This is a genomic window from Klebsiella pneumoniae complex sp. WS1778 (assembly GCF_049472055.1).
Taxonomy (GTDB): Bacteria; Pseudomonadota; Gammaproteobacteria; order Enterobacterales; family Enterobacteriaceae; genus Klebsiella; species Klebsiella quasipneumoniae.
This window is the reverse complement of the sequence record NZ_JBKGTJ010000002.1, coordinates 851,412-939,231: the sequence shown is the minus strand read 5'-3', so window position 1 is coordinate 939,231 and position 87,820 is coordinate 851,412. Positions and strand designations below refer to the sequence as shown.

Below are 87,820 nucleotides of genomic sequence, written 5' to 3'. Positions count from 1 at the left end.
GGCACTGCCCGGTAGCTAAATGCGGAAGAGATAAGTGCTGAAAGCATCTAAGCACGAAACTTGCCCCGAGATGAGTTCTCCCTGAGACTATAAGTCTCCTGAAGGAACGTTAAAGACGATGACGTTGATAGGCCGGGTGTGTAAGCGCAGCGATGCGTTGAGCTAACCGGTACTAATGAACCGTGAGGCTTAACCTTACAACGCCGAAGATGTTTTGGCGATTTGAGAGAATTTTCAGCACTGATTCAGAAGTACGAAATAGTTTGCGCAGCAGCAAGGCGGCAAATGATGCACGTCAGCAGGAGCATACATAAGTATGTGACTGCTGCGGGCGAATGCAGCCAACGCAGCTGATGCGATAAAATATTTCGTACTGAGCACAAAGAATTTGCCTGGCGGCACTAGCGCGGTGGTCCCACCTGACCCCATGCCGAACTCAGAAGTGAAACGCCGTAGCGCCGATGGTAGTGTGGGGTCTCCCCATGTGAGAGTAGGGAACTGCCAGGCATCAAATTGCAGTAAGCCGGGGTGACAACCGGTGGTCATAAAGCGAAAAAATTCGGTGGAGCGGTAGTTCAGTCGGTTAGAATACCTGCCTGTCACGCAGGGGGTCGCGGGTTCGAGTCCCGTCCGTTCCGCCACTTATTAAGAGCCCTGAGCATTTGCTCAGGGCTTTTTTGTTTCATCTGTTCCCGATTATTGCTAAATCAGCAAAAATCCTCTGCATTAATCGCTCTTTTTCCCCTCCACACCATCAGCCATAATTTCATCCGTTAACCGAAATGAACAAATAACGAGGAAAAACATGGCAATCCCTGCATTTGGTCTTGGCACCTTCCGTCTGAAAGATGATGTTGTTATCGCATCCGTAAAAACCGCGCTGGAGCTGGGCTATCGTACTATCGACACCGCGCAAATCTATGACAACGAAGCCGCGGTGGGTCAGGCTATCGCTGAGAGCGGCGTGCCGCGTGATGAGTTGTTCATCACGACCAAAATCTGGATCGAGAACCTGAGCAAAGACAAACTCATCGCCAGCCTGCAAGAGAGCATGCAGAAGCTGCGCACTGACTATGTTGATCTGACGCTGATCCACTGGCCGTCACCGAACGATGCGGTGGCTGTTGAAGAGTTTATGGCCGCTCTGATGGAAGCGAAGGCGCTCGGCCTGACCCGTCAGATCGGTATCTCCAACTTCACTATTCCACTGATGGAGCGCGCGATTGCCGCCGTTGGCGCTGAAAACATTGCTACCAATCAGATTGAACTCTCGCCGTATCTGCAAAACCGTAAAGTCGTCGATTGGGCGCGTGAGCACGGTATCCATATCACCTCTTATATGACCCTGGCCTACGGTAAGGCACTGAAAGATGAGGTGATTGCCCGTATCGCGGCGAAACATAATGCGACTTCGGCGCAGGTTATCCTGGCATGGGCGATGGGCGAGGGGTACGCGGTAATCCCGTCCTCGACGAAGCGTGAGAACCTGGCCAGCAACCTGAAGGCGTTGGATCTGCAGCTGGATGATGAAGATCGCCAGGCGATCGCTGCGCTGGATTGCAACGATCGGCTGGTGAGCCCGGAAGGTCTGGCGCCGCAGTGGGATTAATCTCCCGCTTCCGGCATGCCTATCAGAGGGTACTACGACAGCTCCTTCGGGAGCTGTTTTACGTGTTCGCTTAGAAAATCAATAAACGCCCTGATACGTGTACTGACGGCTCTGTCGCTGTAGTACACCGCACTGAAGGGCATCTCCACCGGCAAGCGTTTGTCGGCCAGTAGTTCAACAAACTCCCCGCTGGCTATCTCTTTATCCACCATATAATCCGACAGACAGGCAATACCGTTGCCGGTCAGACACAGTTGTTTGAGGGTTTCCCCACTGTTTGATGACACCGCCGCCTCAATCTCTAACAACTGACCATCGCAACAGGAGACTGGCCAGGTGTTCAGAGAGACGGGTTCAGTGAAGCCCAGACACTGATGTTGTTTCAGATCTGACGGATGCTGCGGCACACCGTAGCGCGAGACATACGCTGGCGAGGCGACGATCTTACGATAGCTGGTGAACAGCGGTCGGGCGCGCAGGCTGGAATCCGTTAAGGTTCCGGCCCGTATCGCTACATCCACTTTCCGTTCAATCAGGTTAATAAACGTCTCTGAAGAGACGAGCGACAGCGTCATTTCCGGGTAACGCTCGCGAAACGGCTTCACCAGCGGCATGAGAAAATGCAGCATCACCGGCGTCGCGGCATCCACCCGCAGCAAGCCCCGCGGCGTCGTGCGCGTTTCCAGCAGGTCATTTTCTGCCGCCGCCATCTCCTGCAATACCACCTGCATCCGCCGAAAATAGCGCTCGCCTTCCTCTGTCAGACTGAGCTGGCGGGTGGTCCGATTAAGCAGGCTGACACCAAGCTTTGATTCGAGCTTTTTGACTGCCCGGCTGACGGCAGAGTTGGCCTGACCCAGCTGTTCGGCTGCCCGGCTGAAACTCCCGCTTTCCACTACCGCCACAAAGATGGCGATCTCCTCGGATGTGGCTCTCATTATTGCACCTGTAGCAAAATTCTATTGATACTTTGATAGTTTTTGTTATTTATACAACCCTTCATACTACGTGTCATCTTAATCCTGATGCTACGGAGTAAATTATGCCACTGGCGCTATTTGCCTTAACCATCGGTGCCTTTGCAATTGGCACCACTGAATTCGTGATTGTCGGCCTGGTCCCGACGATTGCCCAACAACTCTCTATCTCTCTACCTTCTGCGGGACTGCTGGTCTCTATCTACGCGCTGGGCGTGGCGATCGGCGCCCCGGTGCTGACGGCATTAACCGGGCGTATGCCGCGTAAACAGCTGCTGCTGGCGTTGATGGTCCTGTTTACGGCGGGTAATGTGCTGGCCTGGCAGGCTCCAGGCTATGAAACGCTGATCCTGGCGCGCCTGCTGACCGGCCTGGCGCACGGCGTGTTCTTCTCTATTGGCTCGACAATCGCCACCAGCCTGGTGGCAAAAGAGAAAGCAGCCTCGGCCATCGCCATTATGTTCGGCGGCCTGACGGTCGCGCTGGTGACCGGCGTTCCCTTTGGCACCTTTATTGGCCAGCATTTCGGCTGGCGGGAAACCTTCCTCGCGGTATCGATTCTCGGGGTGATTGCGCTAATCAGCAGTCTGATTCTGGTGCCGAATAATATTCCGGGCCGCGCCAGCGCCAGCCTGCGCGATCAGCTTAAAGTCTTAACCCATCCGCGCCTGCTGATGATCTATGCCATTACCGCGCTGGGCTATGGCGGCGTGTTTACCGCTTTTACCTTCCTTGCGCCGATGATGCAGGAGCTGGCCGGCTTCAGCCCCTCAGCGGTGAGCTGGATCCTGCTGGGCTATGGCGTCTCGGTGGCTATCGGCAACGTATGGGGCGGCAAACTGGCCGATAAGCATGGCGCCGTCTCCGCGCTGAAGTTTATCTTCGCCGCGCTGGTTGTGCTGCTGCTGGTGTTCCAGCTGACCGCCAGCGTTCACTATGCCGCGCTGGCAACGGTGCTGGTGATGGGCGTTTTCGCCTTCGGCAACGTGCCGGGTCTGCAGGTCTATGTGGTGCAAAAAGCAGAGCAGTATACCCCGGGGGCTGTCGACATCGCTTCCGGTCTGAATATCGCCGCCTTCAACGTCGGCATCGCGCTGGGATCGATCGTCGGCGGACAGACGGTCGAGCGGTACGGTCTGGCGCAGACGCCGTGGATTGGCGCGGTGATTGTGCTGGTCGCTTTGCTGTTGGTGGTTCTGAGCGGGCGTTTAGATAAATTGCCGCGCCGTTCGGCAGCGCTTTCTCCCGAAGGCTAAGGGTTTCTCGCAAATTGCATTGAAAGTGTATGGGAAAATCCCTATAACAGAAGAACCAGTCGTCGTCGGGCTGGTTTCTGTTATCGAGGATTAATGCCCAAATTGCGAAAGAACACCTACGCCATGCGCTATGTCGCCGGACAACCTGCGGAGAGAATATTGCCTCCGGGGGCGTTTGCGGGCGTGAGTCCGGTTTATTCCGCCGGCACGCCGTTAAGCAGCGATGAGAAGATCCGCGTGCTGGTGTGGAATATCTTCAAGCAGCAGCGTGCAGAGTGGCAGTCGGTCCTCAAAAATTTCGGCAAAGATGCGCATTTGGTCCTGTTGCAGGAGGCGCAAACCACCCCAGAACTGGTCAGGTTCGCGACTTCAAACTATCTGGCCGCCGATCAGGTGCCGGCGCTGGTGCTGCCCCAGCATCCTTCCGGCGTGATGACGCTGGCCTCCGCTCACCCCATCTATTGCTGTCCGCTGCGCGAGCGCGAGCCTATTTTGCGATTGCCGAAATCGGCCTTAGTGACCGTTTATCCGCTGCCCGATGCGCGGTTGTTAATGGTGGTCAATATCCATGCCGTCAACTTTAGCCTTGGCGTCGATGTCTACAGCAAGCAGTTGCTGCCGATCGGCGATCAGATTGCCCATCACAGCGGGCCGGTGATTATGGCCGGGGACTTCAATGCCTGGAGCCGGCCGCGAATGAACGCGCTGTACCGCTTTGCACGCGAGATGTCGCTGCGTGAAGTTCGTTTCTCTGACGACCAGCGCCGTCGCGCGTTTGGTCGCCCGCTCGATTTTGTGTTCTACCGTGGGTTAAGCGTGCACGATGCTTCCGTGCTGGTAACCCGCGCCTCCGACCACAACCCGCTACTAGTCGAATTCAGTCCCGGCAAGCCTGATTAATTTAAGGTTGGTCAGGCCTGCCATGGGGCAGGCCTGTGCATGCATAGTGCTGCCTTTTATTACTCAAAAAACCGTAAGGACAAGACAACATGACAACACGCTCTCACCATGACAACGTTGAAAAGCAGTTCGGCTCCCAGGCCAGCGCCTATCTGACCAGCGCCGTACATGCCTCTGGTCGCGATCTGCAGCGGCTGGCGGAACGTCTGGCTGATTTTCCGCAGGCGAAAGTGCTGGATATGGGCTGCGGGGCAGGGCACGCCAGCTTTACCGCGGCGGGACAGGTTGCCGAGGTGACCGCCTATGATTTATCGAGCCAGATGCTGGAAGTGGTTACCGCGGCGGCAAAAGAGAAAGGCTTTAGCAATATCGTGACCCAGCAGGGGTATGCTGAAACGCTGCCGTTCGCTGATGCCAGCTTTGATGTGGTGATTAGCCGCTACTCCGCGCATCACTGGCATGATGTCGGCCAGGCGCTGCGTGAGGTGAAACGTGTTCTCAAGCCGGGCGGGGTGATGATCGTGATGGACGTGATGTCGCCGGGCCATGCGGTGCGTGATGTCTGGCTGCAGACCGTGGAAGCCCTGCGCGATACCTCGCACGTGCGTAATTATTCCAGCGGCGAGTGGCTGACGCTGGCGACGGAGGCGGGGCTGGTGATTAATCGGCTGTTGACCGATCGCCTGCCGCTGGAATTCAGTTCGTGGGTGGCGCGGATGCGTACCCCTGAGCCGCTGGTGGAGGCGATTCGTTTATACCAGCAGAGCGCCTCGGCGGAGGTGAAAGCCTACTTTGAGTTACAGCAGGATGGTTCCTTTACCAGCGATACCATCATGTTTGAAGCGCATAAAGCGGTTTAATACAGACAACAAAAAAGGCACCGGGGGAAGTCGGTGCCTTTTTATCGAACCCTGACGTATCAGGACTCTGGTCGATCGCTGTTTTTCACAAACAGGGTTAGCTGATCGCCAGGCCTCAGATTGTCGGTATCGCTGTTCCAGCGCATGACGTCGCGAATATTAACGCCATGACGTTTGGCGATGCTCGACAGCGAGTCACCTTTGCGAACGCGATAGGTGATGCTATCGCTGTTATTCGCCAGACGCTGCGCGCTGCTGCCGGCGCCGATAACCAGATTTTGTCCAACCTTCAACCCAGAGCCGCGCAGGTTATTCCACTGCTGCAGATCGCGGGTCGTCACACCGAGACGGGAAGCAATCCCGGAAATGGTGTCGCCGGAACGCACCTTATAGCTTCGGCTGGTCAGCGGCGTATTATCCGCGAGCTGCGTCGGCTGTACGGCGGCAATGTCGCCAGAGGCCAGCGATTCACGCAGTTGGGCTGCGTGCTTCTGCGGCACCATGACGTACTTTGGCCCGCTAGCGCCCAGCGTTGACCCCTTTACGCCGGCGTTGAAGGTCTTCAGCTTGCTGACCGGCATACCGGCCATATCCGCGAGCTGAGAAATCTCAACCGGACTGTCGAGGCGAACGCGCGCCAGCGCACGGCTTTCATCAGCCGTAGGCAACTTTACGCCGTAACGTTTGCTGTTTTTGAGGATGTCGCTCAATGCCAGCATTTTCGGTACGTAGACTTTCGTTTCATGCGGCAGAGACAGCGACCAGAAATCGGTGGGTTTGCCACGCGAACGGTTCGCTTTCACTGCCTTCATGACCCGACCTTCGCCGCTGTTATATGCCGCGACCGTTAACAACCAGTCGCCGTCGAACATTTTGTTCAGACGTTGCATCATGTCCAGCGCCGCGGTTGTCGATGCGACAACGTCACGACGCGCATCGTAACTGCGGGTCTGTTTTAAACCATAATTGCGCCCTGTGCTCGGAATGATCTGCCAGATGCCTGCGGCATTGGCGCCAGACGTCGCGTGTGGGTCAAAAGCGCTCTCCACTATGGGTAGTAATACCAGTTCCATTGGCATGTTACGTTTCTTAACCTGCCCGGCTATCCAGTACATATACGGCTCTGCCCGTAAAGTTACATCGTGGAGATAGCTCTTATTTCTTAAGTACTTCTGTTTTTGCTCGCGAATCCGGGGGTTATCCGGTATTCCCATCTTTAGCTCGTCGCCTATGGAAGTCCACAGATCCTGGTCTTGCGCGTAGAAGGTTCCATCATCTAACCAGCGCGCTTGACTTGTGAACTTGCCTGCTTCCCCTTGACCAGCCGCAGAAAGGCTCTGTGCTCGCTGTTCGACGGTGCCATCGTGCTTAGACGCCTGGCACCCCACCAGCAGGACAGAGGCGAATAATATCGCTCGTGCCTTCATGTGTGTGTCAATAGTTGCTTAAAAGACGACCAAGGATAACGGCGAAGTTAGCCGATGACAAGAATTAAATGTCAGAATTCGTCTTTCTTTGACCTTAACCACGCAAATCGCGCCACAGAGTGTTGCAATTTTGTTTCTTTGTTAATTTTATCAATTAAATCAACATCATTTACGCGTAAAAATAAATTTATACGCCGCTCGTTTTTCAGAATTACGGGTAGTGTCTTTTGTTTTTTTGCACGTAACTCATTAACTTTATGATAGTAATCGTTTATGTCCCTATCATCAGGCAGGATACTTAACGCAAACTTCATATTCGCTAACGTATATTCATGTGCGCAACATATAATGGTTTCTGCAGGAAGGGCGTTAATTTTCATAAATGATTGATACATTTGCTCTGCGGTGCCTTCGAACAGCCTTCCGCAGCCGCCGGAGAACATTGTGTCGCCGCAAAACAGATAAGGTTCGCTGTAGTAACAGATATGTCCTAATGTGTGACCTGGCGTGGAGAAAATGGAAAAATCGTGACCCAGAATTGACAACCGATCGCCATCGTCTACTACCTGAGTAACCCCCTTATCCTGGGTTTCTGCCGGCCCGTAAACCACCAGAGAGGGGAATTTTTCACGTAATTGTTTTACGCCGCCGACGTGATCCTGATGGTGATGGGTCAGTAAAATGGCCTCGGGCTGCCACTGGTTTTCCTCGATTGCCGCCAGAACCGGCGCGGCCTCGCCCGGATCAACGATGATGCAGCGGCCGTGATTCTCAATGAGAACCCAGATGTAGTTGTCCTGAAACGCGGGAATACTGATAAGATTCATAAATTACCTCTAAAGCGTAGCGGAAGGTGGCAATGAAGCCGGCAAGGATACCTCATACAGTGACAGCGCCTGAGCATTGGTCCAGTATGCCGTGGGGCGAATACTATCGCGAAACGCTTGAACAGCAGATGAAGCCATGGCTGGCTAAATTATATGGCTTTCATCTGCTTAAGATTGGCAATCTGAGCGCGGAAATCAATACCGAAGCTTGCGCCATCTCGCACCAGGTGAATGTCTCGCTGGCGGGAAACCCAATGCAGGTCCGGGCCGACCCGCTGCATTTGCCCTTTGCCGAAAAGTCCGTCGACGCCTGCCTGCTGGCGCATACCCTGCCGTGGTGCAGCGATCCGCATCGCCTGCTGCGGGAGGCCGATCGCGTCCTGATCGATGATGGCTGGATGATCCTGACCGGGTTTAATCCGGTGAGCCTGATGGGGTTGCGTAAACTGGTGCCGGTCCTGCGCAAAGGCACGCCGTACAACAGCCGTATGTTTACGCTGATGCGCCAGCTGGACTGGCTGTCGCTGCTCAACTTTGAAGTGCTGCATTATGGGCGTTATCAGGTTTTACCCTGGTCGCGGCATGGCGGCAAACTGCTGAGCACCCATCTGCCGGCGCTGGGCTGTTTGCAATTGATTGTCGCTCGCAAACGGACCATACCGCTCACCCTTAATCCGATGAAGTCAGGGAAAGCGAAAACCCAGCTGCGGCCAGCAGTAGGCGCCACCCGGCAGTGGCGCAAGGGGCAGAATTAGCTCTCCGGCTGGTAGCCGATGTCGTCCTGAGTAGGATGGGAGGCCGCCGCGCGGGCCAGCTCGTCGCAGCGTTCGTTTTCTGGATGGCCGGCGTGGCCCTTCACCCATTCCCATTTGATCTTATGCTGGCCAAGCGCGGCGTCCAGCCGCTGCCAGAGGTCGACATTCTTTACCGGTTTTTTCTCTGCCGTTTTCCAGCCGCGCTTTTTCCAGTTGTGGATCCACTGGGTGATCCCCTGGCGGACATACTGGCTGTCGGTGCTGAGCACCACTTCGCAATGCTCTTTTAACGCTTCGAGAGCGACGATCGCCGCCATCAGTTCCATGCGGTTATTGGTGGTCAGACGGTAGCCGGCGCTGAAGGTCTTTTCGTGCTGGCGGTAGCGCATGATGGCGCCGTAACCGCCGGGTCCTGGATTTCCCAGGCAAGAGCCGTCGGTGAAAATTTCTACCTGTTTGAGCATCTCTGGTAGACTTCCTGTAATTGAAATCGATTTGTAAACGATAAGTCTGACATAAATGACCGCTATGAGCACTGCAATTACGCGCCAGATTGTTCTCGATACCGAAACCACCGGTATGAACCAGATCGGGGCGCACTACGAAGGACACAAGATCATTGAGATCGGCGCCGTGGAGGTGATCAACCGCCGCCTGACCGGTAACAATTTCCACGTCTATCTGAAGCCCGATCGGCTGGTGGATCCGGAGGCGTTCGGCGTGCACGGGATCGCCGATGAATTCCTGCTGGATAAACCCACCTTTGCCGATGTGGCTGATGAATTTATGGATTACATCCGCGGCGCGGAGCTGGTGATCCATAACGCCTCGTTCGATATCGGCTTTATGGATTATGAGTTCGGTAAGCTGAACCGCGGCATTGGAAAAACCGAGACCTTTTGTAAAATCACCGACAGTCTGGCACTGGCGCGGAAAATGTTCCCCGGCAAGCGCAACAGTCTGGATGCGTTATGTTCGCGCTACGAAATAGATAACAGCAAGCGTACGCTGCACGGGGCATTACTCGATGCCCAGATCCTTGCCGATGTCTATTTGATGATGACCGGCGGCCAGACGTCGATGGCGTTCTCTATGGAAGGCGAAAGCCAGCAGCAGGCGGGAGAGATGGGCATTCAGCGCGTCGTCCGCGCCGCCAGCCAGTTACGGGTGGTTTATGCCTCTGATGAAGAACTGGTGAACCATGAATCCCGCCTCGATCTGGTACAAAAGAAAGGCGGAAGCTGCCTGTGGCGTGCCTGATAACCACTAAAATGGATTAAAAGTAGGCGGTTGGGCGATTTTTGCAGCAAACGATTCAAAACGGTAGAAAAAGCGTTGACGGGGTAGAGGGGAATCCGTAATATTCGCCTCGTTCCCAACGGAACAACAACGCGGAGCGGTAGTTCAGTCGGTTAGAATACCTGCCTGTCACGCAGGGGGTCGCGGGTTCGAGTCCCGTCCGTTCCGCCACTATTCAGAAAGCCTGAATCAGCAATGATTCAGGCTTTCGTCGTTTTCGTCGCCGAATTTCAGCGCGCCTCTTGTTCCTCCTGCATACACTGCATGAATACCCGCATCGCAGGACTGATTGCTTTCCCGGCGTGATGGGCGCAGAGCGCATGGATCGTCAGCGGCGTCTCGCTGAACGGCAGCTCGACCAGCGTCCCGCGTTTGAGTTCCTCCTCTACCGCAAAGCGCGGCAGGAAGCTCACCCCAAGATTGCCCGCCACGCACTGTTTGATGCTTTCAATACTCCACAGTTCGATGGTGTTCTCCATGGTAATGCCGCGCTGGCGCAGGGTACTTTCAAAAATCTGCCGGAACACGCACTGGGGCTCGTTGATGATAAAGCTCAATGGGATATGCTGCCGCGGGCGCAGGAAGTCGACCGGCGCCTGATCGACTGACGCGACCAGCGCCAGCGGCTGCGGGCCAAGTTCCATCATGGTGAGTGCATCATCGTTGCCAACCCGGTAAAACACCCCCAGGTCGACTTCGTCAGCGAGCAGCGCATCACGGATGCTGTAGCAATTGAGCGACTGTAGTGACAGGCGGACCTTCGGGGCGCGTTGCTTAAAACGCTGCAGCACCGGCGGCATTTTGTACGCCAGCAGGGTTTCACCAGTGGCGACGCGAAGTTCGCCGCCGGGTTCATCGTCCTGGCGCGCCGCCTGGCGAATCGACGCCATCACTTTGGTCAGATCGTAGACGTGCGGCAGGACATTCTTACCCGCGGCGGTGAGACACATCCGCCGGCCAATTTTCTCAAACAGCGGGATAGCAAGCTCCTGCTCAAGCTGCTGGATATGAAAGGTTACGGTGGACTGGGTGCAGCACAGTTTCTGCGAGGCGCGCAGAAAGGATCCTTCTTCGACAACCGTTTTGAAAGTGATAAAGCGTCGCAGATCCATATTTCCTCTTTATATCGACATTCTCGAATTCAGAATGAAAAAACATTCATTTTTTTAAATTATCAGCTTCGGGTACTGTCTGCCAGTCAAGAGGAGAAAACACGTGACACCTACCCTGATTAGCGCCTTTTTAACTTACACCCTGATCACCGCCCTGACGCCCGGGCCGAATAATATTCTGGCGCTGAGCAGCGTCACCGCGCACGGCTTTCGACGGAGCATGCGGGTTCTGGCCGGCATGAGCCTGGGGTTTGTGATCATCATGCTGATTTGTGCCGGGCTGACGTTCACTCTCGTTACCCTGGATGAGGGGATAACCTCCCTGCTACGCTGGGTCGGCGCGGGGTATATCCTGTGGCTGGCCTGGCACATTGCGCGTAGCGACCCGGCCAGCGGTGGGCAGGAGGAGCGGCCTGTCAGCTTCTGGGCCAGCCTGGGGCTGCAGTTTGTGAATGTAAAAATTATCCTGTACGGCATCACGGCCCTGTCGACCTTTGTTCTGCCGGTGACTCGCGAGCCATTCTGGCTGGTGATGATAAGCCTGTTGCTATCAGTAATAGGCGTTGCCGGCAATCTTTGCTGGGCGCTGGCCGGTCATCTGTTTCAGCCGGTGTTCGAACGCCATGGAAGAGGGTTAAATCTGCTGCTGGCGCTGCTGCTGGTCTGGTGCGCGGTACGAATGTTTATGGAATGAATTAAGGGAGCGTAACGCTCCCTTGAGGTTATTTATCCTGCGGCAGAGCGGGTTGCCCTTCATTTACCCAGGTCATGAAGATCCGATAACCGATGGCCAGCAGGGTGGCGCCGAGAAACATACCGAGAATGCCGTTAGAGGCCATTCCGCCGAGGGCGCCCAGCAGCACTACCGGCATTGGCGCGTCGACTCCGCGCCCCAGCAGCAGAGGTTTGAGCACGTTATCGGCCATACCGGCGACGATCAGCAGGATGGTGTAGAAGATATCCATTCCGGTACTGTGGGTGCCGAGACTCCACATTAGCGCAATGGCCGGGGCCGTCACCAGGATCACCGGCACCTGGGCAATGCCGAGGATCAGGGCCAGAATAAAGAAGATCCCGACGGCGGGAATGCTGGCCATCAGCATGATCACGCCGACCAGCAGCGCCTGGATCAATGCCACCCCGATAACGCCCTGGGCGACCGCGCGGATGGTGCTGGTGCACAGGCGGGTGAGGGTCACGCCTTTATTTTCATCGGTAATACGGATGGCAATACGCTGGGCGCTGATGGCGCCCGCTGCGCCCCAGGCCATCATAATGCCCGAGACGATAAACGAAATAATAAAGCCAATCAGCCCGCCGCCCATGCTGGCCAAAATACTGAGAAACTGTTTGGCAATGTCGCCGATTTGCGAGCGGTAATTACTGAGCAGTCCCGGGAGATCGATGGAAGCTCTCATCCACAGGGCGCTAAGCCGTTCGCCAACGATCGGTAACGCGGCAATGCGCGAGGAGGGCGGGGGAATGGTAAAGCTCTGGCTGCCCATCTTGTCTATCATGGCGCTGGCGCTTTCCGCCAGCGAGGTGATCATCAGCACCGTGGGGATGACGATCAGTAAAATACCTAACAACACCAGCACCACTGACGCCAGTCCCTGTTTGCCCGCTAACAGTCTGGCAAAATACTGATGTAAAGGATAGAGCGCCACGGCCAGAATCAACGCCCAGAGCATCATATTGACGAAGGGAGAAAAGACGGTAAAACAGAATGAGGCCAGCGCCAGAATAAGACCGAACCGAATAAACATATCGAGAAAGCGGGTGACCAGCCGTTTTTCTATTAACTGAAGATTATTATTATCCATTTTCCATTACGCTCATTAAATATTCATACGCCAACGCTCAGCCGGGTTCAACAAAACAAGCTGGCAATAGAAAACTCATGATTTACAAAGCAGAAGTGAATTGAAAATGATCTCCGCCCGTTTGGTTGTGGGGTCTTTTAATGAGTGTAGAACAGAAATGAAAGGCGCCCTGTAAATATTCTGTTGGGCGCTGCAAGAGGAAATTCCGCTTTCTTTTCCCGCAGAAGGGGGGAAGAAAGCGGAGGGGGATTAATCCAGAGTAAAAGGATCGGCATCGCGCCAGGCGGGGAATTTTTCACGATATTCCTGCAGGGCGCTCAGCGACAGTTCGGCGTCAAGACGAGTGGCCTGATGCGGATCGGCGGTGGCGACAATCTCCCCCTGGGGACTGATAACCCGGCTATCACCGCGGTAATGATGACCGTTGCCGTCGGTGCCGACCCGGTTACAGCCGGCGACGTAGGCCTGGTTCTCAATCGCGCGGGCGACCAGCAGCGACTGCCAGTGCAGCGAGCGCGGCGCCGGCCAGTTCGCCACATACAGCGCCAGATCATAATCGTTAAGGTTACGCGACCATACCGGGAAGCGCAGGTCGTAACAGACCAGCGGCAGGATCCGCCATCCGCGCCATTCAAAGACCACGCGCTTGTCCCCGGCCTCATAGTGATGGTGTTCATCCGCCATACGAAACAGGTGCCGTTTATCATAATGATGAACCGTGCCGTCAGGCTCGACCAGCAGGAAACGGTTAACGGCCCCGCGCTCAGTTTGCAGCGCGGCGCTGCCGGCGATCAACGCCTGGGTTTGCGCCGCCCGGGCATGCATCCACGCCACCACCTCGGCCTCGGGTAAAGACTGTTTTGCCGCTTCCATCGCAAAGCCGGTGGTAAACATCTCAGGTAAAACAATGATATCGCGCCCGACAATCCCTTCCAGTTGGCGATCAAAATGGCGCAGGTTAGCAGGGCCGTCCATCCAGACCAGCGGTTGTTGCAACAGCGTAATTTTCAGGCCAGGCACAATGGTCAACTCCATTCTCATGAGGGGGTTAGGTTAACTGTAACACCTTATCAGCCTCGCGGCGGTCCGCGGAATATTTTGTTAAAAAAATGCTACTAACAGGAACCACGGGTGAAGGCGAGACGAAAAAAAGGCGGGGAAAATTCCCCGCCCGGCCTGTGATGTGGTTGTTGCTTTATTATGCGGCTTCAACGTTGCGAACTTTTTCCGGCAGCTTTACCGGCTGGGTTGCCAGCTCCTCTGGCGCAAAGTCGTCGACGTTAATGCTGCGCAAGCGACTGTGCTCTGCGCGGGTCAGAATAGCGGCTTCTTCCTGATTTATTAATCCTTTGGCCAGCGCGTTGTGTGCCAGCTCATCCAGACGGGTGAACGGCAGGTTTTTACCCAACTCTTTGCAGATCCGCTGGTGGATAGGATCGGCCGCCATCACTTCCAGCAGGGCCTCTTCCAGCAGACCAACCGGGTTATGCTCGCTCGGCGTCAGGTACTGACCGCGACCGATGCGGGAGCGGGTGGCGCTGGGCACCTGCAGAATTTTAGCGACTTTATGGTCCAGCTTATCCGACGGCGAATGATGATGACGCCCGGTCGGGAAGATGACCAGCCGCATTGCGCCAGCCACCAGACGGTTGGGGAAGTTTTTCAGCAGATCGTCGATGGCCTGTTCAGCCTGGTGCAGCGCATCCTGCACTCCCCAGTCAACCAGCGGCAGATCGGCTTCATTGCGTCCTTCATCGTCATAGCGTTTCAGCACCGCCGAGGCCAGATACAGCTGGCTTAACACATCCCCCAGACGCGCGGAGATACGTTCGCGACGCTTGAGGCTGCCGCCCAGTACCGCCATCGACACGTCTGACAGCAGCGCGAGGTTGGCACTCAGACGGTTCATTTGCTGATAGTAACGACGGGTGGCGTCGCGGGTCGGCGCGCTGCTGGTGCGTCCGCCGGTCAGGCCCAACCAGAAACTCCGTACTTTGTTGCTGCCGACATGGCCGATATGTTTGAACAGCAGCTTGTCATAGGCGTTCAGGTCGTTGTTCTGCGCGGCGGCCATCTCCTCCAGCACGTACGGATGGCAGCGAATCGCACCCTGACCGAAGATCATCATGCTGCGGGTCAGAATGTTCGCCCCTTCCACGGTGATGGCGATAGGCGCGCCCTGATAGGCCCGGGCGAGGAAGTTGCCTTCGCCCAGCATAATGCCTTTCCCGCCGGTAATATCCATTGCGTCGATAATGGAGCGCTGGCCGCGGTGGGTGCAGTGATATTTCACGATCGCGGAGAGCACCGCCGGTTTCTCGCCGAGCATAATGCCGTAGGTGATAAGCGACGCCGCAGCGTCCATTACATAAGCATTACCGGCAATGCGCGCCAGCGCCTCTTCAATCCCTTCCATTTTACCGATCGAGATTTTGAACTGGCGGCGAATATGGGCGTAAGCCCCGGTCGCCATAGCCACCGATTTCAGGCCGCCGGTGGAGTTGGACGGCAGAGTAATACCGCGTCCCACCGACAGACATTCAACCAGCATGCGCCAGCCCTGACCGGCCATCCCCGGCCCACCAATGATGTAATCGATCGGCACGAAGATATCTTTGCCGCGGGTTGGGCCGTTCTGGAAAGGGACGTTAAGCGGGAAGTGACGACGGCCAATTTCCACGCCCGGGGTGGAGGTCGGGATCAGCGCGCAGGTGATGCCCAGCTCTTCTTCTCCCCCCAGCAGACGATCCGGGTCAGAAAGTTTAAACGCCAGTCCCAGCACGGTGGCGATAGGCGCCAGCGTAATGTAGCGTTTGTTCCATGTCAGGCGCATACCCAGCACCTGCTGGCCCTGCCAGTCACCCATGCAGACCACGCCGGTATCCGGAATGGCGCCGGCGTCAGAGCCCGCTTCCGGGCTAGTGAGAGCGAAGCAGGGGATCTCCTGCCCGCGCGCCAGACGCGGCAGATAATGGTTTTTCTGCTCTTCGGTACCGTAATGCTGCAGCAGCTCGCCCGGCCCCAGTGAGTTCGGGACGCCGACGGTGATCGCCAGAATGCCGGAGACGCCAGAGAGCTTCTGCAGCACCCGCGACTGGGCATAAGCGGAGAATTCAAGCCCGCCATACTCTTTCTTAATGATCATCGCGAAGAAGCGATGCTCTTTCAGATACGCCCACAGCTCCGGCGGCAGATCGGCCATTTCGTGGGTGATGGCGAAGTCGTTGGCCATCCGGCAGGCTTCTTCCACCGGGCCGTCGAGGAAGGCTTGCTCTTCGGCGGTCAGACGCGGCTGCGGATAGTTATGCAGCTTGTGCCAGTCAGGGTTGCCGCGAAACAGATCCCCTTCCCACCAGGTGGTCCCGGCGTCGATGGCTTCTTTTTCAGTACGCGACATCGGCGGCATCACCTTGCGGAAAGCGCGAAACGCCGGTGCGGAAATCATGGATTTACGCATAGGCGCAAAGTTAAACGGCAACAGAATGATCGCCAGCGGCAGCAGCAGCCAGATATTCCACAGACCGGCCGCGCCGAGCGCTGCGGTCCAGGCGAGCAAGATCACGCTGCTGAGCAGCAGGCTGACCCGGTGATAGAAGAGCGCACCGAGTAAAACAACGGTTGCAACAATACTCAAAATCATCATAGAGAAATGCTCCCTGTGCTTGTAGGAGGTCTGACCACTTGTGATGTATTGGTTGTAGTGCATGCTTTTTTATTTAGCAATGTGTTTACAAAATAATTACAACCTTGCTCACATTGTTGTATGCAAAAGCGGCACATAAAATCAAAAGGGCGGGGGATAACGCTGCCTGCTGCTTCTCGCTTCGGCGGCTATCCGGTACACTGCCAGGGTTATTCCACTCATACTGAAGGATTATCCTCATGTACCAGGATCTTATTCGTAACGAACTGAACGAAGCCGCGGAAACGCTGGCTAACTTTCTGCAGGACGAAGCCAATATCCATGCTATCCAGCGTGCCGCTGTCCTGCTGGCGGATAGCTTTAAGGCGGGTGGTAAAGTGCTGTCCTGCGGTAACGGCGGTTCCCATTGCGATGCGATGCATTTTGCGGAAGAGCTGACCGGACGTTATCGCGAAAACCGCCCGGGTTATCCGGCCATTGCGATCTCCGATGTCAGCCATCTCTCCTGCGTGAGCAATGATTTTGGCTATGAGTATGTATTCTCCCGCTACGTTGAATCCGTCGGCCGCGCGGGCGATGTGCTGCTTGGCATCTCCACCTCCGGCAACTCCGGCAACGTTATCAAGGCCATAGAAGCCGCGCGGGCGCAGGGGATGAAAGTGATCACCCTGACCGGTAAAGACGGCGGTAAGATGGCCGGGAGCGCCGATGTTGAAATTCGCGTGCCGCACTTTGGCTACGCCGACCGCATTCAGGAGATCCACATCAAAGTGATCCATATCCTGATTATGCTGATCGAAAAAGAGATGGCGAAAGGCTAACAGGCAGGTGAGTGTGTACTGTTGACGGCGGCCTCGCTTTGGCGCCGTCGTGATTTGTGATGGTGAGGTGATCTATGTGCGAACTGCTCGGGATGAGCGCCAATGTGCCAACAGATATCTGTTTTAGCTTTACCGGGCTGGTACAGCGCGGAGGCGGGACGGGGCCGCATAAAGACGGCTGGGGCATCACCTTCTATGAAGGCAAAGGCTGTCGCACATTCAAAGATCCGCAGCCGAGCTTTCAGTCGCCGATCGCGAAACTGGTCCAGGATTACCCGATTAAGTCCTGTTCCGTCGTCGCGCATATTCGTCAGGCCAACCGCGGGATGGTGGCCCTGGAGAATACGCATCCGTTCACCCGCGAGCTGTGGGGGCGCAACTGGACCTACGCGCACAACGGGCAGCTCAAAGGCTATAAATCGCTGAAAACCGGCAATTTCCACCCGGTAGGTGAAACCGACAGTGAAAAGGCCTTCTGCTGGCTGCTGCACCGCTTAACCGAGCGCTACCCGCGTACGCCGGGCAATATGCTGGGCGTATTTAAGTATATCGCCACCCTGGCGGGGGAGCTGCGTGAGAAAGGGGTGTTCAATATGCTGCTGTCGGACGGACGCTATGTGATGGCGTTCTGCTCGACCAACCTGCACTGGATCACCCGGCGGGCGCCGTTCGGCGTGGCAAAACTGCTGGACCAGGATGTGGAGATCGACTTTCAACGCGAGACCACACCCAACGATGTGGTCACGGTTATCGCCACGCAGCCGCTTACGGCCAATGAAACCTGGCATAAGATCATGCCAGGCGAGTGGGCGTTATTTTGTCTCGGGGAGCGTATAGTTTGAGGCCAGCTGCGGCTGGACAACCTCGTGGCTGAGCGGCTTGCTCACCACATAGCGGCCGTCGGTCACTGATACGATCGGCGGTTTGTGGGTCTGCTGGAAATAATCATAGCCAGGCTTTAGCTGTTTCCAGAAATCCGCATAGTAGGAGTATTTGTGGCGTTCCATATTGGCATTGGTCATGCGGAACGGATAGATACTCACCTGCACGCTTGGCTGACCGAAGACTAAGGCGCCGGTCACGAACTGGAAGATCTCATCGATCCCGCGGTCGGTCATGGCGTAGCAGCCGATAGAGACGCAGTCGCCGTGGATCATCAGGTATTTCCCTTCATAACCATGGGCGCGATCGTAGGCGTTCGGGAAGCCGATATTAATCGCTTTATAGAAGCGGCTGTCGGGTTTGAGCTGGCTGCGGGTGACGTTATAGAACCCTTCCGGGCTCTTGAAATCGCCCTGGCGCTGTTTCGGGCCCAGGCCACCGGAGTAGTTGCAGATCCGATAGCTGTCGAGGAGCTGGTAGGTCTCACCCATTTTGACGTAAAGGTCGAGCATGCGCTCTTCTTTAAAGATCTCAATGTAAACCGGTGAACCCATTAATTGCTGCTTATATTCTTTGCTAACCGGCGTCGTCGGGCTGTTGCTGCTGAGCAGCCCGGCAAATGACACGCACGGCAGCAGAAGCATCGCAATAAATAATGCGATTTTGCGCATACTGCTTGTTCCTTGATAAAACAAAATAGCCACATTGCCAGGACGGCAAGAGAGACCCGAAATCAGAGTTTTCTGGATTTAGAGCGCTCACATTAGCATCACGGCATTTTTTCGCAAGGGCGACGTGGCGGCGTTTACAATTCCGCCTCACTTTATACCCTGACGGCGACGAAAACACAGTGAGAACTTTGCGCAATAGCTCGCATTTTAGAAGCACTTATCGCCCCTTGCGCTACAGCCGCCGCTCACGAAATGTTACACTTGCGCCGGTTCATCACCAGAGTAAGAAAGGATGCTTCTCTTCCGTCCTGAGCGCTACTGGCGCCGTTTTGCCCTTTCTTCTCTACCATTCTGTCAATAAGCTGGCCCCGGCCTGCGTCGGGGTTGAGGTTACGGATACCTGCTAACGATATGATTAAAATCACGAAAGGGCTGGATTTGCCCATAGCTGGCATGCCATTACAGCAGATTTCTTCCGCGCCAGCGGTGAAGCGCGTCGCGCTACTCGGCGAAGAGTACGTCGGCATGCGTCCCGCCATGGCGGTCAAAGAAGGCGATCGGGTCAAAAAAGGTCAGATCCTGTTCGAAGATAAAAAGATCCCCGGCGTCTGCTTTACCGCCCCGGCGAGCGGGGTCGTCAGCGCGATCCACCGCGGTGAACGGCGCGTGTTGCAGTCGGTGGTGATTGATATCGAGGGCAATGACGCGGTGGCGTTTACCCGTTACGCCGCGGACGCGCTGGCTGAACTGCCGCGCGACACCGTGCAGCAGCAGCTGTTGGCGTCGGGCCTGTGGACGGCGCTGCGCACCCGGCCATTCAGTAAAACGCCGCGCCCGGGCAGCGTGCCGGCTGCTATCTTTGTTAACGCCATGGATACCAATCCGCTGGCGGCGGAGCCGCAGCCGATTATTCTGGCCGAACGGGCCGCTTTCGACGCCGGCCTTACCGTGCTGACGCGTCTGACCGACGGGAAAGTCCACGTCTGCCAGCCCAGCGGCGGTAAGCTCGGCGGTCATCCAGCCGGCCAGGTCTGTTTTAACCAGTTCACCGGGCCGCACCCGGCGGGGCTGCCGGGAACGCATATTCACTTTCTGGAGCCGGTGAGCCTGAATAAGCAGGTCTGGCACCTCAATTATCAGGACGCGATCGCCATTGGTAAGCTTTTCCTTGAAGGTGAGCTGAACTGCGAGCGGGTGATTGCGCTCGGCGGCCCGCAGGTGAAGTCGCCGCGGCTGGTCAAAACGACGCTGGGCGCCAGTCTGGACGATCTGCTGGCGGGCGAGCTGGAGGAGGGGGAAAACCGCGTCATTTCCGGCTCGGTACTTAGCGGTACCCGCGCCCACGGCCCCCACGCCTTCCTCGGGCGTTTCCATCTGCAGGTGAGCGTGGTTCGCGAAGGTCGGGAAAAAGAGCTGTTTGGCTGGGTGATGCCGGGCAAAGAGAAGTTCTCGATTACCCGCACTACGCTAGGCCATTTCTTCAAGCGCAAGCGCTTTCATTTCTCCACCGATACCCACGGCGGCGAGCGGGCGATGGTGCCGATCGGCAACTACGAACGGGTGATGCCGCTGGATATCCTGCCGACTATACTGCTGCGCGATCTGCTGGCCGGGGACACCGACAGCGCTCAGGCGCTGGGCTGTCTGGAGCTGGATGAAGAAGATCTGGCGCTCTGCACCTACGTCTGCCCCGGGAAGTATGAATATGGCCCGGCGCTGCGCAGCGTATTAACCCGGATTGAGCAGGAAGGATAAGAGATGGGCTTAAAGCATCTGATTGAAAAACTTGAGCCGCATTTCACGCACGGCGGCAAGCTGGAAAAATATTACCCGCTGTATGAGGCGGCGGCGACCATCTTCTACACTCCAGGCCAGGTCACCCGCGGCGCGGCGCACGTGCGTGACGCCATCGACCTCAAGCGGATGATGATCCTCGTGTGGTTTGCCGTATTCCCGGCGATGTTCTGGGGGATGTACAACGTCGGGCTACAGACCATTCCGGCGCTACATAAGCTTTACGGCGCCGAACAGCTGCAGCAGGTCATTGCCAACAACTGGCACTATAGCGTTGCCCAGTGGTTAGGGGTGAGCTTCAGCGCCGACGCCGGCTGGCTGAGCATGATGACCTTAGGCGCGGTCTTCTTCCTGCCTATCTATATCACCGTCTTTATCGTCGGCGGCTTCTGGGAAGTGCTGTTCGCTATCGTGCGCAAGCATGAGATCAACGAAGGCTTCTTTGTCACCTCGATTCTGTTTGCGCTGATCGTCCCGCCCACGCTGCCGCTGTGGCAGGCGGCGCTGGGGATCTCCTTCGGGGTGGTGATCGCTAAGGAGATTTTCGGCGGCACCGGGCGCAACTTCCTCAACCCGGCGCTGGCGGGGCGCGCGTTCCTGTTCTTCGCCTATCCGGCGCAGATCTCCGGCGACCTGGTGTGGACGGCGGCGGACGGTTTCTCCGGCGCTACGCCGCTCTCCCAGTGGGCCAGCGGCGGCGGTGAAGCGCTGGTTAACGTCGCTACCGGCATCCCGGTGAGCTGGATGGACGCCTTCCTCGGCAATATTCCGGGCTCGATTGGCGAAGTTTCAACGCTGATGATCCTGATTGGCGGAGCGATCATCCTCTTTAGCCGCGTCGCGTCCTGGCGCATCGTCGCCGGGGTAATGATCGGCATGATCGCCACCGCCACCCTGTTTAACGTTATCGGCTCCGACACTAACCCGATGTTCGCTATGCCATGGTACTGGCATCTAGTGCTCGGCGGCTTTGCTTTCGGCATGATGTTTATGGCGACGGACCCGGTATCCGCCTCGTTTACTGATAAAGGGAAATGGAGTTACGGCGTGCTGATCGGCGTGATGTGCGTGCTGATCCGCGTGGTGAACCCGGCTTATCCGGAAGGGATGATGCTGGCGATCCTCTTCGCCAACCTCTTCGCACCGCTGTTCGACTACCTGGTGGTGCAGGCCAATATTAAGCGGAGGAAGTCGCGTGGCTGAGAAGAAAAGTAACGATAGCATCGGCAAAACGCTGCTGGTGGTGCTGGTGCTTTGTCTGGTCTGCTCCATCGTAGTAGCGGGCTCGGCCGTCGGGCTGAAATCCCGCCAGCAGGCGCAGCGGGCGCTGGATAAGCAGCGTAATATCCTGGCGGTGTCCGGCCTGATGCAGCCCGGCATGGATGCTGATGCGGTCGCCGACACCTTCGCGGCGCGCATTTCGCCGCGACTGGTGAATCTGGCGACCGGTGAGCTTCTGGAGAAAGACCCGTCAAAATTCAATCAGGCCCAGGCGCTGAAGGATCCGCAACAGAGTATGGCGCTGGACGCCAGCCAGGATCCGGCCGGGATAAAACGCCGCAGCAACCTGGCGGAAATCTACCTGGTGCGTGACGCGCAGCAGAAGATTGAGCAGGTGGTGTTGCCCATTTATGGCAATGGCCTGTGGTCGATGATGTACGCCTTCGTAGCGCTGGATGTCGATGGCCGCACGGTGAAAGGCATTACCTACTATGACCAGGGGGAGACTCCGGGGCTGGGCGGCGAAGTGGAGAACCCGAACTGGCGCCAGCAGTTTGTCGGCAAGCAGGTGCTGGATGACAACGGCATGCCGGCGCTGAGAGTGGTCAAAGGCGGCGCGCGCGCTGGTGACCTGCATGCGGTTGATGGCTTATCGGGCGCCACGCTGACGTCAAATGGCGTACAGCACAGCTTCGATTTCTGGATGGGTGAACTGGGCTTTGGTCCGTTCCTGAAAAAGGTGCGTGAAGGAGGGCTGAACAATGGCTGAACAGAGCGATATGAAAGAGGTGAAGCGCGTGCTGGTGGGCCCGCTCATTGCCAATAACCCCATCGCCCTGCAGGTGCTGGGCGTCTGTTCCGCGCTGGCGGTCACCACTAAACTGGAAACCGCCTTCGTGATGACCATTGCGGTAACCCTGGTGACGGCGTTCTCCAGCATGTTTATCTCGATGATCCGCCACCACATTCCCAACAGCGTGCGCATCATCGTGCAGATGGCGATCATCGCCTCGCTGGTTATCGTGGTGGATCAGCTACTGCGGGCTTTCGCCTATGAGACTTCCAAGCAGCTGTCGGTATTCGTCGGGCTTATCATCACCAACTGCATCGTGATGGGCCGCGCCGAAGCTTACGCTATGAAGTCGCCGCCGCTGGCCAGCTTTATGGACGGTATCGGCAACGGTCTCGGCTACGGCGCGATCCTGATTATCGTCGGCTTCCTGCGCGAGCTTATCGGCAGCGGCAAGCTGTTCGGGATCACGGTGCTGGAGACGGTGCAGAACGGCGGCTGGTATCAGCCGAACGGCCTGTTCCTGCTGGCGCCGAGCGCGTTCTTCATTATCGGTTTACTGATCTGGGCCCTGCGTAGCTGGAAGCCTGAACAGCAGGAAAAGGAGTAATCGATGATGGCTCATTACATTAGCCTGTTTGTCCGCGCGGTGTTCGTTGAGAACATGGCGCTGGCCTTCTTCCTCGGGATGTGTACCTTCCTCGCGGTGTCGAAAAAGGTCTCCACCGCCTTCGGCCTCGGCGTTGCGGTGACGGTGGTGCTGGGTCTTGCCGTACCGATCAACAACCTGGTGTATAACCTGGTGCTGCGCGACGGCGCGCTGGTGGAAGGGGTGGACCTCAGCTTCCTGAACTTCATCACCTTTATCGGGGTGATCGCCGCGCTGGTGCAGATCCTCGAGATGATCCTCGATAAGTACTTCCCGGCGCTATACAACGCGCTGGGGATCTTCCTGCCGCTGATTGCAGTTAACTGCGCGATTTTTGGCGGTGTGTCGTTCATGGTGCAGCGTGATTACAACTTCCCGGAATCCATCGTCTACGGCTTCGGCTCCGGTATCGGCTGGATGCTGGCGATCGTGGCGATGGCGGGGATCCGCGAAAAGATGAAGTACGCCAATGTGCCTGCCGGCTTGCGCGGGTTAGGGATCACCTTTATCACCACCGGGTTGATGGCGCTGGGCTTTATGTCCTTCTCCGGCGTGCAGCTATAAGGGCGAATAAGTATGGAAATTATTCTTGGCGTCGTGATGTTCACGCTGATTGTGCTGGTGCTATCGGGGCTTATCCTGGCAGCGCGCTCAAAGCTGGTGAACGCAGGCGACGTGGTTATTGAGATCAATAACGAAGCGGATAAGCAGATCCGCACCCCGGCGGGGGATAAGCTGCTGAACACGCTGTCGAGCAACGGGATTTTTGTCTCCTCCGCCTGCGGCGGCGGCGGCTCCTGCGGCCAGTGTCGGGTGACTATTAAAGAGGGCGGCGGCGATATCCTGCCGACCGAGCTTTCGCATATTACCAAACGTGAAGCAAAAGCCGGCTGCCGTCTGGCTTGCCAGGTCGCGGTGAAGCAGAACATGAAGATTGAGCTACCGGAGGAAATCTTCGGTGTGAAAAAATGGGAGTGTGAAGTTATCTCCAATGATAACAAAGCCACTTTCATTAAAGAGCTCAAGCTGCGGATCCCGGAGGGGGAGGTGGTGCCGTTCCGCGCGGGGGGCTATATTCAGATCGAATGCCCGCCGCATAAAGTGGCCTATGCTGACTTCGATGTTCCGGATGAATACCGCTCGGACTGGGACAAGTTCAACCTGTTCCGCTACGTCTCTGAGGTGAAAGAGCCGACCCTGCGCGCCTACTCGATGGCTAACTATCCGGAAGAGAAGGGTATCATTATGCTCAACGTGCGCATTGCGACGCCGCCGCCGAAGGTGCCGGATGCCCCGCCGGGGATCATGTCGTCCTATATCTGGTCGCTGAAGCCGGGCGATAAGGTGACGATTTCCGGGCCGTTCGGCGAGTTCTTTGCCAAAGAAACCGACGCCGAGATGGTGTTTATCGGCGGCGGCGCCGGGATGGCGCCGATGCGTTCGCATATTTTCGACCAGCTCAAGCGCCTGCACAGCACACGCAAAATCAGCTTCTGGTACGGAGCGCGCTCGCTGCGCGAGATGTTCTACGATGATGAGTTTGAACAGCTGGCGCGGGATAACCCGAATTTTACCTTCCACGTCGCGCTCTCCGATCCGCTGCCGGAAGATAACTGGACGGGGCATACCGGCTTTATCCATAACGTTCTGTACGAGAACTATCTGCGCGATCACCCGGCGCCGGAAGACTGCGAGTTCTACATGTGCGGGCCGCCGGTAATGAATGCCGCGGTGATTAAGATGCTGAAGGACCTGGGCGTCGAGGACGAGAATATTCTGCTCGACGACTTTGGAGGCTGACGATGCTGACGGTGTTTGTCGCAACCTTTGTGATTTTTGCGTTGGTGATCCTCGGGATGTCGCTGGGCTACCTGGTGAAGCGCAAGAGCATTCAGGGCAGCTGCGGGGGGATCTCCTCGCTGGGGCTGGAGAAAGTCTGCGACTGTCCTGAGCCCTGCGACGCGCGTAAGAAACGTCTCGCCCGCGAGGCGCAGCGCCAGCAGCGGCGTATTTTGTAATCTTTGGCCATTTTGGCCCGGAGGCGCTGCGCTTGCCGGGCCTGCTGCTTCGGTTTTGTAGGCCGGGTCAGGCGCAGCCGCCACCCGGCATAAAGCGGCTCCGTGCCCGGTGGCGCTGCGCTTGCCGGGTCTGCTGCTTCGGTTTTGTAGGCCGGGTAAGGCGCCAGCCGCCACCCGGCAACAACATGCCAGCAACGTGAGGCCGCTTTCGCGGCCTTTTTTCTCCCTTTGCGCTCTTACTGCCAGCTTTTCGCCTGCGCCGGGGAATCGACCATCACGCCGTCAGCGCCCAGCGCCTTCGCCGTGCGGTAATCTTCCGCACTGTTGATGCCGAAGAAGATAATGTGCGCTTTGCCCTGCGAGCGGAAGCAATCCATCGCCTCTTTATCCCAGGTGAGCGTCGCCGGGGAGACCCCTTCCCCAAGAGTGAATTTCTCCACCACCTCTACCTTGCGCTTCAGCTCCAGCCCATACCACTGCTCGCCTTCGCGCTGGCTGGCAGGCTGGCACTGATGGCTGAGCGAAATACTGGCGAGCCTGGTGCGGGTTTCGCTACGGGTGACGAAGTGGGGAATAGCCGGCGGCAGCGCGGCGATATAGCGGTCTTCGGTGGAATAGACCCGCACGCGATTGAGGCTGTGCGTGGCTTTTAACACCGCAAGCAGGCGCTCGCCCATCACGGTCGGGTCGGCATCCGGAGATTTAATGTCGATGTAGAAGAACGTGTGCGGCCATTGCTGCAAAACGGCTTGCAGCGTGGGAATGGTGGCCTGCTTGCCGCGCCAGGGGTGGCTGTCATCACCCCATTTCCAGCCGGCATCGACTTTCGCCAGCTCGGCGGCGGTCAAACTGGAAACTTTGCCCTCGCTATTGGTCAATGCGGAAAGATCGCTGGACCGGTAGAGCACCGGCACGCCGTCGCGGCTTAACTGCACGGTGACCCAGATGGCCTCAGCGTTATTCTCCAGCGCCAGCTTGATCGCTGGCAGGGTATTTTCCGGCGCATCGCCGGTGCCGCCGCGGTGGGCAATCAGCTGTGGGGCTGCCCAGGCGCTGGCGGTGGCCAGCAGGCAAAGTGCGGTAAGTATTTTCTTCATGATTACACCTTCCAGATTCATCGGTTAACTTTATGAAAATAAACATAATTCATTGCATTTTTATGTTTTGACCGCTTTTTTAGCCGATGAAATAAAAAAAGCATCAAATTCGCAGCGAGTTTTGCTATGCTGTATGGGTATACAGTGTTGAGTCTGACGATGCGTAAAATTATCCATGTCGATATGGACTGTTTCTTTGCGGCGGTGGAGATGCGCGACAACCCGGCGTTGCGCGATATCCCCCTCGCAATAGGCGGCAGTCGGGTACAGCGTGGCGTGATTAGTACCGCGAACTATCCTGCGCGCAAGTTTGGCGTGCGCAGCGCTATGCCGACGGCGACAGCGCTCAAGCTGTGCCCGCATCTCACACTGCTTCCCGGCCGCTTCGATGCCTACAAAGAAGCCTCGAACCATATCCGCGAAATTTTCTCCCGCTACACCTCGCGCATTGAGCCGCTGTCGCTGGATGAAGCCTATCTTGACGTCAGCGACAGCGTGCATTGTCACGGGTCGGCCACCCTGATAGCCCAGGAGATCCGCGAAACCATTGAACGGGAGCTGCGCCTCACCGCCTCGGCGGGGGTCGCGCCGGTAAAGTTTCTTGCCAAAATCGCCTCTGACATGAATAAACCCAACGGCCAGTTCGTTATCGCTCCCCATCAGGTGGCTGAGTTTGTGCGGGCGCTGCCGCTGGCGAAAATACCCGGCGTCGGGAAGGTATCGGCAGCGAAGCTGGAAAATATGGGCCTGCGTACCTGTGGCGATGTGCAGAACAGCGATCTGGCCATGCTGCTTAAGCGTTTCGGTAAATTCGGCCGTATTTTGTGGGAGCGCAGCCACGGGATTGATGAGCGGGAAATCCATAACGACCGCCAGCGCAAGTCGGTGGGCGTGGAGCGCACCCTGGCGGAAGATATTCACGAATGGCCGGAGTGCGAAGCGATAATCGAAAACCTCTACCCGGAGCTGGAGCGCCGGCTGGCGAAGGTTAAACCGGACCTGCTGATCGCCCGTCAGGGGATTAAACTGAAATTCAATGACTTCCAGCTGACCACCCAGGAGCACGTCTGGCCGCGGCTGAACAAAGCGGATCTGATTGCCACCGCGCACAAGGCCTGGGATGAGCGCCGTGGCGGACGTGGCGTGCGTCTGGTTGGGCTCCACGTAACGCTGCTCGATCCGCAGCTGGAAAGACAGCTTTTATTAGGGATTTAACCATGCACATTCGCCCTTACCACGACAGCGATTTACCACTGCTCTGCCAGATCTTTCTGCGCGCGGTGCGGGAAACGGCCAGCCGGGACTATACCCCGGCGCAGATTGCGGCCTGGGCGCAGGTGGATGAGACGCGCTGGCGGCAAAAGCTGGCTGATTCAATCGGGCTGGTGGCGGAAGTAGAGCATCAACCGGTTGGCTTTATCACCGCCATCGGGACGCATATCGATTTACTCTTCGTCTCGCCGGATCATGGCCGGCAGGGTATCGGCGGCGCGCTTATCGAGGCGCTCTGCGCTCAGTATCCTGCGCAAATCCTGACGGTGGACGCCAGCATTACGGCAAAACCCTGTTTTACAGCCCATGGCTTTAAGGTGGTGGCTGAGCAGCGGGTAGCGGCGCGCGGAGAGTGGTTTATTAACTACCGGATGGAAAGCGCGGGTCGCTAAGGTGAGGCGGATGAAAAACCGGCGGCGGACTGCCGCCGGTGGTAGTGCTTATTTAGCCGGAATGGCTTTCAGCAGCTCGGTCAGCAGCGTCCAGTACTGGCCGACGCTTTCGATATGTACCTGTTCATCCGGAGAGTGCGGACCGGTAATGGTCGGCCCGATGGAGACCATGTCCATTTCCGGATACGGTTTTTTGAACAGGCCGCATTCCAGACCGGCGTGGATGATCTGGATGTTCGGCGTCTTGTTGAACAGACGCTGATAGGTCTCGCGCACCAGGTGCATCACTGGCGAATTGGCGTCCGGCTGCCAGCCCGGGTAAGCGCCTTTGGCTTCGGTTTTCGCCCCCGCTAGTTTACCCAGAGAATCCAGCATGCTGACCACGTAGTCTTTGCCGCTGTCGATCAGCGAGCGGATCAGGCAGTGGATCTGTACGTTGTCATCGGTCATGGTGACGACGCCGACGTTCAGCGAAGTTTCCACTACGCCTTTCGCCACGTCAGAGTTGCGGATAACCCCGTTCGGCGTGGCGTTCAGCAGACGGATGAAAGTGTCGCGGGAAGCCTGAGTCAGCGCCGCTTTGTCGTTATCGACCGCTTCCACGAGCACCACCAGGTTCTTCTCTTTGGCCTCCAGCTCGTTTTTCAGCAGCGCCTGGTAAGTATTCACCAGCGCTTTCAGCGCATCGGCTTTATCCGCGGCGACGGCGACAGTAGCGTAAGCTTCACGCGGGATGGCGTTGCGCAACGTGCCGCCGTTGAAATCGACCAGACGCAGATCCAGCTCATCGGCGTGGCCGGCGAGGAAGCGCGACAGCAGCTTGTTGGCGTTACCCAGACCAAGGTGAATATCACCGCCGGAGTGGCCGCCTTTCAGCCCTTTTAAGGTGACTTTAAAGCTCTGGAACCCGGCCGGAATCGCTTCGCGGGTCAGCGCCAGGTTAGAGGTGAAATCGATCCCGCCGGCGCAACCCATGTAGATTTCGCCTTCTTCTTCGGAGTCGGTGTTGATCAGAATATCGGCCTGCAGCCAGTTGGCCTGCAGACCGAAGGCACCGTCCATGCCGGCTTCTTCGGTCATGGTCAGCAGCACTTCCAGCGGGCCGTGAGCGACGCTGTCGTCGGCCAGTACCGCCAGTGCGGACGCCATCCCGATACCATTGTCCGCGCCCAGCGTGGTGCCGCGCGCTTTCACCCATTCGCCGTCAATGTACGGCTGAATCGGATCTTTGGCGAAGTCGTGGACGGTGTCATTATTTTTCTGCGGCACCATATCGAGGTGCGCCTGCAGCGCTACCGGCTTACGGTTTTCCATACCGGCAGTCGCGCCTTTACGAATCAGAATGTTGCCAACCTGGTCGCGTTCCGCGTGTAAGCCTTTTTCTTTTGCCCAACCCATAATGTGCTCGGCGAGCTGTTCTTCGTGATAGGACGGGTGCGGGATGGAGCAAATCTTGGCAAAAATATCCCAAAGCGGCTGCGGGGATAGTTGAGACAGTTCAGACACGGTAAGTCTCCTTACAGACTCCTGCATACAGCGGTTGCAGGACGAGGGTTAGCGTTAAAATACACAACAAGCCCGGGCTTGCGCGATGGGGTTGAGAATACCACTTTCCACCGCCGCAGGTAGTGTAAACAACGCAAAAAGCGTTGCGCAAACCGCTTAACACTGGTTTTTAGTGCGTCAGATCTCTATAATCTCGCGCAACCATTTTCCCCCTCGAACATTATTTAAGCCGTATTACACAGGCTGGGACACTTCACATGAGCGAAAAATACGTCGTCACCTGGGACATGTTGCAGATTCACGCCCGCAAACTAGCCAGCCGTCTGCTGCCGGTTGAGCAATGGAAAGGCATTATTGCCGTTAGCCGCGGCGGACTGGTACCGGGAGCGTTACTGGCGCGTGAACTGGGCATTCGTCATGTTGATACCGTATGCATCTCCAGCTACGACCATGATAACCAGCGCGAGCTGAAAGTGCTGAAACGTGCGGAAGGCGATGGCGAAGGCTTTATCGTTATCGACGATCTGGTGGATACCGGCGGGACCGCTGTGGCGATCCGCGAAATGTATCCCAAAGCGCACTTTGTCACCATTTTCGCCAAACCGGCAGGCCGTCCGCTGGTGGATGATTACGTGGTTGATATTCCGCAGGATACCTGGATTGAACAGCCGTGGGATATGGGCGTGGTGTTTGTACCGCCTATCGCAGGTCGTTAATTCTTCAGGACAGTGCTATTTACCACGCCCGGCTTGCCGGGCGTGGTTTTTTTTATCCTTTAGCAGGTTACAATATCCGGAGTGGCACTACGACGGAGACTGCACATGTCACAGGCTAACCTTAGCGAAACGCTGTTTAAACCTCGCTTCAAACATCCCGAAACCTCTACGCTGGTGCGCCGGTTTTCTGCCGGAAAACCCCAGGCGATGCAGTCAGCGCTGAGCGGCAATCACGTCGATCACTGGTACCGTCTGATCAATCGCTTAATGTGGATCTGGCGCGGCGTAACCCCGCAGGAGATCCTCGATGTGCAAGCGCGCATTGTGATGAGCGAGGCCGAACGAACCGATCCCGAGCTGTTCGATACCGTTATCGGCTATCGCGGCGGCAACTGGATTTTTGAGTGGGCGAAAGAAGCCATGCAGTGGCAGCAAAAGGCCGGGCAGGAAGCCGATCCTTTGCTGAGCGGCCGCCACTGGCTGCATGCTTCGAACCTGTACAGCATTGCCGCTTATCCGCATATCAAAGGCGATGAGCTGGCGGAACAGGCGCAGGCTTTAGCCAACCGGGCGTATGAAGAGGCCGCCCAGCGGCTGCCTGGCGCCCTGCGCGAGCTGGAGTTTACTATCCCTGGCGGCTCGCCGATAACCGGCTTTTTGCATATGCCGAAAGGCGAGGGGCCGTTTCCGACGGTGCTGATGTGCGGGGGGCTGGACTCGCTGCAGACCGATTATTACAACCTGTATGAAAACTACTTCTCACCGCTCGGCATTGCCATGCTGACCCTTGATATGCCCTCCATCGGCTTCTCATCAAAATGGACGCTGAATCAGGACACCAGCCTGCTGCATCAGCACGCGCTGCGCCATCTGGAAAATGTGCCGTGGATTGACCATACCCGTGTCGCCGCCTTCGGCTTCCGCTTTGGCGCCAATATCGCGGTGCGTCTCGGTTACCTGGAGCCGCAGCGGCTGAAGGCCGTAGCCTGTCTGGGGCCGGTGGTCCACGGTCTGCTGGTGGATCCCCTGCATCAGGGGCGCGTGCCGGAGATGTACCTCGACGTGCTGGCCTCGCGGCTGGGCATGCATGACGCATCCGATGAAGCGCTGCGCGTGGAGCTCAATCGCTATTCGCTCAAAACCCAGGGACTGCTGGGGCGCCGTTGCCCGACGCCGATGCTCTCCGGCTTCTGGAAGGATGATCCGTTCAGCCCTGAAGAGGAGTCGCGGTTAATCACCTCGTCATCTGCCGATGGCAAACTGCTGGAGATCCCGTTTAACCCGGTGTATCGCAATTTTGATCACGCATTGCGACAGATCGCCCGCTGGATCAATCATAGATTTGGTTAATTTATTGCTAAATTCTATTGGTTTGGTAAAACAGTTGCATCACTAAAGGAGATCGCAATGACGTTACCGAGTGGACACCTGAAAAGTAAGTTGATCAAGAAATTCACGGCGCTAGGGCCTTACATTCGCGAAGAGCAGTGCCATGACAACCGTTTCTTTTTCGATTGCCTGGCAGTTTGCGTCAATGTTAAGCCCGCGCCGGAGAAGCGTGAATTCTGGGGCTGGTGGATGGAAATGGAAGCACAAGAGTCACGTTTCACCTATAGCTACCAGTTTGGTCTGTTCAATAAAGAAGGGTCATGGCAGGCGGTCGACATTGACGACCCGGAAGTGAGCGACAGACTGGAAAAAACGCTGCGCGAATTTCACGAGCGCGCGGCAGCGCTGCTGACCACCTTTAATCTGAAGCTGGAACCGGCCGACGATTTCAGCGAGCCGGTTCGTCTGCGGGCCTGATTGATCTACGGATACGATTTCTCCACGCCCGTGCGGCGTGGAGGAGCGTGACGAAGACGTTGCCGGCATCCCCGTACTTTCTACCCCACCGCCTGACTCACACTACCTGCGGCTGCAGCTTGCCGGCCATCGCCTGCTGAATAATCGGGATCGGAGTCAGTAAGTGCTCGCGCATCAGCGCGCTGGCCTGTTCAGCGTCGCGCGCCAGAATAGCGTCCACCAGAGTCTGATGCTGGACATGCTTATCTTCCAGCATCTCCACCGACAGCACAGTGGTGCGCAGCCAGATGAAGCGGTAGCGGGCCGCCAGGTCGAACAGCCGTTCGCGCATCTGCAGCAGATACTGCGAACCGCAGCCGGCGACGATGGCGGTGTGAAATGCCTGATGGCGCTGGTCCCATTCATCGAGTAAGTGCTCACTCGCTTCGCACGACTCCAGCTTGTTGAGCAGATGGGCGCGGGCCAGCAGCTCGGCTTCCCACTCATCGCCGCCGCGCTCAATGGCGAGGCGCACCAGCATGGCTTCCATGTTGGCGCGCGCGTCGAAGATATCGAGAAGCTCCTGTTCCGACATGGGCGCTACCCGATAGCCTTTCTGATTGACCACCGTCACCAGCCGCTCGGCCACCAGCTGCGAAAGCGCCTCGCGCAGCGGACCGACCCCCAGGGCATAGCGCGAGGTCAACAGGCTCATCCGCAGCTTCTCATCGGGTTGGTAGACCCCGCGGATGATGTCGTTTTTTAACCAACGGTACCCGTCAATGGCCGTCGCCTGGGAAATGGCGGTCATGTTCTTACTCCTGAATACTCTTCCCGGCGGGCGCCGGGAAGAGGGTTAACGCGTATTTTGCAGCGGCAGTTTTTGCCACAATACCAGCTTTTTCCAGCGCGACATAATCGGTACCGTACAAATAATTCCCAATGCTAACAGGCCGGTAGAGATCACCTCCAGCTGCTGCGCCGGACGGAACAGCATCACCACCAACACGAAGGTGATAAAGGCGATCACCAGCCAGGTCAGGTACGGATAGAGCCACATTCTGAGACGGATTTCGCCACCTTGCGCCTGAAGGATTTTACGCATCCGCAGTTGCGAAACGGCGATCACCAGATAGACCAGCAGAGCGATGGCGCCGGAGCTGTCGATGAGGAATTTAAACACCTTGGCAGGCGCGTAGTAGTTCACCACCACGGTGAGGAATGCCGCGCCGGTGGAGAGCAGCACCGCCACGTACGGCGTTTTGCTGCGGTTGGTCCGCCCCATGATGGCCGGCGCATCACCTCGGCGGCTCAGGGAGTAGAGCATCCGCGAAGCGGTATACAGCGCCGAGTTCAGACAGCTGGTGACCGACAGGAGGATCACGCCGTCCATAATCAGCTTCGCGTAGGGAATATGCAGCAGCTCGAGCACCGAGCGGTAGGAACCGATGCTCTTCAGCCCCGGCATATTCCATGGGATGAGGGCGACGACGATAAAGATCGAGCACAGATAAAAAATAGAGATACGCCAGATCACCGAGTTGGTGGCGCGGACGATGTGTTTATCCGGCGTGTCCGATTCGGCGGCGGCAATGGTGACGATCTCCGCGCCCATAAAGGAGAACATGGTGATCAGCATCGCGCTCAGCACCGCGCCGAAGCCGTTCGGCATAAAGCCGCCGTGGTCCCACAGCCGCGAAATGCCGCTCACCTCGGCATAGGGATAAAAACCGGTAATGGCGACCGCGCCCAGTACGATAAACGCCAGAATAGCGACCACTTTGCACAGCGCCAGCCAGAACTCGAATTCGCCGTAGTTTTTGACGCTCAGCAGGTTACTGCCGGTGAGGGCGAGGGTGATGACCAGGGAGAACAACCACACCGGGACGCCCGGCACCCATGAATGCAAAATAATCGCCGCGATATTGGCTTCCAGCGGAATAACCAGGACCCAAAACCACCAGTACAGCCAGCCGATGGTATACCCCGCCCAGCGGCCGATGGCTTTATCAGCATAGGTGGAAAAGGAGCCGGTATCCGGCGTGGCGACCGCCATTTCGGCCAGCATACGCATAATCATCACCACCAGCAGCCCGGCAAACAGATAGGCCAGCAGCACTGCCGGGCCCGCCTCGGCAATGGCGACGCTGGATCCGACAAATAAACTCGCGCCGATCACCCCGGCGATAGATAACATTGTGACGTGGCGCGACTTCAGTCCCGCCCCTAAATCCTGTGATTGCGACAGTTGCCCCATCATTTACCCTCTCGAAGTGTGTCACCTGGGAGAGCGCCCCGACATTCCCGCGCCGGGGCACGCGTATAATTATTGTTTTGCAGGTCTCGTCTTCATTCCCTTACTAACGTACTTCGTTTCCGCATATCTGTTGTTTTATGCCTGTTTCGCCTCGGTAAAGCAGTCGGCGATGATCTTCAGCCCCTGCTCGATCTGCGCCTCTTCGATGGTCAGTGGCACCAGGATGCGCAGTACGTTGTAGTACGGCCCGCAGGAGAGCAGGATCAGGCCTTTGTCGCGCGCGCGGGCGACGATATCCGCCGTGAGTCTTGCATTCGGTCTGCTGTGGTCGCCTTCTTCAAACAGCTCGATGGCGATCATCGCTCCCAGACCGCGGACATCGCCGATCTCCGGATGATTTTCAGCGATCGCCAGCAGGCCCTGGCGCAGGGTATCACCGAGCTGGTTGGCTTTTTCCAGCAGGTTTTCCTGCTCGAAAATCTGCAATACCGCCAGGGCGGCGGCGCAGGCGATGGGGTTGCCAGCGTAGGTGCCGCCCAGTCCGCCGGGGGCGATGGCGTCCATCACTTCCGCGCGGCCGGTGACGCCCGCCAGCGGGAAACCGCCGGCGATGGATTTGGCGAAGGTGGTGATATCCGCCGCGACGCCCATCTGCTCCATGGCGAACAGGGTACCGGTGCGGCCCGCGCCGCTCTGAACCTCATCGGCGATGAGCATAATGCCGTGCTCGTCGCACAGGGCGCGCAGGCGCTGCATAAAGGCCGGGGAGGCGGCATAGAATCCGCCTTCACCCTGCACCGGCTCGATAATGATGGCGGCGATATCTTCCGGCGCGGCATCGTTTTTGAAGATGCGATGGATGCTGGCGATCGCCTCGTCATCGCTGACGCCGTGCAGCGCGCACGGGTAGAGGGCGCGATAGACGTGGCCCGGCATTAAGCCCATACCGGCGGAGTAAGGATTCACTTTACCGGTCAGCGACAGGGTGTAGTGGGTACGGCCGTGATAGGCGCCGGTGAAGGCGATAGCGCCGCTGCGCCCGGTTGCCGCGCGGGCGATCTTCATCGCGTTCTCCACCGCTTCCGACCCGGTGGTGACCAGCAGGGTTTTCTTGGCGAAATCACCTGGCACCTTCTGGTTCATCTTTTCGCACAGCGCCAGGTAGGGCTCGTAGGCCAGCACCTGGAAGCAGGTATGGGACAGCTTTTTCAGCTGGTCCTCCACGGCGGCGACAATCTGCGGATGCAGGTGGCCGGTATTGAGCACCGCGATACCGCCGGCAAAATCGAGATATTCCCGCCCTTCGACGTCCCACACCCGGCAGTTCTCCGCGCGCTCGGCGAAGATAGGATGGATCTGGCCGACGCCGCGCGGGACCGCGTCGCTGCGACGCGCCATTAATGCTTTATTGCTGTTCATCCGACACTCCTGTTAAAGGCCAATACACATGTATTTGATTTCTAAGTAGTCTTCGATACCGTACTTCGACCCTTCGCGGCCGAGGCCGGAGGCCTTAACGCCGCCGAACGGGGCGACTTCGGTGGAGATAATGCCGGTATTGATGCCGATGATGCCGTACTCCAGCGCTTCGCCGACGCGGAACACGCGGCTCAGATCGCGGGCGTAGAAATAGGCGGCGAGGCCGAACTCGGTATCGTTGGCCTGGGCAATGACGTCGGCTTCATCTTTAAAGCGGAACAGCGGGGCCAGCGGGCCGAAGGTCTCCTCTTTCGCCACTTTGGCGCTGTCGGGAACGTTGACCAGGATGGTCGGCTGGAAGAAGTTGCCGCCCAGGGCGTGCGGTTTGCCGCCGGTGACCACCTTCGCGCCTTTGGCGATGGCGTCGGCAATGTGTTCTTCAACTTTGGCGACGGCTTTCTCGTCGATCAGCGGGCCGGTGGTGACCCCGTCCTGCAGGCCGTCGCCAATGCGCAGTTTTTCCACCGCCTGCTGCAGCTTCTCGGCGAAACGTTCATATACCCCGTCCTGGACGTACAGGCGGTTGGCGCAAACGCAGGTCTGCCCGGCGTTGCGGAACTTCGACGCCAGCGCCCCCTCGACGGCTTTGTCGAGGTCGGCATCGTCGAAGACGATAAACGGCGCGTTGCCGCCCAGCTCCAGGGAGACTTTTTTGATGTCTTTCGCGCACTGCTCCATCAGCTGGCGGCCAATCTCGGTCGAGCCGGTAAAGGAGAGCTTGCGCACCAGCGGGTTACTGGTCAGTTCGCCGCCGACCGCGCCGGCTGAGCCGGTGACCACGTTGAACACCCCGGCGGGGATCCCGGCGCGATTCGCCAGTTCGGCCAGCGCCAGCGCAGAAAACGGCGTCTGGCTGGCCGGTTTCAGGACCATGGTGCAGCCCGCAGCCAGCGCCGGGCCCGCTTTGCGGGTGATCATCGCCGCCGGGAAGTTCCACGGGGTGATGGCGGCGGTAACGCCGATGGGCTGCTTAATCACCAGCAGGCGCTTGTCGGCCTGGTGGCCAGGAATGGTGTCGCCGTAAATGCGCTTACCTTCTTCGGCGAACCACTCAATAAAGGAGGCGGCGTAGCTGATTTCACCTTTGGCTTCCGCCAGCGGTTTCCCCTGCTCGAGGGTCATCAGACGAGCGAGATCGTCCTGATTCTCCATCATAAGATCGAACCAGCGGCGCAGAATGTTCGCCCGCTCTTTGGCGGTGAGGGCACGCCAGGCGGGAAGGGCGCGGTTAGCTGCCTCGATCGCTTGTCGGGTTTCGTCGGCGCCCATTTTCGGCACGCTGCCGAGCTGCTCGCCGTTGGCCGGGTTGGTCACCGCAATCACGTCGCCGTTGGGCGCATCGCGCCACTGACCATCAATCAGCGCCTGCTGGCGAAACAGAGTCATATCGTTGAGTTGCATAATCGCTTCCTGTCTTCAGGGGGTTAACGGGTAAAAGCGGCGTGTAGTGTCTCCACGCTACGTGCCGCACGCAGCGTGCGTCCGGGATTGCTCTGGCTGGCCAGCAGGGTCTGCACCTTGCTGACGATATGCGCGCCGATCGGGATAGCCGACGTCGCCGCCGGCGACGGCGCGTTACAGGTGTGAATGGAACGCGCGGTGGTGACGAAGAGAAAATCGTCGATCAGTTTGCCCTGCGGCGACACCGCCTGCGCCCGCACGCCGGCCGGCCACGGGCGTAAATCGCTGAGCGTCAGGCTCGGGCAGTATTTCTGCACCAGCCGCAGATAGCCGCTTCTGCACAGCGAATTCTTCATTTCGCCCAGTCCGGAGCGCAGGTTGTTTTGCAGTACCCGGCGGATGCCGGGCGAGGTGAGGATCTCCAGGGTATCGGCCAGCGAGATATCACGCTTGCGATAGCCTTCGCGCTTCAGGGCCAGCACGGCGTTGGGGCCGACGGTGACGCTGCCGTCGATCATGCGGGTCAGGTGGACGCCGAGGAACGGCATCGCCGGATCGGGGATCGGATAGATCAGATGGTTGACGATCTGATTGTGCTGCGGGGCAAGCTGGAAATATTCCCCGCGGAACGGGCAGATGATAAACCCGGGATCGACGCCGAGCATTTTCACCAGCCGATCGGCCATCAGCCCGGAGCAGGTAATCAGCGTCGAGGCCTCATACTCACCGCCCTGACGGGTACGGATCACCACGCCGCTGGCGTGTTCTTTCAGGGCGCTGACTTCGGCGTTGTAGACGATGGCGCCGCCTTTCGATTCGAAGTTCTTCGCCATCGCCGCCGCCACGTCGCGGTAGCTGACGATGCCGCTGGAAGGGACGAATATCCCGCCGAGCCCGGTTATGTTCGGTTCGCGCTCGCGCAGCTCCCCGGCGCTCAGCCATTCCCGCTGCAGGCCGTTGGCGGCGGTGCGATCCCACAGGGCGCGCATCCGCTCCATCTCCAGCGGCGAGGTGGCGACCAGCATCTTGCCGCAGACGTCATAGCGGATGCCGTTCTGCTCGCAAAAGGCCTTGGTAGCGCGGTTGCCGGCGAGGCAAAACTGCGCCTTGAGGCTGCCGGGGGTGTAATACACCCCGGCGTGGATCACGCCGCTGTTGTGGCCGGTCTGATGGCAGGCCGGGCCGGACTCTTTTTCCAGCAGCGCAATGCGGGCGTCCGGGTAAATCTCAATTAACTGCATGGCGGTCGACATGCCGATGATGCCGCCGCCGATAATCACGAAATCATACATCCGCTCAATTCCTTCGCCTGAAAACCCTTATTGATGAGTCTGGTAATGATTCGTGGAATACGCAAAGTAGCCGCGCTGGCGCATCAGCTCGCGGCGCAGGTCCGGGTGCGGCGTAAAGCGGTCGCGGCCGTGCAGCCAGAACAGGTTGTTAATCAACAGAAATTTGCCTACCGGCACCGGTATAGAAAGAATGTTTTTGCTGGTCTCCAGCGCGTCGGAGAGGCGGCTCAGCCAGGTGCCTTCTTCGAAATCTTTCGGCTGGACGAACTGGTCGATATAGCGCATCACCGGGCGACCCAGCTGGTCGACGTCGAACACCGGGTGGAAAACATCTTTGCTGACGTTTTTGCTCGGCGGCGCGGCCCAGCGCATCGGGCGGCGGGCGAGCGGGTCGCGGAAGAATTCGTCGAGGTGCTCCCAGTCGTCGAGATGCAGCAGCAGGGAATTGCCGCCCTGCATGTTCTGCTCGTCGATCTTCATCATCAGCACGTAGTCGGTTTGCTCTTCGACGTAGGTACCGTCGTTGTGCAGCTCCATCACCCGGTGCGGCTGGCGCAGGTAGCTGTCGGAATTATCGACGTTTTTTACCACGAAGCGGGCGTAATACTGGCCGCTCATGGCGTCGAAGTTGGAACGGCCAATCAGGTGGGCGACGGCGGTGGCCAGCTTGACCATCTCTTCGGCCTGGCTGACGTTATCGATCCCTTCGCCGTTGATCAGCAGCGCGCCTTCCGCGCGATCGAGCAATGTTTTGATCAGCAGCGGCTGCAGCTGGTTGCCGCACAGATCGTCGAGGATCTTGCCCACCTGGAAGCGTAAGAAAGATTTGTACTCCAGCGCCTGCACCGGCCACTGCTCGACCTGCTGCAGAAACTGGGTGGTGGTGTCCGCGGAAAAGGTGAGCTCCAGCAGGCGCGGCGACTGGGCGGAAGGGGAGACGGTAAAGCCAGGGTATTGCTGGGCTAACGGCGCGGGTGTCGGTTTTACTGCGGTCAGGGCGTTCATCAGGATCGTTCCTCGCTGTAAGGTCAGGGTGATGTTCATTTCGTAGCCATAAATTAAAAATATCTACATTTTTATAAAATGCGTACGAAATGGCCTTTTTGTTTCCATTTTGTGATCTGACAACAATTATTTAACAATGCGGGAGGGGGATAAGGTGGTGGTGAAAGTTGAGGAGCAGAGCGAGCGGCGGATAGCGCAAAAAATGGGGGGTAGGCTGACGGGAAATCGTAATACCGGTCACAGTTTTTAATCTGCACAATACCCTTACCAGATGAAGGTGTTAATATTCAGCCGGTAAATACCTTTCAATGCTCACCGAGGCTTCGATGCTGGAGAATGTCATTATCAGATAATCAGCTTCCCGACCTGCCCAGGCCGGACTGATTATCGCTGCGCTTAAACCTTACGCACACACCTGCGGGTGTAGGCATGTTTTCGCACATGATAATGAACAGGTTTCAGTATGAATTTATCCCGTCAGGAACAACGGACCTTACACGTACTCGCCAAAGGTGGCCGTATTGCGCACGTCCGCGATACCTCCGGCCGCATTACCGCCGTCGAATGCTACACCCGGGAAGGGCTGTTGCTGAGCGACTGTACCCTCGCGGTCTTCAAAAAGCTCAAAACCAAAAAGCTGATTAAGTCGGTGAATGGCCAGCCGTACCGGATCAACACCACCGGTTTGAATAACGTTCGCGCACAGGCGGACAACCGCTGATACAGCGACCCGGGCAGGGTCTCTGCCCGGGCGTATGGCTCTCAAGGAGAAACACCCATGATCGATATCCCTCGCATTTTTACTATCAGTGAAAGCGAACACCGTATTCATAACCCTTTTACCCCGGAAAAGTACGCCACGCTGGGACGGGCGCTGCGAATGGCGCCGGGCACCACCATTCTTGACCTCGGCAGCGGTTCCGGCGAGATGCTCTGTAGCTGGGCGCGCGATCATCAGATCGTCGGCACCGGGGTGGACATGAGTCTGCTATTCAGTCAGCAGGCGGCCGCCCGGGCAGAAGCGCTCGGGGTGAGCGACCGGGTGACCTTCATACACCAGGATGCCAGCGGGTATGTCGCCAGTCAGCCGTGCGATATTGCCGCCTGCGTGGGGGCAACGTGGATCGGCGGCGGAGTGGCAGGCACGATTGCGCTACTGAAGCAGAGTCTTAACCCAGGCGGCATGCTGCTTATCGGCGAGCCATGGTGGCGCAAACGCCCCGCCACGGCGGAAGAAGCGGTTGCCTGCGGCGCGCAGTCACCCGATGACTTCCTGACGCTGCCGGCGCTGGTCGCTCACTTTGGCGAACTGGGCTATGACGTGGTGGAGATGGTGCTGGCCGACCAGGAGGGCTGGGATCGTTATGAAGCGGCGAAATGGCTGACGATGCGCCGCTGGCTGGAGGCCAATCCGCACGATGACTTCGCGCCGGAGGTTCGCCAGCAGTTGACCACTGCGCCGCTACACCACGTCACCTGGACCCGGGAATATCTCGGCTGGGGCGTGTTTGTCCTGATGGCGCGTTAACCGGTATGTCGGTAGCGTCAGGAGGCGCTACCGACCATTTTCAGACCTTCAGCTCGTCGTAGCTGACCATGACGTGCTGGCGAAAGGCGGGCCGTGCGGTTAGCCGTGCATAATACGCCGCAAGGTGGGGGAGGGGACGACGGGTGATATCGATGGCAAAGTAGCGGTACAGCACATGACCAAACTGGATATCGGCCAGGGTGAAGGTATCGCCCACCAGATAGCGACTGCCGGCGAGACGTGCCTCGGCAATCGCCAGCTTTTGCTCCAGGGCCGTCACCGCCGCGGCGATGGCCTGCGGATCCCGCTCGGCGGCGGGCGTGCGCACCACGCGCCAGAACACCGGCGCCGTAAAGCCGAGGGCGATATTCTGCTTTGACCACTCGGCCCAGCGATCAACCTCAGTACGAGCCAGCAGTTCGCCCGGCCAGAAGGCGTCGTCGGCGTAGCGACTGGCTAAATAGCGAAGGATCGCGCCGGTTTCCCACAGCGGCGGATTTTCGTCATCCTGCAGCACTGGCACCGTACGATTGGGATTGAGCTGATAAAACGCCTCGCTGTCGGTACCGCCATAGCGATGCCCCACGTCGAACCGGAGATAGTCCAACCCAAGCTCGCCAACACACCACATCAGCGCCTGCACGTTAGAGGAGGTTTTTCGGCCCCAGATGGTCAACATCGGGATCTCCAGAGAATAATGAAAGAAGGAGCATAGCAGGTTGGGTTGAAAAGAGGAGGGGGCACAAAAGAAATGAACCACCTCGCCGCACAGGGGGCGGACGCGCTGGTCAGATGTTCAAACCAGGGGCGTAGCTGAGCCAGCTATTCAGTACACAGTATAAGAGGAAGAAACAGAGGGCAGCAGTTTGCCCTCTGTTTACTTGTGTGGTCTTGTACTAAGGTGTGGCGCTAAAAAACTCGCCAAACTTGACGGCCAGCCAGCCGACAGGCGTCGTGGCGCCGCCGACGATATTGGTGATCTCGGCCATCCCTTCCGGCACTGGAATATGCGAGTTCACCGCCGCCTGAGTGTATTCTTGCGAAATGTCCGTCCCGACATACAGGATGCAGGTCACGATCAGGGTTCCGGTTATGAACATGCGGAACATATTTCGTTTACAGAACGGCGTGACCATTGCCAGCAGGAACATTAATGAAGCCAGATCGACAAAGGGCAGTACGCGGTTGCCGGGCAGAATGATAGACAGCACCACAGCCATAGGGATTAACAGCAGACCGGTCGCCAGTACCGAAGGTTCACCGATCAGTAACGCCGTATCCATCCCGATATAAAAATCGCGCCCCGGGAATTTAGCCTTCAGTTTTGCTTCAGCGGCATCACGGACAATCAACAATCCCTGCACCAGAATTTCAATCATTTTAGGCAGCAGCAGCATGGCGGCTGAAACCTTAATGGCCAGTGAAACGGCAGCAGAAACGTCATATCCCGCCAGGAAGGCCAACAGCAGTCCCAGCACAAATCCCAGGGTAAGAGGCTCGCCAAAAACGCCGAATTTTTTATTAATACTTTCCGGATCGAAATTGATTTTATTGATAAGCGGGATCTTATCAATGATGTAATTACAGGCAATGCCAAACGGCACGTAAGCTATACAGGTAAGATGTGGGAATGATATCCCTTTAAGATTATAGTTTTTTTGTAAATATGGAGCCGTTAAATCTGCCGCCAATAGCGTCAACACAAAAATAGCGAATGTAATACCGACCGAAAGCCAGTAATTTCCCGTTCCGGCATAGACCACAGACCCCATGATCAGGAAAATCCAGTAGTTAAAAATATCGATATTCACCGTTTTGGTTAATTTCAACAGAAGCATAGCCAGGTTGATGACGATAAAGCCCACCACGACGGGCAGCATCAGCGGCGAACCCCAGCCAATGGTCGATGCGGTAGGCCAACCGGTATCAACGACCGTTAACTGCAGGCCGATACGCTCAACCATCGCCTGCGATGCGGGGCCCAGATTTGTCAGCAGCAGGCCAATCACCAGCCCCACCCCTTCAAAACCAATGCCTACCAGCATTCCTGCTTTAAATGCCGTACCGATTTTAACGCCAAAGCAAAGCGCGATAATAAAGAATATTACTGGCATCATTACTGATGCCCCCAGACTAATAATGCTGTTGATAATATCCATAATGATTCCTTAAAAGGCGGGCGAATTGGGCACGAGTTAACCCGTGCCCATTGGGCCCTGTTAATACCTTTAGTGGTTCTTTTAGTATTTAACTGAGTTTCTTTAAAAGGATCTCAGCGAAGAGTTTGGGCGAATTACTGAATGCGTCAATGGTACTCCCGGCAATATGCGGCGTAATGGTCACGTTATTCAGTGTATAGAATGCACTGTCGTCAGGGAGTGGCTCGTCATCAAAGGTATCAAGCGCGGCGCCCATGATTTGCCCGGATCTGAGCGCATCAATCATCTCTTTTTCATTGATTAACCCGGAGCGTGCCGTGTTAACAATGATGGCACTGCGCTTCATTAGCGCGAAATGGTGTGCGTTAATCAGATTTTCGGTTTCCGGCGTCAGGCGAGCATGTAACGAGATAACGTCGGCGCGTTGTACCAGTTCGTCCAGAGAATCGACTTTCTCATAACGTTCATGGTCTGCAACGTACTTATCGTAAAAGATAATCTCCGTGCCAAAGCCACTGAGAAATCCCGCGACCAGTTGGGCAATATGACCGAGGCCAACCAGCCCCACGACTTTTCCGCCAAGCTCCGGGATCGCCTGATGGTTCGGACTGTCTTTACGCCAGTATTTGTCACGCAGGGCATCGTGTGAACGGGCGATATTGCGCATTTCCGCCAGGATCATGCCGACCGTGAATTCGGCGACGCTGCGAGCGTTACGCCCCGGTGTGTTTATCACCTCAACGCCCCGGGCGTTCGCCACCTGAAGATTCACGTTTTCAACGCCACCGCGGAGCACGCCTACATATTTCAGCTTTGGTAGTTTATCGAACACCGCAGTATTGACGGGGGCAAACTGAGTGATCAGGATGTCAATATCATCCATTCCCTGAAGCAGCGCTTCCGGTAAGGCCACCGCTTCTGCTCCTTCCTGTTCAACCCGCAGATTATCTTCCTGAAGTTTCTCAACGGAGTCATGTGACCACTCGCGTATTTCTACTTCAATTCCCTTATCCCTGAGCGCTTTCAGTCCTGATTCCATCATCGCTGCATTGATAAACAGATCGGCAATTGCCAGACATTTCATAATGATTCTCCCTAGATTAACGCATCAACATACCGCCGGTAACGTCCAGAGTTGCTCCCGTCATATAGCTGGTCTTAGGAGAAACCATGAAGACTCCGATGTCGGCAATTTCTTGCGGCTGGGCCACGCGGCCCACCGGAATACGACTGACGTAATAGTCAGGGTTTTGCTCAATGTTCTTACGGATCATCGCAGTATCCATGATCCCGACGGCGATATTGTTCACATTGATTTTTTGTTTGGCGACTTCCCGCGCCAGAGAGATAGCAAAGGCGACCAGGCCGGCCTTACTTGCCGCGTAGTGCGCATGTCCCGTCGTGGAGCCGTGGAACGCGGCCTGCGAGGTAATATTCAGAATGCTGCCCATCTGGTCATGCTGCAGGCAGTGATTTACAAACAGCTGGCTGAGATGGAAGATGGCTTTCAGATTGACATTCATCACCAGATCCCAGTCCTGCGGGCTGATCTCGGTGACGTAGCCGCTCAGCCAGATCCCGGCGTTATTCACCAGAATGTCGGCTTTGCCCAGTCTGTCGATACAGGTGGCAAACAGATTTTCCCGGCTCTGCTCGTCAGAGAGATCGGTTTTGACCGCGATGATCTCTACGTTCGCGCTGGCCTTCACCGTTTCGATCAGCCGTTCGGGATGCTCTTCCTCACGCATATAGGTAAAGCAGATATTGACGCCTTCTTTGGCGAGAGAAAGAACAAACTCTTTCCCCAGGCCGGTTGCGCCGCCTGTCACGATGGCCGTACGATTCGTTAAATTCAGATCCATTTTTTCCTCACTTAGTGCGCGATGTAGTTGCTGCAGCTTTTCCACGGCGACTGCATTTCTGATAACAGGTTTTTATAAAGCTGGTATTTGGTCTGGTAGACCCGGTGGTTTTCCGGATTAGGGGAGACGGTGCGTGAGACATGGACCATGTCGTTTGAGGCAGCAAATACCTCTGCAAACCAGCCCACCATGACGGCGGCGGTCATCGCGGTACCCAGGGTCCCGTGCTCTTTGACGTCAACGATTTCCAGCGTGGCCTGGAAGATATCGGCGAATATCTGCAGCCAGACCGGGGAGTTCGTGACGCCGCCAGCAATACGAATAGTGCGGCTTAACTTTGGGTTAATATTGCGTAAGCGTTCGGTGTGGTAGAGATGGCTGAAGGCCACGCCCTCATAAATCGCCCGCAGAAAATGGGCTTTTTTATGGAAGCTGTTGACACCGATAAAGCCGGCCGAGGCGTCGGGAATGGTGTTAGAGCCAAACACGAACGGAAAGAACAGCAGGTGACTTTCATCCGGCGTCGTTGATGAAACCAGCTTATTGCACAGGTCATAGACCGACGATCCTTGTTCGGCGGAGGTTTTCCGGTCGCTCTCCATAAAGTTGTTAATAAACCACTCCAGGTTGCTCGCGGAGGTGGGGCTGGCCTCGGTGATGAGCCATTTACCTTCAATGGGATAAATGGAGGTCATAAACAGATCTTTATCAATAACCGGGTGGTCGGTAACGTATTCGTTTATGCTCCAGGTGCCGGTGACGATCGCCATCTTATCGAGACTGTTAATCCCCGAGGCAATGGAAGAGGCCGAGATATCAAACACCCCGCCAGAAACCGGCGTACCTGCGCATAAACCGGTCAGACGGGCCACGTCGTCAGTGATTTTTCCGCAGCATTCTGTTGAGCGTTTGATGGGGGGCAATTTGTCCCGCAGTTCATCAAGTCCCCACCATGCCAGTAGTTCATCGTCATACTGGCAGTCACGTACGTTGATCAGGTTGGTCCCTGAGATATCGGTCAGCTCAAGAAAAGCCTCTCCGGTCAGGTAAAAACGGATCAGGTCCTTGACCATAAAAATATAACGCGCTTTTTGCAGCGTCTCGGGCTCGAACTCCTTCAGCCATGCCAGCAGGGCGACAGGTTGTCCGGCCCAGATGGACTGCATTGTTTTTGGCAAAATGTCGGTAAGGAATTCTGGCGAGCGTTGCCATCTCTCAACGTACTCTTTTGCCCGGCTATCGGTGGATATAATGCCGTTACGCACCGGGTGACCTTCTTCGTCGACCAGATACAGACCGTTACCATGACCGGTGACGGCCACTCCTTTTATCTGGCTGGCGTCGATACCTGATTGCGCAATCGCTTTTTTAATCACTTCGACATTAGCGGCCCACAGCTCATCGATACTGCGCTCTGTGTGGAATTCCCGGGGTGTCAGCATCTGTGTGGATTTTGAGGCGATGGCGAGCACCTGTCCTTTACGGTCATAGATGGCTGCCTTGGTGACGGTTCCACCATTGTCGATGCCCATGACGTATTCATCTTTCATTCGCGTGGACTCCTTATTGGTTACCATAAGCCGGGCTCGCTGGTGGTTATCCCTTTAAATCCGGCATGGAATATTTTATCTACAAGGTATTTGCGCTTAACAAAGCCTCCGGCGATGAATACCACATCAAAGCCTTTCAAATTTCGGCTAATCAACTCCAGACACTGGCAGGCATATTCAGCAGGTAAGATTTCAATTGCGTCCGGTGGACTGTGTTTAACAATATCGAGCGACTGATCAAGCGATCGCGAGTCGATAAGTAAAACTCGATATACGGTCAGCAATCCCTCTTTTTTTGCGTAGCGTAGCGCGGAGAGATTGGAAGAAATAACACCATCAACCTTGTAATAATTTTTCAGCAGATTGATCCCCGCCTGATCCGGTTTGAAGCCGCCCAGTAATTCAAGGTGAACGAGGACCTTCTTACCGCTTTGATGGCATTTGCCAATCAGCGACTGCAGATTGCCGATATTCGCTTCGGATAGCAGCACATATTCTGACTGGCAGGATAATGCTTTCTCAAAGTATTTATACTTCCTGATGGAAGGGATGATGGTGTTATTTGAAATCATATTAATTTCCGATGTTATTTAGCCATGTAGAGGCTGTATGCATCTTCCGCTGTTGCGTTTTCATGGATGATGGCATTCAGGCCTGCTACCACTTTCGCTGGCTGCGGATCCTGGGTAATGTTCCGTCCCACAGCCACGCCTTTCGCACCCATCTGCATACAGTGCTGAACAAATTTGAAGTAACCGTCGATGCCGGTTTTTGGCCCTCCTAAGGCAAGCACCGGCACGCCAGCAGCTTCAACGATCAGTCGGTCCTCTGGTGAACCGGTAAAACGCGTTTTGATGACGTCCGCGCCCAGCTCCACCGCTGCGCGGGCCGATGCAGCGATGATGGCCGGATTGTTAGAGTCATCGCTGGTGACGGGATAACCATACGGGAGCGATTCGACAATCAGCGGTACGTTCCAGCGATCCGCTGCCTGCGCGAGTTGCATCGCCATAATGTGGGTTTTTTCTTCATTGAAGGCGCCGGGGAAGGTCATGCAGACCACGCCCTCGGCAGCGACTTTAAGCGCATCTTCGACGGAAAAAACGGGGGTAGTATCGGGAACGGTATTGTCAAAGATACTGACCGTGCTGTCGACGCGTAAGACAACGGGAACGCTGTTTAATGCTTCCCGATAATTCTTCAACATGCCGTACGTGACGAGCGCACAATCCAGGCCGTGTTCCACCAGAGCAGGGAGCTGATTTATCGTATTATCAATACCATTTGTTTTCGTGGAAAAATAGTAGCCATCCAGCGCTAAGGTCACGGATTTACCATCTTTTGCGAATATTCTTGCGAGACGACGTTCTTTAGACATTTATTTACTCCTGAGATAAAAAAACAAAAAAAAGCCCTCAGAGACTCGCGTCTCTGAGGGCTTTCTGTTCACATACCCTTTTGATAATGGTTCGGGATTCCAAAGCATTATCAATGCAATTTTTTAGCAAAGTGAGAAAGGTTTAACTTTTTTAAATTAAATCTGTTCTCCTGCGTGATTAAATAACTAACACACGCGATAACTTATTGTCCAGTTGGTATCGTTGAAATGAGAGATTCATCACATCAATATGTTGTATTCCATGAGAAGTGCCGGGTTAAATACAGAAACAGAACCTTTAAAAACCAGGCAATAACGCATCCGGTCAAGGGTGAGAACGCCAGGCGTTTATTTCATCCGCATGAAGATCGCATCCATGCATGCCTATGCCTGCAGGTCGTCATCTACAACGCGCATTTATTCCTGTCCGGATGGCGTACAAAAACGCTATAGCAATGTTGTCGGCATGGCGATCTGTCCTTACTGATTTCATCCTGCCGCCCGGGCAAATTACTCGTCCGCTTTGTGCGCCCAGGCAGGCATCGCCGTCAGATAACGTTTTGCCCGTTTCCGTGATTCCGCTACGCCCACCTTTTGCCAGGAGTCGAGAAAAGCCGCCAGACCGGATACGGCCTCTTCCCAGGATTTCAGATTACCGTCGCTGTCGCTGCAATACGCGCAATATATATCGCTGGCCCCTTGCGCATCAGGTGCGGACATCGGCATTCCGCAGGCCTGGCAAAAACTTTCGTGCTGTGTCATAGATCGCTCCTCCTGTCGTTTGGTTGTCTACTAAACATACAGAATTTACGCATGGCGCTTAGCGTTTCAGATCAATAGATCCTGCCGTAACCGTTGTTGGGGATTTTCTGCCGGGGAGTGCGGGAGGGATAACGGGAACTTACTCCGTATCGCACAGCTATCGCCTCCCTTATTTTTTATTGATGCAACGGTTGATCGCAGGCCGCGAGTATGGATTCATGCATCGCTTCGGAAAGTGTCGGATGCGCAAAGATCATCGACAGGAGACTTTCGTCTGTGGCCTCCAGGTGACGGGCGATGCCAAAGCCCTGGATCTGTTCCGTGACCTGTGCGCCAACCATATGCGCGCCCAGCAACTCGCCGGTTTCAGCATCGAAAATCGTCTTCACAAAACCCTCTGTCTCGCCGCTGGCCAGCGCCTTACCATTGCTCTGATAAGAGAACTTACCGATCCTGACGGGCCGTCCCCTGGCCAGGGCCGTCGATTCCGTCAGGCCCAGACTGGCAACCTGAGGCCGGGCATAAGTGCAACCGGGCACATAGTCGCGATCAAGCGGATGGGCGCCTTCGACACCGGCCAGTGTCTCAACGCAGATCACGCCTTCGTGGCTGGCCTTGTGCGCCAGACACGGCGGGCCGGCTACATCGCCGATGGCATAAAGCCCGAATACGTTAGTGCGACAAGCCGCGTCCGTCTTGATAAAACCGCGGTCTAACTCAACGCCCAGCGCTTCCAGCCCCAGATCTTCAATATTCGGCTGTACGCCGACCGCCAGCAGCACACGTTCGACATCCTGGGAATATTCGCCGCCGGTGTTTTTCAGTGTGCAGCGCACCCCGGTATCGGTGAGCTGTACTTGCGTCACCAGGGTCTGGGTATGGACCTGAATACCGCGTTTTTCGAATGACTTACGCACTGCTGCAGACACCTCGGCATCTTCCACTGGCAAAATCTGCGAAGCTAGCTCGACCAGCGTCACTTTACAGCCCAGATCGTTATAAAGGCTGGCGAACTCGACGCCAATCGCCCCTGAACCGATGATTAAGAGCGATTTGGGCAATCGCTTAGGCCGCAGCGCCTCGAAATAGGTCCAGATATATTCGCCATCTGGCGTGATGCCTGGTAATGCGCGTGGCCGGGCGCCGGTTGCCAGGATCACGTGATCGGCCCGGTAATCGCGCGCTTCACCGCGTGCATCCTCGACCGTGATTTGCCCCTTGCCGCGCAGCCGCGCGGTGCCATCAATGACCTGCACGCCATTTTTCTTCAACAGGTACGCAACCCCTGCGGTGAGCTGTTGCGATACGTTACGGCTAAACTGCACCAGTTTTTGCAGATCGACGTTCACCTCGCCCACGCTGATGCCCAGCTGACTGGCATGGGTGATAGTGTGCGCAACCTCAGCGCCATGCAGCAGCGCCTTGGTTGGAATGCATCCCCAGTTCAGGCAGATGCCGCCCAGATGCTGTTTTTCCACTAATGCGGTACGAAGCCCTAGCTGACCGGCACGGATGGCGGCAACGTATCCCCCAGGACCACCGCCGATGATCAGCACATCGTATTTATCGTGCATAGCTCGTCTCCTGGATAAACATCAAGGTCGGGATTTCAATCAGTCGCTTGAGTTCCCGGAGAAAAGCCGCACCTGCCGCGCCATCGATGACCCGGTGATCGCAGGATAGCGATACCGTCATTTGCTGGCGCGCGACGATTTGCCCGTCGCGTACTACCGCCCGCATCTCGCCGGTGCCAATGGCGAGGATTGCGCTTTGCGGTGGATTGATGATGGCGTCAAACTGCCGGATGCCGAGCATCCCCAGATTTGACACGCTAAAGGTCCCGCCCTGGAACTCTTCCGGCTTCAGCGTGCCCGCTTTGGCTCTGGTCACCAGCGAGTGAATTTCGTTCGATATGTCGCTAATCGATTTCCGGTTCGCCGAGCGAACAATAGGGGTAATTAGCCCGGCAGGCAGCGCAACGGCCACCGAAATGTCGGCATCCGCAAAGCGGCGGATACTTTGTGTCGCTTCATCAAACTGGATGTTGACGTCAGGCACGGCCACCAAAGCCAGGGCGCAGGCCTTCACCAACAGGTCATTAACCGAAATCTTGACGCCGGGTACTTCGCGGTTAATGTCCTGACGTAACGCTAACAGTCGTTCCAGATCGAGATCGACGTTCAAACGGAAATGGGGAGACTGTTGCTTGGACGTTTGCAGGCGAGAAGCGATAGCCCGCCGCATACCGGACATCGGGATGCTCTCAAAGGGTGCCGGGGCACTCTCCTGCACAGGGCTGGTCTGCGGTTGCTCGTCGAGTAACAACGCTGCGGCCAGCACATCATCGCGACTCACCCGACCGCGTGAACCGCTGCTTCGGCAGTCATGTAAGTTGATACCCAGTTTGCCGGCCAGACGGCGCGCCAGCGGGGTGGCCGATACCTGGCTATCATCGGCATGCGAGCGGGGCGCTTTACTGCGACGAACAGGGGGCGTCGGGGAGGCCAGACGACCGCCGGCGGCAACGATCGCGCTTTCCAGATCAGAAACAGAGATACGATCCCCGCGCCCGCTGCCGCGGACTTTTTTCAGGTCGACACCCCAGCGGGCAGACAGTCTTAACGCATGGGGCGTGGCATTAACCTGAGTCACATCGGTCACGCCTTGCAGACTGACGGGGATATCGGTCTGCCCAACAGGGGGCTCGGGGCTGTTGGATGGCGGGGAAACAACGGAAGCTGGCTTAGCGCCTGCCTGTGCCGCTATGCCCGGCGCGGCAGACTCCGGGCCAGGGGCTGCGGGTTTCGCCGAAGCCAGGCTGGCAGCAAATTCGTCCAGTTCAGCATCGCTGACCGACGCGTCAGCCGCCAGGGCCAGCACGGCGCCTACCTGAAGCGTCTCACCCTCGCGGGCGATTATCCGACGTAACGTACCAGCAAAGGGTGCCTCCAGCACATTAACGATTTTACTGGTTTCAATCTCACAGATTTCCTGCCCTGGGGTGAAGCTGTCACCCTCCTGGATTGCCCACCGAGCGAGCAAGCCTTCCTCCATGGAAAGCCCCCACTTTGGCATTTCAAGCGTCTTGATTTCGCTCATCGGTTAATCCTCCAGCACTTGACGGACGGCGGCTTCGATACGTTCTACACCAGGGATCCAGAGTTTTTCGAGAGCAGGGGAGAACGGGACCGGCGTGTGTGGCGGCGTCACCAGCAGAACGGGCGCTTTGAGGAAATGGAATGCCTGGGACGCAATCAGCGCCGCGACATCATGAGCAAAACCGAAGCGTGCTGCGGATTCGTCGACAATCACGACCCGCCCCGTGGAAGCCACCGATTCCAGAATCCCTTCCTCATCCAGCGGCGAAATGGTTCGCGGGTCGACTACCTCGACCGAGATCCCCTCTTTAGCCAGCTTGTCCGCCACCTGGTTGGCTTTATGCACCATTGCCGACAACGCAATGATGGTGACGTCCTCTCCTTCGCGGGTATAGTTGGCTACACCTAGCGGGATGGTATAGCTCTCGTCCGGTACCTCGCCCTTGAGGTCGTATAGCATTTTATGCTCGCAGAATACCACCGGGTCGTCGTCGCGAATGGACTGGATTAACAGACCCTTGACGTCATAAGGCGTCGAGGGCACCACCACCTTCAGCCCTGGGGTGGTGGCAAAGATATTATAGGGTGACTGTGAATGCTGGGCCGCGGCGGAAAACCCCGCGCCGATCATACCTCGCATCACCAGCGGGGCCCTGGCTTTGCCACCAAACATGTAGCGGAACTTAGCCGCCTGGTTGTACAGCGCATCGTGACTCACGCCAAAAAAATCCATGAACATCAATTCCGCGACCGGCCGCAGACCCGTCGCTGCGGCGCCGGCCGCCATACCGATAATGGCCGACTCGGTAATGGGCGTGTCGATCACCCGATCGGAGCCGAACTGCGTCCACAGCCCTTTAGTGACCCCAAGCACACCGCCAAAGGCTTCTATCTTCGCCTCTTCGGGCGCATTTCCGCCATGACCGCCACGTAAGTCTTCACCGATCAGCACCACGCGTTCATCGCGTTCCATTTCCTGGGCCAGGGCTTCCTTGACCGCTTCACGATAAGTTTTAATCGCCATAGTTATCACCCTCAGTATGAGACGTACACGTCTGTCAGCAGGTCTTCCGGAGCCGGATAGGCAGCGGCGCGGGCCTTCAATACCGCATCGTTGACCAGGGCTTCTACTTCCTCGTCAATCGCCGTCAGTTCTTCCTGGGTGATATGCTGCTTGACCTTAGCGGTGAAAATCTTCAGCGGATCATGTTGTTCACGCAGGCGTTGCACTTCACCTTCCGCGCGGTATAGCGCGGGATCGCCCTCAAAATGACCATGCCAGCGGAAGGCTTTGGCCTCAATGACGCTTGGGCCACCGCCTTCTCGCGCACGCTTGACCGCCTCTGAGGTTGCCTCATAAACGGCAAAGAAATCGGTGCCATCAACGGTCACTGCCGGCAGGCCGAAGCCAGCGGCGCGTCGGGCGATATCACGCCCGCCCACGGCGTAGTCGTGACCGGTCCCTTCGCCGTAACCGTTGTTCTCGAAAATAAAGACGGCTGGAAGCTGGAGCACGACGGCCATATTGATGGCTTCAAAGACCAGGCCCTGATTAGAACCCCCATCGCCCGTAAAAGAGACACCGACGTTGCCGGTTTTTAGCGTCTTTGCCGTTAGCGCGGCGCCGATGGCCAGGGGAGGGGCTCCCCCAACGATAGCGTTCGCCCCCAGCATTCCTTTCGACAGATCGGCAATGTGCATCGACCCGCCCTTACCGCGACATAACCCGCTGTCCTTACCGAATATTTCGGCCATCATGCCGTGAATGTCGCAACCTTTAGCAATACAGTGGCCATGTCCACGGTGTGTTGAACCAATAAAATCTGCGCTCGTTAAATTTTCGCAGACCCCCACCGCGATGGCCTCCTCACCGGTGTAAAGGTGAATGAAGCCCGGAATATCACCGCTGGTATTTTCCTGATGCAACCGCTCTTCAAAGGTCCTGATCTCCCGCATCTTGCGGTAAGCCTGCAATAACGCCTGTTTGCTGAGCATCGTTTAATTCTCCTCAATAAAGGTCACCCAGGCGGGGCCAACAGACAGGGCGGATAACCCTGGCCACACCCATGCAATGAATCTACGAGCGGTTAAAGGGAGTGCGAAGCCACCTTCATGGGGGGGGTAGGTGGGGGTTTTCATGCTTGAGGTCAAACTTTCTAAATTTTGTGTAGCAATAAAGTTTGGCTGCCCCATGTCATCCCGGGGGCTGGCGTACAATTGAAAAAAACAAAGCGAGTAGACACCACGGATGAAGCCATCGGATTTAGAAAGTCGCCAATCACCCTCACTGGTCTCCGGGCCATTGCGGCTGACGCGAGGCTTGCCGCTAATCCTGACCAAATTCGTCCCGCCTCGCTCCTCGATACAATTGCTGGAGCGCCCCCGGCTGCTTCAGCTTCTCAGTCCCGTTCAGCAGTGCCGGCTGGGCGTCGTCTGCGCCGGCGCTGGATTTGGCAAAACCACGCTGTTGGCGCAATGGCATCAGCAGATGGTCGCCCAGGGCGAACGTATTGCCTGGCTGAGCCTCGATGAGGATGATGATGACGTATGGCAGTTTATTCCTTATCTGCTGCAAGCATTGCGTCCACTCTATGCTGACTGGGACGCCGATTTCTGGCGTGACATGGAAGAACAGAAGCTCTCCAGCTCCGAGCAACTGCTGGCCGGGCTCATTAACCAGCTACACTACTGCCCGCATGACGTGTACCTGATTATCGACGACTTCCACGTGATTAACGATCGTGGGGTCTATGAAGCGCTGGGGTATTTAATCAAGCATGCGCCTGCCGCCTTGCATCTGATCATTGGCAGCCGTTTCCACCCGAATCTTGCGCTGAGCCAGCTGCAGGCCCAGGACCAACTGGTGGAGATCTATGATCGAGACCTGCAATTCACGCTCGAAGAAACAAAACACTATTTTAGCCGCACGGTTGCGCTACCCCTCAGCAACCACCATGCACAGCGGCTACAGTCCGTGACAGAGGGCTGGATTGCAGGGATGAAGATCGCTTCATTGTCGGCAGAGTTACAGCATGATCCCGAGCATCTGTTGCGCAATATGCATGGAGGAACACGGTCCATTGCCCGCTATCTGAAAGAGGTGGTCCTGGACCCGCTACCGGAAGAGGTTCTCGATTTCCTGGTAAAAACGTCCTTCCTCAGTCGGTTAAATGCCGAACTATGCAATGCAGTGACAGGACGAGATGATAGTAAAGCGATGCTGGCATGGATTGAGCGACACAACCTTTTTTTGTCAGCCCTTGACGAACAAGGCTACTGGTTCCGCTACCATCCTCTGTTGCAGGAAAATCTTCGGACTATGCTGCAGCAGAACAACGCTATTGATCGCAAACAGCTACATGAATTAGCCAGTCATTGGTTCGTCGAACAGAAGCTGTGGTCTGAGGCGGTACGCCATGCGCTCAGCGCAGGCAAGCCGGTGCATAGCCCCGTGCAGGATGGCGCAAGCGCTCAGTCACTGGCGGAAGAAGGGGATATCGATACCCTGATCTCATGGATGCATCATTTACCGCCCAGCACCGATCCTTCGCGCATTGACCTGCAAATTAACCTGGCCTGGGCACTGGCGCATTATTTCCACTTTGATGAGTCGAGGCAGCTGCTTGATAACCTCGATCAGATGGTACTTCATCATCGTGAGGATTTAACTCGCAGCACCTGGTGTAAATTGCGCGTTGTGCGGGCAATTTGCGAAGCCTTTGCGGAAAACATCCCGGAGAGTCTGGCTATTGTTCAGCCGTTGCTGGCCGAAGTGCCCTGCGGTGACACCTGGGTTGATGGTCTGATATGCAATATTCTCAGCTATTGCCATGTTGTTAACCAGCGCTATCACGACGCGCTGGAGGTTCAACAGCATATGCCCTCTCCGGAAAGTCCTTTAGATAATCTGTTTGTCTCGGTTTATCGCGCGTTTATCATTGCCCAGTGCCATCTTTGTCAGGGCGATCTGGGAAAAGCCGGGTGGTATGCAGAGAAAACGTTGCGCCAGGCTGAATGTTATACCGGTACCCAGTCGACCAGTGGCGCGACGCTGGCGCCGCTGCTGGCGGAGATAGCCTATGAATGTCAGAGGGGGGACTCGCCCGATCATCTGTTAGCCGACCGGCTCGAATTCATCGACCGATTCAGTCCACCCGACGCGCTGAGTCGTTGCTATACCTATCTCGCGCGTCAGGCCCTGGACGGCGATATGCCGTATGAGGCCGAGCGATTGCTGGAGCATGCGCAGCGCCTTGCGGTGTCTCGCGGCTGGCAACGGCTCCAGGCCATGATGTTAGCCGAGCAGGTGAGGGTGCGACTGCAGCGCGGCAATTTCACAGGCGCAGAGCAACTGCAGCGACAGCTTGAACAAATGTCCGCCAGCTTCAGAATGGATGCCGAACATCCCTGCCAACGCGCTATCGTTATGTCTGCATCCCTTAGCCGCAGCCGGCTTCTTCTCGCCAGAGGCCTGGCGCCGCAAGCCTGTATTCTCCTGGCTGAGATGGTCTCCGATCAGGAAAGCCGGGGGGACAGGTTAACCGCAGCACGTCTGCGTACGCTCTGGTCATTGGCCTTGTGGCACAGCGGCAAAACTGCGGCAGCGCGCACGACATTTCAGCCAGTCGTGCAGCTGGCTGAACAACAGCATCTCAAAGGCCTCTTTCTTGACGCTGGCGATACCTTGCAACCTTTGCTTGCCGGTATGAATGAATCCTCTTCGGCTTGGACAGAGGAAAGGGGAGTGCAGGGACCCTGGGCAGACAAGCGCGCTTCTGCAGGAGGAACACCGTTTAATAGTGGGAGCCCCGATATTCATGGGGAACTCAGCGAGCGAGAGTTGCAGATATTACAGCTGATCGCTGAAGGTCAGATGAACAAAGAAATCGCTCGCTCCCTCGCTATTTCTGCCGAGACGGTCAAATGGCATATCAAAAACATCTACGCGAAGCTTAAAGTGAATAGTCGCACTCAAGCGATGAGCCGGGCGCTGGAGATGAAATTACTGGATTAACGGTTTGAACAGGGGGGGGGGGCTGGGCACAAAATATTATTCAAACGAGCCACTTTCTTAACGGGCTATGAGCCATGGATAAGTGAAGTACTTGTAAGTCCATGGGGAGCTCTCTGAACAGTGATGGCAGTTTTGATGCCCAGGCTCAGCGATATGAACATTGGTTTTAAGGAGGCGACGCCAGGGGAAAGTCATCCCAGAGAGGCTTTAGGGGAGTGTTTTCTGTAACGTTTTGATTGAGGTGGTGCGATAATAAGAACAAAACAAAATCACTCAACACACTGAATTTATTATATTTTTCCATAATTCAATTTTAAACATACCCCCAAAGATAGACACAATAATTTTTCTGCGATAGGCATTTGTTCGTTTTTCAGCCGTTTCGTTAGAGGTATACTCATCATCAAATTTGGGTGTAAATCCTCAACTGCAGTTTCACTGTGACATGGAAAGTTGACATTATGAAAAACAAAATCTTTGCCTTGGCCCTGTTAGTAAGTCTCCCTGTGATAGGCTCAGAGCCGTCTTTAATCGTATGTAAGCCACAAGATCCTAATAACTCATCAGCGATTGGCCTCCGGCCCTCTCCATATCTATCTAAAGATAAACTGTGCTTTGATATTCGAGTAGATGAAGGGGATGAGTGCGTTGGTAATGAGCAAAGCTCCAGTTGGCTTACTAAGGCTGTCATAGTCGATATAGATGGAATTCCTCAAGGACGTGACGATACATGGTTTCGAGTAGTTCGACCTACAATCACTGATAAGAAAATTGAGTACGAGATCGAAGGTTCCAGGGATAAGAAAGCTTGGGGGCTAGTCTCGAATGTGACAATCAACCGACTAACTGGGCAGGGGATAGACTGGTTGATAGGAGAACATGAAGGAATCTCTTACAAATGCCATACTGAAGGACGAAAAATTTAAAAAATATTTATTTTTTAATTTCTCAAAACACATAACAAGATAAATCAATAATTAGGAGGATACAAATGTCTTATGCCTTGATTGACAATGCTTCTTTAACCGCAGTTGAAAGGACCCTTGGTGATATCACTATTAATAATACAGATACTATTAATGGTGATTTGGTTGCTTTTGAAAACACAATTCAAGCAATTCTTTTTTACGATAACCTGATATGCATAGATAATTATAAAGAAGAATATCGCGAAGCGCGAAAAGAAAAGTTCGACTTTATTAATTTCTTATCAGAAAGTGACTATGATTTAAGTAAATTAGACAAGATTGCTAAAACTGAAGCTCAACAAATCAAACCTGAAATAAAAGGTGGGGAGTTTGTTGATAATGACTTCGGCCAGCTTATAGACATGTTGAAACTTAACATGGTTTGCACATGGGATCTTAGGTCCAGCGTATATTACCTAACAATGAAGATGCTAGGACAACCTAATACACCTGAATATGAGAAATATAGCGAATTAAGCGCGTCTATATTTAATGAACTTTCTGACATTGCTGTAACGAAAGGCTATTGGTCGTCTGAAGCAAAACTAATAAGCTCGACCGGTCATGTTTTTACCGAAGCTGAGTTCAGACAAGAAAGAGAGAAATCATCTGGTGGTAAAGGTGGAATGACAACTGCCTTGGAAAGTTTTATTGCTGCGTTGAATTGGATGGCTTATAAATCAATTTATTACAGTGTTGTCGCAAAACATTTTCAAGCAGATTCTTTTATTCATCCAATTAGACATGCCTATCAATTACATTGGATGAAAAAAACTGGCGCATTTGGACATGATTATACCGCTAAAATCATAAACTCCTTATCTAAAAAAATAAACACAACCAGATCAGAAATCGTTGATCATGGGCGTAACTCGACAACTTCGTTGGACTTGCCAATATTCTCAGCATGGCTAGCGAATGAATCTGGAAGTGTAAGCAGCGTAATAAAAGCGACCCTAGAAATTAAAAATGAAAACCATTTCAAAACCTGTCGAGAAATAATTCGTGAAATTGACACAGCCTACAACGAATCCGGAATTAGGGATGGTAATAAAAAAACAACAGCTTTAATGAAGGATTTAGATAAAATATCCGGTGATATTAAAAGGCTATATGGTGTTCCTTCAAACCAAGGAATTCAAGGTAGTTTTTTAATTAAAACATTTAACTCACTCTCTTCTATTATCAGCATACCAAGCATTCCAGAAAAAGAGTTTGCTCTTAGCACCCCCGAGTTCATGAAATCTAAACGGCATAAAGCATTTTCTACCGTATTCAAAGATGTCACTAACGAACTCATGAGCATTGAGCGACTTGGGGGACTCAGAGACAAACTTGTCTCTGAGTTTAAGGTACGCAAAGGACCAGTTTACTCCGGTGCAAAAACAGAGAATCCAAAGTTCAGGTATGCAACCACTCACTGGAAGCAGCCGATGTAACCAACCAATTTACGTTTGGGTTTAGTGTAAAGTGAAATTATCATTTATGACTTTCCTTTTGATAAGTCACTTTACACTTTTGCCCTTTCTTCCCGCGCGAACCTTAACATTCCTTAACATCGCCACTTTAGACTTTTCCACTAAGCCCTGGCTTCGTTCGGCTTTCAGCGTGGTTTACACTTTCCATTTTTTTGCGCAAAAATCTTAGGATTTCTTAGGGATTGCGCAGTTTTGATATGGGGTTTTCTGACACCATTCGTGGCTTAGAACATCGAAAACCCAGCAACCACTAGGCCTCCAGGTTGGTTTACACTTCCCACTATTTGCCCCAAAAACCCTGGCATTTCTCAGCATCACAGGTTGACACTTTGGCGTAAAATAACTGGTCATTCAAAGGCAAAAGTTCGCGGAGGACAGCTTAAACATTGGGGCACGTGATTTTTAGAGTCGGCTTACACTTTCCATTTTTGCGCAAAAAACCTTAGCATTTCTTAGCATGCCAGCTTGACACTTTTCTGCTGAAAGCCGTCCTTGACCTATATAATTCTCTATATTTAGGCTCGTATTTTGCTTGGAGGCCGCGATAGCAAGAGTGAGAGAGTAGGTTTACACTTTGGATGGGCGTTTTGATTGAGGCGGCTCAGAATTAAAACCTTTCCCTCTGCGCAATAGCTTACAGAGTACATTTCAACACTAACTCTCATCCTCCCCCATGTATTCGTGGATGGGCTTTAAACGAGCTTCATCTGTTTCAGTCGGCGTACACAATGCCTTAAGCCGCTTCACTGACCAACGGTCCCACTCCGGATCTATATGGTCTCCTTTGCCGCGTAATTTCATCCTCAGGCAATCTGCCAGGATAAAATCTTGTATGAAGGCTATAGCATTGCCCAGTTGGTGGAACCCATGGAAATAGTGCTCGCAATCGTCGGGTTCGTGATAGAGCCTGACAACTTCTCCTCCGTCTTCATCACTCAGGTACTCAATATCGTATGTAATTAACTGGGCGGCGGCTTCCAGCAGCTGTTTCGCTTCTTCCTGGCTTTGCGCTGCAGGGAACTTATCCTGATTGGTATGAATCCATTCAATTACCTGTGAAGCAGACAGGACCAGATAGTCCTTGCCCTCAGCCCCCTCAGAATGTTCGTTTCCGTACTGCATTTGTTCAGTAGCTTCAACGTCAATCTTGTTACCGGACATCACTACTTCACCCTTAGCTACCCAGTCATAAACTGTCTGGCGACTCACCCCACAATGACGGGCATAAGCCGATTTACTCATTACAGCCATGTAAACCTCACGTCAGTATATTGATACAATCACGCAGAATGGATAAAAAAGTTGAACATTACTGCCTAACCCTTTAATTTCGCTATTGTCTAGCTTAAACATTATAAACAAAAAGGATTATTTATGATACTGACAACCCCAGATAATAACTTCAGCGATGGTTTTACTGATGACTTAGATTTATTTGGAAGAAAACCATTATTTGAGCAAATAATGAGGGTTGCTCTCCAGGCACCAGATGAAAATTTGGTATTAGCACTTGAGGATAAGTGGGGGAACGGAAAATCAACCTTTGTAAAAATGATGACATCAGAAATAAAATCAAACCATGACAATCTTAATGTTATCTATTTTGACGCTTACGAAAATGACTATCAATCAGACCCCTTTATATCATTATCCTCAGTAATATATGAAATGGTGGAAAATGATAAAAAACTCACATCGATGTTTGGTGAAAAGCTTTTAAGTGCAAGTAAAAAAATCGGTCTCTCTGTACTTTCTCATACTGCAAAATTTGCCATTTCTACCGCAACAGCAAACCTTTTAACCACTACCGCTATTGAAAAAGCATCTGATGCCATTGCTGAGTCATTAACTAACCCTTTAGAGGAATATATAGCTGACAAAATAAAATCAGCAAAAAATGAAAGAAATAACATTGTTCACTTTAAAGAAACCCTAGAAGAAATTCACGCCAGAACCCAGAAGAAAACTCTCATAATTATTGATGAACTAGATAGAGCAAGGCCAGATTATGCATTAGATTTACTCGAGAAAATTAAACACTTATTTTCTGTGAAAGGCTTTGTTTTTCTTCTTGTTGTTAATCGTGAGCAGTTCGAAAAAAGTATTGAATGCCGTTACGGACAAATTGATTCACGCCTTTATCTAAATAAATTCATCCATTACTGGTTTACTTTGCCAAAATTTACTCTCGCTAGCGAAGATGTAAGGAATGGCTTTTATCAATCCACATTGGAAAAATATTTACTATCAATTGATACAAAGCAAAAATTACTGACACGAGGGGGATCTCTAGTAAAAATACTTTCCATGTTGTTAGAAAATAACGGCTGTTCTCTCAGAGAAGCTGAAAGATGCTATTCAGTACTATCAGTCATTGATAACAAACATATGATACGCGATTTGAGCGGTAAAAATTTCCAGGTTTCACTAGCACTGATTTGTTATTTAAAGGTATGTAATCCGAAGCTTTTAGAGGATTTAATCTTCAAAAGAATTACGGCTGACAACATGCTGAAAAACCTACACATTAAACCGCATGAAATCGGTACAGATGCAAACCTTTCCAAACTAAACTCTATAATTAACTACCATCTTTTGAGTGATTCTGAAATGAGAAACAGGAGAGAAAACTCACAACCTAAAGATTTATTACTTCAAGAGATAGAAGGTAATCGAAACGAACGAATTGAATATATTCAAAATATATATGACTCATTAAATAATATGCGCATATCTAATTTTTAGATTACATAAAGGGAGCTGCATAGCTCCCATTAAACTAATAAATTTAAAATTTTTCGTTCATGGTTATGCCCAACGCCTGATGCATATCATCAGACTGTTCCTACTGGATGCGCCTTATCAGCCCATCCGCATCCACGCTACCAGCGGTTATGTTGTAGTGGTTAATGACTCCCCGTGGAGATTACAGTGGCGGGCATAAGCGGCTTTTGACATCAACATAGAATCTATCCTTTTGGCATTACCTGATAAACAGCAGCTCCAGCACTAATGGCGGCAGCCAAAAACGAGAAAAAGGCTGTCCAGAACATTCGTTTTTGCAGTTTCATCCCCTGTTCATGTTTTTGAAGAGAATCGACATATGATGATTGAGTGATATATGCTTTCCCTGTTGGTTTATACATACTGTGTTCAACTTTAATTAACTCTCCACCATCAACGAAAGAACTTAAAATTAAGTTCATTTTTCTTTTCATTTGTGAGCTTTCAGGATGGCGGAACCAATATTTTGTGTGCATTTCTGTCATTATATTCCAGAAATCTATTCCATCATCTCTATCAGAAGCCAAAAATAACGCAATAACCCTATCAAGGACATCCATTCTGTTTTTGATATCGTGGCGTTTTAGATTATATGCTTTTTGATTTGCTGTATGGACAAAATTATAATACCTAACCCTTACTTTATAAAGCCTTCTTTTAAGCTGTAAGAGTTCGTCAAGACTCTTGAACTCGATACGATGACCTTTATAAAAATGAGTTCCTGTGAAATTAAAATGAATGCATTTAAGAGCTTGGAACTCTACAGGGGTATCGAAGCGCTTTGCATCTTCATTCCATGAAAGCGCGTAAATTTTTCCATCTTTATAACTATCAAATAGATACTCCTTTTCATTCTCAGGGTCTGCCATATAAACTGAAAAAATATCATAATGTTGATACTCATCAGAACTTAAGGATATTCGGCCAGTTTTGGATCTCTTATCACTAAACTCTGCCATTGTCTTTAAAAAAGTTGTTCTCCACATAAGCCACCTATTTTATTTGATGATATTTTTCAAAATTTGTGAGATAGAATAGATCAATAAAAATTCCGCCGAACATAATGCATAAAAAACATAAATTTTCTTAACCCACATATGGTTGAAGTATACCTCTGCGTGCTGGGTTATTCGAGCCACCATCCATGCGCCTACTGCACAAAGCGCTGGAGCTATGAAAATGGTCATAAGCCATATTGTTGTGCTTAACCCTTGCTTACTGATAATAGCTAAAGGTATAGCAAAAATAAAAGTTAGGGCAGCGTTACCCAATAGTATATCTTTTAATGTATTTTCAATTAATTTATCTAATTTTTCTTTCATAGTATGTAGTTAAGTTGGATCTTACGCTAAAAGCCCCTGGTTAAGGGGCTTAATTGTTGTTGATTAAAGAGAGCTTTTTTTCGCCCCCTCAATCTCTGCCTGACACACATCATTATTTGTAAATGAGTATTGGAGGTAGACATAGCCTTTTGAAGAGCTGTTAGCCCTGGCTTCAATAGATATAGTATCTATATTATTTTTTAGCGGCGTTTCTTTTGTGCCTTTCCAGGTGGCAGATAAGAAGCGTTCTTTTTTGTTTAGCCCCATCATCCAGTCCTGAGGTTCTTTCCAGATCGACCCCTCCAGTACAAGGTCGGTGGTTTCAGCTTTTCCATAAAGTGAACTTAACGAACTACTCAAATCTTCAAACCGGGATTTTAAAGCGAGCCCATAACTATCGGTATCAATGTTTTTACCAACAGCTCTGATCTGACATAAGCCAGCTTTAGGCGAGATCAACAAGCCATACATTTCAAAATCTGCGTTTTGCTTCGGTAGTGTATCGGAAGTATACAGATTCACGCTATCCGGTAGTGGTTTTAACTTTGCCCCGATCATATCTTCGATATTTTTCTGGGTCAGACCAGCTTCAAGACCGAACGGGCCTTCAGCGGGTGGCAACAGAGGGGGTTGTTCTTGGGTAGTTTTAGAAGTTGCTTCCTTCTTGCCGCTGGCGGTTGCTGCATTATCTTGAACAGGTGCTAACTTAACTTCAGCGAGCCCATACTTAGCGGTAAGGTATTTTTGCTGAAGCATAGCCATGCTTTGCTCTTCAGTGGCAACTGCTGATAGTTTCAGTACCTGAATCAAACCACCAGTGTACTGGCTGGCATCTGCTTTAGCTTCGTTAATTTTAACAGTCAGATTATCGATCTCTGTTTTAATAGAGGCAGCAAGTTCAGGGTCTGGCTTGGTACCAGAGACAACTACATCAATTTTGGCACCGGACTCAATAGCATTGATACGCTGTTCTAAAAGAGCCTTATTAGTTCCTAAAACCTCCAATCTTGCTGTCGTTAAATTCTTGATTAACCCACCAGAAAATTGTTGATCAACTTCTTTCGCTGCTGAGATTTCTCCCTCAGTTTGGGACAACTCAGCCTTAAGTGCAGAAACTTCCTGTTTTTGTTCGGGGGTTAACTCTTGTGGCCCACACCCGGTTAACATCGTTATGCCCACTAATGTTGCAATCAAAGTTTTCTTCATATCCCTATCCCAGTTGAACGCATTCGGATTAATCCTATCAGGAAGTTAGACGTATTAGAATTTGTCAGTCTTGGTCAAATTCATTGGCTGATGAATGTCTTCCGACTGTTCCTGCTTGATACGCCTCACCAGCCCGTCCGCATCCACGCCACCAGCGATTATGTTGTAATGATTGGTCTGGTTGATGGTCCCCCCTGAATGGTTGCTGGTGGATGAAACAACAGGAGCGCCATAGCCACTGAGGTACTGCACGGGGTTGTAATTCATCCCGCCATTTATGGCCCGTGACATGTCACTTTCCGGAAGTTAATTGCCGCCGTTCTCGTGATCGATAATCCCTTAAATGAGATGTGTAGCTAAGCTACCGATCAGAAGAAGAACGTAAAAAACACCACAACACTAAGCAGGAAAGTTTCGTGCTAACCTCATAGCCTTGAAGGGCAGGAATTTAAGTCGATTGGCATTGTTGAAGTGCCGACTTATCTGTCAGGTGTTCATGACTGATATAGCGAAGGCGTCAAATGGAATTTTTGAAACTCTATGGCAAAGAGATTTTTTCAGTAGTAGCGGCGTTACTCACATGGACCTTAAATACTTACTTCAAGGCTCGCGTCAGGCTTGCATACGGCGAGTTGCACAACTTTACTTTTCTCGTTCCTGAACCTTTAAGGAATCCAGAAGGTGAAGTTATTCGCCACCAGCAACTTGTACACACACGTTCGGTCACGTTGTTAAATGAAGGTCGAGAAGTCGCAACAAAAATTGAGGTGATTTTCAACTATCAACCGAGATATCTGTGTAAATAGACCCGTTTTAGTTCCATGCATTTTTTGAGATCCCGGCCAAATAATGGTGCTGTCGGTATTCCTCCGGTGTCATATTGTTCAGTGATTCATGAGGGCGTTCACAGTTATATTCTGACACCCATCTTTCCGTGATTTCCCGCACTTCATTCAGCGTTCTGAACAGATAAAAATCGAGTATTTCTGTACGGTATGTTCGGTTAAAGCGCTCAATAAAAGCGTTCTGTGTCGGCTTACCCGACTGGATAAACTCCAGTTTTACTGCATGTTGCTCTGCCCATTCAGCCAGTGCAAGTGAGATAAATTCCGGACCATTATCCATGCGTAGCATGACAGGATAGCCGCGATTTGCCGCGATCCTGTCAAGCACACGGACCACGCGCAGAGCTGGCAGATTCAGATCGATTTCAATCGACAATGCTTCACGGTTAAAGTCATCAACGACATTGAACGTGCGAAAACGACGGCCACAGACCAGAGCATCATGCATAAAATCGACAGACCAGCTCTGGTTCAACGCTTCCGGTGTGATCAGTGGCGAGGGATTACGCACCGGCAACCGTTGTTTGCCTTTACGGCGAAAATTCAGCTTCAGCAGACAATAAATACGATGGATCCTTTTGTGATTCCACGGGTATCCCTGCCGCCGCAGAACCTGGAAAAGTTTTGGAAAACCGTACCGTGGGTATCGTTCTGCCACTGCCTGCAACGCGACAATAACGGGTTCATCACGCGTGGTATCCGGACGGTAATGGTAAACCGTTCTGCTCAGGTTCAGACTCCGGCAGGCCTGACGGATACTGAGTCCAAATGTCGTTATCAGATGAGTGACCAGCTCACGCTTAAAGGCTGGTTTTAAAGCTTTTTTTCGATAACATCTTTCAGCGCCCGGTTCTCAAGGCTCAGGTCGGCAAACATCTGTTTGAGACGCCGATTCTCGTCCTCAAGATCCTTGATCTTTTTAATATCAGAAGCCTCCATGCCGCCGTATCTGGCCTTCCAGATGTAGTAGGTGGCTTCAGAGATACCGGCCTCCCGGCAGACATCTTTAACGGTTCGTCCGGCTTCAACCGATTTAATTACGGCAATGATCTGATGCTCAGTAAAACGGGCTTTACGCATAGCGATCTCCTTTGTTGGCAGAGTGATTATGCCGGAGGATCTCTAAATGTGAATGGCACGATTATGCGGGATACTTACAATATCACCCCTTGAGAACCTTTGTCTTAATCAAAACAAGTCTGTATACATCGATGAACTGGGTAACCAGGCCCAAGTTAGGAGATAGTGGATCATTAGTCAGTAAAGCCGCCAGCGACCACAAAAGAGCTTCAAACGTCTGATTAAAACCGTCCATTAACTCATCATAATCAATCACGTAATTTACAAAACCACCATCATTTGCGTACAGAAGCAAGTTCCTAAAATCGGCTCTTTTCATAACAAACTCTTTAAGAGGTATTCCAAGATTATCCTGTACTTCTTTTTCTAATGTTTCGTATAAACTTTCAATAACATCTTGTTCCTCATCTTCATGGTTGATTGACATAGATAATGGGTTAAGAGGTGCCATGAATCCAGTCGAGGGTATTGATAAACATAGCTCGACCTTCCCATTTTCAAAGCGAGGTTTCATTTCAACGTTAACCCCATGAATATTTAAATTCGGTCCGATGCTTTCTATAAGGACATTCTTCATCAATAACAAAACAGGTGTAAACATCAATTTTACTTGATGATTTTTGAATTTACCCACTAAGTCCCTATGTTCTGGCATCTTATCAGTGTTTAATTTCAGCCATTCAAAAATTGCTACAACCAATTCTTCTTCAGCTGCGATCAACCGAATGGAAAACATCTCCATATCGATATCTTTAATTCTGTGAGCTTTTCGCACATGGTCCGCAGCTTTAATCACTCGCCATTTTACTTTCGTGGGGGCCTTCGTTAAAATCATGTCTACCAGGTTTTCACCTACTAACGAATTGAAATATTCAAGCTCAAAACAATCCTCATCCATTTCCATAGCAACACCATACAAATATTTAAGTTAAGACAATAGCAGCCATAAAGCGCCGTGATGGGACACTATAGCAAACGCCTTTAGGCGCATCATCAGGGGTGTTTGTCAGTTAACCGTTCTCTTATCGAGTACCGTTCGTTTATGGCACGGTGAACACCACGAGAGAGCCAGCCCCTTTCCCGGACTGGTTAGGATTCCCATCATTTGCTCGTTTATCCGTGGCGTGTCATCACGACAGGCTGTTACGGGACACCGCGCTAAGTGTGGAACGGTTAAAATTTGTGGGATTGATTAAAGACGTTGGCAGCGTCATCAGCTTCGAGTTGATAGCGGTTCGTGTGGACTGTTCACGCTTTGTACCTGTTCGAGCTTTACAACTACAGGCCGCTACGTTCTAACATCCCTGAATAGCCACTGTTAACCATAGCGGCAACTGTTGGTCATAGAATCCCTTAAAAAAAGATTGTACCTTGAGAACGATAATCGTTTTAAGTCATTGTTTTTAAGAGATTTTGTTGTGTGAGTGCCGATAATAGGAGTCGAACCTACGACCTTCGCATTACGAATGCGCTGCTCTACCAACTGAGCTATATCGGCCCTGCAAGAGGTGTTCACGAGCGTGAATCACGAGGCAAAAGGTTAGAACTTAGCGGGCGATGCGTCAATAGTCAGTGGAATCAACTGCCTATTTTTGCATCGCCCGTTCTCATTTACGCACGAATGGTATCGTCGCCGAAACCAATCCACTTATAGGTGGTTAACGCTTCCAGCCCCATCGGGCCGCGGGCGTGCAGCTTCTGGGTGCTGACCGCCACTTCCGCGCCGAGGCCGAACTGGCCGCCGTCGGTGAAGCGCGTGGAGGCGTTCACATATACCGCGGAAGAGTCCACTTCATTGATAAAGCGGTTGGCGTTACGCAGGGTGCGGGTCAGGATGGCGTCGGAGTGCTGGGTGCCATGTTCGCGGATATGGGCGATAGCCTCATCCATATCAGCCACCACTTTGACGTTCAGATCCAGCGACAGATATTCGTCGTCATACTGCTCCGCTTTCACCGGCTCGACCTTCGCAGGGCCGTTTTGCAGCGCGGGGAGGGCGGAAGGGGCGGCGTGCAGGGTGACGCCGCTTTCGGCCATCTGCTTGCTTAACGCCGGCAGGAAGGTGTCGGCGATGTTGCGGTGCACCAGCAGCGTTTCCACGGTATTGCAGGTGCTCGGCCGCTGGGTCTTGGCGTTGACGATGATCTTCAGCGCGGGGGCGATCTCGGCGGTTTCATCAACGAAGATATGGCATACGCCAATCCCGCCGGTGATCACCGGGATCGTGGATTGCTCGCGGCACAGCTTGTGCAGGCCCGCGCCGCCGCGGGGGATCAGCATATCGATGTATTTATCCATCTTCAGCATTTCCCCCACCAGCGCGCGATCCGGGCTCTCGATAGCCTGTACCGCGGCGGCCGGCAGACCGCACTCCTGCAGCGCCTGCTGGATCACCTTCACCGTGGCGGCGTTGGTGCGCCAGGTCTCTTTCCCGCCGCGCAGGATCGCCGCGTTGCCGGTTTTCAGACACAGGGAGGCGACGTCGACTGTCACGTTGGGACGCGCTTCATAAATCACGCCAATCACCCCCAGCGGGACGCGGCGACGTTCAATACGCAGACCGCTGTCCAGCAGCCCACCGTCGATCACCTGGCCGACCGGATCGGCCAGATTGCACACCTGGCGCACATCGCTGGCGATGCCGCTCAGACGCGCCGGGGTCAGCGCGAGGCGATCGAGCATCGCTTCACTCAGGCCATTGGCGCGAGCTTCGGCTAAATCTTCCGCGTTGGCGCGCAGAATATCGTCGGTCTGCGCTTCCAGATAATCGGCGATCTTTTCCAGTACCTGGTTCTTTTCCCGGCTGGAGAGTAACGCCAGCTGCCAGGAGGCCGCTTTGGCGGCAATGCCCATTTGTTCCAGCATTTTCAGCTCCTTAACGGATGATCATATCATCGCGGTGGACGGCCACCGGGCCGTATTCGTAGCCCAGAATGGCATCGATTTGCTGCGAGTGCTGGCCGGCGATAAGGCGCAGCGCATCGCTGTTGTAGCGGCTGACGCCGTGAGCGATATCGCGTCCTTCGCTATTGCGGATGCGGATCACTTCGCCGCGGGAGAAGTTGCCGCTGACGATTTTGATGCCTTTTGGCAACAGCGAGCTGCCTCTTTCGAGGATCGCCTGAGTCGCGCCCGCATCGACGGTCAGTTCACCGGCCGGCGGGGCGCCGAAGATCCAGCGCTTACGGTTCTCCAGCGGAGACTCCTGAGCGTGGAAGCAGGTGCCTACTGGCAGGCCTTCCATCGCATGGCCGATGACGTCCGGGCGGTTGCCGGCGGCGATAATGGTATCAATCCCCGCGCGGCAGGCGACGTCCGCGGCCTGCAGCTTGGTGCCCATGCCGCCGGTGCCGAGTCCGGAGACGCTGTCGCCGGCGATGGCGCGCAGCGCGTCGTCGATGCCGTAGACGTCTTTAATCAGCTCCGCCTGCGGGTTGCTACGCGGGTCGGCGGTGAACAGGCCTGGCTGGTCGGTTAAGAGCAGCAGCTTATCTGCCCCGGCGAGGATCGCGGCCAGTGCGGAGAGATTGTCGTTATCGCCCACTTTGATTTCCGCGGTGGCGACGGCGTCGTTTTCGTTAATGACCGGGACGATGCTGTTATCCAGCAGGGCGCGCAGGGTGTCGCGGGCGTTGAGGAACCGTTCTCTGTCTTCCATGTCGGCGCGGGTCAGCAGCATCTGGCCAACGTGAATGCCATAGATAGAAAACAGCTGTTCCCACAGCTGGATAAGACGGCTTTGTCCCACCGCCGCCAGCAGCTGCTTGGAGGCGATGGTGGCGGGCAGTTCCGGGTAACCAAGGTGCTCGCGCCCGGCGGCAATGGCCCCGGAGGTCACGATGACAATACGGTGTCCCATGGCGTGTAGCTGTGCGCACTGGCGCACGAGCTCGACGATATGGGCGCGGTTCAGGCGACGGGACCCGCCTGTTAAAACACTGGTGCCCAGTTTTACCACCAGCGTCTGGCTTTCACTCATGATTCTCTGCCGTTCAAAAGGAATATCGATATCGAGCTGATGTTGTAGCAGGAGTCGGCCCGCTTGCCAACACCCGGGGCGGCGGGCGCGCCATTTTATTGCGCGGGATCGGGCATTCTGGAGAGGGTATGTGACAAAAATATGTCAGATACATTTAAATACTCTTTTTTATAAAAAGTTCCACATTGTCATAAATATTTAATATGCCGGCGTTAAAAAACTCCTGTTTTTGATGGGCGAGAGCCCGCAATTGAATAGCGCGTATAAATAAATCACCAGGACTGAATAATGAAAAAGAGTACTCTGGCATTAATGATGATGGGCTTTGTGGCTTCAACGGCGACGCAGGCAGCGGAAGTTTATAACAAGAACGCTAACAAGCTGGATGTGTACGGTAAGATCAAAGCCATGCACTACTTCAGCGATTATGACAGCAAAGATGGCGATCAGACCTACGTGCGTTTCGGTATTAAAGGCGAAACGCAGATTAACGAAGACCTGACCGGCTATGGCCGTTGGGAATCTGAATTCTCGGGTAACAAAACCGAGAGCGACTCCAGCCAGAAGACTCGTCTGGCGTTCGCTGGGGTGAAGCTGAAGAACTACGGTTCTTTCGACTACGGCCGTAACCTTGGCGCCCTGTACGACGTGGAAGCCTGGACCGATATGTTCCCGGAATTCGGCGGCGACTCATCCGCTCAGACCGATAACTTTATGACCAAGCGCGCCAGCGGCCTGGCGACCTACCGCAACACCGACTTCTTCGGTCTGGTGGATGGCCTGGATCTGACCCTGCAGTACCAGGGTAAAAACGAAGGCCGTGAAGCGAAGAAACAGAACGGCGACGGCGTCGGCACCTCGTTAAGCTATGATTTCGGCGGCAGCGACTTCGCCGTCAGCGCAGCCTACACTAGCTCCGACCGTACCAACGATCAGAACTTGCTGGCCCGCGGCCAGGGTTCGAAAGCGGAAGCCTGGGCGACCGGCCTGAAATATGACGCCAACAATATCTACCTGGCGACCATGTACTCTGAAACCCGCAAAATGACCCCGATCAGCGGCGGTTTTGCCAACAAAGCGCAGAACTTTGAAGCGGTGGCCCAGTATCAGTTCGACTTCGGTCTGCGTCCGTCCCTCGGCTATGTGCTGTCGAAAGGGAAGGATATCGAAGGGGTGGGGAGCGAAGATCTGGTTAACTACATTGACGTGGGCCTGACCTACTACTTCAACAAAAACATGAACGCCTTCGTGGATTACAAAATCAACCAGCTGAAAAGCGATAACAAACTCGGCATCAACGATGACGACATCGTCGCGCTGGGTATGACCTACCAGTTCTGATCAACTTCAGAACCACCTGCCGCAGCCCTGGCTGCGGCTTTTTTTTAGCGGCGATTCTTTGCCAGATGTAGGGTGTCGCTGTTCATGGTGATCTGCGCGTTATACTCCTTCGGCAGACGGCGCGCCTGATAGAACGCGGATTCCCAGTAAGGGTTGTCCAGCGAAGAGCGCATCACGCCCTGGCTGCTCGAGGCGTGAAGGAAATTATGATCGGTATCGTAAAAGCCGACGTGCATTCCGGCCCGAGTGCGGAAGAAGACCAGATCGCCGGGACGTAAATCGCGCTTATTGACCCGCACGCCCATGTGCAGCAGCTCGCGGGTGGTGATCCGCTCCATCGGCAGGTTAAAGCGATCCTTCAACGTGCGCCAGACGAAACCCGAGCAGTCGACGCCGCTTTGTTCAGTACCGCCCCATTCATAGGGGGTTCCCTGCCAGGTGTGCATCTGATCATGCAGGGCCGCCACCACCGGGATCAGATCGTCCGATCCGCCGTCAATGGTCATATCCGCATGAGATTTTGTGTTCTTTGCCTGTTTCGGTGAGGAGGAGCATCCTGCCAACAACAAAAAAGGAATTAAAAAGAGAGCATGCGTCAGTTTTGGCTTCATATCGTTATTTTCGAAGTAGCAAGCAGACTGCTTTGTTTTATAGCCGATTAAAAAGAACGGCTGAATAAGCCGAGGCCGCCTTTACGTTTATTTACGATTAAAAATAAACAACCAGCCGAGAGATCACCCATAAAAGGCAGTTGTCACTTCCGAACGGCCTGTGCCAGGATTCTGATTAAACATTTCACGAGGCATTCCATGACGCATTACGCCATCTCTGGTGAGACTTTGCCCGGCGCCGCTTTCGACGCGGGGTGGATGACGTCTGCGCCTCATCATCGCTTCGCCACGCTCTGCCCACCGCCTCCCCCTCCAGACCGGGTTGTTTTCGGCGCTTAGCGCCGTCTTTAGCAGGCGCTTACCTGCCGGTATGACGCTTGATACCTTGTGTTTGACGTTCTGGAGCATGCTATGCACGTTCGCTATTCTCTGCTCGCCTCGCAGGCGACAACGGCCATTTTTGTGCTGCTGTGGGGCAGTGCGGCCATTTTCACCCGCTGGGGACTGGACAACGCCTCGCCGATGGCGCTGCTGGTCTTTCGTTTTCTGATTGCCCTGGTCGCGCTGGCGCCGCTGGCCATCGTCCGTCGGCGCTGGCTGCCCGCGCCGGGCACCCGCTTGCAGACCGCGGCCACCGGCCTGATGCTGATTGGCGGCTATTCGGTCTGTTACTTCGAGGCGATGGCTAACGGTGTGACGCCGGGACTTATCGCCACCATCATGGGGATCCAGCCCATCCTTACGCTTTGCGTGGTGGAGCGTCGCCTGCAGGGGCGGCGGCTGCTGGGGCTGCTGCTTGCCCTGGCGGGGCTGGTGCTGCTGGTATGGCGCAGCCTGGCGGCGTCGCCAATGGCGATGGCGGGGATCCTGTTTGCGCTGGCGGCTTTGCTGCTGATGACTTTTGGCGCGCTGTGGCAAAAGCGCAGCCGTCAGTCGCCGGCGGATGTCCTGCCGCTGCAGTACGCCGTGAGTCTGGGGCTGTGCCTGTTGATCGCCCCGGTCAGCGGCTTCCGGTTTACCGTTAACGTCGGGTTGATTATTCCGGTGTTGTTTCTCGGGCTGCTGATTTCGGTGGTCGCCCAGCTGCTGCTGTATCGTCTGCTGAGCGCGGGAAATATCGTCAATGTCACCAGCCTCTTTTATCTGGTGCCGGCGATCACGGCGCTGCTGGATTATCTGCTGCTGGGCAACCGGCTGCCGGCGGCGGCGATGGTCGGTATGGTGGCGATCGTCGGCGGGATCGTATTGGTGTTCCGCACCGGCAAGGTCCGCGCCGGCTGACGACGAGCCGGGCGCTGCGGCGTCCGGTTCATTTTCCTGTCATCTTTTTTACGCATGCTCCCGGCAGCTTATTTTGACCAGTAAGGGAAAGTACCATGGGCAACACGCTGACGATTTTTGATCTCGATAACACCCTGATACAGGGCGATAGCAGTACGGTCTGGAGCCAGTTTATGGTTCGCGAAGGGCTGGCGACGCAGAAGGGGTATCTTGCCCGCGAGGCGCGGCTAATGGCGGATTATGACCGGGGAGAGATGAATATCGCCGATTATGTGGCCCTGATCCAGGCGCCGCTGGCCGGAATACCGAAATCGGACGTTGATGCGCTGGTGGCCCGCTGCGTCCGCGAGGCGATCCTGCCCCGGGTCTATCCGCAGGCGTGGGAGCTCATTCGTCGTCTGCGGGCCGAGGGGGAGCAGATGCTGATTATCTCCGCCTCGGTTAGCCTGCTGGTGCAGGCGGTGGCCGCCGCGCTGGAGATCGATCAGGCGCTGGGCATTGACGTGGCGATGGTCGACGGCGGCTACAGCGGGGTCATTGCCGGGATCCCCAGCTATCAGCAGGGGAAGGTGGCGCGTCTGGCGCAGTGGCGCGAGGCGCATCCGCAGTATGACGGCGAGGTGACGTTCTATACCGATTCCATTAACGATCTGCCGCTGTGCCTGCATGCGGATCGCGTGCGGCTGGTCAATCCCTGTCCGCAGCTGCAGGCGGCCGGTGCCGGATACGGCTGGCCGGTGCTGAGCTGGCGGCTGGAATAGCGGAGCGGATAAATGTTTCTTCGGGTTCAGTCGTTCCAGACCGGATAAGGCGTGTGCCGCCATTCGGCATACAGGCGGCTCCGTGCCGGCGGTCATTGCCCGGCGGCGCTGCGCTTGCGCGGGCCTACGGGGTGTGAGCCTGTGAGAGGGCCCTGTAGGCCGGGTAAGGCGCAGCCGCCACCCGGCGAAATATCGGCGCAACCGGAAATGTCCCTGCTCGCGCTGCGTTTAGCAGGGCTACAACTTCTATTTTAATGCCGGGCAGATTGCGCTCCCGGTTAGTTCTTCTGCGTTATGTCACTTACGGCGCCGGGAGCGCACAGGGGGCGGCCAGTCGCCGCCGCCCCCTGTACCCCCGGGCTCCGGCCAGCACCGGCAGTTTCAGTCGCGCAAGTGGGTAAATTAATGACTGGTTGCTCGGGCCGTAGGCCGGGTAAGGCGCAGCCGCCACCCGGCATAAAAGCAGCTCCGTACCCGCTGTCATCGCCCGGTGGCGCTGCGCTTGCCGGGCGTACGATGTGTCAGCCAGTGAGAGGACCCCGCAGGCCGGGTAAGGCGTAGCCGCCACCCGGCACAAAGGTGCGCTAGCGTTCGTCCTGATACAGCGGCACCACGGCGCCGCCGATATAGCGACGGCGCAGCCAGGCGGAGAGGGTGTCCATGATCATCACCACCGCCACCAGCAGCAGGGTGATAAACATCACCACATCCCAGTTCCACAGGCGCATATTCTCGGCATAGATAAGCCCAATACCGCCGGCGCCGACGAAGCCCAGCACCGCCGCGGAGCGGGTGTTGGATTCAATCTGATACAGGCTCAATGCGAGGAAGGTCGGGAACGACTGGGTAAAAATGCCAAAGCGATGCTTTTGCAGGCCGTTCGCGCCCACGGCGGTCAGTCCGCGCCCGGGGGAGCGGTCCACCGCTTCGTGTCCTTCCGCGTACAGCCGTCCCAGCAGGCCGGTGTCCTGCATGATGATCGCCAGCACCCCGGCCAGCGGCCCGAGGCCTACCGCGCGCACGAATATCAGCCCCCAGATAGCCATGTCGATCCCGCGCAGCACATCAAACAGGCGGCGCATCAGCAGGGCGAGGGTCCCCAGCACCACGCCGCGCATGATGTTGCGGGCGGCGAAGAAGGAGAGCAGCAGCGCCAGCACCGTGGCGGTGAGCGTCCCGGCGAAGACGATAGCCAGGGTGATGCCGATTTGCGTGAAGTAATAGCCGAACGGCCAGTTCCAGAAGTCGTGCCAGACGAACATCCGCGCCAGATAGCGGCCAATCTGCTGCAGGCCGGTGGTCAGCTGTTCGCCGCTGATGCCGAACTGCAGAAAAAACCAGACGTAATAGAGCAGGCAGGCCAGCGCCACCAGTCCGACGTAGCGCAGGTAGCGCCCCTGGACCTGATAGAGCTGCTTATGCTGCCGCCGGCTGGCGGCGATATCCGGTTGCATGTGCCAGACGCTCATTTCTTACCCTCCAGTACCCACAGACGCAGACGACCGGACAGCATGTCCAGCGCCGACACCACCAGAATGATCAGCAGCAGGGTGATACTCACCTGATCGTAGCGGTCGAGCTTGATGTTGGTCATCAGCTCCTGGCCGATGCCGCCCGCGCCCACCAGCCCGAGAATGGTCGACGAGCGGAAGTTGATTTCAAGCCGCATAAAGCCATAGGAGAGAAACAGCGGTTTCACCTGAGGCCACAGGGCGAAGCGAATTTTCTGCAGCGGGGATGCGCCGCAGGCAGCCAGGCCGCGTACCGGTTTGTTTTGCGCGCTTTCCACCGCCTCGTAGAACAGTTTGGTCAGGCTGCCGACGGTATGCAGCATCAGCGCCAGAAAGCCCGGAATCGCGCCGATGCCGAACGCCATCACAAAGATCACCGCCCACGCCAGCTCGGGCATGGTGCGCAAAAACGCCACCAGCACGCGAATGGCAAAGCGCACCGGCGCCGGGGACCAGGCGTTATTGGCGGCAAGAAACGCGAAAACCGTGGCAATGGCGACGGCCACCAGGGTTGAGGCCAGCGCCAGCTGCAGAGTTTCCCAGATCAGCGGCAGCTGGATCGGCAGGCGATAGCCCCACCAGGCCAGCGAGCCTTTGGTCTGCACGTCGGCGAACAGGTTGCCGGCGCTCAGGGGCGGAATGGTCTCTGCCATATAGTCAAAGAAATGGGGCAGCGAGTGCCAGATAGTCAGCAGATTAAATTCCGCGGCGCTGCCGGCGGCAAAATAGAGCGCCAGCAGCAGCAGCGACCAGCAGACGGCATCGCGCTTTTGCCGCGAGCGTACCTGCTGGTAATAGCGTTCAAATTCGGTGTGGGTCGTCTTCATGCGTCGGGGATCTTCAACGTAGCGCCGCCGCTTACCCTGGGGCAAGCAGGCGGCGTTGAGGCAGGATTAACGCGCGCTCACCAGCTCGCGTTTCATATCAATAATCTGCTGGAAGTCAGCCACGCTGCCCGGGCCGATGTGCTGAGTACCGCCCATCGCTTTGATAAAGCAGGCGTGATCCTCAGTATCCAGTTTTTTCACCGCCGCCACGACCTTCGCTTTAAAGTCCGCTGGCAGCGCATTGCTCACCAGGATCGGGCCGTTCGGGATCAGCGGCGATTGCCAGATAATGCGGATCTGCTTCATCAGATCCGGATGATCCATGCGAATCAGGCGGTTGAACGCGCCGGTGGTGTAGCCGGTGTTGTAATCGCCCACCATCGAGGCCCAGGTGACCGCGCCCGCGAACTGGCCATTCAGCACGCCGAGGATGTCCTGCTCGTGGCCACCGGAGAAGGTGACGCTGGAGAAGGTGTTGTTGTATTTGTTGTCGGCGTTACCGCCAAATTTTTCTTTAAACGCATGGTTAGGGATCAGATACCCGGAAGTGGAGTCCGGGTCGGCGAAGCCGAAGGCTTTGCCTTTTAAATCGTCCAGCGTTTTATACGGGGAGTCAGCTTTGACAATCACCACCGAGTGGTAGCCGCGAGACTGATCTTTGTCGTCCACGGCGATACCGACGATATCCACCGCTTTGGGGTTATTAAGATAAACCGAGGCGTAAGAGGAGGGAGACATGCTCAGCACCACGTCGACTTTCCCTCCCAGCAGACCCTGGATCACCCCGGAATAGTCGGAAGAGTTGCGCAGTTTGGTGTCCACGTTCAGCTCTTTATCGAGGAAGGCCTTCACGCACTGGTTATCGCCGATTTGCTGGGTGGCGTTCTGTCCGCCGAGAATGCCCAGATTCAGCTCTTTCGGCTGCGCCGCCGCTGCCTGCCATGCCATCATCATGCCCGCGACCATTGCGGATAAACGAACTGCGCCAGTCATAGATTTTTTCATTATGTTGCCCGTGTGAGTGAAATTAATGCAATTGGCTAACTTCATCGCCGTACAGCCGCTGCAGCACATCCTGCGTCAGCCGGGAGGGGTGATCGTCAAAAATAAGCTGACCGCTGGCGACGCCGATAACCCGGGTGCAGTAGGTCTTCACCAGCTCTACCGAATGCAGGTTTACCATCACGCTGATGCCCTGCTCGCTAATTTCGCGCAACACATCCATGATGCGCTGGGTGTTTTTCGGATCCAGCGAGGCGACAGGCTCGTCGGCCAGCAGGATCCCGGGGTTCTGCATCAGCGCCCGGCAGATCGCCACCCGCTGCATCTGCCCGCCGGAGAGGTTCTCCGCCCGCTGCAGCGCGTGCGGCAGCATGTTCATCCACTCAAGCAGCGCAATGGCGCGCGCCCGGTCGGCTTCAGGAAAGATTTTAAACAGCGATTTCAGGGTTGAAGTCTGGCTGAGGCGGCCCAGCAGGACGTTGGTGAGCACATCGAGACGGGGCACCAGGCAGAAGTCCTGAAAAATCATTCCGCAGTGGCTGCGCCAGGCATTGAGCGCGCGCCCTTTCAGCCGGGAGACATCGTGCGGGGTACCGACTTCCGGGTAGCTAAGAATTTCGCCGCCGCTGGCGCTGTGGGTGCCGTTGAGGACATGCAGGAGCGTCGATTTACCGGCGCCGGAGCGGCCTATGATGCCAACCATTTCGCCAGCGTGCAGATCAAAGCTGATGCCGTCCAGCACCTTGTGCTGGGCTTGATAAGCTTTACTCAGATTACGCACGCTTAAGACCTTCCGCTGCCGGCCGGCATTGAGTTCGGTGAACGGCAGGAAATCAGTTTCGGCCACCGCGGCAAGAGAGCTGTTCATAAGAGTGTCCAGGTTCGTCATTAACTGGCCACTATTAATAGGTCTTTATGTGAAATTTCGATGACGGTATTGCGAACAAACCGTGAACAGGCGGGAAAGGGCGGCGGTGAGCGGTTCACCGTGCGCGGTACGCTGGCGAAGCGCCGAAAAGCGGCTATGCTTTCGGGAACGCGGAGGCTGGCGTCCCCGTGCGGCTGGAACCCATCGGCAAAACTCGTTTTATCTTGCTAATGAGGTCTGTTTAATCGAATAGATAATGCTTCTGCCTTTGTTTAGCATTCATCATTCCGCAAAATTAACATATATATAACTATTTTGTGCGGCAGGTTAATCTATTTATGAGTCTTATGTATTGGTGAATCATCCTGGTTATTGCTGATTTTTAGACTTATATTCTTTATTTTTGAATAAATTTGGTTTATTTGACAACTGCATTCAACTCTTCATTAAGAATATTCCTAACATAATAGGGTGAAGATCCTGGGTAATATAAAATTCAGCTAAGAATTGAGGGTTATATTGCTAATAACCTTATGAAAATAAATACCTTTTTCTTGCGCTCAAAAATGAGATATTTTCAGTTTTTGTAAATATTGACCTGGGCGCGAAATTCATTGCCTTCCCGCATGTTGACACTCCATAGGAAAAAACTTAAATTCAACGCCAAGCAGAAAATAATTATAGTTTAACCCCGCTTATTCAATATTGATAAGTAATGCGTGTCTTATTTAATGGCGATTTACTAAAGGAATCGAATACGCCAGTAAACTTTATAGGCCTGGCAAGCAGTGACGTTTTAAAAATGATTACTTCAAGGACTATGAGGTTAAAAACTATATGGAATATAAAAGCTGTTCCGATAAGTATATTTGGTCTGCCGATGACTCCTACTTCTATAAAGGATTGTCCGAACTGATTGTAGATATCGACGAATTAATTTATCTGTCGCTAGAGAAAATCAGAAAAGATTTCGTGTTTATCAATCTCAATACGGCTTCGTTAAACGAGTTTATCAGGCGCGACAGCGAATGGCTATCCGCGGTAAAGGGGAAACAGGTCGTATTAATTGCGGCCAGGAAGTCAGAAGCCTTAGCGAATTACTGGTATTACAATAGCGATATTCGCGGCGTGGTATATGTTGGCCTGAGTCGCGATATTCGAAAAGAGCTGGCCTATGTGATTAATGGCAGGTTTCTCCGTAAAGATATTAAGAAAGATAAAATTACAGACCGGGAAATGAAAATTATCCGCATGACCGCCCAGGGCATGCAGCCGAAATCGATCGCCAGAATTGAAAATTGTAGCGTGAAGACAGTATATACCCATCGGCGCAATGCCGAGGCCAAGCTGTATTCCAAAATATACAAATTAGTTCAGTAACACCCAGGCAAGTTAATTTTTGAATGGTTCACCGGGACATCATGTCCTTAATTCAACTCAGGAAGAAAAAGCGATGAAAAAAAAGGTTCTGGCAATAGCTCTGGTAACGGCGTTTACCGGTATGGGCGTGGCGCAGGCTGCTGACGTAACGGCTCAGGCTGTAGCGACCTGGTCTGCGACCGCCAAAAAAGACACCACCAGCAAGCTGGTGGTCACCCCGCTCGGCAGCCTGGCGTTCCAGTATGCCGAAGGCGTGAAAGGTTTTAACTCACAGAAAGGTCTGTTTGACGTGGCGATTGAGGGTGACGCAACGGCGACCGCCTTTAAGCTGACCTCGCGTCTTATCACCAACACCTTAACCCAGCTGGATACCTCCGGCTCCACGCTGAGCGTGGGCGTGGATTATAACGGCGCAGCGGTGGAAAAAACCGGTGATACCGTGATGATCGATACCGCCAACAACATTCTGGGCGGCAACCTCAGCGCGCTGGCTAACGGCTACAACGCCAGCGGCCGTACCACCGCGCAGGATGGTTTCACCTTCTCGATCATCAGCGGCACCACCGACGGCACCACCGCCGTGACCGATTACAGCACCCTGCCGGAAGGGATCTGGAGCGGCGACGTCAGCGTACAGTTCGACGCCACCTGGACCAGCTGATCCTTGTGATGCGCCAGCAGGGGGGGCTCCCCCTGCTTTTTTCACGGACGGAATTGTTATGAAAAAGCACCTTCTGGCCCTCGGGCTGCTGCTTGCCGGAGTATCGCCGGCGCAGGCGCTGGATGTCGGCGATATCTCATCGTTTATGAACAGCGGCAGCAGCACGCTGAGCAAAACGATCAAGAACAGCACCGACAGCGGCCGCCTGATCAATATCCATCTCGAACGGCTCTCTTCCCCGCTGGACGACGGACAGGTTATCCCGATGGATAAACCGGATGAGGTGCTGCTCACTCCCGCCAGCCTGCTGCTACCCGCCCAGGCCAGCGATGTGATCCGCTTCTTCTACAAAGGCCCGGCGGATAACAAAGAGCGCTACTACCGCATTGTCTGGTTCGACCAGGCGCTCAGCGATGCCCAGCGCGATAACGCCACCCGCAGCGCGGTGGCCACCGCTTCCGCTCGCATCGGCACCATCCTGGTGGTGGCGCCCCGGCAGGTGAACTACCGCTTTCAGTACGCCAACGGCTCCCTGACCAACACCGGGAATGCGACGCTGCGGATCCTCGCCTACGGCCCCTGCCTGAAGGCCGCCGACGGTAAGGAGTGCAAAGAGAACTACTACCTGATGCCGGGTAAATCACGCCGTTTTACGCGCGTGGACACGGCGGATAAAAAAGGACGGGTTGCACTTTGGCAGGGTGAGCAGTTTGTTCCCGTGAAATAGACAGCTGTGCAGATGGATAACGACGATGCCTCTACAACGGATTTCCCCAGGACTGAAAACGCGGCTTGCCTTCGGCATGTTTTTTTTGTTCGTTCAGCCCGACGCCAGTGCGGCGGCCCCAGGCGCGCAGCAGATTGGCGGGGTGATTATTCCGCAGGCCTTCAGCCAGGCGCTGCAGGACGGCATGAGCGTTCCTCTTTATATTCATCTTGCCGGCAGCCAGGACACCCGGGACGATCAGCGGATCGGCAGCGCCTTTATCTGGCTGGACGGCGGCCAGCTGCGCGTTCGGCAGATCCGGCTGGAGGACAATGAGGGTAACGCCAGCGTCAGCGAACAGACCCGACAGCAGCTGATCGGCCTCGCCAACGCCCCGTTCAGCGAGGCGCTCACCATTACTCTGACCGACAGCGCGCAGCTGGATCTCAGCCTGCGCCAGCTGCTGCTGCAGCTGGTGGTCAAGCGCGAGGCGCTGGGCACCGTGCTGCGCTCGCGCAGCGAAGACATCGGCCAGTCGAGCGTCAACGCCCTGAGCAGCAACCTGAGCTATAACCTCGGCGTCTATAACAACCAGATGCGCAACGGCGGAAGCAACACCTCCAGCTACCTGTCGCTGAACAACGTCACGGCGCTGCGTGAGCATCACGTGGTGCTCGACGGCTCGCTGTACGGCATCGGCAGTGGTCAGCAGGACAGTGAATTATATAAAGCCATGTATGAACGCGATTTCGCCGGCCACCGCTTTGCCGGCGGGATGCTTGACACCTGGAACCTGCAGTCTCTGGGACCGATGACCGCTATTTCGGCGGGCAAGATTTACGGCCTTTCCTGGGGGAACCAGGCCAGCTCCACCGTCTTCGACAACAGCCAGTCCGCCACGCCGGTGATTGCCTTTTTACCGGCGGCGGGCGAGGTGCATCTCACCCGCGACGGCCGGTTGCTGAGCGTCCAGAACTTCGCCATGGGCAACCATGAAGTGGATACCCGCGGCCTGCCGTACGGTATTTACGACGTGGAAGTAGAGGTGATCGTCAACGGGCGGGTGGTCAGCAAACGCACCCAGCGGGTCAATAAGCTGTTCAGCCGGGGACGCGGCGCCGGCGCGCCGCTGGCGTGGCAGGTATGGGGCGGTAGTTTTCATATGGATCGCTGGTCGGAGAGCGGAAAAAAGACCCGGCCGGCGAAAGAGAGCTGGCTGGCGGGCCTCTCGGCCTCCGGGTCGCTCAGCACCCTGAGCTGGGCGGCAACGGGCTATGGCTACGACAACCAGGCGGTGGGAGAAACTCGCCTGACGCTGCCGCTGGGCGAGAAGATCAACGTTAACCTGCAAAACATGCTGGCCAGCGACACCTCGTGGAGCAGCGTCGGCAGCATCAGCGCCACGTTGCCGGGGGGCTTTAGTTCAGTGTGGGTCAACCAGGAGAGAACCCGCATTGGCGATCAATTGCGGCGCAGCGATGCCGATAACCGGGCGATCGGCGGCACCCTCAACCTGAACGCGCTGTGGTCGAAGCTGGGGACGTTCAGCGTGAGCTACAACGATGATCGCCGCTACAACAGCCATTACTACACCGCGGATTACTATCAGACGGTCTACAGCGGCGCCTTTGGCTCGCTCGGCCTGCGGGCGGGGATCCAGCGCTATAACAATGGCGACAGCAGCGCCAACACCGGGAAATATATCGCCCTCGATCTGTCGCTGCCGCTGGGCAACTGGTTCAGCGCCGGGATGACCCATCAGAACGGCTACACCATGGCTAACCTCTCAGCGCGTAAACAGTTTGATGAAGGCACCATTCGCACCATCGGCGCCAATCTGTCGCGCGCCATCTCCGGCGATACCGGGGATGACAAAACCCTCAGCGGCGGGGCGTATGCCCAGTTCGACGCCCGCTACGCCAGCGGCACGCTGAACGTCAACAGCGCAGCGGACGGCTACGTCAACACCAACCTCACCGCCAGCGGCAGCGTCGGCTGGCAGGGCAAAAATATCGCCGCCAGCGGACGAACCGACGGCAACGCCGGGGTGATCTTCAACACCGGGCTGGAGGACGATGGTCAAATCAGCGCCAGGGTCAACGGGCGGATCTTCCCGCTCAGCGGTAAGCGTAACTATCTGCCGCTCTCCCCTTATGGCCGCTATGAGGTGGAGCTGCAGAACAGCAAAAACTCGCTCGACAGTTACGACATCGTCAGCGGGCGCAAGAGTCATCTGACCCTCTATCCCGGCAACGTGGCGGTGATTGAGCCAGAGGTGAAGCAGATGGTCACCGTCTCCGGTCGTATTCGGGCGGAAGACGGCACGCTGCTGGCGAATGCGCGGATTAACAACCATATCGGCCGTACCCGCACCGATGAAAACGGCGAGTTTGTTATGGATGTGGATAAGAAATACCCCACGATCGATTTCAGCTACGGCGGCAATAAAACCTGCGAAGTGGCACTGGAGCTCAGCCAGGCGCGCGGCGCCGTGTGGGTGGGGGATGTGGTTTGCAGCGGCCTCTCGTCGTGGGCGGCGGTGCAGCAGACAGGAGAAGAGAATGAAAGTTAACCCATTAATCGCCCTGGCGATCCTCGCGCTGCTCTGGCCGGCGGCTGCGCTCAGGGCGGCGGTAACCAAGACCACCTGGTCGGATGCGCCGGCGCGCGAGTTTGTGTTTGTGGAAAACAACTCCGACGACAACTTTTTCGTCACTCCCGGCGGGGCGCTGGATCCGCGCATGACCGGCGCCAACCGCTGGACCGGCTTAAAATACACCGGCTCCGGGACCATCTATCAGCAGAGTCTCGGCTATATCGATAACGGCTACAACACCGGGCTTAATGCCAACTGGAAGTTTGATATGTGGCTGGAAAACTCGCCGGTTTCGCACCCCTTAACCGGCCTGCGCTGCATCAACTGGTACGCCGGGTGCGATATGGCCACCAGCCTGATCCTGCCGCAGACCACTGACGCCAGCGGGTTCTATGGCGCGACGGTGACCAGCGGCGGCGCGAAGTGGATGCACGGTATGATGTCGGACGCGTTTTATCAGTATCTGCAACAGATGCCGGTCGGCGGCAGCTTCACGATGACCATCAATGCCTGCCAGACCTCGGTGAACTACGACGCCAGCAGCGGCGCGCGCTGTAAGGATCAGGCCTCCGGCAACTGGTATGTGCGCAACGTCACCCACACCAAAGCCGCGAACCTGCGGTTGATAAACACCCACTCGCTGGCGGAGGTGTTTATCAACAGCGATGGCGTGCCAACCCTTGGGGAAGGGAACGCCGACTGCCGGACACAGACCATTGGCAGCCGTTCAGGATTAAGCTGTAAGATGGTCAATTATACCTTGCAGACCAATGGGTTAAGCAATACGTCGATCCATATTTTCCCGGCGATCGCCAACTCGTCGCTGGCCTCGGCCGTCGGGGCGTATGATATGCAGTTCAGCCTCAACGGCAGCTCATGGAAGCCGGTGAGCAATACCGCCTATTACTACACCTTCAATGAGATGAAGAGCTCAGATGCGATCTATGTGTTCTTCTCCAGCAACTTCTTTAAGCAGATGGTGAATCTCGGGATCAGCGATATCAATACCAAGGATCTGTTCAACTTTCGCTTCCAGAACACCACCTCGCCGGAGTCAGGCTGGTATGAGTTTTCCACCTCCAATACGCTGATTATCAAGCCCCGTGATTTCAGCATCAGCATTATCTCTGATGAATATACCTCGGCGCCGTCGCGGGAGGGGTATGTCGGCAGTGGTGAACCGGCGCTCGATTTCGGCTACATCGTCACCACCAGCGGTAAAACGGCCGCCGACGAAGTGCTGATCAAAGTGACCGGACCGGCGCAGGTGATTGGTGGGCGCTCCTACTGTCTCTTCAGCTCCGATGACGGTACGGCGAAAGTGCCGTTCCCGGCGACGCTCTCTTTTATCACCCGCAGCGGCGCGACGCAGACCTACGACGCCGGGTGCGATGACAGCTGGCGGGATATGACCGATGCGCTGTGGCTGACCACGCCGTGGACCGATATCTCCGGCGAAGTGGGGCAGATGGATAAGACCACGGTGAAATTTTCGATTCCGATGGATAACGCCATTTCGCTGCGGACGGTAGACGATAACGGCTGGTTTGGCGAAGTCAGCGCTTCAGGAGAGATTCATGTCCAGGCGACGTGGCGCAACATTAACTAAGGCCCTGCTGACGCTGAGCTGCCTGCTGGCGGCGCCGCTGGCGCAGGCGATCTCGGTCGGCAATCTGACCTTTTCCCTGCCGGCTGAAGCGGATTTCGCCAGCAAACGGGTGGTCAATAACAATAAAAGCGCGCGGCTGTACCGGATCACCGTCAGCGCCATCGACCGCCCTGGCGGCAGCGAAGTGCGCTCCCGGCCGGTGGATGGCGAACTGCTGTTCGCCCCCCGCCAGCTGGCGCTGCAGGCCGGGGAGAGCGAATATTTCAAATTTTATTATCATGGGCCGCGGGATAACCGCGAGCGCTACTATCGGGTCTCGTTTCGTGAAATTCCCACCCGTAACCTGACGAGGCGCAGCCCGACCGGCGGCGAAGTCAGCATGGAGCCAGTGGTGGTGATGGATACCATTCTGGTGGTGCGCCCGCGGCAGGTACAGTTTAAATGGTCTTTCGATAAGGCGGCCGGGACGGTGAGCAACACCGGCAATACCTGGTTTAAGCTGCTGATTAAACCCGGGTGCGATTCGACCGAAGAGGAGGGCGACGCGTGGTATCTGCGTCCCGGGGACGTGGTTCGCCAGCCGGCATTGCGCCAGCCGGGGAACCACTATCTGGTCTATAACGACAAATTTATTAAGATCAGCGATACCTGTCCGCTGAAGCCCCGTCCCGCGGAGTGAGCCTTATCCGGCGGTCGCGCGGCGGGTAAAGCGCCGGCTGGCCAGCAGGCTCAGACCGCAGCACAGCAGGTAGTACACCGCGCCGGTGAAGACGAAGATCGCCAGGGGATAGATTTGCACCCGGTTGTTGACCTGGCCGGCCACGGTAGTCAGCTCCGGGACGTTGACGATAAACGCCAGCGAAGTGTCCTTCAGCAGGCCGATAAAGATCCCCACCAGCGACGGCTGAACGTTGCGCAGCGCCTGCGGGAGCAGCACCAGGCGCAGCGTTTGCCCGGGGGCGAACCCCTGGGTCAGCGCCGCCTCATACTGTCCTTTCGGCAGCGACTGCAGCCCGGCCAGCACCGAATGCATCACCGAGGCGGTGGTAAACCACGCCAGCGCCAGGGTCACGGTCACCGCGCCGGGCAGATCGCCGCCGGTCAGCATCGGCAGCAGATACCACAGCCAGAAGATGACAAATATCAGCGGGATGCCGCGGATAATTTCCGCCCACAGGAACAGCAGACGTCGCGTCAGCCCGCCGTAGCGCCAGGCCAGCCCCGCCAGCGCAATGCCTCCCGGCAGCGCCAGCAGGGTGGCGCCGATGGCCATCAGCAGGGTCAGGGCCACGCCGCCGGGCTGGCCCTCCACCAGCCGGCCCCACAGCAGGTAATCAAGGTTATCGGCGATCACCGCCAGATTAGCGTTCATGTTGGGCGCTCCGTTGCAGTTTTCTTCCCGGGCCGAGACGCGTTAGCGCCACGCCCATCGCCACCCCCAGCGCCAGATACAGCGCGGTGCCAACGGCAAACGCCTCCAGGGCGTGCGCGTTATAGCTCTCAATCTGCCGCACCTGATAAGTCAGTTCCGCAAAGCCGATGCCGCTGGCCAGCGATGAGAGTTTCATCAGGTTGAGATACTGGCCGACAATCGGCTGCCAGGCGTTGGCCAGTCCCTGCGGCAGGAGGATAAAGCGCAGCTCCTGCCACGGGGTAAAGCCCTGCGACAGCGCGGCTTCCCGCTGCCCGTGGCTGACGGCGCGCAGTCCGGAGGCGATCTCTTCCACCAGAAAGGCGGAGGTAAAGACCCCCAGCCCCCACATCGAGCAGAGGAACTCCGGCGTCAGCCACCAGACATTGCCCGGCAGAATGGACCAGGTGTGCTCGTCGTTTACCACGTCCTTCACCGCCAGCGGCAGCAGGTTCCAGGCGGCAAAGTACCAGAACAGCAGCTGGACCAGCAGCGGAGTATTGCGAAACAGCGAGACCCACGCGGCGACCAGCCCGCGCCCCACGCGGCCGCCGCCGAGACGCAGGGCCAGCAGCAGGACCGCCAGCGCAGTGGCGAGCAGGATCCCGGCGACGCTGACCCAGACGGTGGTGAGAAAACCAGAGATAATCCATTGCAACGGCTGTCCGCTCAGGACGCCGTGCCAGTCAAGCATCGGCGTCACTCG

The 87,820-nt window shown here is 55.1% G+C and carries 83 protein-coding genes, 3 tRNA genes and 2 rRNA genes (1 of these 88 running past the window's edge); 41 read left to right on the top strand and 47 right to left on the bottom strand.

The genetic code is table 11. The features are described from left to right. The 4 genes from ACLEXF_RS14455 to dkgB form a co-directional block, all read left to right on the top strand. Positions 1-197 (top strand): 23S ribosomal RNA (locus ACLEXF_RS14455); the annotation flags it as partial. Positions 198-391: 194 nt separating this feature from the next. After that, positions 392-507, top strand: a 5S ribosomal RNA gene (gene rrf / locus ACLEXF_RS14450). A 57-nt stretch (positions 508-564) separates the two neighbouring features. Beyond that, positions 565-641 (top strand) — tRNA-Asp (locus tag ACLEXF_RS14445). A 164-nt stretch (positions 642-805) separates the two neighbouring features. Next, the gene (gene dkgB, locus ACLEXF_RS14440) at positions 806-1,609 is read left to right on the top strand and encodes a 2,5-didehydrogluconate reductase DkgB (protein WP_064183780.1); all 804 of its coding nucleotides are present in this window, start codon (positions 806-808) and stop codon (positions 1,607-1,609) included. 32 nt (positions 1,610-1,641) lie between these two features. Here the strand turns inward: dkgB and yafC are convergent, their stop codons facing one another. Next, entirely contained in the window at positions 1,642-2,547 is a 906-nt protein-coding gene (yafC, locus tag ACLEXF_RS14435) for a DNA-binding transcriptional regulator YafC (RefSeq protein ID WP_004204612.1), read from the bottom strand. 104 nt (positions 2,548-2,651) lie between these two features. Between yafC and ACLEXF_RS14430 the strand changes: the two genes are divergently transcribed. From ACLEXF_RS14430 to ACLEXF_RS14420, 3 genes are all read left to right on the top strand, one after another. After that, positions 2,652-3,842: an MFS transporter gene (locus ACLEXF_RS14430; protein WP_043521489.1), complete on the top strand. Its 1,191-nt coding sequence runs from the start codon at positions 2,652-2,654 to the stop codon at positions 3,840-3,842. A 102-nt stretch (positions 3,843-3,944) separates the two neighbouring features. Further along, complete coding sequence (locus ACLEXF_RS14425; RefSeq protein WP_074194120.1) at positions 3,945-4,742, top strand: endonuclease/exonuclease/phosphatase family protein; 798 nt, start codon at positions 3,945-3,947, stop codon at positions 4,740-4,742. 89 nt (positions 4,743-4,831) lie between these two features. Beyond that, positions 4,832-5,602, top strand: a complete 771-nt coding sequence (locus tag ACLEXF_RS14420) for a class I SAM-dependent methyltransferase (protein ID WP_064183779.1) — start codon at positions 4,832-4,834, stop codon at positions 5,600-5,602. 59 nt (positions 5,603-5,661) lie between these two features. On the opposite strand, the gene mltD is transcribed toward ACLEXF_RS14420, so the two are convergent. Then, the gene (gene mltD / locus ACLEXF_RS14415) at positions 5,662-7,029 is read right to left on the bottom strand and encodes a murein transglycosylase D (protein ID WP_004204616.1); all 1,368 of its coding nucleotides are present in this window, start codon (positions 7,027-7,029) and stop codon (positions 5,662-5,664) included. Between the two features lie 71 nt (positions 7,030-7,100). Beyond that, on the bottom strand, positions 7,101-7,856 hold the full coding sequence (gloB, locus tag ACLEXF_RS14410) for a hydroxyacylglutathione hydrolase (RefSeq protein ID WP_004204618.1): 756 nt from the start codon (positions 7,854-7,856) through the stop codon (positions 7,101-7,103). Positions 7,857-7,888: 32 nt separating this feature from the next. Between gloB and ACLEXF_RS14405 the strand changes: the two genes are divergently transcribed. Next, positions 7,889-8,611, top strand: coding sequence for a class I SAM-dependent methyltransferase (locus tag ACLEXF_RS14405; RefSeq protein WP_004204619.1), 723 nt, complete (start codon positions 7,889-7,891; stop codon positions 8,609-8,611). Here the strand turns inward: ACLEXF_RS14405 and rnhA are convergent. Beyond that, the gene (gene rnhA / locus ACLEXF_RS14400; protein WP_004204620.1) at positions 8,608-9,075 is read right to left on the bottom strand and encodes a ribonuclease HI; all 468 of its coding nucleotides are present in this window, start codon (positions 9,073-9,075) and stop codon (positions 8,608-8,610) included. The genes ACLEXF_RS14405 and rnhA overlap by 4 nt on opposite strands. A 64-nt stretch (positions 9,076-9,139) precedes the next feature. Here rnhA and dnaQ point away from each other — a divergent pair, with 64 nt between their 5' ends. Together dnaQ and ACLEXF_RS14390 are read left to right on the top strand one after the other, a co-directional pair. Beyond that, the gene (gene dnaQ, locus ACLEXF_RS14395) at positions 9,140-9,871 is read left to right on the top strand and encodes a DNA polymerase III subunit epsilon (protein ID WP_004204621.1); all 732 of its coding nucleotides are present in this window, start codon (positions 9,140-9,142) and stop codon (positions 9,869-9,871) included. Between the two features lie 133 nt (positions 9,872-10,004). Continuing rightward, a tRNA-Asp gene (locus ACLEXF_RS14390) sits at positions 10,005-10,081 on the top strand. Positions 10,082-10,140: 59 nt separating this feature from the next. On the opposite strand, the gene ACLEXF_RS14385 is transcribed toward ACLEXF_RS14390, so the two are convergent. Continuing rightward, entirely contained in the window at positions 10,141-11,022 is an 882-nt protein-coding gene (locus ACLEXF_RS14385; protein WP_012968890.1) for a LysR family transcriptional regulator, read from the bottom strand. Positions 11,023-11,125: 103 nt separating this feature from the next. Between ACLEXF_RS14385 and eamB the strand changes: the two genes are divergently transcribed. Then, the gene (gene eamB, locus ACLEXF_RS14380; RefSeq protein ID WP_004204623.1) at positions 11,126-11,716 is read left to right on the top strand and encodes a cysteine/O-acetylserine transporter; all 591 of its coding nucleotides are present in this window, start codon (positions 11,126-11,128) and stop codon (positions 11,714-11,716) included. 28 nt (positions 11,717-11,744) lie between these two features. On the opposite strand, the gene ACLEXF_RS14375 is transcribed toward eamB, so the two are convergent. From ACLEXF_RS14375 to fadE, 3 genes are all read right to left on the bottom strand, one after another. Continuing rightward, positions 11,745-12,845 carry an AI-2E family transporter gene (locus ACLEXF_RS14375; protein WP_146410815.1) on the bottom strand — a complete coding sequence of 367 codons (1,101 nt, stop codon included), beginning with the start codon at positions 12,843-12,845 and terminating at the stop codon, positions 11,745-11,747. 249 nt (positions 12,846-13,094) lie between these two features. Next, the gene (locus ACLEXF_RS14370) at positions 13,095-13,865 is read right to left on the bottom strand and encodes an amidohydrolase (protein ID WP_004204628.1); all 771 of its coding nucleotides are present in this window, start codon (positions 13,863-13,865) and stop codon (positions 13,095-13,097) included. Between the two features lie 178 nt (positions 13,866-14,043). Then, positions 14,044-16,488 (bottom strand): acyl-CoA dehydrogenase FadE, encoded by a 2,445-nt coding sequence (fadE, locus tag ACLEXF_RS14365; protein ID WP_065697405.1) that lies wholly within the window; start codon positions 16,486-16,488, stop codon positions 14,044-14,046. Between the two features lie 239 nt (positions 16,489-16,727). Between fadE and lpcA the strand changes: the two genes are divergently transcribed. Both lpcA and ACLEXF_RS14355 read left to right on the top strand, forming a co-directional pair. Next, entirely contained in the window at positions 16,728-17,309 is a 582-nt protein-coding gene (gene lpcA / locus ACLEXF_RS14360; protein WP_004145825.1) for a D-sedoheptulose 7-phosphate isomerase, read from the top strand. Positions 17,310-17,383: 74 nt separating this feature from the next. Further along, positions 17,384-18,151 carry a class II glutamine amidotransferase gene (locus ACLEXF_RS14355; protein WP_004204630.1) on the top strand — a complete coding sequence of 256 codons (768 nt, stop codon included), beginning with the start codon at positions 17,384-17,386 and terminating at the stop codon, positions 18,149-18,151. Here ACLEXF_RS14355 and dpaA read toward each other — a convergent pair. Then, complete coding sequence (gene dpaA, locus ACLEXF_RS14350; RefSeq protein WP_032455591.1) at positions 18,122-18,862, bottom strand: peptidoglycan meso-diaminopimelic acid protein amidase; 741 nt, start codon at positions 18,860-18,862, stop codon at positions 18,122-18,124. The two genes, ACLEXF_RS14355 and dpaA, sit on opposite strands and share 30 nt — an antisense overlap. A gap of 411 nt (positions 18,863-19,273) precedes the next feature. Between dpaA and ACLEXF_RS14345 the strand changes: the two genes are divergently transcribed. From ACLEXF_RS14345 to nqrM, 7 genes are read left to right on the top strand one after another with little or no spacing between them, the layout of a single operon-like run. Continuing rightward, on the top strand, positions 19,274-20,617 hold the full coding sequence (locus ACLEXF_RS14345; protein WP_004204633.1) for a Na(+)-translocating NADH-quinone reductase subunit A: 1,344 nt from the start codon (positions 19,274-19,276) through the stop codon (positions 20,615-20,617). A gap of 3 nt (positions 20,618-20,620) precedes the next feature. Continuing rightward, positions 20,621-21,859, top strand: coding sequence for an NADH:ubiquinone reductase (Na(+)-transporting) subunit B (locus tag ACLEXF_RS14340; protein WP_064190133.1), 1,239 nt, complete (start codon positions 20,621-20,623; stop codon positions 21,857-21,859). Further along, positions 21,852-22,646 carry a Na(+)-translocating NADH-quinone reductase subunit C gene (locus ACLEXF_RS14335; RefSeq protein ID WP_032455592.1) on the top strand — a complete coding sequence of 265 codons (795 nt, stop codon included), beginning with the start codon at positions 21,852-21,854 and terminating at the stop codon, positions 22,644-22,646. The genes ACLEXF_RS14340 and ACLEXF_RS14335 overlap by 8 nt, the downstream gene beginning before the upstream one ends. Next, positions 22,639-23,277, top strand: coding sequence for an NADH:ubiquinone reductase (Na(+)-transporting) subunit D (locus tag ACLEXF_RS14330; RefSeq protein ID WP_002889716.1), 639 nt, complete (start codon positions 22,639-22,641; stop codon positions 23,275-23,277). The genes ACLEXF_RS14335 and ACLEXF_RS14330 overlap by 8 nt, the downstream gene beginning before the upstream one ends. A gap of 6 nt (positions 23,278-23,283) precedes the next feature. Then, a complete protein-coding gene (nqrE, locus tag ACLEXF_RS14325) occupies positions 23,284-23,880 on the top strand; it encodes an NADH:ubiquinone reductase (Na(+)-transporting) subunit E (RefSeq protein ID WP_004177335.1) in 597 nt (198 codons plus the stop codon). 12 nt (positions 23,881-23,892) lie between these two features. Next, positions 23,893-25,116 carry an NADH:ubiquinone reductase (Na(+)-transporting) subunit F gene (nqrF, locus tag ACLEXF_RS14320; RefSeq protein ID WP_004204637.1) on the top strand — a complete coding sequence of 408 codons (1,224 nt, stop codon included), beginning with the start codon at positions 23,893-23,895 and terminating at the stop codon, positions 25,114-25,116. Positions 25,117-25,118: 2 nt separating this feature from the next. Continuing rightward, positions 25,119-25,334, top strand: coding sequence for a (Na+)-NQR maturation NqrM (gene nqrM, locus ACLEXF_RS14315; RefSeq protein ID WP_004204638.1), 216 nt, complete (start codon positions 25,119-25,121; stop codon positions 25,332-25,334). Between the two features lie 236 nt (positions 25,335-25,570). Here the strand turns inward: nqrM and ACLEXF_RS14310 are convergent, their stop codons facing one another. After that, on the bottom strand, positions 25,571-26,431 hold the full coding sequence (locus ACLEXF_RS14310) for a glycerophosphodiester phosphodiesterase family protein (protein ID WP_094309495.1): 861 nt from the start codon (positions 26,429-26,431) through the stop codon (positions 25,571-25,573). Positions 26,432-26,590: 159 nt separating this feature from the next. Here ACLEXF_RS14310 and dinB point away from each other — a divergent pair, with 159 nt between their 5' ends. Next, entirely contained in the window at positions 26,591-27,646 is a 1,056-nt protein-coding gene (gene dinB, locus ACLEXF_RS14305) for a DNA polymerase IV (RefSeq protein ID WP_004204641.1), read from the top strand. Positions 27,647-27,648: 2 nt separating this feature from the next. Beyond that, entirely contained in the window at positions 27,649-28,095 is a 447-nt protein-coding gene (locus ACLEXF_RS14300) for a GNAT family N-acetyltransferase (protein WP_023319792.1), read from the top strand. 48 nt (positions 28,096-28,143) lie between these two features. Here the strand turns inward: ACLEXF_RS14300 and pepD are convergent, their stop codons facing one another. Next, positions 28,144-29,601, bottom strand: a complete 1,458-nt coding sequence (gene pepD, locus ACLEXF_RS14295; protein ID WP_004204643.1) for a cytosol nonspecific dipeptidase — start codon at positions 29,599-29,601, stop codon at positions 28,144-28,146. 257 nt (positions 29,602-29,858) lie between these two features. Between pepD and gpt the strand changes: the two genes are divergently transcribed. From gpt to crl, 3 genes are all read left to right on the top strand, one after another. Then, positions 29,859-30,317, top strand: coding sequence for a xanthine phosphoribosyltransferase (gene gpt, locus ACLEXF_RS14290; RefSeq protein ID WP_002889733.1), 459 nt, complete (start codon positions 29,859-29,861; stop codon positions 30,315-30,317). Between the two features lie 105 nt (positions 30,318-30,422). Further along, positions 30,423-31,667 carry an esterase FrsA gene (frsA, locus tag ACLEXF_RS14285; protein ID WP_042937964.1) on the top strand — a complete coding sequence of 415 codons (1,245 nt, stop codon included), beginning with the start codon at positions 30,423-30,425 and terminating at the stop codon, positions 31,665-31,667. Between the two features lie 57 nt (positions 31,668-31,724). Then, entirely contained in the window at positions 31,725-32,123 is a 399-nt protein-coding gene (gene crl, locus ACLEXF_RS14280; RefSeq protein ID WP_002889793.1) for a sigma factor-binding protein Crl, read from the top strand. A gap of 97 nt (positions 32,124-32,220) precedes the next feature. Here the strand turns inward: crl and csiR are convergent, their stop codons facing one another. From csiR to glaH, 6 genes are all read right to left on the bottom strand, one after another. Continuing rightward, complete coding sequence (gene csiR / locus ACLEXF_RS14275) at positions 32,221-32,913, bottom strand: DNA-binding transcriptional regulator CsiR (RefSeq protein WP_004204660.1); 693 nt, start codon at positions 32,911-32,913, stop codon at positions 32,221-32,223. 45 nt (positions 32,914-32,958) lie between these two features. Beyond that, positions 32,959-34,359 (bottom strand): GABA permease, encoded by a 1,401-nt coding sequence (gene gabP / locus ACLEXF_RS14270; protein ID WP_004204661.1) that lies wholly within the window; start codon positions 34,357-34,359, stop codon positions 32,959-32,961. A gap of 135 nt (positions 34,360-34,494) precedes the next feature. Next, positions 34,495-35,778 carry a 4-aminobutyrate--2-oxoglutarate transaminase gene (gene gabT / locus ACLEXF_RS14265; protein ID WP_423265784.1) on the bottom strand — a complete coding sequence of 428 codons (1,284 nt, stop codon included), beginning with the start codon at positions 35,776-35,778 and terminating at the stop codon, positions 34,495-34,497. A gap of 12 nt (positions 35,779-35,790) precedes the next feature. Beyond that, positions 35,791-37,239 carry an NADP-dependent succinate-semialdehyde dehydrogenase gene (gene gabD, locus ACLEXF_RS14260; RefSeq protein WP_043521477.1) on the bottom strand — a complete coding sequence of 483 codons (1,449 nt, stop codon included), beginning with the start codon at positions 37,237-37,239 and terminating at the stop codon, positions 35,791-35,793. Positions 37,240-37,262: 23 nt separating this feature from the next. Further along, positions 37,263-38,531 (bottom strand): L-2-hydroxyglutarate oxidase, encoded by a 1,269-nt coding sequence (gene lhgO, locus ACLEXF_RS14255; RefSeq protein ID WP_032455601.1) that lies wholly within the window; start codon positions 38,529-38,531, stop codon positions 37,263-37,265. A gap of 27 nt (positions 38,532-38,558) precedes the next feature. Further along, entirely contained in the window at positions 38,559-39,536 is a 978-nt protein-coding gene (gene glaH, locus ACLEXF_RS14250) for a glutarate dioxygenase GlaH (protein WP_004204667.1), read from the bottom strand. A 463-nt stretch (positions 39,537-39,999) separates the two neighbouring features. Here glaH and ACLEXF_RS14245 point away from each other — a divergent pair, with 463 nt between their 5' ends. After that, positions 40,000-40,257: a YjhX family toxin gene (locus tag ACLEXF_RS14245; RefSeq protein WP_002889848.1), complete on the top strand. Its 258-nt coding sequence runs from the start codon at positions 40,000-40,002 to the stop codon at positions 40,255-40,257. 57 nt (positions 40,258-40,314) lie between these two features. Further along, on the top strand, positions 40,315-41,064 hold the full coding sequence (locus ACLEXF_RS14240) for an SAM-dependent methyltransferase (RefSeq protein WP_017901319.1): 750 nt from the start codon (positions 40,315-40,317) through the stop codon (positions 41,062-41,064). Between the two features lie 40 nt (positions 41,065-41,104). Here ACLEXF_RS14240 and ACLEXF_RS14235 read toward each other — a convergent pair whose 3' ends face one another. From ACLEXF_RS14235 to ACLEXF_RS14180, 12 genes are all read right to left on the bottom strand, one after another. Beyond that, positions 41,105-41,743: a glutathione S-transferase family protein gene (locus ACLEXF_RS14235; protein ID WP_048323085.1), complete on the bottom strand. Its 639-nt coding sequence runs from the start codon at positions 41,741-41,743 to the stop codon at positions 41,105-41,107. 217 nt (positions 41,744-41,960) lie between these two features. Next, positions 41,961-43,223, bottom strand: coding sequence for a PTS galactitol transporter subunit IIC (locus ACLEXF_RS14230; RefSeq protein ID WP_004204671.1), 1,263 nt, complete (start codon positions 43,221-43,223; stop codon positions 41,961-41,963). 88 nt (positions 43,224-43,311) lie between these two features. Continuing rightward, complete coding sequence (locus ACLEXF_RS14225) at positions 43,312-44,307, bottom strand: 2-hydroxyacid dehydrogenase (protein ID WP_032455604.1); 996 nt, start codon at positions 44,305-44,307, stop codon at positions 43,312-43,314. 16 nt (positions 44,308-44,323) lie between these two features. Beyond that, positions 44,324-45,085 (bottom strand): SDR family NAD(P)-dependent oxidoreductase, encoded by a 762-nt coding sequence (locus ACLEXF_RS14220; protein WP_004204674.1) that lies wholly within the window; start codon positions 45,083-45,085, stop codon positions 44,324-44,326. An 11-nt stretch (positions 45,086-45,096) separates the two neighbouring features. After that, on the bottom strand, positions 45,097-46,635 hold the full coding sequence (locus tag ACLEXF_RS14215) for an FGGY-family carbohydrate kinase (RefSeq protein ID WP_040215249.1): 1,539 nt from the start codon (positions 46,633-46,635) through the stop codon (positions 45,097-45,099). Between the two features lie 20 nt (positions 46,636-46,655). Then, positions 46,656-47,207 (bottom strand): glycerol-3-phosphate responsive antiterminator, encoded by a 552-nt coding sequence (locus ACLEXF_RS14210; RefSeq protein WP_002889866.1) that lies wholly within the window; start codon positions 47,205-47,207, stop codon positions 46,656-46,658. A gap of 14 nt (positions 47,208-47,221) precedes the next feature. Beyond that, the gene (locus tag ACLEXF_RS14205; RefSeq protein WP_032455606.1) at positions 47,222-48,013 is read right to left on the bottom strand and encodes a class I fructose-bisphosphate aldolase; all 792 of its coding nucleotides are present in this window, start codon (positions 48,011-48,013) and stop codon (positions 47,222-47,224) included. Between the two features lie 510 nt (positions 48,014-48,523). Further along, complete coding sequence (locus ACLEXF_RS14200) at positions 48,524-48,775, bottom strand: zinc ribbon domain-containing protein (protein ID WP_064190037.1); 252 nt, start codon at positions 48,773-48,775, stop codon at positions 48,524-48,526. 176 nt (positions 48,776-48,951) lie between these two features. Further along, a complete protein-coding gene (lpdA, locus tag ACLEXF_RS14195) occupies positions 48,952-50,349 on the bottom strand; it encodes a dihydrolipoyl dehydrogenase (RefSeq protein WP_186921161.1) in 1,398 nt (465 codons plus the stop codon). After that, positions 50,339-51,874 (bottom strand): 2-oxo acid dehydrogenase subunit E2, encoded by a 1,536-nt coding sequence (locus ACLEXF_RS14190; RefSeq protein ID WP_065803187.1) that lies wholly within the window; start codon positions 51,872-51,874, stop codon positions 50,339-50,341. The genes lpdA and ACLEXF_RS14190 overlap by 11 nt, the downstream gene beginning before the upstream one ends. A 3-nt stretch (positions 51,875-51,877) precedes the next feature. After that, positions 51,878-52,897 carry an alpha-ketoacid dehydrogenase subunit beta gene (locus tag ACLEXF_RS14185; RefSeq protein WP_017901010.1) on the bottom strand — a complete coding sequence of 340 codons (1,020 nt, stop codon included), beginning with the start codon at positions 52,895-52,897 and terminating at the stop codon, positions 51,878-51,880. An 11-nt stretch (positions 52,898-52,908) separates the two neighbouring features. Beyond that, positions 52,909-53,868: a thiamine pyrophosphate-dependent dehydrogenase E1 component subunit alpha gene (locus ACLEXF_RS14180; RefSeq protein ID WP_032455609.1), complete on the bottom strand. Its 960-nt coding sequence runs from the start codon at positions 53,866-53,868 to the stop codon at positions 52,909-52,911. 253 nt (positions 53,869-54,121) lie between these two features. On the opposite strand from ACLEXF_RS14180, the gene ACLEXF_RS14175 reads away from it, so the two are divergent. The 3 genes from ACLEXF_RS14175 to ACLEXF_RS14165 all read left to right on the top strand — a co-directional run bounded on the left by ACLEXF_RS14175 (position 54,122) and on the right by ACLEXF_RS14165 (position 59,294). Further along, entirely contained in the window at positions 54,122-56,887 is a 2,766-nt protein-coding gene (locus ACLEXF_RS14175) for a LuxR C-terminal-related transcriptional regulator (protein ID WP_108432842.1), read from the top strand. 461 nt (positions 56,888-57,348) lie between these two features. Then, positions 57,349-57,813: a hypothetical protein gene (locus ACLEXF_RS14170; RefSeq protein WP_080847382.1), complete on the top strand. Its 465-nt coding sequence runs from the start codon at positions 57,349-57,351 to the stop codon at positions 57,811-57,813. A 65-nt stretch (positions 57,814-57,878) separates the two neighbouring features. Next, a complete protein-coding gene (locus ACLEXF_RS14165; RefSeq protein ID WP_423265783.1) occupies positions 57,879-59,294 on the top strand; it encodes a hypothetical protein in 1,416 nt (471 codons plus the stop codon). Positions 59,295-59,987: 693 nt separating this feature from the next. Here the strand turns inward: ACLEXF_RS14165 and ACLEXF_RS14160 are convergent. Further along, the gene (locus ACLEXF_RS14160) at positions 59,988-60,584 is read right to left on the bottom strand and encodes a hypothetical protein (protein WP_243408663.1); all 597 of its coding nucleotides are present in this window, start codon (positions 60,582-60,584) and stop codon (positions 59,988-59,990) included. A gap of 123 nt (positions 60,585-60,707) precedes the next feature. Here ACLEXF_RS14160 and ACLEXF_RS14155 point away from each other — a divergent pair, with 123 nt between their 5' ends. Next, complete coding sequence (locus ACLEXF_RS14155) at positions 60,708-62,078, top strand: KAP family P-loop NTPase fold protein (RefSeq protein ID WP_108433089.1); 1,371 nt, start codon at positions 60,708-60,710, stop codon at positions 62,076-62,078. Between the two features lie 224 nt (positions 62,079-62,302). On the opposite strand, the gene ACLEXF_RS14150 is transcribed toward ACLEXF_RS14155, so the two are convergent. From ACLEXF_RS14150 to ACLEXF_RS14135, 4 genes are all read right to left on the bottom strand, one after another. Further along, positions 62,303-63,103 carry a hypothetical protein gene (locus ACLEXF_RS14150; protein ID WP_133175757.1) on the bottom strand — a complete coding sequence of 267 codons (801 nt, stop codon included), beginning with the start codon at positions 63,101-63,103 and terminating at the stop codon, positions 62,303-62,305. A gap of 12 nt (positions 63,104-63,115) precedes the next feature. Then, positions 63,116-63,439 carry a hypothetical protein gene (locus tag ACLEXF_RS14145; RefSeq protein WP_080847375.1) on the bottom strand — a complete coding sequence of 108 codons (324 nt, stop codon included), beginning with the start codon at positions 63,437-63,439 and terminating at the stop codon, positions 63,116-63,118. A 63-nt stretch (positions 63,440-63,502) separates the two neighbouring features. Further along, a complete protein-coding gene (locus tag ACLEXF_RS14140) occupies positions 63,503-64,645 on the bottom strand; it encodes a hypothetical protein (protein WP_080847374.1) in 1,143 nt (380 codons plus the stop codon). Positions 64,646-64,699: 54 nt separating this feature from the next. Further along, the gene (locus tag ACLEXF_RS14135; RefSeq protein WP_080847372.1) at positions 64,700-64,936 is read right to left on the bottom strand and encodes a hypothetical protein; all 237 of its coding nucleotides are present in this window, start codon (positions 64,934-64,936) and stop codon (positions 64,700-64,702) included. 230 nt (positions 64,937-65,166) lie between these two features. On the opposite strand from ACLEXF_RS14135, the gene ACLEXF_RS14130 reads away from it, so the two are divergent. Continuing rightward, positions 65,167-65,451: a hypothetical protein gene (locus ACLEXF_RS14130; protein WP_133175758.1), complete on the top strand. Its 285-nt coding sequence runs from the start codon at positions 65,167-65,169 to the stop codon at positions 65,449-65,451. A gap of 7 nt (positions 65,452-65,458) precedes the next feature. Here the strand turns inward: ACLEXF_RS14130 and ACLEXF_RS14125 are convergent. From ACLEXF_RS14125 to proB, 5 genes are all read right to left on the bottom strand, one after another. Then, positions 65,459-66,570, bottom strand: a protein-coding gene (locus ACLEXF_RS14125) for an IS3 family transposase (RefSeq protein ID WP_108433090.1) whose coding sequence is annotated in 2 segments (ribosomal slippage) — positions 65,459-66,309 and positions 66,309-66,570 — 1,113 coding nt in all. Because the reading frame shifts where the segments join, the coding sequence is not laid out codon by codon here. Positions 66,571-66,652: 82 nt separating this feature from the next. Further along, positions 66,653-67,474 (bottom strand): hypothetical protein, encoded by an 822-nt coding sequence (locus ACLEXF_RS14120; RefSeq protein WP_080847370.1) that lies wholly within the window; start codon positions 67,472-67,474, stop codon positions 66,653-66,655. 521 nt (positions 67,475-67,995) lie between these two features. Further along, a tRNA-Thr gene (locus ACLEXF_RS14115) sits at positions 67,996-68,068 on the bottom strand. A 113-nt stretch (positions 68,069-68,181) separates the two neighbouring features. Beyond that, positions 68,182-69,435, bottom strand: coding sequence for a glutamate-5-semialdehyde dehydrogenase (gene proA / locus ACLEXF_RS14110; protein ID WP_004147253.1), 1,254 nt, complete (start codon positions 69,433-69,435; stop codon positions 68,182-68,184). A 10-nt stretch (positions 69,436-69,445) separates the two neighbouring features. Then, positions 69,446-70,549, bottom strand: coding sequence for a glutamate 5-kinase (gene proB / locus ACLEXF_RS14105; RefSeq protein ID WP_008805306.1), 1,104 nt, complete (start codon positions 70,547-70,549; stop codon positions 69,446-69,448). A gap of 288 nt (positions 70,550-70,837) precedes the next feature. On the opposite strand from proB, the gene phoE reads away from it, so the two are divergent. Continuing rightward, positions 70,838-71,890, top strand: coding sequence for a phosphoporin PhoE (gene phoE, locus ACLEXF_RS14100; RefSeq protein ID WP_004204700.1), 1,053 nt, complete (start codon positions 70,838-70,840; stop codon positions 71,888-71,890). A gap of 44 nt (positions 71,891-71,934) precedes the next feature. Here the strand turns inward: phoE and ACLEXF_RS14095 are convergent, their stop codons facing one another. Beyond that, positions 71,935-72,501 carry an NlpC/P60 family protein gene (locus ACLEXF_RS14095; RefSeq protein WP_004222859.1) on the bottom strand — a complete coding sequence of 189 codons (567 nt, stop codon included), beginning with the start codon at positions 72,499-72,501 and terminating at the stop codon, positions 71,935-71,937. A gap of 411 nt (positions 72,502-72,912) precedes the next feature. Here ACLEXF_RS14095 and ACLEXF_RS14090 point away from each other — a divergent pair, with 411 nt between their 5' ends. Both ACLEXF_RS14090 and ACLEXF_RS14085 read left to right on the top strand, forming a co-directional pair. After that, entirely contained in the window at positions 72,913-73,782 is an 870-nt protein-coding gene (locus ACLEXF_RS14090) for a DMT family transporter (RefSeq protein ID WP_146411222.1), read from the top strand. A gap of 95 nt (positions 73,783-73,877) precedes the next feature. Continuing rightward, a complete protein-coding gene (locus ACLEXF_RS14085) occupies positions 73,878-74,543 on the top strand; it encodes an HAD family hydrolase (RefSeq protein ID WP_023322122.1) in 666 nt (221 codons plus the stop codon). Positions 74,544-75,127: 584 nt separating this feature from the next. Here ACLEXF_RS14085 and phnE (ACLEXF_RS14080) read toward each other — a convergent pair. From phnE (ACLEXF_RS14080) to phnC, 4 genes are all read right to left on the bottom strand, one after another. Next, the gene (gene phnE, locus ACLEXF_RS14080) at positions 75,128-76,012 is read right to left on the bottom strand and encodes a phosphonate ABC transporter, permease protein PhnE (protein ID WP_130946072.1); all 885 of its coding nucleotides are present in this window, start codon (positions 76,010-76,012) and stop codon (positions 75,128-75,130) included. Continuing rightward, positions 76,009-76,881, bottom strand: a complete 873-nt coding sequence (gene phnE / locus ACLEXF_RS14075) for a phosphonate ABC transporter, permease protein PhnE (RefSeq protein ID WP_002890001.1) — start codon at positions 76,879-76,881, stop codon at positions 76,009-76,011. The genes phnE (ACLEXF_RS14080) and phnE (ACLEXF_RS14075) overlap by 4 nt, the downstream gene beginning before the upstream one ends. A 66-nt stretch (positions 76,882-76,947) precedes the next feature. Then, positions 76,948-77,886, bottom strand: coding sequence for a phosphonate ABC transporter substrate-binding protein (gene phnD / locus ACLEXF_RS14070; protein WP_032426081.1), 939 nt, complete (start codon positions 77,884-77,886; stop codon positions 76,948-76,950). A 22-nt stretch (positions 77,887-77,908) separates the two neighbouring features. After that, on the bottom strand, positions 77,909-78,751 hold the full coding sequence (gene phnC, locus ACLEXF_RS14065) for a phosphonate ABC transporter ATP-binding protein (RefSeq protein WP_094311712.1): 843 nt from the start codon (positions 78,749-78,751) through the stop codon (positions 77,909-77,911). An 837-nt stretch (positions 78,752-79,588) separates the two neighbouring features. Between phnC and ecpR the strand changes: the two genes are divergently transcribed. From ecpR to ACLEXF_RS14035, 6 genes are all read left to right on the top strand, one after another. Next, on the top strand, positions 79,589-80,131 hold the full coding sequence (ecpR, locus tag ACLEXF_RS14060) for an ECP biosynthesis operon DNA-binding transcriptional regulator EcpR (RefSeq protein WP_004144585.1): 543 nt from the start codon (positions 79,589-79,591) through the stop codon (positions 80,129-80,131). A 73-nt stretch (positions 80,132-80,204) separates the two neighbouring features. Next, positions 80,205-80,792 (top strand): common pilus major fimbrillin subunit EcpA, encoded by a 588-nt coding sequence (gene ecpA, locus ACLEXF_RS14055; protein ID WP_023288545.1) that lies wholly within the window; start codon positions 80,205-80,207, stop codon positions 80,790-80,792. Positions 80,793-80,850: 58 nt separating this feature from the next. Further along, entirely contained in the window at positions 80,851-81,519 is a 669-nt protein-coding gene (locus ACLEXF_RS14050; RefSeq protein WP_017900976.1) for a hypothetical protein, read from the top strand. A 25-nt stretch (positions 81,520-81,544) separates the two neighbouring features. Then, the gene (locus ACLEXF_RS14045; RefSeq protein ID WP_423265782.1) at positions 81,545-84,070 is read left to right on the top strand and encodes a CS1-pili formation C-terminal domain-containing protein; all 2,526 of its coding nucleotides are present in this window, start codon (positions 81,545-81,547) and stop codon (positions 84,068-84,070) included. Further along, positions 84,060-85,703 (top strand): fimbrial adhesin EcpD, encoded by a 1,644-nt coding sequence (gene ecpD / locus ACLEXF_RS14040; protein WP_004204915.1) that lies wholly within the window; start codon positions 84,060-84,062, stop codon positions 85,701-85,703. The genes ACLEXF_RS14045 and ecpD overlap by 11 nt, the downstream gene beginning before the upstream one ends. Continuing rightward, entirely contained in the window at positions 85,672-86,382 is a 711-nt protein-coding gene (locus ACLEXF_RS14035; RefSeq protein WP_017900978.1) for a fimbria/pilus periplasmic chaperone, read from the top strand. Before ecpD ends, ACLEXF_RS14035 begins: the two co-directional genes overlap by 32 nt. Positions 86,383-86,385: 3 nt before the next feature. Here ACLEXF_RS14035 and ACLEXF_RS14030 read toward each other — a convergent pair whose 3' ends face one another. The 3 genes in view from ACLEXF_RS14030 to ACLEXF_RS14020 are tightly spaced (each overlapping or abutting the next) and all read right to left on the bottom strand, a layout consistent with a single transcriptional unit that may run on beyond the window. After that, entirely contained in the window at positions 86,386-87,075 is a 690-nt protein-coding gene (locus ACLEXF_RS14030) for an amino acid ABC transporter permease (RefSeq protein WP_423265781.1), read from the bottom strand. Beyond that, complete coding sequence (locus tag ACLEXF_RS14025; RefSeq protein WP_049004152.1) at positions 87,065-87,817, bottom strand: amino acid ABC transporter permease; 753 nt, start codon at positions 87,815-87,817, stop codon at positions 87,065-87,067. The genes ACLEXF_RS14030 and ACLEXF_RS14025 overlap by 11 nt, the downstream gene beginning before the upstream one ends. After that, positions 87,814-87,820: the final stretch of an amino acid ABC transporter ATP-binding protein gene (locus ACLEXF_RS14020; protein ID WP_004204909.1), read on the bottom strand. 812 nt of this gene lie beyond the right edge of the window; only the last 7 of its 819 coding nucleotides appear in the window; its start codon lies off the right edge, out of view — the gene reads right to left on this strand; the stop codon is at positions 87,814-87,816. The genes ACLEXF_RS14025 and ACLEXF_RS14020 overlap by 4 nt, the downstream gene beginning before the upstream one ends.

What these genes read in the sequence shown, in the direction of transcription:
- gloB (WP_004204618.1), bottom strand. Translation starts at nt 7,856, where the DNA reads ATGAATCTTATCAGTATTCCCGCGTTTCAGGACAACTACATCTGGGTT.
- ACLEXF_RS14330 (WP_002889716.1), top strand. Translation starts at nt 22,639, where the DNA reads ATGGCTGAACAGAGCGATATGAAAGAGGTGAAGCGCGTGCTGGTGGGC.
- dpaA (WP_032455591.1), bottom strand. Translation starts at nt 18,862, where the DNA reads ATGCGCAAAATCGCATTATTTATTGCGATGCTTCTGCTGCCGTGCGTG.
- glaH (WP_004204667.1), bottom strand. Translation starts at nt 39,536, where the DNA reads ATGAACGCCCTGACCGCAGTAAAACCGACACCCGCGCCGTTAGCCCAG.
- phnC (WP_094311712.1), bottom strand. Translation starts at nt 78,751, where the DNA reads ATGAACAGCTCTCTTGCCGCGGTGGCCGAAACTGATTTCCTGCCGTTC.
- crl (WP_002889793.1), top strand. Translation starts at nt 31,725, where the DNA reads ATGACGTTACCGAGTGGACACCTGAAAAGTAAGTTGATCAAGAAATTC.
- ACLEXF_RS14155 (WP_108433089.1), top strand. Translation starts at nt 60,708, where the DNA reads ATGATACTGACAACCCCAGATAATAACTTCAGCGATGGTTTTACTGAT.
- ACLEXF_RS14205 (WP_032455606.1), bottom strand. Translation starts at nt 48,013, where the DNA reads ATGTCTAAAGAACGTCGTCTCGCAAGAATATTCGCAAAAGATGGTAAA.
- frsA (WP_042937964.1), top strand. Translation starts at nt 30,423, where the DNA reads ATGTCACAGGCTAACCTTAGCGAAACGCTGTTTAAACCTCGCTTCAAA.
- ACLEXF_RS14215 (WP_040215249.1), bottom strand. Translation starts at nt 46,635, where the DNA reads ATGAAAGATGAATACGTCATGGGCATCGACAATGGTGGAACCGTCACC.
- nqrM (WP_004204638.1), top strand. Translation starts at nt 25,119, where the DNA reads ATGCTGACGGTGTTTGTCGCAACCTTTGTGATTTTTGCGTTGGTGATC.
- ACLEXF_RS14165 (WP_423265783.1), top strand. Translation starts at nt 57,879, where the DNA reads ATGTCTTATGCCTTGATTGACAATGCTTCTTTAACCGCAGTTGAAAGG.
- ACLEXF_RS14095 (WP_004222859.1), bottom strand. Translation starts at nt 72,501, where the DNA reads ATGAAGCCAAAACTGACGCATGCTCTCTTTTTAATTCCTTTTTTGTTG.
- ecpD (WP_004204915.1), top strand. Translation starts at nt 84,060, where the DNA reads ATGAAAGTTAACCCATTAATCGCCCTGGCGATCCTCGCGCTGCTCTGG.
- ACLEXF_RS14245 (WP_002889848.1), top strand. Translation starts at nt 40,000, where the DNA reads ATGAATTTATCCCGTCAGGAACAACGGACCTTACACGTACTCGCCAAA.
- csiR (WP_004204660.1), bottom strand. Translation starts at nt 32,913, where the DNA reads ATGACCGCCATTTCCCAGGCGACGGCCATTGACGGGTACCGTTGGTTA.
- gabD (WP_043521477.1), bottom strand. Translation starts at nt 37,239, where the DNA reads ATGCAACTCAACGATATGACTCTGTTTCGCCAGCAGGCGCTGATTGAT.
- ecpA (WP_023288545.1), top strand. Translation starts at nt 80,205, where the DNA reads ATGAAAAAAAAGGTTCTGGCAATAGCTCTGGTAACGGCGTTTACCGGT.
- ACLEXF_RS14050 (WP_017900976.1), top strand. Translation starts at nt 80,851, where the DNA reads ATGAAAAAGCACCTTCTGGCCCTCGGGCTGCTGCTTGCCGGAGTATCG.
- ACLEXF_RS14405 (WP_004204619.1), top strand. Translation starts at nt 7,889, where the DNA reads ATGAAGCCGGCAAGGATACCTCATACAGTGACAGCGCCTGAGCATTGG.
- ACLEXF_RS14430 (WP_043521489.1), top strand. Translation starts at nt 2,652, where the DNA reads ATGCCACTGGCGCTATTTGCCTTAACCATCGGTGCCTTTGCAATTGGC.
- phnD (WP_032426081.1), bottom strand. Translation starts at nt 77,886, where the DNA reads ATGAAAAAATCTATGACTGGCGCAGTTCGTTTATCCGCAATGGTCGCG.
- gpt (WP_002889733.1), top strand. Translation starts at nt 29,859, where the DNA reads ATGAGCGAAAAATACGTCGTCACCTGGGACATGTTGCAGATTCACGCC.
- ACLEXF_RS14175 (WP_108432842.1), top strand. Translation starts at nt 54,122, where the DNA reads ATGAAGCCATCGGATTTAGAAAGTCGCCAATCACCCTCACTGGTCTCC.
- phnE (WP_130946072.1), bottom strand. Translation starts at nt 76,012, where the DNA reads ATGAGCGTCTGGCACATGCAACCGGATATCGCCGCCAGCCGGCGGCAG.
- ACLEXF_RS14375 (WP_146410815.1), bottom strand. Translation starts at nt 12,845, where the DNA reads ATGGATAATAATAATCTTCAGTTAATAGAAAAACGGCTGGTCACCCGC.
- ACLEXF_RS14190 (WP_065803187.1), bottom strand. Translation starts at nt 51,874, where the DNA reads ATGAGCGAAATCAAGACGCTTGAAATGCCAAAGTGGGGGCTTTCCATG.
- proA (WP_004147253.1), bottom strand. Translation starts at nt 69,435, where the DNA reads ATGCTGGAACAAATGGGCATTGCCGCCAAAGCGGCCTCCTGGCAGCTG.
- lhgO (WP_032455601.1), bottom strand. Translation starts at nt 38,531, where the DNA reads ATGTATGATTTCGTGATTATCGGCGGCGGCATCATCGGCATGTCGACC.
- lpcA (WP_004145825.1), top strand. Translation starts at nt 16,728, where the DNA reads ATGTACCAGGATCTTATTCGTAACGAACTGAACGAAGCCGCGGAAACG.
- nqrE (WP_004177335.1), top strand. Translation starts at nt 23,284, where the DNA reads ATGGCTCATTACATTAGCCTGTTTGTCCGCGCGGTGTTCGTTGAGAAC.
- ACLEXF_RS14180 (WP_032455609.1), bottom strand. Translation starts at nt 53,868, where the DNA reads ATGCTCAGCAAACAGGCGTTATTGCAGGCTTACCGCAAGATGCGGGAG.
- ACLEXF_RS14135 (WP_080847372.1), bottom strand. Translation starts at nt 64,936, where the DNA reads ATGTCACGGGCCATAAATGGCGGGATGAATTACAACCCCGTGCAGTAC.
- ACLEXF_RS14045 (WP_423265782.1), top strand. Translation starts at nt 81,545, where the DNA reads ATGCCTCTACAACGGATTTCCCCAGGACTGAAAACGCGGCTTGCCTTC.
- ACLEXF_RS14310 (WP_094309495.1), bottom strand. Translation starts at nt 26,431, where the DNA reads ATGAAGAAAATACTTACCGCACTTTGCCTGCTGGCCACCGCCAGCGCC.
- phnE (WP_002890001.1), bottom strand. Translation starts at nt 76,881, where the DNA reads ATGAAGACGACCCACACCGAATTTGAACGCTATTACCAGCAGGTACGC.
- ACLEXF_RS14235 (WP_048323085.1), bottom strand. Translation starts at nt 41,743, where the DNA reads ATGTTGACCATCTGGGGCCGAAAAACCTCCTCTAACGTGCAGGCGCTG.
- ACLEXF_RS14220 (WP_004204674.1), bottom strand. Translation starts at nt 45,085, where the DNA reads ATGGATCTGAATTTAACGAATCGTACGGCCATCGTGACAGGCGGCGCA.
- ACLEXF_RS14145 (WP_080847375.1), bottom strand. Translation starts at nt 63,439, where the DNA reads ATGAAAGAAAAATTAGATAAATTAATTGAAAATACATTAAAAGATATA.
- lpdA (WP_186921161.1), bottom strand. Translation starts at nt 50,349, where the DNA reads ATGCACGATAAATACGATGTGCTGATCATCGGCGGTGGTCCTGGGGGA.
- proB (WP_008805306.1), bottom strand. Translation starts at nt 70,549, where the DNA reads ATGAGTGAAAGCCAGACGCTGGTGGTAAAACTGGGCACCAGTGTTTTA.
- mltD (WP_004204616.1), bottom strand. Translation starts at nt 7,029, where the DNA reads ATGAAGGCACGAGCGATATTATTCGCCTCTGTCCTGCTGGTGGGGTGC.
- ACLEXF_RS14160 (WP_243408663.1), bottom strand. Translation starts at nt 60,584, where the DNA reads ATGGCTGTAATGAGTAAATCGGCTTATGCCCGTCATTGTGGGGTGAGT.
- ecpR (WP_004144585.1), top strand. Translation starts at nt 79,589, where the DNA reads ATGGAATATAAAAGCTGTTCCGATAAGTATATTTGGTCTGCCGATGAC.
- ACLEXF_RS14185 (WP_017901010.1), bottom strand. Translation starts at nt 52,897, where the DNA reads ATGGCGATTAAAACTTATCGTGAAGCGGTCAAGGAAGCCCTGGCCCAG.
- gabP (WP_004204661.1), bottom strand. Translation starts at nt 34,359, where the DNA reads ATGGGGCAACTGTCGCAATCACAGGATTTAGGGGCGGGACTGAAGTCG.
- fadE (WP_065697405.1), bottom strand. Translation starts at nt 16,488, where the DNA reads ATGATGATTTTGAGTATTGTTGCAACCGTTGTTTTACTCGGTGCGCTC.
- ACLEXF_RS14340 (WP_064190133.1), top strand. Translation starts at nt 20,621, where the DNA reads ATGGGCTTAAAGCATCTGATTGAAAAACTTGAGCCGCATTTCACGCAC.
- ACLEXF_RS14240 (WP_017901319.1), top strand. Translation starts at nt 40,315, where the DNA reads ATGATCGATATCCCTCGCATTTTTACTATCAGTGAAAGCGAACACCGT.
- ACLEXF_RS14090 (WP_146411222.1), top strand. Translation starts at nt 72,913, where the DNA reads ATGCACGTTCGCTATTCTCTGCTCGCCTCGCAGGCGACAACGGCCATT.
- ACLEXF_RS14420 (WP_064183779.1), top strand. Translation starts at nt 4,832, where the DNA reads ATGACAACACGCTCTCACCATGACAACGTTGAAAAGCAGTTCGGCTCC.
- nqrF (WP_004204637.1), top strand. Translation starts at nt 23,893, where the DNA reads ATGGAAATTATTCTTGGCGTCGTGATGTTCACGCTGATTGTGCTGGTG.
- rnhA (WP_004204620.1), bottom strand. Translation starts at nt 9,075, where the DNA reads ATGCTCAAACAGGTAGAAATTTTCACCGACGGCTCTTGCCTGGGAAAT.
- ACLEXF_RS14085 (WP_023322122.1), top strand. Translation starts at nt 73,878, where the DNA reads ATGGGCAACACGCTGACGATTTTTGATCTCGATAACACCCTGATACAG.
- ACLEXF_RS14130 (WP_133175758.1), top strand. Translation starts at nt 65,167, where the DNA reads ATGGAATTTTTGAAACTCTATGGCAAAGAGATTTTTTCAGTAGTAGCG.
- ACLEXF_RS14035 (WP_017900978.1), top strand. Translation starts at nt 85,672, where the DNA reads ATGTCCAGGCGACGTGGCGCAACATTAACTAAGGCCCTGCTGACGCTG.
- ACLEXF_RS14030 (WP_423265781.1), bottom strand. Translation starts at nt 87,075, where the DNA reads ATGAACGCTAATCTGGCGGTGATCGCCGATAACCTTGATTACCTGCTG.
- ACLEXF_RS14225 (WP_032455604.1), bottom strand. Translation starts at nt 44,307, where the DNA reads ATGAAATGTCTGGCAATTGCCGATCTGTTTATCAATGCAGCGATGATG.
- gabT (WP_423265784.1), bottom strand. Translation starts at nt 35,778, where the DNA reads ATGAACAGCAATAAAGCATTAATGGCGCGTCGCAGCGACGCGGTCCCG.
- phoE (WP_004204700.1), top strand. Translation starts at nt 70,838, where the DNA reads ATGAAAAAGAGTACTCTGGCATTAATGATGATGGGCTTTGTGGCTTCA.
- ACLEXF_RS14120 (WP_080847370.1), bottom strand. Translation starts at nt 67,474, where the DNA reads ATGGAAATGGATGAGGATTGTTTTGAGCTTGAATATTTCAATTCGTTA.
- ACLEXF_RS14200 (WP_064190037.1), bottom strand. Translation starts at nt 48,775, where the DNA reads ATGACACAGCACGAAAGTTTTTGCCAGGCCTGCGGAATGCCGATGTCC.
- dinB (WP_004204641.1), top strand. Translation starts at nt 26,591, where the DNA reads ATGCGTAAAATTATCCATGTCGATATGGACTGTTTCTTTGCGGCGGTG.
- dnaQ (WP_004204621.1), top strand. Translation starts at nt 9,140, where the DNA reads ATGAGCACTGCAATTACGCGCCAGATTGTTCTCGATACCGAAACCACC.
- ACLEXF_RS14140 (WP_080847374.1), bottom strand. Translation starts at nt 64,645, where the DNA reads ATGAAGAAAACTTTGATTGCAACATTAGTGGGCATAACGATGTTAACC.
- ACLEXF_RS14230 (WP_004204671.1), bottom strand. Translation starts at nt 43,223, where the DNA reads ATGGATATTATCAACAGCATTATTAGTCTGGGGGCATCAGTAATGATG.
- ACLEXF_RS14170 (WP_080847382.1), top strand. Translation starts at nt 57,349, where the DNA reads ATGAAAAACAAAATCTTTGCCTTGGCCCTGTTAGTAAGTCTCCCTGTG.
- dkgB (WP_064183780.1), top strand. Translation starts at nt 806, where the DNA reads ATGGCAATCCCTGCATTTGGTCTTGGCACCTTCCGTCTGAAAGATGAT.
- ACLEXF_RS14345 (WP_004204633.1), top strand. Translation starts at nt 19,274, where the DNA reads ATGATTAAAATCACGAAAGGGCTGGATTTGCCCATAGCTGGCATGCCA.
- ACLEXF_RS14300 (WP_023319792.1), top strand. Translation starts at nt 27,649, where the DNA reads ATGCACATTCGCCCTTACCACGACAGCGATTTACCACTGCTCTGCCAG.
- ACLEXF_RS14210 (WP_002889866.1), bottom strand. Translation starts at nt 47,207, where the DNA reads ATGATTTCAAATAACACCATCATCCCTTCCATCAGGAAGTATAAATAC.
- ACLEXF_RS14150 (WP_133175757.1), bottom strand. Translation starts at nt 63,103, where the DNA reads ATGTGGAGAACAACTTTTTTAAAGACAATGGCAGAGTTTAGTGATAAG.
- ACLEXF_RS14385 (WP_012968890.1), bottom strand. Translation starts at nt 11,022, where the DNA reads ATGGATCTGCGACGCTTTATCACTTTCAAAACGGTTGTCGAAGAAGGA.
- yafC (WP_004204612.1), bottom strand. Translation starts at nt 2,547, where the DNA reads ATGAGAGCCACATCCGAGGAGATCGCCATCTTTGTGGCGGTAGTGGAA.
- ACLEXF_RS14355 (WP_004204630.1), top strand. Translation starts at nt 17,384, where the DNA reads ATGTGCGAACTGCTCGGGATGAGCGCCAATGTGCCAACAGATATCTGT.